We start from the raw sequence: 114,761 nt of genomic DNA, 5'->3' as shown, positions 1-114,761 counted from the left end.
CTGCTGGTGTTTAATAATACCCGCGTGATCCCGGCGCGACTGTTTGGCCAGAAAGCCTCGGGTGGCAAGGTGGAAGTTTTAGTTGAGCGGATGTTGTCTGGTCCACGTTTTCTGGCGCATATCCGCGCCAGCAAGGCGCCCAAAGTTGGCACTGAGCTGATACTGGAAAATGACGCCCGGGTAACGATGGTGGCGCGGCATGACAGTTTGTTTGAACTGGAATACCAGTCAGTAGAGCCGGTTTTGACTATGCTGGAGCGGCTGGGTCATATGCCGTTACCGCCTTATATTGCGCGACCGGATACCGAAGCGGATAAGGCACGCTATCAAACGGTATATAACCAAAAGCCCGGTGCTGTGGCGGCGCCGACTGCCGGGTTACATTTTGACGAGCCGCTGCTGGCAGCGTTACAGCAAAAAGGTATCGAATTTGCGTACGTGACCTTGCACGTCGGGGCTGGCACCTTTCAACCGGTGCGGGTTGATAGCGTGACCGAGCATAAGATGCACAGCGAATATTTTGAGGTTGAGCAGCAGGTGGTGGATGCCATTGCTGCCTGTAAGGCTCGTGGTAACCGGGTGGTGGCAGTCGGCACCACTTCAGTACGCTCGCTGGAGTCAGCAGCGATGCAACATGGCGGCATCCTCGCCCCTTATAGCGGCGATACCGCGATCTTTATCTACCCCGGCTATCAGTTTAAGGTGGTGGATGCGTTAATCACCAATTTCCACCTGCCGGAATCAACGCTGATTATGCTGGTCTCTGCATTTAGCCAGCGCGAACATATTATGGCGGCTTATCAGACGGCGATCGCCGAGCGGTATCGCTTTTACTCCTATGGCGATGCCATGTTTATCAGTTAGCACGCGTCTTCTGGTATACTGCAACACCGGGCGGTGGCGTTGTGCTGCCGGCCCTAACAGAGTAGCTAAGGCCGGACTGTTTTTCCGGCCAGAAGAGGTTAGAACGTGAAATTTGAACTGCTGGCAACTGATGGCAAAGCCCGTCGCGGCCAATTGATTTTTGAGCGGGGTGTGGTGGATACGCCGGCCTTTATGCCGGTAGGGACCTACGGCACCGTAAAAGGTATGACGCCGGAAGAGCTGGATGCGACCGGCGCCCAAATCTGTCTGGGCAACACCTTCCATCTGATGCTGCGTCCGGGTACCGAGATTATCCGTAAGCACGGCGATCTGCATGACTTTATGCACTGGCATAAGCCTATCCTGACCGATTCGGGCGGTTTTCAGGTATTTAGCCTGGGCGAGCTGAGAAAAATTACCGAAGAGGGTGTGAAGTTCCGCTCACCGCTTAACGGCGAAAAAATTATGCTGACGCCGGAGCGCTCAATGGAAGTGCAGCGCGCGCTTGGCTCCGATATCGTGATGATTTTTGATGAATGCACACCCTATCCGGCGACTGAGCCGCAGGCGCGTAAGTCGATGGAGTTATCATTACGCTGGGCCAAACGCTCGAAAGACGCGCATGGCGATAACCCGTCAGCCTTGTTTGGTATTATTCAGGGTGGCATGTATCCACACCTGCGTGATATTTCGCTGCAAGGTCTGGAAGAGATTGGCTTTGATGGCTACGCCATTGGTGGCCTGTCAGTAGGTGAGCCGAAAGCCGATATGATCAATATCCTGAATCACACTACCGATAAGATGCCGGCGCATAAGCCACGCTATCTGATGGGCGTGGGTAAGCCGGAGGATATTGTTGAGGCGGTACGCCGCGGCGTGGACATGTTTGATTGTGTGATGCCAACCCGTAATGCCCGCAACGGCCATCTGTTTGTGTCTGACGGTGTGGTCAAGATCCGTAACGCCAAGCACAAGGACGATACGGCGCCTCTGGATAAAGAATGTGATTGCTACACTTGTAAAAATTATTCCCGTGCATATTTACACCATCTGGACCGTTGTAACGAGATCCTGGGCGCGCGGCTGAATACCATCCATAACCTGCACCATTATCAGAAGCTGATGCAGGGATTGCGGGCAGCTATTGCCGCTGGTAAGTTGGACGACTTTGTGGCAGATTTCTATGCCAAACGCGGCCTGCCGGTGCCGGCACTGGCCGACGAAACAAACCAATAACGCATTACAATACTAAGGGGATACAAATGAGTTTATTTATTAGCCAGGCTTATGCTGACACTGCTGCCGCACCTCAGGGTGGTGGCTGGGATCTGATCATTATGCTGCTGGCCTTTGGTCTGATTTTTTATTTCCTGATTTACCGGCCACAAGCCAAGCGGGTAAAGGAACATCGTAACCTGATGTCTGCTTTGGGCAAAGGTGATGAAGTGCTGACGCAGGGTGGTTTAGTCGGCCGTATTACCAAGATTGCCGAAGACAAGGATTTTATCGCCATTGCGCTGAATGACAGCACTGAAGTGACAGTGCAAAAGTCAGCGGTAGCGGCGGTATTACCCAAAGGCACCTTAAAGTCACTGTAAGACAGCACTGCAGCCACTGCCCGGCACTGGCTGCAGCGCTGAGTTGCGCTTCGGATAGATAAGGAATTTTTAGTGTTAAACCAAAACCCGCTCTGGCGGTACCTCCTGGTCGCAGGGGTGCTGCTGTTGGCACTGGTGTATGCCATGCCAAACTTATACCCGGAAGATCCGGCGCTGAATATTAATGCGACCCGTGGTGGTGCCGTTTCAGAAACCACCCGGCAGCAGTTAGAGCAATCTTTTGTAAGTGCAGGCATTACGCCCAAAGCTGTGACCCTGGAAGCCGGGCAGGTATTGGTCCGTTTTGCCAGCGCGGAAGATCAGTTGCGCGCCCGTCAGGTTGCCACTGAGCTACTGGGCAATGTTAATTATGTGACGGCGTTAAACCTGGTGCCGACTACGCCGGATTGGCTGGCTGCTATCGGTGCCAGCCCGATGAAGCTGGGTCTGGACTTACGCGGTGGTGTGCATTTCCTGATGGCAGTCGATATGAAGGCCGCGCTGGACAAGAATATCAACGATCTGACGCAGGCGTTTCGTGCCGATTTACGTGAGGCCCGGGTGCGTTATCGCTCGGTCACCGCTGACACTGAACGGGGTCAGGTACAAATTCTGCTGCGCTCGGCCGAAGATGTTGCCGCTGCCCGCGCAGCATTGGCGCGTCTGGATCGCGAGTATGTGTTTACCGATGGTGCGGCTGAGTTTAGCCTGAATGTGAGCCTGAGTGAAAACCGCATCCGTGAAATCCGCGAATACGCGCTGAATCAGAATATTACTATTATCCGCAACCGGGTAAATGAAATCGGTGTGGCCGAGCCGCTGGTACAGCGTCAGGGTGCCGATCGTATTATCGTGCAGCTACCCGGCGTACAAGACCCGGCGCAAGCGAAAGAAATTCTGGGGGCAACCGCTACGCTGGAGTTTCGCTTAGTGGATGACCAGGGCGATTTAGCCGCAGCGCTAAATGGCCGCCTGCCACCAGGCTCAAGCCTGTATTACGATCGCAATGGTCAGCCATATTTGCTGGAAAACCGCATTATGCTTACCGGCGAGCATATCACTAACGCCAGTTCCAGTTACGACGAATATGGTCAGCCGCAGGTCAATATTTCACTGGATGCCCAGGGCGGTAACCAGCTGTCGCAAGCGACCCGTGATTCGATTGGCCGGCGTATGGCCACAGTCTTTATCGAATATAAGCCGGGTGAAGAGCTGCAGGCAGACGGCACCCCGGTGCTGATCAAGCAGGAAGAAGTGATTAACGCGGCGACTATTCAGGCCCGCCTGGGTCGTAGTTTCCGTATTACCGGTATTGGTAATCCGGCCGAAGCACAGAATCTGGCACTGTTACTACGCGCCGGTGCGCTGATTGCACCAACCCAGATTATTGAAGAACGCACCATAGGTCCAAGCCTGGGGCAGGAAAATATCGATCTGGGTATGACCGCCATTATGTGGGGTATGGTGGTCGTGTTAGTGTTTATGGTGATCTACTACAAGGTGTTTGGTCTGATTGCCAACGTCGCACTGGTTGCGAATCTGGTGTTAATCGTTGGTATTATGTCGATGATCCCAGGGGCCACGCTAACCTTACCGGGTATGGCAGGTATCGTATTAACAGTGGGGATGGCGGTTGATGCCAACGTGCTAATTTTTGAGCGGATCCGGGAAGAGCTGGCAGAAGGCCGCTCGGTGCAGCAGGCGATCCATCAGGGTTACGACCGGGCCTTCGCGACTATCGCTGACTCTAACATTACCACCTTACTGGTCGCGCTGATCCTGTTCGGTATCGGTACCGGCCCGGTGAAAGGTTTTGCTATTACGCTGGCCATCGGTATTTTAACCTCAATCTTCACCGCTGTAGTGGGTACCCGCTTACTGGTGAATCTGTTCTGGGGCGGCCGTCGTGTACAGTCGTTGCCGATGTAAGGAGGCACAGTGAGAATTTTCCGTTTCCAACAAGCGATCAACTTTATGCGTTTTAAATGGCCGGCATTAATGCTGTCGGCCTTGCTGGTACTGGGGTCACTCGGTTTACTGGCAGTAAAAGGCATTAACTGGGGGCTGGACTTTACCGGTGGTACCGTGATTGAAGCGGGCTTTAGCCAAAGCGCCGATCTGAGCCAGATCCGCACTGTGCTGGCTGAAAGTGGCTATCCGGATGCGGTGGTGCAGTACTTTGGTTCCAGCCAGGATGTGGCGATCCGTATCGCCCCCCGGGACGGTGTAGAACAAAGCCGGATCTCAAACGAGATTATGGCTGCGTTGGCGAAAACCAGTGACAGCCAGATTGAGATGCGCCGGATTGAGTTTGTTGGTCCTTCGGTCGGTGCTGAACTGCGCGAGCAGGGTGGCCTGGCGATGCTGGTCGCCTTACTGGGTATTTTGTTGTACGTCGGTATGCGCTTTGAGTGGCGCTTATCTCTGGGCGCAGTACTGGCGCTGGGCCACGATGTGATCATTACCCTGGGTCTGTTCTCGTTATTACAACTGGAATTTGACCTGACGGTACTGGCGGCGATTCTGGCGCTGATCGGTTACTCGATTAACGATACCATAGTGGTATTTGACCGCATTCGTGAGAGTTTCCGTAAACTACGCGACTCCACACCGGAAGAAACCGTGAATGATGCTGTCACCTCAACCCTAAACCGGACGGTGGTCACCTCCTTAACGACCATTATTGTATTAATAGTACTGTTCACTATGGGCGGTGCGTTAATTCATAATTTCGCGACTGCTCTGTTATTCGGTATTGCGATTGGTACTTATTCGTCGATTTTCGTTGCCAGCGGTATCGCTGTGCAACTGGGGCTGAATCGCGAAGATATGCTACCGCCTCCGCCGCCGGAAAAAGAAGGCGAGGGTACTGAGCCGCTAATGTAATTTGTCACGAGTTGTGCTAAAAATGCCAGTCAATGACTGGCATTTTTTATGGAGTAAGGCGTGAGTAAACAACATGCACCAGGTTTTCTGGCCTTAGTTGAAGCGGCCAAAGCACAGATCAAAGAGATCAGCATTGACGAGCTGTTACAACATCGCGAGCCTTATGTGTTACTGGATATTCGCGAAGATCACGAATGGCAGCAAGGCCACTTGCCAGAAGCGATGCATCTGGGTAAGGGTATTATTGAACGCGATATCGAGCAGACGGTAGCGGATAAAAAACAGAAGATCGTGCTGTACTGCGGCGGTGGCTATCGCTCGGCCTTATCAGCACAAACCTTGCAGCAAATGGGTTATCAGCAGGTGTTAAGCTTAGCTGGCGGCTACCGCGAGTGGTGTGAACGCCAGCTGCCGCTGGTCAAGCCGCAGTAGGCTCCGGCGGCACTCTGGCCTGACACGCGCCCTAGGGCGCGCTCAGTGCATTTTGCCAGCTGCGCATATCCATACCACTGGGATGCTGATATACCTGTAAGCCAAACTCCGGCAGGATCGCCAGCAGGTGGTCAAAAATATCCGACTGAATACCCTCGTAATTGACCCAGGCCGTAGTATTGGTAAAGCAGTAGATCTCCAGCGGCAAGCCATCGGCAGAGGGTGCCAGTTGTCGCACCATCTGAATCATACCCTGATGTATACCGGCATGGCTTTGCAGGTAGCGCAGCACATAAGCGCGGAACGTGCCCAGATTGGTAATGCGGCGGGTATTCACCGGTTCCTGACCTTGCTCTGCCAGTTGCTGGTTCCAGGCGCGGATTTCGGCTTCTTTTTCGTCCAGATATTGCTTCAGTAAACGAAAGCGTTTCAGGCGGTTAATCTCATCAGCCGTTAAAAAGCGCACACTTTGCTGATCCAGTTGCACGCTGCGTTTAATCCGCCGGCCGCCGGACTGTTGCATACCGCGCCAGTTTTTAAAAGGGTCCGTCATAAAGCGGCGGGTTGGAATGGTGGTAATGGTTCTGTCCCAGTTCTGGATTTTAACGGTATGCAATGCGATATCGATAACGTCACCATCGGCGTTCAACTGCGGCATTTCTACCCAGTCACCGACCCGGATCACATCGTTGGAGGAGATCTGCACGCTGGCAACCAGCGAAAGCAGAGTGTCCTGAAAGATCAGCATCAATACTGCTGCCATGGCACCCAGCCCGGAGAGCAGTATTAACGGTGAGCGATCAAACAGTGCGGCAATCATCAGGATCACCGCCACCGCATAGATCACAATCTTCAGCAGTTGGATATAACCCTTAATCGGTTTGCTTTTGGCATCTTCGCGCCTTGAGTACAGGCTATTGACCAGCGTCAGCAGCTTACTCAGTGCCATGGCGATGGTTAGCACGACAAAAGCATTGGTAACATTGACCACCACCTGCACCAGCAGCGTCGGTAATAGCGGGATCTTATGAATTAAGGTGGAGATCACCAGCGCCGGTACCACATTGGCCAGGCGGCTGATAAAGCTAAAATCCAGACCACGTTGTTCGCACTGGGACTTTTGCAAGCCTAACAGTTTGAACACGGAGCGCAGTAAAATATGCTTAACAATAAAATTAGCCAGCCATGACAGGCTAAGTAAAATAACCAGCCCCAGCCACATGGCAAGCTGGCCATGCGCCGCCGACCAGCTATCTAGCAGCGCCATTTGCTCTTGCATCTATTCCTCCTGATGTGACGAAACTGCCAGCGTCAACACGACAATAAAGCCTGAGTGTGCCAAGGGCGTGTTGACGTTTGCTTCTTGTTTTTGCAGCCGTTTGGCTGGTGTTTATACAAGGCAGAGCTTGTGATGTGTAGTTATTCTACATGAACAAGCGATAACGTAGTAGAAACGCCAGCCAAACGCTGCCCGAAGGGTTCGCACTGGCGACGCTTTGCTCTTTGTCACTCGTCACTTATTTAGAATAACTAAACTGCGCTCCTCGTTTCGCGATCAAAGCGCCGCCAGTGCGAACAAAATCTAAGCAGCAAACGTCAACACGCCCTAAAATGGCGGCTAAAAAAAATCCGGCCTGAGCCGGATTTTCCAAATCAATACGGGCGCTTATTACTTGGCCAGGGTCTCTGACAGATGTGGACGCATGCCTTTAACCATGGCCTGCAGCACTTTCGGGCTGGCAGCGACGATATTGCCGCTCTTCATATGGTTATTACCACCGGCAAAGTCACATACCATACCACCGGCTTCACGCACAATCAGTTCACCGGCAGCGATATCCCATGGCTTTAAGCCGATTTCCCAGAAGCCATCAAAGCGACCCGCTGCAACATAGGCTAAATCCAGTGCGGCCGAGCCGGTACGGCGCATATCGGCGCAATCGGCAAAGAAGCTGTTAAAGATTTTGCTGTAGCTGTCTAAATGGTGTTTGGCTTTAAACGGAAAACCGGTGGCCAGGATAGTGCCTTCCAAATCCGGTAAATTATTAACCCGGATGCGGGTACCATTTAACTGGGCGCCACGGCCACGTGAAGCAGTAAATAGCTCGCCGCGCAGTGGATCGAAGATCACTGCCTGGTCTAATTTACCCTGATGTTTTAAGGCGATAGAGACCGCAAAATGCGGGATGCCTTTGATAAAGTTGGTGGTGCCATCCAGCGGATCAATAATCCATTGGAATTCGCTGTCATTATTACCGTAATCGCCATGCTCTTCGCCAACAATACCGTGGGTTGGGAAGGATTTCTTTAATACAGCAACGATGGCCTGTTCAGCTTCACGATCAACGTTGGTGACGAAGTCGTTAGTGCCTTTCTGTAGTTTCTGAACCATGTCCAGCTGGCCACAGGCCCGGGCGATAACATTACCTGCGCTGCGCGCAGCACGGATTGCGATGTTTAACATCGGATGCATAGCGATTACCTTATTTGTAAAGAGCTGTATAAAGAACAATCAAAAGAGCGGCGCGTATTGTAGCGGCTACAGCAAAAAAGTAAAGCTAAAAGCAAGGTCTGCGTCGCACTAACAGATATTTTTACGGGCGCTAATTTATTCAGAGCCAATTCAGTTTCGCTGGTCAGAATAAGCTAAAGTAGCAATAGTCAACCCGCCCGAATGGATGAGCCCAACCATGATCAAAAAAATTACCCTACTGCTGGCCGTCAGTGCCATGCTCAGTTTAACCGCCTGTGGTGCTTTACATACCTCAGTCGCGAAACGTAACCTTGATGTGCAAACCAAGATGAGTTCCTCAATTTTCCTCGAGCCGGTAGAGCCGGAGCAACGCACCGTCTTTGTTGATATCCGCAATACCTCGGATAAACCGGAATTTGATTTACGTTCACAGGTGGTTGCCAGCCTGCGCAGCCGGGGTTATCAGGTGATTGACAGTCCGTCACGGGCGCACTACTGGCTACAAGCCAATGTGCTACAGGTCGGGCGTAGTAATGCCCGGGAAACGCAGGGCGCGTTAGCTGCCGGACCTGGCGCTGTTGGTGGCGCGGTAACAGGGGCGGTGATCCATCGCTCTACCGGTGGCTCTGTAGGGGGTACAGCTGGTGCCGCGGTAGCCGGTGCGGCGGTGGGCACCATAGTGGATGCGATGGTGCAGGACGTGTACTACAGCGTGATCACTGATATCCAGATTATGGAGCGCTTTGATGGCAAGGTGCAGGAGCGCTCTGAGCATACGTTATTACAAGGTGATAGTGGCAGTACCCGCAGTACTTTTTCCCAACAAACCAATATGCGTAAATACCAGACCCGGGTGGTCAGCTCAGCCAATCAGGCTAACCTGAAGTGGGAAGAGGCCGCGCCGTTGTTAACCGACGGTCTGGCGCGCGCCCTGGCTGGATTGTTCTAAATGCGTTTGCTGGTACTGCTTCTACCAGCAATGTGGCTGCTTACTGGTTGTACGGCCATGCATACCTCGATCAGCAAGGGGAAGCTGGACGTACAGATGCGGATGAGTCAGACCATCTATCTGGACCCGGTGGAGCCAGAACAGCGCACGGTGTTTCTCGATATCCGGCAAACCGCCGCCGAGTACCAGCAGCCTTTGATGCGCGATGTGGCAGCCTTATTGACCGAGCGCGGCTATCAGCTGGTAAATTCTCCGGCGGCCGCTCAGTACTGGTTGCAGGTAAATATCCGCACTGTGCTGAATCAGCCGCCACAACAGGTGTTGCGAGAGCAGTATGCGATGACTGAGCAAGAAATTGCAGCCTTTATGCATCCGGGGATGGCGCCGCCAGAGCCAAAAGCGCCGCGGCAGCGCGGTGTGACTCCGGCGGTGATTTATGCTGATACCCAGTTGGGTTCTGATGTCAGTGGCCGAGATGTAGTGCGGGTACTGGCGGCAGTCGCTGTGATTGCCGGTGCTGAATACGTCGGTAATCAAATGGTCAAAGATAAGTACTATACCCTGTTGGCGGATATTCAGGTGGCAGAGCGTCTGGATCCATCGGCACCGGCGTTAGTGTTGGAGCAAAGCGAACATCGGTTAGTACAGGGCGATAGCGGCGAGCTAGAGCAGATGTGGGAAAATATGACAGATCGGCGTAAATACCAGGTCAAATTGCTCGGTTTTGCCAATAAGGCTAATCTGACCTGGCAGGAAGCGGAACCGTCTTTACATCAGGGCTTACTCCGTTCGTTATCCGGGATCTTTTAAATGAGCCAGTATTGGCGGCAGGCCAGCACTGAGCCGGTGAGGTTGTCCGACTGGCAGCCCGACTGGCCAACGCAGGCTGCTGCCGAGGCAGCGTGGTTAAAACAACGCTGGCCACAGTTTTTTTCCGGCCGCATCGAGCACTTTGGCAGTACTGCCATCCCGGGGATGCCGGCCAAACCCATTATCGATCTGTTAGTGGAAGTCGCGAGTCTGGCGCAGATCCGCGACCAGGCCGCGCCACTGATGGCGGCAGAGGGCTATCAGCTCTTTTGGCGGCCGAAGATCAAAGGCGAGCAGCAGATTGATTACCTCTGGTTTATTAAACGTAACGCTGATGGTCAGCGCAGCCATCATCTGCATATGCTAACGCCAGACTCGGAGCATTGGCAGAAGCTGGCATTTTGCCGCTATCTGCAGCAGCATCCGGATGAAGCGGCACGCTATGCCGAGCTTAAGCGCACTGCCGCGCAGCGTTTTGCCAACGACCGTCTGGCTTATAATAGAGCGAAAGAGGATTTTATCCGGCAATTGAGCGCCCGCATTGCTACCTCGCCATAAAAATGTCATTAATAGCGCGTTAAATAGGGCTTAGTTACGCACCCCGGACCTGCTATGAAAACCCTGTATTTTTTACGCCATGCCACCGCCGAAGTGATCCGCCCCGGCCAGCTGGATATTGATCGCTGTTTAATTGAAAAAGGCCGGCTGCAGGCACGCAAGGTGGCTAACTTTATGTTGAAGTACGACCTGACACCGCAGTTGGTGCTAAGCAGCCCTTACCCCAGAGCCAGCCAAACGGCGGCCATTGTCAGTAAGGTGGCCCGGTTACCGCAGGCAGAGGAACTGGATTGGCTGGCACTGGAAACGCCGACCAATCAGGCGCTAACCGCACTGCGGCAGGCCAGTGTTGCCTGGCCGCAGCAAGTGTTGTTAGTTGGCCATGAACCGGACTTCTCGGCGTTAATCAGTGCTTTGCTTGGCGCTGAGCAACCACTGCTAAAGGTACGCAAGGCCTCGTTAAGCTGCATTAGCCTGCAGCAGGACAGCGCCTGCTTGCAGTGGTCGATCCCGGTACGGTTAATGACCTAACTCTGCGAACTTTGTTTGCCTTCACTGTTGTTGTCGACTTTTGTGTTACACTCAACGGCATGACGTCGTTGAGAAAAAGACTATGCACGAGCGGGTTGAGCAGGAGTTACCGATCAGTCGGCGTTTGAATGCCAGAGTATTAGGCTCTGATGAGCAAACTTTAGTGCTGGTGCATGGTTTTGGTTGTGATCAGCAAATCTGGCAGAAGCTAATCCCGCTATTACAGTTGTTGCCAGTTAAGCTGGTGTTGCTTGATTTGCCAGGTTGTGGCAACAGCCGGGTAAGTGAAGAAGCGATCCCGGAATATCCTACGTTACAGGCCTTTGCTGATGATCTGCTGGCTTTGCTGGCTGAGCTGGAGTTGTCAGCAGTGACACTGTTGGCGCACTCGATTGGCTGTGCTATCGGGATGCTGGCGGCTATTCAGGCGCCACAGCGTTTTAGTCGTATTCTGGCGATTACACCCTCGGCGCGCTATCAAAATGCAGCGCCGGATTATATCGGTGGTTTTGAGGCGGCGGATATTGAACAGCTGCTACAGCTAATGGAGCAAAATCAGTTTGGCTGGGCTGGGCTGTTAGCGCCGCAGGTGTTGGCACAAACTGAACCCAGCGCCGTGACTGAGCAGCTTACCCAGAGTTTCCTGCACAACAATCCGGCATTTAGCCGGCATTTTGCCCGCCTGGTATTTTATGCTGATATTCGGGCCAGTTTGCCATTAGTGCCGGTACCGGTCAGTATTTTCTATACTCAGGCCGATATGATTGTGCCGCAGCAGGCGATTGACTATTTAGTCGCGCATTTGCCGCAGGCTCGTGCTGTGCCTCTGGCGGCCCGCGGTCATTATCCGCAGCTGACACACCCGGATTTAGTCGCGCAGCAACTGATGCGGGAGCTCGGTTATGGCCTTGTTTGAATTAGATCAGCTGCCGTGCGGTATTCTGACCTTATCGGCCAGACAAAAAATTCTTGCGATCAATTTACCGCTCCGCAGTTGGCTGGGGTATTCCGAGCAGTTTTTATTACAGCAGGATATCTACCAGTTATTGCCACCGGCCAGCCGGGTGCTGTTTCTGGCGCATGTGCTGCCGGCCATTCAGCAATACGGTAAGCTGAGTGCCTGCTACCTGCATTTTCGCAAACAAAACGGCCATCAGTTAGAGATGTTGGTCAGCGGCCGGGCTTTGACGGAAGTCGGTGGTGAGTCGGGCTATCAGCTGGCGTTATTACCGGTGCCGCGTAAAACCAGCAGCTGAATTGCAGTGACAGAGACAGCAAGAAAAATGGCCGCAATTGCGGCCATTTTTATATCTAAACCCGGGCTTAGTGGCGGAAATGCCGTACGCCGGTGAACACCATCGCCATGCCGTGCTCGTCGGCGGCGGCAATCACTTCCGCATCGCGCATTGAGCCACCGGGCTGAATCACTGCGGTAATACCGGCAGCGGCAGCGGCATCAATACCGTCACGGAACGGGAAGAAGGCATCTGAAGCCATCACTGACCCTTTTACTTCCAATTTCTCGTCTGCCGCTTTAATGCCAGCAATTTTTGCGCTGTAAACGCGGCTCATCTGGCCGGCGCCGACACCAATGGTCATGCTGTCTTTCACATAAACAATGGCATTGGATTTGACAAACTTCGCGACCTTCCAGCAGAACAGCAGATCTTTTAGCTCTTGCGCTGTCGGTTGCCGTTTGGTCACCACTTTCAGATCCGACTCAGTGATGCGGTGCTGATCGCGATCTTGCAGTAAAATACCGCCATTAACCTGTTTAATATCCAGCGCCGGTGCCGCAGCGGCAAAGTCGCCACACACCAGTAAGCGCACATTCGGCTTGCTACCTACTACGGCAACGGCTTCAGCGCTGGCGCCTGGGGCAATAATCACTTCGACAAACTGACGGCTAACAATCTCTTGGGCGGTAGTTGCATCCAGCTCACGGTTAAAGGCAATAATACCACCGAAAGCCGAGGTCGGATCCGTGCTGTAAGCGCGGTTATAGGCATCCAGAATGTGCTCGCCAATCGCCACACCACAAGGGTTAGCGTGTTTGACAATGACACAGGCCGGCTCGGCAAACTCTTTGACACACTCCAGCGCTGCATCGGTATCCGCAATATTATTGTAAGACAGCGCCTTACCCTGCAGCTGCGTCGCGGTAGAGACTGAGGCCTCAGTGGCGTTGGTATCAACATAGAACGCGGCTTGCTGATGGCTGTTTTCGCCGTAACGTAAGTCCTGCTTTTTCACAAACTGGCTGTTAAAGGTGCGTGGGAAACGGCTGGCGGCTTCTTCGCTGCCATAAGCCGGTAACATGGCACCAAAGTAATTGGCAATCATGCCATCGTACTGTGCCGTATGTTCAAAGGCGCTGATCGCCAGGCTAAAACGGGTTTCTAAGGTGGTAGCGCCATTATTAGCGTTAAGCTCAGCCAGTACTTTCGGATAATCACTGGCATTGACGATAATGGTAACGTCCTGATGGTTTTTCGCGGCGGCACGCACCATAGTCGGGCCACCGATATCGATATTTTCTACCGCATCGGTTAAGGTGCAGCCAGGTTTAGCGACCGTATTGGCAAAGGGATACAGGTTAACCACCACCAGATCAATAGCGCCAATATGGTTGGCTACCATTACCGCTTCGTCGGTGCCGCGGCGCGCCAGAATACCGCCGTGAATTTTCGGGTGCAGGGTCTTTACCCGGCCATCCATAATTTCCGGATGACCGGTGTAGTCTGATACTTCAATCACGGCGATACCTTGCTCGGCCAACAGTTTGGCGGTACCACCGGTAGACAGGATCTCAACCTGCATTGCGGCCAGGGCTTTGGCAAATTCTACAATACCGGTTTTATCAGATACGCTTAATAAAGCGCGGCGCACAGGGCGAAGTGTATTCATCAGCGGGTTCTCTTTGTCACGGTTGTCGTCACGGTTGTCACAGAAACGAATGCTTGCTATTGCTTGCTTCAGGCTGGCTGCAGCTGCCAGCCTGTTATTTTGTCACTCAAGTTTAGCCAATAAAAAAGCACCCGAAGGTGCTTTTAGCGGGGCCGACCCCGCGTGGCATTATGACATGCCGTATTGTTTTAACTTTTTGCGCAGCGTGCCGCGGTTGATACCCATCAGGTTAGCGGCACGGGTTTGGTTGCCGCGGGTATACTTCATTACTTCTTCCAGTAATGGCCGCTCTAATTCAGATAATACCAGCTCGTACAGATCGTTAACGTCCTGGCCGTTTAACTGTTGCAGGTAGTTGGCAACAGCTTTTTGGACGGCACTGGATAAGGCCTGTGGCTTTTCCTGAGACTGAACGTGGGCGTTAGTGATAAATGGCGAAGTAACGTTCGAATTAAACATTGCTTTTCTCTTTTACGTTAGGTTGCTGCTAGTTTATGAAAATAGCTATTTAAGGCATCCAGCTGCACATTGGCATGCTCAATACCGTTGAATTCACTACGAAATAACCCGTCTGGATCATGCTCTGCCAGGTACCAGCCCACATGTTTGCGGGCGATACGGGCACCGGCATAGTCACCATATAACTGGTGCAAGCCCTGCACATGTTCCAGCATGATTTGCTGCACTTCGCTAACCGAAGGCGCAGCCAGTTTCTCCCCTGTTGCCAGATAGTGCACCACTTCCCGGAAAATCCATGGCCGACCCTGGGCCGCGCGACCAATCATAATGGCGTCGGCGCCGGTGTAGTCGAGCACGAATTGCGCTTTTTCCGGTGAGGTGATATCACCATTGGCGATGACCGGTATCTTCACCTGCTGCTTAATCGCAGCAATAGTATCGTACTCGGCTTCTCCTTTATACATACAGGCTTTGGTGCGGCCATGCACCGCCAGTGCCTGAATGCCGTTATCCTCGGCAATGCGGGCAATTTGCACGCCATTGCGATGTTCCGGGTCCCAGCCAGTGCGGATCTTCAGTGTTACCGGTACCTTAACGGCCTGTACCACTGCCCGCACGATTTGCTCTACCAGCTCCGGGTATTGCAACAGGGCTGAGCCTGCCAGCTTTTTATTCACCTTTTTCGCCGGGCAACCCATATTAATGTCGATAATATCGGCGCCGATGTCGACGTTATACTGCGCGGCGGCAGCCATTTGTTCCGGATCGCTGCCGGCAATTTGCACCGAGCGAATGCCAGACTCCTGGCGATGGCCCATCCGATTTTGTGACTTTTCGCTTTGCCAGACCTGCGGATTGCTCGACAGCATCTCTGACACAGCTAAAGCCGCACCAAAACGGCGGCAGAGTTCACGAAAAGTGTGATCGGTTACCCCAGCCATCGGAGCGCAGATCACCTGATTCGCTAACTGATATGGACCTATGCGCACCACTGATTCCAAGGCTCTGTCCTCAAGGGGCGCTAAGTTTACGGATTTTTACCACTAAAGCAAAGGCTGTTTTTTAAACAATTTTTGCTTTTTTTTGCCGTTTCAGGGATTGACATTCCCTAAAAGGCTGAAAATAAGTGTTTTCCGAAAAACCGACCCGCGAATTTACTGCATGTCATTAAAAGATAATTTAACTGTTGCTGTTTTTTGCAACAGTAGCCAGCAAAACATAATCAGCTGAATTGCACCTGAATCAGGCGATTTTCCGCGCGCTTAAGCGCACCCATTCTTCCTGTACTGCGATAGGGTCAAACGCAAATTCGCTGGCATAGGCGGCCATGACGCTTTGTGCCTGACTCTCCAGAATACCGGATAACGCCAGTAAACCGCCCGGCTTAACATAGGCGCTGATAATGGCAGAGAGTTCCGCCAACGGGCCGGCCAGGATATTGGCCACCACCACATCGGCCTGCAAGCTGGGTTGATCTTTGGGTAAATACAATTCAATTTGCCCGGCTACGCCATTGCGCTCGGCGTTGGCTTTGGAGGCCATAATCGCCTGCGGGTCAATATCGATACCGACCACCCGGCTGGCACCGAGTTTCAGCGCGGCAATGCCGAGAATGCCGGAGCCGCAGCCAAAATCGACCACGGTTTGTGCCGGTTCGATATGCTGATCCAGCCATTGCATACAAAGTGCGGTAGTAGGGTGGGTACCGGTACCAAAGGCCAGGCCCGGATCCAGCAGCACATTTACGGCTGTCGGGTCCGGAATATCGCGCCAACTGGGGCAAACCCAAAGACGCTGGCCAAATTTAATCGGGTGGAAGTTATCCATCCACTCGCGTTCCCAGTCTTTATCTTCCAGCTGTTCCAGCTTATAGCTGAGGCCTTCTTTAAACAGCGCCGTGCTTTCCAACTGCTTCAGCACTTTTTGCATCGGGTGTTCGGCATCAAATAAGCCCATTACCACGGTATTTTCCCAGTACAGGATTTCCCCCGGCAGCGGCTCATAAATTGGCGTATCTTTGGCGTCAAGAAAGGTAACCGCCTGGGCGCCCCAGCTCATCAGCATATCGCTGACCTGCTCGGCTTTTTTCTCAGTGGTGGTGACCCGCAGTTGGATCCAGGGCATGATAAAACCTCAGCTCGCCAATAAAGGGGCGATATTGTATACCCAAACGCCGGATTTTGCTCGTCACGAAACCAGGAAAATAAAAAAAGGAGCCATGCAGGCTCCTTTTTCACGTGCAAATACCGCGGCTTACTTAATACCCAGTTTCTTTTCCAGATAGTGGATATTGGTGCCGCCTTGGCAGAAACCGGCATCGCGCATAATATCTTTATGCAGCGGGATATTGGTTTTAATGCCTTCAACCAGTAACTCGTCCAGTGCGTTACGCATCCGGGCGATGGCGATATCACGGCTCTCACCGTAGGTAATCAGCTTGCCAACCATGGAGTCGTAGTTTGGCGGTACGCTGTAATCGGCATAGATATGCGAATCCCAACGGATGCCGTTACCACCTGGTGGATGGAAGCGGGTGATTTTACCTGGTGACGGAATAAAGCTCACTGGATCTTCGGCGTTAATCCGGCATTCTACCGCATGACCACGGATCACGATATCTTCCTGCTTAATGGTCAGAGGCATGCCAGAGGCAATGCGCAGCTGCTCTTTAATCAGGTCAACGCCGGTGATCATCTCAGTAACCGGGTGTTCTACCTGAATGCGGGTATTCATCTCGATAAAGAAGAATTCGCCGTTTTCAAACAGAAACTCGAAAGTACCGGCGCCGCGGTAGTTCATCACCTTACAGGCATCGACACAACGACCACCGATAAAGGCACGCAGCTCTGGTGTAATGCCTGGTGCCGGTGCTTCTTCAACCACTTTTTGATGGCGGCGCTGCATTGAACAGTCACGTTCACCTAAGTGAATCGCATTGCCCTGACCATCTGCCAGCACCTGAATTTCGATATGACGTGGGTTTTCCAGGAATTTCTCCATATATACCATGTCATTACCAAAGGCGGCCTTGGCTTCGGCCTTGGTCATTTCAATTGAGCTAACCAGTTCTTCTTCGCTACGTACCACGCGCATACCGCGGCCACCACCGCCACCGGCAGCCTTAACGATAATAGGGTAACCAATGCGTTTCGCGATCGCTTTATTAGTGGCTGCATCATCGCCGACTGCGCCGTCTGAGCCCGGTACACAGGGTACGCCGGCTTTTTTCATTGCTTCAATGGCAGAAACCTTATCACCCATCAGCCGGATCGAATCCGGGTGCGGGCCGATAAAGACCAGGCCGCTTTCTTCAACCTGTTGTGCGAAGTCGGCGCGCTCGGCTAAAAAACCGTAACCCGGGTGGATGGCCTGGGCATTGGTCACTTCGGCCGCCGCGATCAGCGCGGGGATATTCAAATAGCTTTGTGGTGACGGTGCCGGGCCAATACAGATGGTTTCATCGGCCAGCAGCACGTGCTTTAAATTACGGTCAACCGTGGAGTGCACGGCTACCGTCTTGATCCCGAGCTCTTTGCAGGCACGCAAAATGCGCAGCGCAATTTCGCCTCGGTTTGCGATCAGGACTTTTTCCAGCATCAGTGCGTCCTTATCTTATTCGATAATAAATAGCGGTTGATCGAATTCTACCGGCTCGCCGTTTTCAACCAGAATTTCTTTTACCACCCCGGCCTTGTCAGACTGGATTTGGTTCATCATTTTCATCGCTTCGACGATACAGAGCGTATCACCGACTTTCACGCTCTGGCCGACTTCAACAAAGTTTTTCGAGGTTGGCGAAGCGGCGCGGTAGAAAGAACCGACCATTGGTGATTTAACCACGTGACCAGACACCGCAGGTTGGGCAGCGGCTGGAGCTGCGGCCACAGGTGCGGCGGCAGGAGCGGCAACAGGTGCCGGAGCCGGGGCAGCATAATGCATCGGCGCTGGGGCATAGTGCTGCGCCGGGCCATTACGGCTGATACGTACCGACTCTTCACCCTCGGTAATTTCCAGCTCAGAAATGCCTGATTCTTCCAGCAGTTCGATCAATTTTTTAATTTTTCTAATGTCCATCTTTTTCGCCTGATTGAGTTAATTTTGGTTGTGTGGTCGTAACAGTGATACCGCCGCATCCAGAGCATAGTGGTAGCCTCTGGCGCCCAGGCCACAAATGACCCCTTTAGCGATATCAGATAAATAAGAGTGTTGGCGGAAAGCTTCCCGGGCATGCACATTGGATAAATGTACTTCGATAAAGGGAATCGCCACTGATAACAGTGCATCACGCAGCGCAATGCTGGTATGGGTAAAGGCACCGGGATTGATAATAATAAAATCCTGCTGCTGATAACTTTGTTGAATGGCATCAATCAATTGATGCTCGGCATTCGATTGCAGCGCCGTCAGCGTCACGTTAAGCTCTGCTGCCTGTTGTTGCAAGTCGGCGACAATTTGCGCCAGCGTTGCGGCACCATAGGTCGCAGGTTCCCGAATACCCAGCATATTCAGATTAGGGCCATTCAATAACAGAATGCGTAAATTCGCGGTCATTAATTAAGTTATCCTGTCTTTTCTCGGAAGATGTCAACAAGTGTTGCCGTAGCTGTTAGATGCACACTTTACGGCCAATTTGGGCACCTTGTCGATGCCTGTCTGACAGATCCGCGCCTTATTATAGTGAAATCGCCGCAAATGGCAGCAAAATACTGGTCTTATCAGCCAGTAGCCATCTGGATGGTTAGGATCTCGGCGACCTAAAGGGGGAGACAAGAGGAAAGGACTCGGCTGCAGCCTGGCTTGCTGCAGCCGCTCATTATTATTGCATCATCGCCTGTAAATGATTAGCAAAGGCGCTGGCATTCATAAAGCCGGTGACGCGGCTTTGTTTAAGCTCGCTGCCATCGGGGGCGAAAAACAGTAGTGTAGGTAAACCCAACACCTGATAGCTATCCAGCAGCGCCTGATCTCTGCGGGTCATCCGGGTGACATCAATTTTAATCAGCCGCATCTGTGAGGTGAGGGCGGTAACCTCCGGCCTTGGAAAGGTCAGTTGCTCAAACTCTTTACAGGCCACGCACCACTCGGCATACAGGTCGACCAGCGCAAACTGGCCAGCCGCTTTCGCCCTCTCCAGCTGCAGCGCCAACTCATCGGCGTCTTTTACCACGATAAAGCCGAGCGCATTAATATTCTCGCCCTCCGCGCTTACCGTCGCTTGCGGCAGTGCCGGGCTGGCCGGGCGGTAATACTGTAAATTCAGCCAGAAGATACCCAGTAACAATAGCTGCGACAGCACTGCGACACCGGCCTTAGCGTTGACACTGCTCAGACTAAACAGCAGCCGGTATAAATAAAATACCAGCGCCAGCGTTAAGACGCTGCCAAGGGCTAATACGATCCAGAAAGGTAAAAAGCGCTCTAACAGGATCAGTGGCACCGCCAGTAACAGGAAGCCAAAGATATTTTTTACCGCGTTCATCCAGTTGCCGGCTTTTGGCAGCAGACGACCACCTGAGGTACCGAGTAATAACAAAGGTAAACCCATCCCCAGGCTCAGCACATACAGCGTCAGGGCGCCAAGGGCCAGATCGCCGCTTTGCGCCACATACAACAGTGCCGCAGACAGCGGGGCCGTAGTACAGGGTGAGGCAATCAAGCCGGATAACGCGCCCATCACAAAGGCGCCTTTTAGCGAGCCACCCTGTTGTTTGTTACTGACGCCAGCCACTTTTTCCTGCCAGCGGGTTGGCAATTGCAGATTAAAGACGCCAAACATCGCCAAGGCCAGCAGCACAAAGATCACCGCAGCGACGATTAATACGGCCGGGTGCTGCAATGCCGCCTGGAATTTTACGCCCAAACTGGCAACCACCAGCCCGAGCAAGGAGTAGGTCAGCGCCATACCCTGCACATAGGACATCGACAAGCCAAAGGCACGTTGGGTCGACAGCCGCTGGCCCTGGCCGACAATAATACTACTTAGAATCGGATACATCGGAAACACGCAGGGCGTAAAGGACAGCCCTAAGCCGAGCAGGAAAAATACGCCCAGACTTACCAGCACTGAGCCTTCACTTAAGCGCTCCAATAAGCCAAACTGGCTGGATACCGGTGCTGTTGTCGCCAAGGTGGCGCTGGTTTCAGGCTGGCCAGGCTGGGTCAGTGGTATTTCAATGGTCGTTGGCGGATAACACAGACCGGCTTCAGCGCAGCCCATAAATTGCACCCGAAAGAGTGCATCTTCGTCGATATCAGACAGCGGGATCTTCAACTGCAATTGATGATAATAGACTTCGGTTTTACCAAAGAATTCATCTTCAATACTGATACTGGCCGGATAGGTCGGATGCGAAAAGCTGACCGCCACGCCGCCAAACTTAAACTTATCGCGATACATATAATAGCCATCGGCGATAGTCCAGCTTAGTAACAGCTCGTTATCCTGCTGGCGGTAGTTCAGCACAAAGGCCTGTTCCACCGGTAAAAATTGTGGCTGGCCCTGCAACAGGCTTTGCAGCACAGCATTATTATTCGTCGGGCTGGTTTGCGGGCTTTGCTGCTGCGCAGTCGCCGTGCTGGTTAGCAACAGGAACAGTAGGGGCAGCAGCAGTAGATAACAACAGCGTTTAATCACAGGTAACCTCATTAATCCAGGCGGCATAAGCCTGATTCAGCTGACAAAGCTCAACGGCGATAATTTCCGGCACAGCATACGGGTGAATGGCGCTTATGGCTTGCTCAATTGCGGTAAAGTTCCGCTTTGGCGCTTTAAGTTGCAACTGAATTTCCACCGCCTGTTCCAGTTTGTCCTGCCAGATATAGCTGGATTGTACCGCGGGTAGCCGGTTAACACAGGCCACCAGCCGTTGCTGTAACAGCTGGGAGGTAATGGCGGCAGCTGTGCTCTCATCCGGGCAGTTACACAGGATCAGCAGATAATCGCGCATATCAGACCTTGGTTTTTTGTTAGGTTAGCACCATTGTACGGTAAACCGTGGCCGCGTTTTGCGGAATTTTTTTCTGCCGGCCCTTGGAATTTTTTTCGGTTCGCCCCATATAGCGAGCACACAAAATTTAACTGTCACGTTAAAACCCAAACGCTTTAGGAGATAGAGCATGAATATTCGTCCATTACATGATCGTGTCATCATCAAACGTACCGACGCTGAGAGCAAGTCTGCCGGTGGCATCGTTCTGACTGGTGCTTCCGCAGAAAAATCAACGCGCGGTGTCGTAGTAGCAGTGGGCAATGGTCGTATTTTAGATAACGGCGATGTGAAACCACTGGACGTTAAGGTTGGCGACAAGGTTCTGTTCGGTGCCTATGTAGAGCGCACTGAGAAAATTGATGGTCAGGAATATGTGATCACCAAAGAAGATAACATCTTAGGTGTGATCCTGGATTAATTCCCTTTCTCTTTTCTGATTAACAATTAACGACTTTTAAGGATACGAAAATGGCTGCAAAAGACGTACGTTTTGGCGATGAAGCCCGTAACAAGATGCTGAAAGGCGTAAACATTCTGGCAAACGCAGTGCGCGTTACTTTAGGTCCAAAAGGCCGTAACGTGATTCTGGACAAATCTTTTGGTGCTCCTCTGATTACCAAAGACGGTGTGTCGGTTGCCAAAGAAATCGAGCTGGAAGATAAGTTCGAGAATATGGGCGCCCAGATGGTTAAAGAAGTGGCGTCTAAGGCCAATGACGAAGCCGGTGACGGTACCACTACCGCTACGGTACTGGCACAAAACATTATTAACGAAGGCGTAAAAGCCGTTGCTGCCGGTATGAATCCGATGGATTTAAAACGTGGTATCGACAAGGCTGTAATTGCCGCCGTAGCTGAATTAAAAGCCCTGTCACAGCCATGTGCTGACAGCAAGGCGGTAGCTCAGGTTGGTACTATCTCTGCTAACTCAGATGAAGAGATCGGTAAGATCATCGCTGACGCCATGGACAAAGTGGGCAAAGAGGGTGTAATCACCGTTGAAGAAGGCCAGGGTCTGAATAACGAGCTGGATGTGGTTGAAGGTATGCAATTCGACCGTGGTTACCTGTCTCCGTATTTTATCAACAATCAGGAAGCGGGCCAGGTTGAACTGGATAACCCATTTATCCTGACTGTGGATAAGAAAATTTCTAATATCCGTGAATTACTGCCGGTACTGGAAGGCGTAGCCAAATCAGGTAAGCCACTGTTGATTATTGCTGAAGACGTCGAAGGCGAAGCCTTAGCGACTCTAGTTGTCAACAATATGCGCGGTATAGTGAAGATCTCTGCCGTGAAAGCACCAGGCTTCGGTGACCGTCGTAAAGCGATGCTGCAGGATATCGCTACCCTGACTGGCGGTACCGTGATTTCTGAAGAAATCGGTATGGAACTGGAAAAAGCCACGCTGGAAGACTTAGGTACAGCTAAGCGCATCGTGATCACCAAAGATAACACCACTATTATCGATGGTGCCGGTGAGCAGGCGGCGATTGACGCCCGCGTCAAGCAAATCCGTCAGCAAATCGAAGAAGCAACCTCTGACTACGATAAAGAAAAACTGCAAGAGCGTCTGGCCAAGCTGGCTGGCGGTGTCGCAGTAATCAAAGTCGGTGCTGCCACTGAAATCGAAATGAAAGAGAAGAAACACCGCGTAGAAGACGCCTTACATGCTACCCGTGCTGCGGTAGAAGAGGGTGTGGTTCCTGGCGGTGGTGTAGCACTGGTGCGTGTAGCGGCCAAGCTGACTGGCTTAACCGGTGCCAACGAAGATCAAACGCATGGTATTAAGATCGCACTGCGCGCAATGGAAGCACCACTGCGTCAGATCGTATCTAACGCCGGTGAAGAGCCATCAGTTGTTGTTAACAAGGTTAAAGAAGGTACCGGTAACTACGGTTATAACGCTGCGACCGACGTATACGGCGATATGCTGGAAATGGGTATCCTGGATCCAACCAAAGTGACCCGTTCTGCACTGCAGTTCGCTGCCTCTGTTGGCTCGCTGATGATCACTACCGAAGCTATGGTAACTGAGCTGCCAAAAGAAGAGAAGCCAATGCCAGATATGGGTGGCATGGGTGGTATGGGCGGCATGATGTAGTGCGACGAGAGTCGTGTAGGTCACTAACCTAGCAGGCTACACCGTAAGCGGATACTAACATATCCGCTTCCATACCTGCAAAAAATAGTAGTCGACACCGGTGATCGGTATGCATAAACCGATTGCCGGAATCTTCTTCGAAGATGTCGCGCAATTGTGTTTAAATACAATTGGTTAAAGAAAAACGGCGACGAAAGTCTGCCGACAACACGTAATAGACAACTACAAACTTTAGACGATCAGTTATGCGGTCGAGAAAAAGACGGGCGATGTTAATCTGCCCACAAGGCGTTTCGCCATCCTCGTAGTGTGTCTTCCCAATTAAGAAAACAATCTAATTAATACGCTAGCGGGTCTAATTAACCTGTTCGTGTGCTTATGGTTGTTTTATTCGATTACCTGTTTCATGTGTCATCTGACTACTGGAGTGATCTGCCGGTGTCAGCTGTTGAAGTTATTGTCTCAACTTGTCTAGCAAACAAGTGAGTGAGACCTAACATGCGACTGTTAGTAGCCTAGGGATAGTGCGATGTTGGTAACGACATGGTGCGAAGCTTCCTGACAATGTACCTCTGCGCAAGCGGTGCCTTAATTCGTGAGAATGGGCATAACTTTCTAACAATAAGGAAGTTGAGGGCTAGGCTGGGCAATATGGTTAACGTAAGTGAACTGCTGTTAAACACCGTCAACCGCAATGAGCGAAAGATTGTTGATACGCTCTGACCAAAAGGTACGCGGCTGGTTATTCCTTTTACATCTGGGAATACGTCGTCATAAGGCCGTCGGTGGATAGGCAGAACCTAAGTTGTTCATGTAGCTTCAATGGAACTCGGTAAGCCCGATTGTTCGCCTTTACTACAAAGGCAGGTGATCCGTAAGGAGAGCTGTTGGACAAGCGGGTAAAGGATGTCTGACCAAGCGAAGGCTGCGCTGTAATGGCGTGGATAGGGGTTCAAACTTTGCCCTGACCCGAAAGGGTGCCAAATTCAGACTGGTCTTTAATCGTGTGAAGACGTGGCAAGCCGTCTTAAGCACAACTCCCACTGGGGAAAGATACTATCTTCCCGTGGGGGAGGTGTGTCTTTTCTTCTGCGTGGGGTTAACGCAACAGGAGAAAAGCAAGATGAGTACGGCGATGAAAATGGCCATACCTGCGTTCTCCCACCCAGCGCAAAGTTGGCATACCATTGATTGGTATCTGATGCAGCGACAGGTGAGAGGGCTACAAGTACGGATCGCGAAGGCGACGAAACAGCAAAAGTGGCGCAGGGTGAAAGCTCTGCAACGGATGCTGGTGCGCTCGTTTGCTGCCAAGGCATTGGCAGTCAGGCGGGTCACGGAAAACCGGGGCAAAAGGACGTCTGGTGTTGATGGGGAGTTGTGGGGTACGCCTGAATTGAAATGGCAGGCTATTACACGGTTAAAGCGGTTGGGCTATCAGCCTAAACCGCTGCGTCGGGTTTATATTCCAAAGGCCAACGGCAAACGCCGCCCTTTAGGAATACCAACGATGCTGGACCGCGCTATGCAGGCACTTTACCTGCTGGCGCTGGAACCGGTATCGGAAACCACGGCCGACCGTAATAGCTATGGCTTTCGTCCAATAAGGTCCACGGCTGATGCGATAGAGCAGTGCTTTGTCAATTTAAGCCGCAAAAGCTCGGCAGAGTGGGTACTGGAAGGGGATATTAAGGGCTGCTTCGACAACATCAGTCACGACTGGTTGCTTGCCAACATACCGTTGGATAAACAAGTGCTCAGGCGCTGGCTGAAGGCGGGCTATATGGAGTCCGGTAGTTTATTTGCAACCGGAGCCGGAACGCCACAAGGGGGTATTATATCGCCGGTATTGGCCAATATGGCACTTGATGGTTTGGAAGCGGTGTTAGAAGCGCAGTTTGGGCAGAAAAACACTAAAGCCAGCTACAAGACCAAGGTCAACTATGTGCGGTACGCGGATGACTTTGTGATTACCGGTATCTCGAAAGAGTTATTGGAAAACGAAGTGAAACCTCTGGTTAAAGCCTTTATGGCGGAGCGGGGGCTGACGCTATCGGCAGAGAAAACGCTGATAACCCATGTGGACGATGGCTTCGACTTTTTGGGGCAGAATTTACGTAAGTACAACGGCAAGCTGTTAATTAAGCCCAGCCGGAAGAACCTGCGTAATTTGCTTCAGAAAGTAAAAGGCATAATTTCAGGCAACAAAACGGTGAAAGCGGGTTTGTTGATATCGTTGCTAAACCCTGTTCTGCGGGGGTGGGCAAACTATCATCGACACGTTGTAGCAAAAGAAACCTTTAATTATGTCGACTATCGGGTCTGGAAAATGCTGTGGCAGTGGTGTCGAAGGCGCCACGCCAACAGACACAAACGCTGGATTAAAGAGAAATACTTTAAATCTGTAGGCGTTCGTAACTGGGTGTTTTCCGGTGAAGTAACTGAGCAGAGAATGCTCCGGTTACTTTATTGCAATGAGACGCCGATAAAGCGGCATATTAAGATTAGGGCGGAAGCCAATCCGTATGATTTGGCCGACGAGGAATACTTTGAGAAGCGGCTTGAGCGCACTTGGAGAGACTCAATGGCCGGACAGCGGAAAGTGCTTTACCTCTGGCTACGGCAGCAGAAATGCTGTCCGATATGCCGGTTCCCGATTACCAAGGAAACGGAATGGAACATTCACCATATCGTGGAAAAGGTAAAAGGCGGATCGGATGAGCTGGATAACCTAGTCTTGCTGCACCCTAATTGTCATCGGCAATTGCATAGTGAAGCATTAACCAGAAAAGGAATCGTTATATGACTACTGGACAAAATTTTTTCACCGAAATGTTTCGTAATCACGACATTGAGATGAGAAAGCGAGTTATTGCTCATGCTGTGGATATAGGGATAATCTCATACGATAAGAGTGGAGCTAAATTCATTAAAGGTAAGGCTAACCCACAATCTTTGATTGAATCGTGTACGCGAATCAACAAAGAACAAGGGGACACTTTGCTCTCAATAATTAATGGATTCGACATGGATATTGTTCAGCTCGTAGCAGATGAAATAAATCAGCTTCCAGATATTGGTGGTTGTTTATGATGTCACTCGGTATAGGTCCTTGGTATTTTCAGTGACTACCTATGTTCATTTTGACCTATTGATCCAGTGATTGGATGCGACAAGTCAAATGAATGACGGTATTGCGTCGCCGGTCGGTACTTAGGTATTGGCTTATAAAGGCTTGAGCCGTATGCGGGGAAACTTGCTTGTACGGTTCTTAGGGGGCGGCGGCGCAGTAATGCGCTGCTGCTACCCGACACCCGCTGATTTTAAATAAATAAGCCCTGACGGAAACGTCGGGGCTTTTTTTTAGCTATTCAGCTTGCATAAACTTTGCGCAATCTATACTTTTAGCGCAATCTTAGGAAAGGTTTCTACCGGGAGAAAGACAATGCGTAATCATTTAATCGCCTTAAGCCTTATTACGGTGTTGGGCATCGGCCAGGCCGCTGCTGCCGAGGTACAGGTCAGCTTCCAGGAACCGGAAAAATTTACGGATATCCGGCCTACCAATGACACCCGTAGCCGTTATCAACAGCGGGTACAGACCGCATTTGAAAAAATGTTTAGCGATATGGCGGCACAGATGCCAGAGGGTTATCAGTGGCAAGTCACCATTACCGATATCGATCTGGCGGGTGATGTCGACTACTTTGCCGGCAATGGCGGTCAGGCACTGCGAATTATTAAAGATGTACATTCACCGGCAGTGCGTTTTAGTCATGTGTTGCGTGACCAGCGGGGTGAGGAAGTGCTGAGTGGTGAGGAGCGCTTGCGCGATATGGGATTTTTACAGCGCATTAGCCGGCCCAGCGCCAGACCCGAGTTTGAGTACGAAAGAGTGATGTTAAACGACTGGTTTGGTAAGAATGTGCAACCAGCCGTTACCCAGCACGCCGCCGTTACGCCGAAAGCCGCGCAATAATACCGCAGTTTTTCCACAGTAATTCATCCAGCCGGCAAGCTTGCCGGCTGTATCGCTTAAGCTTTCACGGCTGCACGGAACTCGGTCAGGGTTTTATGTAACAGCTGTAGCTGTTGCACGACCCGCTGTAGTGTGCTGGTATTAAATTGCTGGCTATGGCGGATCGCCGCTACCTGTTCCGCGGTTTCAGCCAGGTACGGCATAAAGCGGTTGCTCTCGACTTTAAAACCGGCATCTTTACTAAAGACTGTCTGATATTTGGCCTGGCCCTGTTGTTGTAGCTGCTCCAGCAAAGCATCTGCATCCAACGCCTTGCGGTAAAGTTCTTTCAGGTTTTCATCCAACTGTTGTAGCAAGTTTTCCATTGATCATGTCACTTCGTGTTTCAGTAGCCGTATTATGCCATAGTCTGGCTATTGCTGGTGCGGCCGGTGTACTTTTTTGAAGGCGGCTTTGCAATCTGCGGTTTGCAATTACAGTGCTTTGTTATATTATATCGTCTCGAGACAACACTCGGAACGAAGATAGGGGTTCGGTTGTGCTGGCAAAGGCAAGGCTATTATTTGATAAGTTCGGTATTATGGTCACATCACTTTGTGCCATTCACTGTATTTTATTGCCGGTGATCCTGCCTGTATTACCGCTGCTGGGTTTAACCGCCGCCCATAACCATGCCTTTGAAGGCTTTGTGCTGTTATTTACTATGGTGCTGGGTTTTATTACGCTGTTTATCGGCTTTCATCGTTATCATCGTAAACTCTATCCGTTTTACTCGCTGTTCTTAGGTGGTTTTATTTACTGGCAACGTGATGCCTGGGGGCATGAGTACGAGCATTTAATTCTGGTGATTGGCGCCTCGCTCGTCGTGTTTGCTCATATTATGAATATGCGGCTTTGCAATCAGTGTAATAGCTGTGAAACCGATGATAAAAAACCTGCTTAATGCAGGTTTTTTATCGTCAGGTATTTGCAGTTTTATGTCAGAAGCTTGCGGCTGCGCGCCGGATAATTAGTAAAAACCCCATCAACACCCAGTGCCTTTAGCCGTGCTAAATCATCTGCCTCATCAACGGTATAAACATAAAGCTGTAGTTGCCGGGCTTTGGCATCGGCAACCAGCGCCGCGTCGATAAAACCGGCATCACAGTGCACTGAGTACGCCTGCAATTGCGCAGCAAAGGCGCAATTGTCGGTGGGCAGTGAAGCCGTCAGGGCACCGGTTTTTAGCTCAGGCCGCGCTGCTTTAATGGCAGCTAGCAGTTTATGATTAAAGGACGAAATCAGCAGGCTGTTAAGATCATAGTTCAGCTCACGCTCAGCGCGCTGCAGCAGCTTTAGCAAAGGTTCGAGCGTATCCGCGCCCTTTAATTCGATATTTAGCCAACAGCGGCCCTGTACCAGCTGTAGCACCTGCCACAATAGCGGGATCGGTTCGCCGGCCCCGGCGTCGATAGTGGCCAGTTGTACCAGGCTATGCTGGTAAATACTGCCGCGGCCATTGGTGGTGCGCTGTAAATGCGGATCGTGGATCACAATCAGTTCGCGCTCTACCGCAAACACATCCAGCTCAATGGCATCTGCGCCCTGGGCTAAGGCCTGACGAAATGCCAGCAGCGTATTTTCCGGATACTCGCCACTGGCGCCACGATGCGCAATAATCTGCATCTTAGTCCGCCGACTTGGTTGGCTTAATATTGGCAAAGGCAGTGCCCATGCGGGTGACTGTGCCCGGCTGCTGGTCAGCTAAAAAGTCGATGCTGCCATGCGGGAACGCCAGGATCACGGTAGAGCCCAGTTTAAAACGGCCCATCTCGGCACCTTTTTCCAGCCTGATGCTGTTTAAGCCCTCAGCCGGATACTGCCAGCGAAATACTTCTTTACCCGTCGGTGGTGTGACGGTGCCCGCCCAAACCGTTTCGATACTGGCCACGATAGTGGCGCCAACCAATACCAACGCCATAGGGCCCAACTCGGTATCAAAAATGGTCACCACCCGCTCATTACGGGCAAACAGATCCGGGACATTTTCAGCGGTCAGCGGGTTTACTGAGAATAGCTCACCTGGTACATAGATCATCTCGCGCAGGGTGCCGCTGACCGGCATATGGATACGGTGGTAATCTTTGGGCGCCAGGTAAATCGTAGCGAATTTGCCACCGGCAAAAGGCTCTGCGGTTTCGGCTTTGCCACCAAGCAGACTTTGCAGGCTATAATCGTGGTTTTTCGCCTGCACCAGCTGGCCAGCAACGATATCGCCGAGCTGGCTGATGACACCGTCTACCGGGTGCGCGACGATGGCAGGATCGGCGACCAGCGGCCGGAGACCGTCTTTCAGTGGCCGGGTAAAGAACTCATTAAAGCTGGCATAGTCACTGGCTTTTTCGTGCCGGGCTTCCTGCATATTGATCTTATAGGCTTTGATAAACAGGCTAATCAGGGCATGACTGATAAAACCCAGTTTCGCTGCGGCCAGATAACCCACCAAACGTGATAACAGGTGCTTGGGTAACAGGTATTGCAGAGTGATTTTAAATTTATCCATAAGATGTCAGCTACTCGTATTAAAAGACTAAAAGTTAAAAATAATGCGGTTTATCCTGCGCCATACTGTGCAGGATTTTCTGGTAACTCTCGTAGCGCAGCGGGCTGATCTCGCCCTCTGCCACCGCATGCTGTATGGCACAGCCCGGATCGGTCAGATGCTTACAGTCGCGGAACTTACACCGGCCCAGCCAGGGCCGGAACTCGATAAAGCCGTTGGTCACTTCCTCCGGTGACAAATGCCAGAGTGCAAACTCGCGAATACCCGGTGAGTCAATCAGCTTGCCGCCTTCCGGCAGGTGATACAGCCGGGAAACCGTCGTGGTATGCTGGCCCAGACCTGATACTTCCGATACTTCCTGCGTCGCGGCCGCCAGGCCCGGCATCAGGGTATTCATTAGCGATGACTTGCCGACGCCCGACTGGCCGACAAAGATGCTGGTACCGCTATGCAGATACTGTAGCAGCTCGGCCATACCCTGACCGGTTTTGGCACTGACCAGTAGGCAGGCGTACCCCATCTGCCGGTACAGTTGCAGTTGTTGGTCGAGCGCCTGTTGTTCAGTTTCGGGTAATAAGTCGATTTTATTAATCACCAGTAGCGGTTTAATGCCGGTGATTTCTGAGGCCACCAGATAACGGTCGATAATATTTAACGATAGTGCCGGCAGGATGGCGGAGACAATAATCATTAAATCGATATTGGCGGCGACCGGTTTTAAGCCATCATAAAAATCCGGGCGTAGCAGTACCGAGTGCCGTTCTGCCACCGCTTCAATCACGCCATCAATGCTACCGGTCGGTTGTTTGCTGCGGCGCCAGCTGACCGCGTCGCCGGTCACCACCGAACTGATGGTGCGGCGCATATTACAGCGCACTACTGCACCGCTGGCATCTTCGACATCGGCATGCTGACCAAAGCGGCTAAGCACTAAACCCTGTTCCGGCGGATGTAATAAGGCGTCGTCCCAGTCACTGGCACTGGCTTTGCTGCTGCGTTTTAGTCGCCGCTGCTCATTGTCGGCAATACGTTGATGCTGGCGTTGATTCAGGTGTTTTTTCTTGGTCACGGTTTACCGTTTTGCTGGCTTTTGCTATCACAGTTGGTTTCTGGGGTGTATCATACCTGTAAAGCGCCCGCGGACAAAGCCATCTGGCTTCGATATAGCTGAGGAAACTATGGCAGTAAATGATACTAATCTGATTTGGTTGGATCTGGAGATGACTGGTCTGGAACCAAAAACCGACGTGATTCTGGAAATGGCGACCATTGTCACCGACAGTCAGTTAAATATTCTGGCCGAAGGCCCGGTGTTTGCGATTAAGACCGCTGATAACATTTTAGATAATATGAGTGCCTGGTGTGTTGAGCAACACGGCAAAAGCGGTCTTACTGCGCGTTGCCGCGCTAGTACGGTCACCTTGGCTGACGCCGAGCAACAAACCATTGCCTTTTTAAGCCAGTATGTCAGTAAAGGGAAATCGCCGATGTGTGGTAACAGCATTGGTCAGGATCGGCGTTTTCTGGCGGAGTATGCGCCAGAGCTGGAAGCCTTTTTCCACTATCGTAATTTAGATGTCAGCACGGTAAAAGAACTGGCGCGGCGCTGGCATCCTGAGGTGCTGAATAAGGTGAAAAAAAGCAGCAGCCACCTGGCGCTGGACGATATTCGTGAGTCGATTGCTGAATTAGTCACCTATCGCCAATATTTTTTTCGTTTACCCTGAAAAAAACCTTGCATCGGGCGTCTGATTTTGTAAAATGCGCGCCATCAGACGCAAGATTAACCTTGTTAATCACTGCGACCCGATGCGAGTTTAGCTCAGCTGGTAGAGCGCGACCTTGCCAAGGTCGAGGTCACGAGTTCGAACCTCGTAACTCGCTCCAAATTCAACACAAAGCAGCCTAACGGCTGCTTTGTCGTTTCTGACGCCTGAGCCGAGTTGCGCTGCTAGCGCCGATGTTGGCCTGATAAAGATTTTCTGTTAAATTTTCTGCGCGTTAGCAGCGCAAGATCTATACTGCAAGAGTGCCGATAAGCTGTGGTCGGAGGTTGAGTATGGTCAAATCCCCCTGTATCCGAAATTGTTGTTTAGATCAGCAGGACTGTTGCCTTGGCTGCGGCCGGCTACTCAGCGAAATTACCGAGTGGCATCAGGCATCGAGTCGTCGACAACAACAGATCTGCGATCTGGCCGCCGCCCGGCTGGTGCAGCGGGATGAGCAACTTAGCCAGCATCTCTGGGCAAGCCCTTCTGAATAATTCGCACCAGTCTTTCGGTACTGCGTGGTAACAGATTCTGCGCCAGATAGCTTTTTTGTTTTTGTTGCTGCAAGGCCCACTGAATATGTTCGGCAACCAGCGGCGTCGCTGTTGGCAGTGCCTGTTTAAGCGTGGCGACAATTTCTGGCTGATAGGGTGCATTACCCAGCGCCACTGCCAGATTGCGCTGCCAGCGTTCAAAACCAATACGCCGGATGGCACTGCCTTCGGTCAGGCGCAGGAAGGTCGTTTCATCCCACTGAAATAATGCCAGCAGCGATTGATCCTGCCACTGTGGCCGGCGTTGAAAATCCGGCTCTTCAGTTAGCGGCGCCTGCCGGTTAACCGGGCATACCAGCTGGCAATCATCACAACCATAGATACGATTGCCCATTAAGGGTCTGAATTCCGTTGGAATGGCGTCTTTAAGTTCAATTGTCAGATAGGAGATACAGCGGCGGGCATCAACGACATAGGGTGCGACGATAGCGCCGGTTGGGCAGCTGGTAATACAGGCGACACAGCTGCCACAATCGCCCGGATGTGGTTCGTCGGCCGGAAGTTCCAGATTAACCAGCAATTCGCCGAGGAAAAACCAGGAACCGGCTTCTTCAGCCAGCAACAAGCTGTGTTTACCGATCCAACCCAGACCAGCTTGTTGCGCCAAGGGCCGTTCCAGAATTGGTGCCGAATCGACAAAGGGCCGGCCGTCCAGATCCGAGATCAGGGTGGCAATTTTTTGTCCCAGTTGTTTTAAGCGGTTACGCATTAATTTATGATAATCGCGACCCAGCGCATAGCGGCTGATATAGGCCTGACTGGGATCGGCCAGGTTCGTCGCAAAGGCGGCGGCTTTGGGCAAATAGTCCAGCCGTACACTAATCACACTTAAGGTCCCCGGATGCAGTTCGGTGGGTCTGGCGCGCAACATGCCATGCTCTGCCATATACTGCATTTCGCCATGGTAACCGGCGTCCAGCCACTGCTGCAAACGTGCCTCCTGCTCGGCGCCCAGCTGCGGCCGGCTAATGCCACAGGACTGAAAGCCCAGTTCTTTGGCCCAGGTTTTAATTTGCTGACTAATCTGTTCTGCTTGCATGCTACCCGCTCAGCAGCGTCAAAAGATGCGGCTGAAAGTGACTGAGGTTGAGATACGCTAACTGTAACATAAGACGGGACTTTTTACCCAAAGTCAGCGTAATTGAGGAACTTGCGCCACAAAGCAACGTCGAAGCGGGAGAATTAAGCGGTTTTTCTGGCTCAGGGCGCGCCACCTTTGTTACCATAGCAAACGAATTGTCTGGGTACTGTGGTCAGGAGTATTAGCGTGTCGTCTTATGTGGTGCAACTTCCGTCGGAACAGGCTACGCTGGCGTTTGCGGCTAAATTAGCGGCACAGCTACAGGGCGGTATGGTGGTGTTTTTACAAGGCTCGCTCGGAGCCGGAAAAACCACCTTCTGCCGTGGCCTGATCCAGGCGTTGGGGCACCAGGGCACAGTCAAAAGCCCAACCTATACGCTGGTTGAACCCTATCAGTTGGCTGACTTACAGGTGTATCACTTTGATTTATATCGGCTGCATGATGCGGAAGAACTGGAATTTATGGGCATCCGCGATTACTTTAATCAACAGAGCCTTTGTTTAATTGAGTGGCCGGAGCGCGGTGAGGGGTTTTTGCCGCTACCGGATTTGCGGATACTGCTGACTCAACAGGGAGAGTTGCGCACCTTGCAGTTAACGGCGGCGAGTCAGCCTGGCAGTAAAATAATAACGATATTGACGGATAATGATAAAAACTAACGCGCTGTCACTGCTATGCCTGTGGTTACTGTGTCTGCTGGCTTTACCGGCGGCACAGGCCAGTAGCCAGGTGCAGAATGTTCGGATCTCGCCGACGGTAGACAATACCCGGGTGGTGTTTGATCTGGCTTCGGCCCCGGACTTTAAATATTTTACGCTGGAAAATCCCGACCGGCTGGTCATCGATTTGAGTAATGTCCGCGGCAATACTAACCTACCGGCCAGTCAGGGCCAGGCCGATCTTATCCGTGGCATTCGCAGTAGCGGTGGTCAGGGCAAGATGCGGATAGTGCTGGATCTGACGCAGGGCGTAAAACCGAATGTGTTTGCGTTGGCACCGGACGCGCCGCATGGCCATCGTCTGGTGGTCGATTTACCGGGTCGCACTGGCAGTGCTACAGTCGCGGCTAACCCTACTACCACAACGCCACCGGCCAGCACTACGCCTACGTCCTCTGCGGGAAACCGAACACCACAGCCTGTGCCGCCAGCCAGTATCAGAGCGGCGCGCGATATTGTGATTGCAGTCGATGCCGGTCATGGTGGCACCGATCCCGGCTCTATTGGCCCTGCCGGCACCTTTGAAAAAAATCTGACCTTACCTATTGCCCGCCAGTTGGTGGAGCGGATTAACCGTGAACCCGGCATGAAGGCCGCTCTGGTCCGTACCGGCGATTACTTTGTACCGGTGAATAGCCGTACCGACATTGCCCGGCGCCTGCAGGCGGACTTATTGATTTCAATTCATGCGGATGCCTTTACCTCTCCTCATCCCAGAGGTGCGGCGGTTTGGGTTTTGTCGCTGCGCCGAGCCACCTCAGAAGTGGGCCGGATGTTGGAGCAAACAGAGCGCCACGGTGAATTACTCGGTGGCGTGGCTGAGGTGATTAAAGACTCTGCGAATGAGCGTTATCTGGCACAGACGGTACTGGATTTATCAATGAACCATTCGATGGTCAGTGCGCATCAGGTGGCGAACCAGATCCTGTCTGAGATGGGTAAGGTCACGACCCTGCATAAAAGGGAGCCGCAGTCCGCCAGTCTGGGGGTGCTGCGGGCACCGGATATTCCGTCGATCCTGGTTGAGGTCGGCTTTATTTCAAACCCGCAGGAAGAACGCTTGCTGCGGAATCCCAGTCATCAGCAAAAACTGGTGCAATCCATTTTTAATGGCGTAAGGCGGCACTTTGAGCTTTCGCCACCGGCTGATTCGCTGTTTGCGCAGCGTCGTGCCCGTGAACACCGGGTCCAGGCCGGTGAGTCCTTATCGTTGTTGGCTCAGCGCTACAACGTATCGATTGATGAGTTAAGACGGCATAACGAATTACGTTCGGACAGCCTGCGTATTGGTCAGGTGCTGCGGATCCCTTAAGATGCCTATTCAATTATTGCCGCCGCAGCTGGCAAATCAGATTGCCGCTGGTGAGGTGGTAGAACGGCCGGCCTCGGTTGTTAAAGAGTTGGTTGAAAATAGCCTGGACGCCGGTGCAACCCAGCTGGAAATCGAAATCGATAAAGGCGGTAGCAAACGCATCTTGATCCGCGATAACGGCAGCGGCATCGCCGAGCAGGAACTGGTGTTGGCGTTAAGCCGGCATGCCACCAGTAAAATCAGTAGCCTAAGTGATCTGGAGCAGATTTTCACTTTGGGTTTTCGCGGTGAGGCACTGGCCAGTATCAGCTCGGTTTCCCGTTTGACCCTGACGTCAAAACCCGCTGCGCAGGCCACCGCCTGGCAGGCGCGGGCCGAAGGGCGGGAGATGGCTGTGCAGGTGTCGCCGGCGGCGCATCCCGATGGTACCAGTATTGAAGTGCTGGATCTGTTTTTTAATACGCCGGCCCGACGCCGTTTTTTACGTAGCGACAAAACTGAATTTAGTCATATCGATGAGCTGATCAAACGCCTGGCACTGAGCCGGTTTGATGTTAGCTGGTCACTTAGTCATAACGGCCAGCAAGTCAGGCGCTTGCCTGCTGCCAGCACGGCCATAGCCAGGCAGAAACGACTGGCCGCACTCTGTGGCCGCCAGTTTGCCGAGCAGGCGCTGTGGATTGAAAACCAATACGATCAGATCCGGTTAAGCGGCTGGATCCTGCCGGCCGCAGCCTGTCAGGGGCAGCCGGCCTGTCAGTACAGTTATGTGAATGGCCGGATGATGCGGGATAAGTTACTGAACCATGCCATCCGGCAGGCCTATGGCGAGCAACTCAGCGCTGAACAGCAACCGGCCTTTGTGCTCTATCTGGAGCTGGATCCGGGCGAAGTCGATGTCAATGTGCATCCGGCGAAACACGAGGTGCGCTTTCATCAGGCGCGGTTGGTGCATGACTTTGTCGTCAGTGCGCTGTCTGATGCTCTGCAACAGCTGGCTGCTGTGACTTTGCCTGCTACCGCAGAGCGTCAAGCTACGCCGGCTGCCGCCTTAACTGAGGTAAATATCAGTCGCTCTGATGCTGCTATCCCTGCTGTCAGGCAGCATAGTATGCCGGGCAGCTCAGGCAATAACGCTTATCCGGAGGCGCGTCGCAGCCCGGCCTGGCCGGTAGCAGAACCGGCCGCCATTCAGACGCAACTGCAGTACCTGGCGATGCCGTTGCCCGAAGCATCAACTAAGGTCGAACAACCCGCTTATCTGCTACTACAAAACCGCTATTTGCTGCGCGTACACCAGCAACAGTTGTGTGTGCAGGATCTGGCTGAGCTGGCTGCCAGCTACTGGCCGCAGCAAACAGAAAGTGCACCCTTATTGTTACCACTTCGGCTGGCGCTGGCGCCGGCTGAGTTACAGCTGCTATTAGCCCAGGCGGACAATTTTACTCAGTTGGGGTTTGATTTGCTGGTACGGGATCAGCAGCTGATTATCCGCGCTGTACCGAAGTGGTTGCGGCATATACCGCTCAGTGACTGGTTTGCACAACTGCTGCAACAAGGGGTGGCAGAGCACGGCTTAGCCAGACAGGTGTTAGAAATACTACTAACAGCCAATGTGCTGCAGGCAGAATTTTTGTTAAACTTATTTTCACAGATTTTGACGACACCACCGGTTAATGCGTGCCAGGTGTCGGCGCAGCAATTATTAGCGCTGAGCGCGGGACGGGCAGATGAACACTGAGTTACCGCTGATCTGTATTATGGGACCCACCGCCTCAGGTAAAACTGCCCTGGCGATCGCCCTGAAACAGCAGTTGCAGCGGGCAGAGCTGATTAGCGTTGACAGTGCGCTGGTTTACCGTGGTATGGACATCGGAACGGCGAAACCGGATGCAACAGAATTGGCGGCGGCACCACATTTTTTATTGGATATCCGCGATCCGGCACAAAGCTATTCTGCGGCAGATTTCCGGCAGGATGCACTGGAGCTGATCGCTGCTATCCGGCAAAGGGGGAATACCCCTATTCTGGTCGGCGGCACCATGCTGTACTTTAAGGCCCTGCTACAAGGTATTTCCAGTTTACCGGCTGCGGATCCTGCGGTTCGGGCGGAACTGGAAGCAGAAGCTGCGGTCAAAGGTTGGCAGGCCATGCATCAGCAATTGGCGCAGCTTGATCCGGTGGCGGCGGCACGGATCCACCCGAATGACCCACAACGGATCAACAGGGCGCTGGAAGTATACCGTCTGACCGGACAATCCCTGACGGCGTTAACGGCGCAGCAGGCAGAGCCACTGCCGTATCAGGTGCGGCAGTTTGCCATAGCTCCGACTGATCGGGCTGAGTTGCACCGGCGTATTGAACAACGCTTTTTGCAGATGTTAGCTCAGGGGTTTGAGCAGGAAGTACGGCAGTTATATCAGCGAGGTGATCTGCATCCGGATTTGCCCTCGATCCGCTGTGTCGGCTACCGTCAGATGTGGGACTATCTGGCTGGCGGCGTGGATTACGACACCATGGTCAGTCAGGGTATCGCCGCCACGCGGCAGCTGGCGAAACGGCAGCTGACCTGGCTGCGTAGCTGGCCGGATTTACACTGGTTAAAAACCGAAGCGCCACTGGCGGAAAACTTGCAAGCTGTCATTTCTTCGCTAAGCTAAAAATGGTGGCAAAAATTTCACGTTTAACAACTTGAAATAAAAAAAATAATACCTATATCAGGCATACTAAATAAAAAAGGAAAGCGTGACATGGCAAAAGGCCAATCATTACAAGACCCATTTTTGAACACCTTAAGACGGGAGCGCATTCCTGTTTCAATTTACTTGGTGAATGGGATTAAATTGCAGGGTCAGGTTGAATCTTTCGACCAATTCGTCATTCTGCTGAAAAATACCGTCAGTCAGATGGTATACAAGCACGCCATTTCTACTGTTGTACCTGCCCGGGCGGTTAATACCATGACCAGCCAGAGCGGTGCTGCCGATGAAAGCGAGGATCTCGAATAATTAGCGGGGTAACAGCGCTTGTTTGAACTGGCTGAGCCGGCTGAGCAAGCCGTACTGGTACACGTTAATTTCCCGCAGGAACAGTCTACCGAAGATCTGCAGGAGCTACGCATGTTAGTGGCTTCTGCGGGTGTTGCTGTGCTGGGCGAATTAAGCTGTAGTCGTCAGGCGCCGGACGCGAAATTATTTATCGGTACCGGCAAGGCCGCTGAACTGGCGGCACTGGTCGCCGATACTGCCGCTTCGGTCGTGATCTTCAATAACGAGCTGAGCCCCAGCCAAACCCGCAACTTAGAGCGGCTGTGTCAGGTGCGGGTCATAGATCGCACCAGCTTGATCCTGGATATTTTTGCCCAGCGCGCCCGCACCTATGAAGGGAAATTGCAGGTCGAGCTGGCACAGCTGCAACATCTGGCTTCGCGACTGATCCGTGGCTTTGACAACGAGCGGCAGAAAGGCGGTATTGGTTTACGCGGCCCGGGTGAAACCCGGCTGGAAACCGACCGGCGCTTGCTGCGGGAAAGGGTTAAGGCGTTAAAGGCCCGGCTGGAAAAGCTTGGCCGCCAGCGTGAGCAAGGCCGCCGCGCCAGACAACGCTCCGAACAACCGGTCATTTCTATCGTCGGTTATACCAATGCCGGCAAATCCAGTTTATTTAACCGTCTGACCCGGGCTGAAGTCTATGCTGCAGATCAGCTGTTTGCGACCCTTGATCCCACGCTGCGTCAAATCAACTTGCCGCAGTTTGGCGAAGCCATACTCGCGGATACTGTCGGCTTTATCCGGCATTTACCGCATGATCTGGTGGCGGCCTTTAAATCAACCCTACAGGAAACCCGCGATGCTGATCTCCAGCTGCATGTGATCGATGCCGCGGATCCGAGGCGGGACGAGAATATGCGGCAGGTACAGCTGGTGTTAACCGAAATTGACGCTGCCGAGGTGCCGCAGTTATTAGTGTTTAACAAAATTGACCAGTTGGCACAGCAACCCCGTATAGAGTACAACGAACAGGGGCTGCCGGCGGCTGTTTGGTTGTCGGCGTTAACTGGTGCCGGTCTGGATTTATTGCAACAGGCGTTAATTGAACGCTTATCGCAGCAGTATTTGCATCTGCAGTTGTGTTTACCGCCGCATTATAGCCAACTGCGGGCACAGCTGTTCGCACTGCAGGCAGTACAACACGAACAGTATTTAGAAGACGGCAGTTATCAGCTACAGCTGAAACTGGCGGCAGCACAATGGGCCAGATTGCTAAAGCAGTACGGGCAGCCGCTGGAAAACTATATCGTCAGGCCGCCAGTTTTTTGATACATTAACCTTTGACAGTAACTTTATAAGTGGAGTTAAGCATGGCTTGGAATGAGCCGGGCAATAACGGCAAGAATAACGATCCCTGGAAGCAAGGGGGTCGGGATCAAGGCCCGCCCGATTTAGATGAAGTATTCCGCAATTTCGGTAAGAAATTTGGTGGTATCTTTGGTGGCAAAGGCGACAACTCTGGTGGCGGCGCGTCAGCACTCTTTACCGTAGTGCTGGTGGTGGCGTTATTAATCTGGGGTTTAAGCGGCTTTTATACCATTAAAGATGCGGAACGCGGCGTGATCCTGCGCTTCGGACAATACCATACTGAAGTTGGTGCAGGTATCCACTGGAAGCCAACCTTTATCGACACTGTTACACCGGTCAATACCCAGGAAGTTCGCTCACTGCGGACCGATGGCTTTATGTTGACGCAGGATCAGAACCTGGTCCGGGTGACTTTCGAAATTCAGTACCGGATTTTCAATGCCCGCCAATACTTGTTCTCAGTGGTCGATGCTGACCGTAGCTTGCGTGAAGCTACTGACGCCGCATTGCGCTTTGTTATCGGTCATTCGATTATGGATGATGTGTTAACCCGCGGTCGTGAAGTGGTACGGCAAAATACCCGTCAGGAACTGGAAAGCATTATTCAGCCTTATAATATGGGCTTGGTGCTGGTTGACGTTAACTTCCGTGACGCCCGTCCGCCGGAAGAAGTCCGTGACGCCTTTGACGATGCAATCAAAGCCCAGGAAGATCAGGAGCGCTTTGTCCAGGAAGCGACCGCCTATGCCCGTGAAGTGGAACCGCGTGCCCGTGGTCAGGTTAACCGCGTGATGCAGGAAGCTGAAGCCTACAAGCAACAAATCGTACTGAAAGCACAGGGTGAAGTTGCCCGCTTCGAACAATTATTACCGCAATATCTGGCCGCACCTCAGGTTACCCGTGACCGGATGTATCTGGAGACGATGGAATATGTCTACAGCAATACTTCAAAAATTCTTGTTGATGTGAAAAATAGCAACAACCTGATGTACTTACCTTTAGAGCAACTGATGAAAGGTAGCGCAGCTGGCCAGAGCACCCAGGGGGTAACCCCGGTCAGACCGAATCTGGACAGTGGCAATACGCCAATGCAACCGGCACCGGTGCGTAGCTCAACACCCCGTACCGGCAGTGGGAGGTAATAACAGATGAAAAACTTTATTATTGCAATTTTGGTGGTTGTGGCATTAGTCGTGGTATCTGCCATCTTTGTGGTGCCGGAGGGCCAGCGCGCTATTGTTACCCAGTTTGGTAAAATTCAGCGTGATGCAGAAAACCGGGTGTTAGTGTATGAACCAGGTTTACATTTTAAGTTACCGCTGATCCAGGAAGTCCGTAAGCTGGACGCCCGGGTACAAACTCTGGATGACCAGGCTGACCGCTTTGTGACCGCAGAGAAAAAGGACCTGTTAGTTGACAGCTATGTCAAATGGCGGATCAAAGACTTTGGTGCCTTCTTTCTATCAACCGGCGGCATTAAGTCGCAAGCTGAAGTGCTGTTAAAGCAGTATATCAACAACGGTCTGCGGACTGAGTTCGGTGCCCGTACTATTCAGGAAATTGTTTCCGGTGAGCGTACCCAGTTGATGCAAAGTGCACTGTCGCAAGCGGCGCTGGCGGCCAATGAGCTGGGGATTGAAGTGATTGACGTGCGGGTGAAACAAATCAACCTGCCAACCGAAATCAGCGACTCTATCTTTGCCCGGATGCGCGCCGAGCGTAAGGCGGTAGCCGATGAGCATCGTGCCCGTGGTCGAGAGCAAGCGGAAATTATCCGTGCCGATGTTGATGCCCGTGTTACCGTTATGCTGGCGGACGCTGAGCGGAACTCTCGTACCGTGCGCGGTGAAGGCGATGCTACCGCGGCCCGGGTTTATGCGGAAATGTTTAACAAGAATGCGGAGTTTTACAGCTTTGTCCGCAGTCTGGAAGCTTACCGTAACAGCTTTAATTCGAAGAACGATGTGCTGATTGTGCAGCCGGATAATGACTTCTTCAAATTTATGCGTTCGGAAAAAGGTCGCAATTAACTCAGTTTAGCTTGCATTGAAAAAGGCCCGTCAGGGCCTTTTTCTTCCGTATAAAATCGCTGGCGGGGAGGCGCTATGTACCAGCAGTTTTATCAGAAATTCTTAACCGCTAATGCCGGTAAGCAGCACTTTGCCTGTCACTCGCATCATTATTGGCCGGACGTTACCCGCGAGGCTCAGCTGGCATACTGGGATGACAGTGCCCGGCTGGTCGATGATAAGTGGCAATATATTTTCGGCCAGAAAGTGCCGCAAACTCAGCAGCTGATTGCGGATATCCTGAATCTGCCCTTGCCGGAGCAGTTGGTATTCGCCCCCAATACCCATGAACTGGTGATGCGGTTGCTAAGCTGTTTTGACTGGCAGCAACCATTAAAAGTCTTGACGACGGACAGCGAGTTTTACAGTTTTCAACGGCAGATCAAACGTCTGGCAGAATTAGCCAACGTTGAAGTGGTACAGATCCCGACTGAACCTTTTGCCACCTTTACCGAACGTTTTACCGCAGCTGCCGCCCAGGCTGAGTACCAACTGATTTTCTGTAGCCAGGTATTTTTTAACTCTGGTTATGCCATCGCCGATCTGCCAGCCTTCGTCAAAGGTTTGGCTGCGGTCAGTCAGGCGATGCTGGTGATCGACGGTTATCATGGTTTTATGGCCCTGCCTACCGATTTGTCTGAGATTGCGGAGCGGATTTTCTATCTGGCAGGCAGTTATAAGTATGCGCAAGGCGGCGAAGGCTGCTGCTTTATGGCGGTGCCGGCCGGCAGTGAGCAGCGTCCGCTTTACACCGGCTGGTTTGCCGAGTTTGGCACTTTGGCCGCACAAAAATCGGCCCTGGTGTTATACAGTGAGGATGGTTACCGTTTTGCCGGTGCAACTTTGGATTTTAGTGCGCTATACCGCTTGGAAGCGGCCTTGTTGTTGTTTAAGCAGCAGGGTATTACGGTCGGGCGCATCCATCAGTATGTGCAGCAGTTGCAGCAGCACTTCCTGACCTTGCAGGACGAACTGGCGCATCCGCAGCTTAATCAACAGCAGTTATTGCTGCATGATGCCAGCTGTCATGGCCACTTTTTTACCTTCAGGCTGGGCAGTGCCAGTCAGGTTGCCGAGCTGGCTGCCTATCTGAAACAGCATGGTATTGAGACCGATTATCGCGGCGATCGGCTACGCTTTGGTTTTGCCCTCTATCAGAACGCTGACCAGTTTGATTTGTCGTGTCTTAAATCCTTATAAATCAATGAACTGACCAGGCCGTGAAAATTCACGGCCTTTTTTTCGTCTGGACGGCTGAAACTTGGCCGGGCTTTTGTTAAAATCCACGCCTAATTTTTTCCGTGATGTGGGAACCATGGCTAAGAACGTCGTTGTGCTCGGCACCCAATGGGGTGACGAAGGTAAAGGTAAGATTGTTGACTTATTAACCGATAAAGCCAGCTATGTGGTGCGCTATCAGGGCGGCCATAATGCCGGGCATACGTTGGTAATCAATGGTGAGAAAACGGTATTGCACCTGATCCCGTCAGGCATTTTACGTGACAATGTAAAATGTGTGATTGGTAACGGCGTAGTACTGTCACCAGAAGCCTTCCTGAAAGAAATGACCATGCTGGAACAGCGTGGCGTACCGGTGAAAGAGCGGTTACTGGTGAGCGAAGCCTGTCCGTTAATTCTGCCTTTCCATGTTGCACTGGATGTTGCCCGTGAAAAAGCCCGTGGCGATAAGCCAATCGGCACCACCGGTCGCGGTATCGGCCCGGCTTATGAAGATAAGGTTGCGCGTCGTGGTTTACGCGTTGGCGATCTGTTTAATCCGGAGCTGTTTGCTGAAAAGCTGAAAACCGTAATGGACTTACACAACTTTACGCTGACTCAGTACTACAAAGTTGATGCCATTGATTATCAGAGCACGCTGGATAATGCGCTGGCGATGGCCGATTTACTGAAATCTCTGGTGGTTGACGTCACTGAGCTGTTGGATCAGGCTCGCAAAAACGGCCAGCGTATTATGTTTGAGGGTGCTCAGGGCACCTTGCTGGATATCGACCACGGTACTTACCCCTATGTGACCTCTTCAAACACTACTGCAGGTGGCGTGGCAACTGGCTGTGGTTTTGGCCCGCGTTATCTGGATTATGTACTGGGTATCGTTAAAGCCTACACCACCCGTGTTGGTTCAGGTCCGTTCCCAACCGAGCTGGATTGTGCTGTCGGTGAACACCTGGGCGTGAAGGGCCATGAATTTGGCGCCACCACTGGCCGTAAACGCCGCTGTGGTTGGTTTGACGCTGTGGCGGTGCGCCGTGCGGTGCAGCTGAACAGTATCTCAGGTTTCTGTTTAACTAAGCTGGATGTACTGGATGGTCTGGAAACAGTAAAAATCTGTACCGGTTACCGTCAACCTGATGGCTCAGTACTGCAAACTCCGCCGCTGGCAGCAGAAGGCTTTGAACTGGTGCAGCCGGTATATGAAGAAATGCCAGGCTGGAGTGAAACCACTTTCGGCATCCAGCAGTTGGAGCAGCTGCCACAGGCTGCGCGCAACTATATTAAGCGGTTGGAAGAAGTGACCGGTGTACCTATTGATATCGTTTCTACCGGACCAGATCGGGTACAGACCATAGTGCTGACCCATCCGTTTGCGGACTAAGCTTGTTGCAACATCAAAAAACGCTGCCACTGAGCAGCGTTTTTTATTTATAGTGGCTACTGGAACGGATTGACCAGGCAATTTTTGCTTTATGGCGTAAATTTTGCTTAGCTTTTGTATCTGCCTTTAACGATGGTTGTTTGACGCTATGCTAAAATCGGTTCTCTTTATCTCTGTCAGCGTTGTTGCCATGGCTGCAGTGCTACCTCTGCACAGCCAGGAATTGCAGCCAGTCGAGCTGTACACTCAGGACGAGCTGATTAAACTGATCCGTGAGAACAGCCATTTACAGCGGGTCAAAGCCGACGATTGCCAATTAGTGCAGGATATTGAGGCCCGTGCTGAAATTATGAAGCTGCCGTCCTATCAGTTTTTGTTTGGCGATATGCTGGCCTATGGTGTCTGCGTACCGCGCGATGTCGAGCGTGGCTGGGACTTTATGTTGCAGTCGGCATCACAGGGTTTTCCCGAAGGGCTTGAACAAATTGGCCGTTATTACCATATCGGTCGCTTTGTGCAACCAGATACCAACAAGGCCATTATTTATTTACGCGAAGCGGCCGCTATGGGCAATTTGCCAGCAAGGCTACGTCTGGCCGAAATTCTGGTCGCCGGGCAGGGCAGTCCGGCTGATTTTGAACAAACTTATCGTTGGTTGCATCATAGCATTAGCGCTGATGAGGCAACTCATGCTAAAATTAATCGCCTAAAAAAACAGCTGGCAGAAAAGATGCCAGCACGGGTAGTGGCGAATGCCGAACGCCCTGTAAGATGAAATTCATCTCATTTTCTCTGCGGGGTGTTACACTGAATAGTACCAAAAGGAAACAAAAGTTTAATTAATGACGGTAAATGATCCGCATCTTGCGCGTGAGCAAGAAAAATACGACAACCCTATCCCCAGCCGCGAGTTTATTCTCGAGCACATCGAAAAACGGCAACAGCCGGCCTACTTTGAAGAACTAGTCAGCGAACTTGGTCTGAATGACGATGAAGCCATTTTTGCGCTGAAAAAGCGCTTACGTGCTATGGAGCGCGATGGCCAGCTGCTGTTTACCAAAAGTAAGCGCTATGGGTTAGTGGACCATATGGATTTAGTCAAAGGCACGGTGATCGGTCATCGTGAAGGCTTTGGCTTTTTAAAAACAGAACAGGGTGGACCAGACTGGTATCTGCCCTTTCATGAAATGCAGCGTTTGCTGCCAGGCGATAAGGTACTGGCGACCGCCGCCAGCGTGAAAAGCAAAGATAAGATCGAAGCGCGGGTGGTGCGGGTATTAGAGCCGCGCAGCGAAGCCATTGTTGGCCGTTATTATAAAGACCATGCGCTGTGCGTTGTGGTACCTGATGATGCGCGGATCTGCCAGGATATTATTGTGCCTGAAGGCGAGCAGGGTGCTGCCCGCCATGGTCAGGTGGTTTTAGTTGAAATTACCCAACGGCCATCGAAGCGGGTTAACGCCATGGGGCGGGTGGTCGAAGTACTGGGCGAGCATATGGCGCCCGGGATGGAAATCGAAGTTGCGATCCGTAATCATCAGATCCCGCACGTCTTTTCTGATGCTGTGATTCAGCAGGTCGCGAAGTTTGGCGAAGAGGTACCGGCTACGGCTAAGCAGGGGCGGGTTGATTTAACACAGCTGCCGCTGGTGACCATCGACGGTGAAGATGCCCGTGACTTTGACGATGCGGTCTATGCCGAAGCCAAAGAGAACGGCGGCTGGAAGCTGTGGGTCGCTATTGCTGATGTCAGCGCTTATGTGCAATTTGGCACACCTCTGGATCACAGTGCGCTGGAGCGCGGGAACTCGGTGTACTTTCCGGACCATGTGGTTCCTATGTTGCCCGAAGCCTTGTCGAATGGCCTGTGCTCATTAAATCCGCACGTTGACCGCTTATGCTTTGTCGCTGAAATGCATATCAGTGCGCACGGCAAGCTGGAAAGCTATCAGTTTTATGAAGCGGTGATGCATTCAGCGGCGCGCTTTACCTACAACAAGGTGCATGCCATTTTACAGGGCGATCCTAAGCTACGGCAGGAATATGCCGCCCAGCTAACCAACCTGGAAACCCTGTATAGCCTGTATAAAAAGCTGGCAAAAGTACGGGCACAGCGCGGTGCCATTGAATTTGAAACCGTGGAAACCCGTTTTATCTTTAACAGCCACCGCAAGATTGAGCAGATTGTGCCGGTGCACCGCAACGAAGCGCATAAGATCATTGAAGAATGTATGATTATGGCCAACGTGGCGGCGGCACGCTTTATTGAGAAGCATGAAGCTCATGCCTTATTCCGGGTACACGAGCGGCCGGATGGCGATCGCTTTGCTAACTTTAAACGCTTTTTAGCTGAGCTGGGTATTGAAGCCAATCTGTCAGATGAGCCGACACCGTTGGAGCTGACTGAGGTGCTGGCGCGTTTGTCCGATCGACCCGACCGCGAACTGATTGAAACCACGATGTTGCGCTCGATGAAACAAGCGGTATATCAGGGTGATAATCAGGGGCACTTTGGTTTGGCGTTGGAAGCCTATGCCCACTTTACCTCGCCGATCCGCCGTTATCCGGATCTGGTGCTGCACCGGGCCATTAAAGCCATTCTGGCTAAGCAAGGTCAGCAGGTTACCGGTCCGAAAGCCTATATTGAAAAAGATATGGCGCCACTCGGTGAGCAGTGCTCGATGACCGAGCGGCGGGCTGATGATGCGACCCGTGAAGTCGCCGACTGGCTAAAATGTGAATATATGCAGGATCACCTCGGTTCAGAGTTTCCGGGGGTGGTGTCAACCGTCACCAATTTCGGGCTCTTTGTCAGACTGAGTGACTTGTATATTGAAGGTCTGGTACATGTCACCTCGCTGCAAAATGACTATTACCGCTTTGATACCGAACGGCAAATTCTGACCGGTGAGCACTCAGGTGTCAGTTACCGGATGGGCGATGCGGTGACCGTGAAAGTGGTAGCGGTGCATCTGGAAGCGCGGAAAATTGATCTGGTACTGGTGGGCGAAGCCCGCACCCAGGTTTCTGGCCGGCAGATTAAAGCCAGTAAAAATGCTGCTTTTGAAGAAAAGCTGGCGCGGCAAACTGGCAAAACTGCGCCGGCCAAGGCGGGCAAAGCAACCAAAGCAACCAAAGCAGGCAAAACAACCAAAGCCCCGGCAGGCAAAAAGCCTGCTGCGCCGAAAGCAAAAAAATCCAAGAGTCGCCGCTAGTACGGCGCTCTGTAATTTACGACAGGTAAGCTATGAGTAATGATCTGGTATTTGGCCTGCATGCGGTCGAAGCCTTATTAAAACGCGCCCCGCAGGATTTGCTGGAAATTTTTGTCTTAAAAGACCGCGACGACAAACGGATGCAGCCATTGTTGCAGCAAGCGCGGCAACACGGCATTTCAGTGCAATTTTGTAATCGTAAAACCCTGGATGAGATGGTCGGCGGCCAGCATCAGGGTATTGTGGCTAAAGCACGGTTAAGCAGTAGTGGTAACGAGGCCGATCTGGCGGCGATTATTGAAGCCCAGAGTAAACCCTTACTATTGGTGCTGGATGGTGTCACCGACCCGCATAATCTGGGCGCGATCTTACGTAGCGCGGATGCGGCGGGTGTACATGCAGTAGTAGCACCGAAAGATCGTTCGGTAAAATTAACATCAGTAGTACGCAAAGTGGCCTGCGGTGCCGCCGAGTCGGTGCCCTTTATCACGGTAACGAATCTGGCGCGCACGTTGCGGCAATTACAGGAAGCCGGTGTTTGGGTAGTGGGTACTGCCGGTGAAACCGAGACTCTGGTCTACCAGGCCGATCTAAAAGGGCCTTTAGCGCTGGTATTAGGCGCCGAAGGTGAGGGTTTGCGGCGTCTGACCCGGGAAACCTGTGACGCACTGGTAAAGATACCGATGTTTGGCACTGTATCCAGTCTGAATGTCTCTGTTGCGGCAGGGATCTGTTTGTTTGAAGCGGTCCGGCAACGGCAGTCGCTCATCTGACACCCTAGGGCGTGTTGACGTTTTCTGCTTAGATTTTGTTCACACTGGCGGCACTTTGATCGCGAAACGAGGAGCGCAGTTTAGTTATTCTAAATTAGTGACGAGTGCCAAAGAGCAAAGTGTCGCCAGTGCGAACCCTTCGGGCAGCGTTTGGCTGGCGTTTCTACTGCGTTATCGCTTGTTCATGTAGAATAACTACACATCACAAGCTCTGCCTTGTATAAACACCAGCCAAACAGCTGCAAAAACAAGCAGCAAACGTCAACACGCCCTATTTACCCGTACTATACTCAGGGGCACCGGAGTGTGCTTTACTTGCAGCTTGGCGTGGCTTGTGTTAATTTCACGTAAATTAATGGCTGCTCTATAGTTGTAGATGGAGGTTTAGCATGGGTAAACAACAGTTTTCGGGTCGTTCGGCGCTGTCATTACTGGCATTGTCATTGGTTACATTGTCGTTGACGGCTTGCGGTGGTTCGGGCGGGTCAGGCTCTGGCGGCGTTGGAGGTGGTAGTGGCGGCAGTGGCGGTGGTAGCACTTTACCGGCTGCACCGGTATGGGTTGCTGGACAGTTTCCGGCGGAGAGCACCTTAAAAGATTTCTGCCAAACGCCACGTACCGGCACCGATCCGTTCAGTAACCGACCATTCCCGGATCGTGCCGGTACTGCGATGCATGAAAAGATGTGGCTGCGGTCCTGGACTAATAATACCTACCTCTGGTATCGCGAGGTCGCAGATCGTGACCCGGCACCGTTCTCGGTAGCGCAATATTTTAATCTGCTAAAGACTGAGCAGCTGACCGACTCCGGCACGCCAAAAGATAACTTTCATTTCACGGAAAATACTGCTGAATATCAACAGCAAACTCAGGCCGGTGTGTCGGCTGGCTATGGTATTCGCTGGTCCTTTGGCCGTAACTCACCACCTCGCTCTCTGACCATTGCCTATACTGAGCCCAATTCACCCGGCGCCAATGTGGGTCTGGCGCGTGGCGATCAGCTACTGAGCATCAACGGTGTCGACTTTATTAACGATAATACCCAGGCTGGTATTGATCTGCTGAATCGCGCGCTCTTTCCATCGGCAACCGGCCAGAGTTATAACTTTGTCTTTCAGTCTGCTACTGGCGTTCGTAAAGAAGTCAGCATGACCTCGGCGAACGTGTCCAGCAGTCCGGTGCAGAATGTCCGGGTATTGGATACCGCAGCCGGTAAAGTCGGTTATATGCAGTTTAACAGCCATATTGCGCTGGCCCAGCAGCAGCTGATTAATGCGGTCAATCAGTTTGCTTCGGCGAACGTGAATGAACTGGTGATTGATTTGCGTTATAACGGCGGCGGCTTGCTGGCCCTTGCCTCGCAGCTTGGCTATATGGTCAGCGGTCCGAATATTATTCAGGGCCGTTTCTTTGAGCGCACGATCTTTAACGATAAGCACCCAACCATCAATCCGGTTACCGGTGGCACTCTGTCACCTATACCGTTTTATAGCCGGGTGATTGACTATGAAGCCGGTGTTCTGACTAATACCACTCTACCATCATTGAATTTAAGCCGGGTTTTTATCCTCAGTACCGGCAATACCTGCTCCGCCAGTGAAGCCTTTGTTAATGCACTCAGAGGTATTGATGTCGAGGTGATCCTGATTGGTGGCCGTACCTGTGGTAAACCCTATGGCTTTTATCCAACCGATAACTGTGGCACCACCTACTTTACTATTCAGTTTACCGGTATTAATGCCAAGGGCTTTGGCGAGTATGCCGATGGCTTTGTACCGCGCACCAATCCGGTGTTTCAGGCCGATGTAAAAGGTTGCCCATTAGCTGATGATTTCAGCCAACCCCTTGGCGACCCGGCGGAGCGGTTGTTAGGTGCTGCCCTGTACTATGCCCAGAACAACAGTTGTCCGACGGTGAGTGCAGGTGCATCGGGGGCGGGTGCCGCGGCCTGGCTGCAACCAGAAGCCAGGATCGACAGTGACGAGCCCGGACAAATGCGCTTATTAGACCCGCGCTATCAGGACATCCTGCTCAACAATAAGCTGGTGACTGAGTTGCTACCGGCTGAGGGGGCGCAGTGAGAGCCATTGCCCTGCTGTTAAGCTGCTGTGCTGTTATGCTGGCAGCCTGTCAGCATAGCCGGGCGGCTGAGCCTGCGGTGCTGAGCAGCGTGGAACCCGGCGTCCGGCAACAGCTGAATGATTTTATCGTCAGTATTGTTGGAGGCACCAGTGTTACGCTGGCTGATGATGTGTTGATGCACAGCACTGAACTTTTTATCGAACAGCGGATGCCAGTAGATAGTCAGGGCAGGCCGCTGGATGGGCGGCATAGTTTGCCATCCTACCGTTTTGTACTGGTTAGAGTCGGGGACAGTTGTATTTTACAGCATCCTGGCTCAGGCAAGAGTGTCCGCCTTAACGGTGCCCGTTGCCAGCTGGCGCCCCGCTAAAGTCATTAACGCCGCGAACTTGAAGTTCAGGCCAGCTTGCTGGCCTGAACTTTTTTTGTGCAATCTGCCGCTTTCACTTGTTATTTCACGGCTGACTCCTTAAAATACGCGACCTTCGGCCATACACTCAACGTTCCTTGCCTTTATAAGAACCCGGCCGAGTTCTTCCGAGGCTTACTAACCGTAAGGAGCTACAATGCGTCATTACGAAATCGTTTTTATGGTTCACCCTGATCAGAGTGAACAAGTGCCTGGTATGATCGAGCGTTACACTGGCGCGATCAAAGAAGCGGGCGGTTCTATCCACCGTTTAGAAGATTGGGGGCGTCGTCAACTGGCTTACCCAATTCAAAAACTGCACAAAGCACACTATGTGCTAATGAACGTGGAAGCACCACAAAGCGTGATCGATGAGCTGGAAACTAACTTCCGCTACAACGATGCGGTATTACGTAACCTGATTATGCGCACTAACGGTGCCATCGTTGAGCCATCACCAATGGCTAAGGTACGTGAAGAGCGTCGTGAGCGTGCTCCTCGTGAAACTGAAGAGCAAGTAGCAAACGACGAGTAAGTTGTAGATGGACAATTACTTTGTGCTAAGTGGCGCCCTTTGCCGGCACCCAGAGCGCAGTGAGAGTCCGGCGGGGATCCCGCACACTGTGTTAACCCTGGAACATCGCAGCATGCAGCAGGAGGCTGGCTTAAATCGTCAGGCTTATGTGCGGATGCAGGTGGTTCTAAGCGGCACAGTGTTACAACAACACGCTCAGCATCTGACGTTGGGCAGCACGGTTAGGGTGAGTGGTTTTTTAAACCGGCACCAAAGCCGCAGTGGTCAGGCAAAACTGGTCCTGCATGCGCAACAGATTGAACAATTAAGTTAGGAGACAGACAAATGTCACGTTTTTTCCGTCGCCGTAAGTTCTGCCGTTTTTCTGCAGAAGGCACTGTAGAGATTGATTACAAAGACACCGCCGTTCTGAAGAACTATGTTACAGAAAGTGGCAAGATCGTACCAAGCCGTATTACTGGCACCAGCGCTAAATACCAGCGTCAGTTAGCCCGCGCCATCAAACGCGCCCGTTACCTGGCCCTGTTACCATACAGCGACTCACACAGCTAATACAGAGGGGTATAGGCAATGCAAATTATTCTGTTAGACAAAGTCGCAAACCTGGGTGGTTTAGGTGACAATGTAACTGTTAAGTCTGGTTATGCCCGTAACTTCTTATTCCCTCAGGGTAAAGCAGTTCCGGCTACTAAGGCTAACATCGAGAAATTCGAAGCCCGTCGCGCTGAATTAGAAGCCAAACTGGCTGCTGGTTTAGCTGCTGCTAACGACCGTGCTGCCAAGGTAGCTGAACTGGCCCAGGTGACTATCGCTTCTAAAGCGGGTGACGAGGGTAAACTGTTCGGTTCTGTTGGTACCCGTGATATCGCTGATGCGATCACTGAAGCCGGCGTTGCCGTAACTAAAGCGGAAGTGAAGTTACCAAATGGTACTTTACGTGAAACTGGCGAGTTCGACATCGACCTGCAGTTACACGCTGAAGTGATTGCCACTATCAAGGTAATCATTATCGCTGAAGCCTAATTGGCTAAGACGCACTGCCGCCTGGCAGTGCGTTTTCTCTGTTCTGTTATCTCCTCTGCTTTTTCTGTCATTTTTTCTGTTAAATCCAAAGCCATTCAACTGTCAGTCAGCCAATCACAGGTAAAATTTTCAAAGCTTTAATTGGCATTGGCGCAGTCGCAGGTTAGCATGACGCCATCAGCAAGTTTTTTCCTGTGGTAGTACAACGTGGCACAACAAAGTGTAAAAGATAAGCAGGTTGCAGCAGTAAAGATGCCACCGCATTCGATTGAAGCGGAGCAATCAGTGCTGGGCGGCCTGATGCTGGATAATGAAGCCTGGGATCGGGTTTCCGAAAAGGTGGTAGAGCATGATTTTTATCTGCGCTCACACCGGCTGATTTTTAATGCGATGGCGCGCCTGGCTGAGGGCAACCAGCCAATTGACCTGATCACCGTTTCGGAAGCACTGGAAGCCAACCAACAGTTAGACGATATTGGTGGCTTTGCTTATTTAGGTGAAATTGCCAAAAACACCCCCAGTGCCGCCAATATTCTGGCCTATGCCGATATCGTCCGCGAACGCGCGGTAGTGCGGGATATGATTGGTGTTGCCCATGATATCGCTGACGCCGGTTACGATACTCAGGGCCGCACTGCGGCTGAGCTGTTGGACTTTGCCGAAACCAAAGTCTTTAAAATTGCCGAGCAGCGTGCCAAAGCCAATGAGGGGCCTGAGCCCATCAACAGCATCCTCGCCAAAACCATTGATAAAATTGATGCGCTGTATCGCTCACCGCAAAATGGTATAACCGGGGTATCGACCGGCTATGTCGATCTGGACAAGATGACCAATGGTTTGCAGCCGTCGGATCTGATTATTGTCGCGGCGCGACCATCGATGGGTAAAACCACCTTTGCCATGAACCTGTGTGAACACGCGGCTATTACCAGCGATAAACCGGTACTGATTTTCAGCTTAGAGATGCCGTCAGACCAGATTATGATGCGGATGCTGGCCTCATTAGGCCGGATTAACCAGACCAAGGTGCGTACCGGCCAGCTGGAAGATGAAGATTGGGCGCGGTTGTCATCGGCGATAGAGCTTCTGAACAGCAAAGGCAAAATGTATATCGATGATGCCTCAGGCTTAACCCCTACCGAAGTGCGTTCGAGGGCAAGGCGAATTGCCCGCGAGCACGGTGGCTTAAGCATGATTATGGTCGACTATCTGCAGCTGATGACGGTACCCGGGATGAGCGAAAACCGCACCCTGGAGATCGCCGAAATTTCCCGCTCGTTAAAAGCCCTGGCAAAAGAATTGAAAGTGCCGGTGGTAGCGCTATCACAGCTTAACCGCTCACTGGAACAACGCGCCGATAAGCGGCCGGTAAACTCGGACTTACGGGAATCGGGTTCGATAGAACAGGATGCGGATTTGATTATGTTTATCTATCGTGATGAGGTCTACCACGAGGATACTGCAGATAAAGGTACGGCTGAAATTATTATTGGTAAGCAGCGGAACGGTCCGATAGGCAGGGTGCGTTTAACTTTTCATGGCCACTTCTCACGTTTTGATAATTATGCCGGCAGTGCCCGCTTTGAGGATGAGTATTAATGAGTCGACGGCCGGTCGCACAAATCAATTTGCAGGCGCTACAACATAACCTGGCCCGGGTGCGGCAATTGGCACCACAGAGTCAGGTATTGGCGGTGTTAAAAGCGAATGCCTATGGCCATGGTTTGGTCAGGGTGGCACAAGCACTCAGTGATGCCGATGCCTTTGCGGTGGCACGAATAGATGAAGCCCTGGCGCTGCGTACTGGTGGTATTGTCAAACCGATAGTGCTGCTCGAGGGCTTTTACGAAGCGGCCGAGTTACCCCTGTTACTGGCTAACAATTTGCAAACCGTGGTGCATAACGAACTACAACTACAGGCGCTGGAGCAAGCGGCACTGGATGGTCAGTTAAAGGTCTGGCTAAAGATCGATAGCGGCATGCACCGGTTGGGGATCGAGCCGGCGCAGTTTGACGATTTTTACCGCCGGCTGTGGCAATGCAGTGCGGTATTACCGGGGATCCGGCTGATGAGTCATTTTTGCTGTGCCGATGAACCTGACTCAGACCGCACCTTACAGCAACTGGCAGTCTTTGCTGACTTAACGGCTGGTAAGGCAGAGCAGCGCAGTTTAGCTAACTCCGCTGCAATCCTGGCGTTTCCACAGAGCCATGCCGAATGGGTCAGACCCGGGTTGATGCTGCATGGTATTTCACCTTTCGCCGGGAAAATTGGCAGCGAGCATCAACTGCAACCGGTGATGCGACTGAGTAGCCGCCTGATAGCTCTGCGTCAGGTGCGTGCCGGTGAACGGGTTGGCTATGGCGGGCATTGGCAGGCCAGTTGTGATACCACGCTAGGCGTTATAGCGGTAGGTTATGGTGATGGTTATCCGCGCCACGCGATAAATGGCACACCGGTTTGGTTGAACGGGCGGGAAGTACCGCTGGCCGGCCGGGTGTCGATGGATATGATTACTGTGGATTTGGGGCCGAATGCTTTGGATCAACTTGGCGACGAAGCCGTATTGTGGGGGCCTGAACTGGCCATTGAGCGGGTGGCAGCCTGTGCGGCTACCATACCTTATGAGCTACTATGTAATATTACGCCACGTGTTGATTATCAGTACTGCTGAGCGCTAACACGCCGCGTTCAGCGGTTACTTATCAAAACTGACTTCAATATGGACTTTGCCAAAGTCTGAGTTAAACGGCATCAGAATGGTTGGGCCGTCACACTTGTGGGTAATAGTATGATTTTTACCCGATACCACGATCGGGGTAGCCATCGAAAATTCATAGCCTTTTTCACCCAGAATGCGCTTGGCACCGCCGGTGACCATATTGGTAATTTCACCCACCATATCGGTTACATCGGCATTAATGCCTGCCGGTTTTTCACCCAGCATCCGGAACATAATTTCAATCGCCAGACTCTCATCGAAACTCACAGAAAATGACCCTTTCATGGTCGGGCCGACCATACCAATCAGACCTGAGACATCACCCTGCGCGACTTCATCTTTTTTAACCCGTGGCTGGCCCGGCACAATTTTGGTATTGGCCATGGTCGAAAGCACATTGACGAGTGAGGAAAGAAAAGGGTTTATATATTCAACATTCATTTAAAATGCCTACGAGTTGAGGATTCGAGATAATGGCAACAAAATTAAGCCTAGAAGTTTTTTCTTTATTATACAAGAGTGCAGCTAATGTTTTGCGGTTAATTTCCATGGCACTGCCGACAAACCCCCCGCGCCTCTATCGTTTTCCGGTGAATATGAAAACCCAGTGCCGAGGCCAGTTTGCTAAATTCTGCGTCTAAAGTGGCCGAATGCAGTTCGGTCACGTTGCCACATTTCTCACATATCAACAGCTGCGCCGGGTGATGCTTGTCGAAATGCTGGCACAACATAAAGGCATTACTTGACTCAATCTTATGAATAAAGCCCTGCTCAGTCAGAAACTCCAGCGCCCGGTAGATCGTTGCCGGTTTGGCAGCGGGTTCAGTTTGTTTCAATTGTTCCAGTAATTCATAGGCACCCTGGCCGCCATGATTTTCTGCCATCAGGCGGAAAACTTTCTCCCGAATACTGGTAAAGCGGGCGCCATTTTGCTCGCAGATGGCTCTGGCTTTTGATACTAAACTCTCAGTAGACATGCTTGCCCTCCCATACTTAGCCGCAGTGTACCATATTGTTAGTCTGAAACCAGTGACTGTAAGAAGCCGCACATTCAAGCCGAAAATCGGGTATAATTTTGCGTTTTTTAAACCCGGGGCAAAGTGTGATATGCCAAAACTGCCTGCTAAAGCCGCGTCACTGGTCATGCCATTGTTACTCTCAGTGCTGATGACGCTGATCGTATCCTTGGTCAGCACCCTGAAAAGTCTTGGGTTGGAGGCTTTTACACTGCAAGGGTGGCTATCAGCCTGGGGCCTATCCTGGCTGATTGCTTTTCCGACCTTGCTACTGGTGTTGCCACTGGTGAAAAAATTAACGGCTTATCTGGTTCATGCCGGGTCCTGATTTCTGTCTGAATGGTTTGCTAACTTGAATAACGCTATCTTGCCACAAAAATTTTCCGTTGCTCCGATGTTAGATTGGACCGATCGGCATTGCCGCTATTTTCATCGTCTGATGAGCAAGCATGCGGTGCTATATACCGAGATGGTCACAACCGGCGCCATTATCCATGGTAAAGGCGATTATCTTGGTTTTAATCCGCAAGAGCAGCCGGTAGTACTGCAGCTGGGTGGTTCCGAACCGGCTGAGCTGGCGCATTGTGCCAAGCTGGCTGAGCAGCGTGGTTATGCTGCAATAAACTTAAATGTCGGTTGCCCATCAGATCGGGTGCAGAACGGTATGTTTGGCGCTTGCCTGATGGCCAGGCCGCAACTGGTTGCCGATAGTGTTAAGGCGATGCAGGATGCCGTCAGTATTCCGGTCAGTGTAAAAACCCGCATCGGTATTGACGATTCTGACGAGTATCAGTTTTTACAGGATTTTGTCGCCACTGTCGCGGCAGCAGGATGTCGGCAGTTTGTGATCCATGCCCGCAAGGCCTGGTTAAAAGGTTTAAGTCCGAAAGAAAACCGCGAGGTCCCGCCGCTGAACTACCCAAGGGTTTATCAGTTAAAGCAGGATTTCCCGACGCTGGACATCAGCATCAATGGTGGTATCAAAACCCTTGCTGAAGCTGAGCAACAGCTGCAATATTTGGATGGCGTGATGATCGGCCGAGAAGCCTATACCAACCCTTATCTACTGAGCCAGGTCGATGCCGTGTTATATCAGGATGTCTGGGCGGTACCGGATCAGCATCAACTGGTGCGGTTGATGGTGCCCTATATTGAACAGCAAATGCAGCAAGGGGCGCGTTTTTGGCATATTGCCCGTCATATGCTAGGGCTATTTCAGGGGCAACCGGGTGCCCGGCAGTGGCGTCGCTTACTGAGTGAGCAAGGACATCTAGTGGATGCCAAACCAGAGTTGCTGTTACAGGCGCTAGCACTGGTGCCTGAATCGCCTGACGCTAAGGCTAATTAACTGACTGTCTATATAAAAACCAAAAAATAGCAAAATTGACTATTTTTTGGTTTTCTAGCTTTTCTGTACTTACAGCTTCCTTTGTTGCTCTCTAAATTAATCAATACGAAACAAATGGTTATGTAGTTTTTCGGCTTTGGCATGCCCCTTGAATTCAGTATCGCAGCAGTACCGAACCACTGAACTGAATTTGCAGGAGCAACAAGATGCTTACGTTAACTACTCTTTTCTTTACCAGCGTTGTTAGTTTAAACAGTACGCCACCAGCAGTAGATCCAGCTGAATCGCTGCGCGCTGCCATGACAACACAGCAACAACTATGGCAACAGCAGCTACGGCAGGATGTGCGGCAACAAACGCAGCTGGCTATCGGCAGCAGCATGGCCCAGGTGCAACTTGTGTTACAGCAACCTGACGATATGCCACAGTTGGCACAACGGACTGCTGAGAAAGCTGTCGTAAAAATGGTGGCAGAGTAAATGTTGGCCTTTGCTGAGCAGACTTTACTGCTGATCTATTTGCTGCCGGTATTGGGCTTGTTACTTGGCGCTATGCCAGCCGTGCTGGTCTGGCAGGCTTACAAAAAAGGCTGGGCCTGGCGGGGCAGGAGCTTAATGCGACCAAGATTATCATCGGCTTATCGCTGCCGCGACAGTGGTTTTGGTGTAAGATAGTGTTGTCCGCAGCGGCACCAGGCACAGATGATGCGTAATGGCTGGCTGCGGATAGCGCAGATCGACAGGATGCAGTGACGCTCTGTCACGACTATGCCAAAACGTTAGGACAAGATATGAATAAAACCTCTACTCTGTCAGCCGCTGCGGCCGGGACCTTACTGGTGCTGTGGCTGTTTAGTTGGTGGGTAAGTCGCGAGCCTGCCTTATTGATAGAAGAAGTGCAGCAAGGCTTACATCTGGATGATGGCAGCCGGGTTGTCGGCTACAACACTACGACTGCCTTGATCCGTGTTACGGAAACTCTGCTACAAAAACGCGGCGGCTATATGTCAAATGATATTCTGCCGCCCTTTAGCTTACTGGATAATATGCCAGCCTGGGAATTTGGCGTGCTGGAGATGTCACGCGATCTGGCACTGGCGTTTCGCAAAGACTTTAGCCGCTCTCAGTCGCAATCAGCGGAAAATGCCTTTTTACGGATTGCTCAACCACAGCTGAATATCGACCATCGCAGTTGGGTATTACCGAGCGCCGAATCCGAATATCGCAAGGCGATTGCCCAACTTTATTTATACCGCAGCGCCTTGGTCGATCCAAAACAAACGGACAGCCAGTTCTATGCCCGGGCAGACAATCTGCGTGACTGGCTGAAGAATGTCGAAAAGCGCCTGGGTAGCTATTCACAGCGTCTCAGTGCCAGTGTGGGGCAGGAGCGTTTTAATACCGATCTCGCTGGCGACATCGCTGCCCGTCAGTCGACGGAAACACCAGACCGCCGCTTTGTAAAAACCAGCTGGTGGAAACTGGATGATGAATTTTATGAAGCGCGCGGCGCAACCTGGGCATTGCTGCACTTCCTAAAAGCGGTGGAAATTGATTTTGCGGAAGTATTGCAACGTCGCAATGCGATGGTGAGCTTACAGCAAATCATTCGTGAGCTGGAAGCCGCTCAGCAGCCTATTCACAGCCCGATGGTATTAAACGGCAGTGGCTTCGGTATTTTGGCTAATCATAGCCTGGTGATGGCAAATTATATCTCCCGCGCCAATGCGGCGCTGATTGATTTATCTGAATTATTAAAGCAAGGATAGGGAATGAAAGTGGTAAGAATCTTGGCGCTGGCCGCAACAGTTAGTATGGCGCCGGTACAGGCGGATACGTTTTTCGGTGTACACGCGGGCTATGATAGCTGGCAAGCCGGTACCAAGGGTGGTTTTGCGAATAGTCAGCAATTACAGGATTTTAGTTTTCGGGATAAGAACCAACAAGGCTATTATCTGGCTTTTGAACATCTGGTACCAGTGTTACCCAATCTTAGAGTGCAGTGGCAGAATTTACAAAGCCAGGGGCATACTGAACTGAACAACAGCTTCAGTTTTGGCGGAGTAACCTTTGCGGCCGGTACCGCGCTGAGTACTGAGCTGGATTTTCGGTATACCGATTATGTGCTGTACTACGAGTTACTGGATAATAGCTTGCTGCAGCTTGATCTGGGTCTGGTTGCCAAAAAACTCTCCGGTGAACTGACAATAATGGCCGCGAACCGCCAGGCCAGCCAAAGTGTCCGTCAATGGCTACCTTTGTTGTATCTGGATAGTCGGCTTGGTTTGCCGGGCAGTGGTCTGGAGCTGTTTGCCAATGGCCAGGCAAGCCAGTTTAGTGGTAATCATTGGTATGATCTGCAAGCCGGCGTCGCCTATCAGTTGGTAGACAGTCTGACACTGGATGTCAGATTAAAACTTGGCTATCGCTGGTTGGATCTGCAGTTGGATGATATCGACGATCTTTACGCCGGTATCACCTTTAGTGGCATCTTCGCAGGTATCGCGGTACATTTCTAACCTGCTTTTCGAAACAGGGGCAAGACTTGAGCCCCGGCTACTTTAGACATATAGTGGTGCTCTGATTTTATTGTCTTGAGCACCACCTTGATCGCCCTGTATCGCTATTTATTCTTGTTCTACTGCGCGGCCTGTGCCGTGTTAGTGATGTCAACCTTGCTTTGGCAGCAACATCACAACCGGCAACTGCTGCAGGCACAGCTGCAACTATACGGTGATGTGATCCAACTCGCGTTATCCCCGAAGCTTGGTCAGGCTGCGCCAGAGCAGTTGCAGCAACAGCTGGCGGAATTACAGTTCGGTGCCAGTATACCGGTGGCCGCGTTGGCATTGTATCCGTTGCAGGGGGAACTGCTGTTGTCGGTTGGACAGACAGAGTTGGTACCGATGGAGTTACCGGGTCAGGACTTTAGCAGTTTAACGCTGATTACGCTGAGCGGTCGCGATGTTGCGGTGTTGCCATTACAAAAGCCGGCTTTACCCTTCGAACCTTTTTCCAGCCAACCTACATATCTGTTACTGATTATCCCTGAAGCGCCGACCGCGATTTGGCTACTATGGTGGCCGTCGGTATTGGCGTGGGTATTATTGACGGTGTTGCTGCTGTTAGCCTGGCGTTTGCGGGAGGCGCCTCAGCGTCAACAGCTACAACGTTTACAGAGCTTTAAACAGCGAGCCGAGTCATTACAGTTACAAGGTGTCGAGCCACTATTGCAATGTCAGGACAGCGCCGGGCTGGACCAGGCATTATTGCAGGTACTGGAGCAGCAGCAACAGCTGGAACAACAGAACAAGCAGCTCGATACGCAACAGCAGCAGCTGATGGCTCAGCTTGAGGTGTTTCAGCTGCAAAGTGAGCAGCAACAGATACAGCAACAGCGCAGGCAACAGTGTCTGGTCCGTTGGTTGCACCAGTGGCAGCTGTTAGGTCAGCGCAAGCCACAGCTGACCGAAGCGATGTTCGACACTCTACAACAGCTGCATTATTGTTATGCCAAGCATCAATTTGCTGCAGCTGGCTTGCAGCCGCAGCCATTACTGTTACCGGAGTGGCTGACCGAACAGCTCGGCGCGCTCAATATGCTGTTGCCTGATGATTGCGCTATGGATTGGTTGGAATCCGGAGACTGTTATCAACTGTTGCCGGAAATCGATGCTGAATTTTTAAAGCATGTATTACAAGCTATGTTGTTATTGGCACTGCGTTCAGAGTCTGCAAGGCGTTTTAGTTTTAAACTTCAGTTGCTTGCTAGTCCAGATCCGCAGCTAAGTTTACAACTGGCCTGTGATGGTAATGGTTTACCACGACATCTGACCGCGCAGCTGCACGAAGCGGATAGTTCGGCCTTGCAATGGCGCGATGCTGACATCGCCGTCCTTAAACTGGCCGCCAGGTTACTGAATGCCAGTTTGCATGTTGAGTCGCTGGAGGGGTTAGGTGTGCGCATCAGCCTGCAATGGGCGTTAATCGCAGCTACCCGGCATAGTGTGCCACTGCTGGAGCATTTGCTGGTATTCGATGCAGATCCCGAGCGTTTGACCGAGCGCCTGCAGAGCTTGCATAACTTGGCGTTGCAAGTGAGCAGTTGTAGTAATCTCAGCGAACTTCGCAAAAGGCTACAGGAGCAAGCATACTCTGCGATACTGATTTTTCTGCCTGGTCAGGCCCCCTGCCAGGAGTGGTTAACGGTATTAACGGAGATCCGCTGTCCACGTTTTATTTTTGTTCCGCCGCTTAGCCTGTCGCTGTGGCAGCAAAACCTCAGCTGCCTTTCCAGCGCCGATTTTTGTCTGGGTTGGCTCGCACAGCGGCTACACGAGCTGGCAACGCGCCCTTTGAAACATCTACTGGTTGTCGATGATAACGAGACTAATCAGGCTTTTATCAAGGTTTTGTTACAGCATAAGGGCGTGCAACTGACTTCAGCACTGACGGGAGCTGAAGCCCTGACACTGTGTCAACAGCAACAGTTCGATTTGGTGTTGTTGGATATCAGACTACCGGATTTGGCAGGTACGGAAGTCGCCCGTCAGCTAAGGCGTCTGACGTCCTATCAACAGGTGCCGTTACTGGCGTTTACTGCACACGCTTTGCCAGCAGAGATAGCAAGTTTCCGCGCTGCCGGTATGGATGATATTGTGCTTAAACCCTTGGATCCCTGTAAATTTGAGACTTTGCTGCAGCATTATCGGCTGTGCTGATGTGGTTGCAGTTTAGGGCATGTAAAATTAAATCGCTGCAGGATTTCTTTTTCTGCAAAGATGCGGGTATATTTACAGCAAGCTTTAGCAAAGGACCAGCTCATGACATCAAAAGAAACAGAGGACGGATTTCTGTTTTTAGCCGATGACGACAGTGCCAGTGTGCCAAAAGAACCTGCTGCAGGGGTCTGGCCGCTGCTTATCGTAGACGATGATCAGGAAATTCATACCGTTACTAAGCTGGCGCTAAATGACCTTATAGTGTTGGGTAAACGGTTAGAGTTTCATCATGCCTATTCTGGTCAGCAAGCCATAGATTTTTTGCGTAAACACGCCGATACCGCTTTAGTTCTGCTCGATGTGGTAATGGAAACCGATGATGCCGGCTTGCAGGTGGTACGACGGATCCGTGATGAGCTGCAAATGGACGAATTACGCATCGTGTTGCGGACAGGACAACCCGGTTATGCTCCGGAAGAAAGCGTTATTAAAGAATATGATATTAACGACTACAAAACGAAGACCGAGCTGACCCGCAGTAAACTTGTCACCACCATTATCTCTTCTTTGCGTTCTTACCAACAAATTAAGACCATTAATCAGAACCGCCGCGGCTTGCAGAAGATCATTAAGGCCGGTGCCAATTTATTAGAGCAACACTCCTTACACGAATTTTCCGAAGGGGTGGTTACCCAAATCTCGTCGCTAATTGGTCTGCACGCGGAAGGGGTGCTTTGTGCCCAGATTGAGGATGATGGTACCGCCAGCGATAAAATTTATGTATTGGGCGCCGCCGGCCATTATGCCCCTTTTATTAAATGTCAGCTTGACCGGCTGGACAATAAACGCATCGTTGAACAGATTAATCTCTGCCTGAAAAATCGGCAGCACCTGTTTTCGGATCAGGACACAGTATTATATCTGGGTAATGAAAAACATAATGCTGCAGTTTATATCGAAACCAACCGGCCGATTGAAGATGCAGATAAACAGCTGATTGAAGTCTTCCTTAGTAATATCTCTGTTGGCTATGAGAACGTTGCGCTGTTCCAGCAATTAAAACATGCCGCCTATATCGATCCGCTGACTAAGACGCCAAACCGCAACGAATTTATTCAGATTTTACAGGATACCCGCCGCTTTGAACCTGAGCATATGGTGGCGGTACTGGTTGATATTGACCACTTTTCCGATGTTAACGATGGTCTGGGGCAGGATGTCGGCAATGAACTGCTGATTGCGATTACGCTGCGCTTAATCGAACATTTTGGTATCAGTTCGCAGTTAGGCCGTATTGGTGCCGACGTCTTTGCGTTGGTGGGGCCGGAAGATGAGTTAACGCCAGAGCGTTTGGCCGCTGTTTTCGCGCAACCATTTCAGGCATCGGAACATAGCCTGCAAATGAATGCGACCTTTGGCATCTGCCGGCTGCGCGAGGCTGCAGAGCAGGGCATGGTGATTATGAAGCAGGTGTATATTGCGCTGAATAAAGCCAAAAAAACCCTGGGCGTACACCATCAGTATTATGAACCGGCGATGGAAGAAGAGGTGACAGAGCGGCTGACGATGCTCAGAATGCTGCGCGCCGATTTTGCACTGGACAAACTGGAACTCTGGTATCAACCACAGCTGTGTCTGAAGAGCCAGGCCGTGGTTGGGATGGAGGCTTTATTACGTTGGCCACATCAACCCGGGCGCTATATCTCGCCGGCGATCTTTATTCCGTTGGCAGAGTACTCAGGCCTGATTGTCGATATTGGGCAATGGGTTTTAGAGCAGGCCTGTAAGCAACTACAGCAATTAGAGGCAGCCAACTGTGGCAGTCTGCGAATTGCGGTAAATGTATCGATGCCGCAATTCCGTTCGCCGCATTTTGTGCCGTCCGTTATCGACACCGTAAAACGCTATCAGGTCAATCCAGAACTATTGGAGCTGGAGATCACCGAGTCAGTGGTGATGGACGAGCCGAAAATCGTGATTGATGCACTGCAGCAGCTAAAGAGCTTTGGTATTAAGGTGGCGATCGACGATTTTGGCATTGGTTTCTCGTCGCTGAGCTATTTACAGCAACTGCCGCTGGATCGGATCAAGGTAGACCGCGCCTTTGTCAGCACGGTAGCGAACGAGGGCGGCGGACTGATTGCTGAGACCATTATCAGTTTAGGTAAACGTATCGGTCTGTCTACTATTGCCGAGGGGGTTGAAACCAAGGAGCAGCTACAGGCTGTGATGGCGATGGGCTGCGAAGAGGTGCAGGGGTATTTGTTTGCCAAACCGATGCCTGCTGCCGATTTAATGCAGTATTTACTGGCGTATCAGGATGGCCAGTTAAGGCCTTAATGTTAACGCCGCATAAAAAAAACCGGAGCGCGCTCCGGTTTTTTTATTGGCAACAGCGGCTGTTGGCTTATTTCTTGGCGCGCTCGAAAGAGGTCATAATTTCAGCTTTAGCGGCGGCTGCATCGGCCCAACCGGTAACTTTAACCCACTTACCTGGCTCCAGCTCTTTGTAACGCTCAAAGAAATGCTGGATTTGCTTTTTCAGCAGCTCAGGTACATCGTTGATATCCTGGATATGATCGTACAGTTTAGTCAGCTTGCTAACAGGTACGGCAATAACCTTGGCATCCTGACCAGACTCATCTTCCATATTCAGCACGCCAACCGGGCGACATTTAATCACGGCGCCGGGTACCAGTGGGTAAGGCGTTGGTACCAGTACGTCAACCGGGTCACCATCCAGCGACAGGGTCTGATTCACAAAGCCGTAGTTGCACGGATAGAACATAGGGGTGGCCATAAAGCGGTCTACCCAGACGGTACCGGTGTCTTTATCCACTTCGTATTTGATTGGATCGGCATTGGCCGGAATTTCAATAATTACGTTAATTTCATCCGGCAGATTTTTGCCAGCTGCTACATCGCTTAAGCTCATCGCTTGGTCCTCTGATTAATTGCTGGCCGCCATTATAATGACGGCCGTAAAAATGGCTATTGATAATTAGTCTGATATTACCGGAGTAGTGCTATTTCGGTGGTAATTGACACAGGTTTCTACTTCGTGTTTCGACCCTAGAATCACTGCTACCCGTTGATGGATATCAGTCGGAATGATTTCCATAATACGCTGATAACCGGTGGAGCTGGCGCCGCCAGCCTGTTCGACCAGAAAGCTCATCGGGTTAGCTTCATACATCAGGCGTAATTTATCCGGCTTGGCCGGATCTTTACGATCGCTGGGGTAGGCAAAGATGCCGCCACGACAGAGTACCCGGTGCACATCGCCGACCATGGCGGCAATCCAGCGCATATTGTAATTTTTACCGCGCACCCCTTCTTTACCTTGCAGTAAATCGGCGATGTAACTTTGCATTGGTGCCTGCCAGTAGCGCTGATTTGACATATTGATGGCAAACTCGGCGGTGTATTTCGGGATGGTGGCCTGCTCTTCGGTTAACAGGAAGCCGCCATAGGTTTTATCCAGGGTGTACAGGCGGGTGCCTTTGCCAGTGGTCAGCGCCAGCATTGTTGATGGGCCATACAACACATAGCCCGCTGCAACTTGAGCGGTGCCTGGTTGTAAAAACTGGCTGGCATCACTGGCGTCCTTGTGTGGATCGGCCGGTAATATCGAGAAAATAGTGCCGATCAGGCTATTGATATCGGTATTGGAGGACCCATCTAAAGGGTCAAAGGTTACCAGATAGCGGCCTCGCGGATTACCCGGTACGATATCATCCTCTTCTTCTGAGCTGATAGCTTTCACCACGCCGGTTTCCAGGATCACTTCTTTTAGTAATTCGTTCGCGATCACATCCAGTTTTTTCTGGGTTTCGCCCTGCACATTTTCTGACAGAGTTGAACCCAGTACACCGGCCAGTTCGCCCTGACCGACGCGGAAGGCGATTTCGCGGCAGGCCGCCAGGATAGTTTTTAACAACGAGATCAGATCCGGATCCACGCCATCTTGTTGCAGTACGGGTGAGATGCGACGCATTATAGTAGGTCCTTGTTATATTTTCGGGTAAGACAGAGTCAGACCGGCAAAGCTTTCGTCCGGTACAAGTGGCGAAATCTCATTCAGTCTGGGTTATTTTAAAGAATTTATTCTTAAATTGCAGTTTTGATCGCAGCTTATTCTGCATTTGCTACAATAAGCCCCTGCTTAACAGAGAAGTACATTATGCATATTCATATTCTGGGGATTTGCGGCACCTTTATGGGCGGTATCGCAGCCCTGGCCAAAGCCCTTGGCCATCAGGTCACAGGTTCCGATCAACAGGTTTACCCGCCGATGAGCACTCAGCTGGAACAGCTGGGCATCAGTCTGACTCCGGGTTATGACCCCGCACAGCTGGAACCGGCCCCGGATCTGGTGATTATCGGTAATGCCTTATCGCGTGGTAATCCGGCCGTTGAGTATGTGCTGGAACATAACCTGCCTTACACCTCAGGCCCACAGTGGTTATCCGAACAGTTACTGCAGCAGCGCTGGGTACTGGCCGTTTCCGGCACCCATGGTAAAACCAGCACCGCCAGTATGTTGGCCTGGATCTTAGACTATGCCGGTTTAAAGCCGGGTTTTCTGATTGGTGGTGTGCCGCAAAATTTCGGCGTTTCTGCCCGCTTAGGTGAGGCGCCGTTCTTTGTGATTGAAGCCGACGAATACGATACGGCGTTTTTTGATAAGCGCTCCAAATTTGTGCATTACCGGCCGCGTACCCTGGTGATTAACAACCTTGAGTATGATCATGCGGATATCTTCCCGGATCTGGCGGCGATCCAGCGGCAGTTTCATCATTTGTTGCGTACCGTGCCTACTTCGGGGTTGGTGTTATCTCCGGAAGCGACGCCTGCTGTCACCGAGACGCTGGCGCTGGGCTGCTGGAGCCAACGTGAAGCCTATGGCAGTGACTGGCAGGCCGAATTGTTAACGCCGGATGGCAGTCAGTTTGCGCTGTATTGGCAACAGCAACAGGTGGCGCTGGTAAATTGGTCGCTCAGTGGCCAGCACAATGTTGATAATGCGGTAATGGCGATTGCTGCCGCGCGTCATGCCGGGGTACCGGTTGGTGTTGCAGCCGAGGCCTTAGCCAGCTTCGTGGCACCGAAACGGCGGATGGAGCTAAAAGGCACTCCACAAGGTATTGCGATCTACGATGATTTTGCCCATCACCCCACCGCTATTGCCACCACGCTGCAAGGCTTGCGGGCGAAAGTGGGCCAGGCGCGGATTATCGCCGTATTAGAGCCGCGATCTAATACCATGCGCCTCGGTGTGCATCAGGCGGCTTTGCCGCAGGCGCTGTTAACGGCAGATCAGGTGTTTTTATATGAGCCACGCAATGCCGGCTGGTCGATGGCCGAGCTGGCCGCGCGGCTCTCGATGCCGGCCAGTGTCTGTTATGACATTGCTGAACTGAAAGCCAGTATTCTGGCGCTGGTGCAGCCAGGCGATCAGATAGTAATAATGAGCAATGGCGCCTTCGGCGGCATTCATCAACAACTACTGGAGGCGCTGAGTTAAGCGTGGCCAGTCGATAGGAAAGCCAATGATTACCAGCAAAGAGATTACTCTGGCCTTTAGCGGTGCCTCGGGTGCGCCCTACGGTTTACGTCTATTACAGGTATTGTTAGCGCAGGGCATTAAAGTGCATCTGCTGATGTCCAGTGCGGCGCGGGTGGTGTTTGCCACTGAGCAGCAATTGCAGTTAAGTGCTGCGCCGGAGAAATGCGCGCAGCAGCTGGAGCAATACCTGCAAGCTGCGCCCGGCCTGTTAAAGGTTTATGGTAAGGACGATTGGTTTTCGCCGGTTGCTTCCGGCTCGGCGGCGCCGAAACAGATGGTGGTTTGCCCCTGTTCTACCGGCAGCCTGTCGGCTATCGCGCAGGGCGCCAGTGATAACCTGCTGGAGCGTGCCGCTGATGTGGTGATTAAGGAAGGTGGCAAGCTAATACTGGTGCTGCGGGAAAGCCCACTTAGTGCCATTCATCTGGAAAATATGCTGAAGCTGGCCCGCCTTGGCGTCTGTATTATGCCGGCCGCACCTGGTTTTTATCATCAGCCGCAGCAAATCAGTGATTTGGTCGACTTTATGGTGGCCCGGGTATTGGACCAGTTGGGCTTAGCGCAACAGTTAGTGGGGCGCTGGGGCTATGACTCGCGACAACAGCAAGCAGGAGAATAGCGTGACGCTGGCACTGGACATTAAAGACTTACATAAAATCTATCGTAGCGGCACAGTCGCACTCAGTGGTATCGATTTACAGGTACAGCAGGGCGATTTTTTTGCTTTGCTGGGGCCAAATGGTGCCGGTAAAAGTACCACCATCGGTATTATCAGTGCGCTGGTCAATAAAAGCCGCGGGCAAGTTAAGGTATTTGGCTTTGACCTGGATACCGAGCTGGAAGCGGCAAAAAGTCAGCTCGGCCTGGTGCCGCAGGAGTTTAACTTTAATCAGTTTGAAACCCTGCTGCAAATCGTGGTCAATCAGGCCGGTTATTATGGCGTACCGCGTGCGGTGGCCTTACAGCGAGCGGAGAAATATTTAGGTCAGCTGGGGTTATGGGAAAAACGTCATGCCAGGGCCCGTGAGTTGTCGGGTGGCATGAAGCGGCGGCTAATGATTGCCCGGGCGCTGATGCATGAGCCAAGGTTGTTGATCCTCGATGAGCCGACGGCCGGCGTCGATATTGAGCTACGGCGCTCAATGTGGGAGTTTTTACGCACGATAAATCAGCAGGGCGTGACGATTATCCTGACCACCCATTATCTGGAAGAAGCCGAGATGCTGTGTCGCAATATCGCCATTATTGATAAAGGGCAGATCATTGAGAACACCAGTATGAAAGCCTTGTTATCCAAGCTGGGTAAAGAAACCTTTATTCTGGATCTGGATCAACTGCCGGACAGCTTGCAGCTGGCTGGTTTTGTCTGGCGTAAGTTAGATCAACACAGTCTGGAAGTGGATGTGGAGAAGAGTGCCGGCTTAAACCCGATCTTCGAACAACTTAGTGCGCAGCAGGTAAAGGTGTTATCAATGCGGAATAAAGCCAACCGGCTGGAAGAGCTGTTTGTCACCCTGGTAGAACATGGCAGAGGGCAAGCAAAATGACGGCTCGTTATCTGATAGCGTTACAAAGTATTCTGACCAAAGAAATTACCCGCTTTATGCGCATTTGGGTGCAAACCCTGGTGCCGCCGGCCATTACCATGAGCCTGTATTTTGTCATTTTCGGTAGCCTGATTGGCTCACGGATCGGCGAGATGAACGGCTTTAGTTATATGGAATTTATTGTTCCCGGCCTGATTATGATGTCGGTTATTACCAACTCCTACGCCAATGTGGCCTCGTCGTTTTTTAGCGCCAAGTTCCAGCGTAATGTCGAAGAGCTGCTGGTAGCGCCGGTACCCAACTATATTATAGTGCTCGGTTATGTCGGTGGTGGCATGGCGCGCGGTATTCTGGTGGGGCTGATCGTGACGCTGCTGTCGCTGTTTTTTGTTACCATCAGTATTTATAATCTGGCGATTATTATCTTAACCGTGGTCTTGACCTCGATGTTGTTCGCATTGGGAGGCCTGATCAATGCCGTTTATGCCAAAACCTTTGACGATATCAGCATTATTCCAACCTTTGTGTTAACGCCCTTAACCTACCTGGGCGGTGTCTTCTATTCACTGACACTGTTGCCCGGATTCTGGCAGCAACTGGCGCAACTCAACCCGATTGTTTATATGGTGAATGCGTTCCGTTTCGGCTTTCTGGGCTATACCGATGTCAACTTATGGCTGGCGCTGGTGGTAGTGCTGAGCTTTATTCTGGTGTTATTCAGTTATGCGATGTATCTGATCAACAAAGGCATTGGTTTACGCAGTTAGCGGCGCAATAAAACAGACGCCAGAAATTAGCAGACATTTTTCGGTGGTTGCAGTACAGTTGAACGCTTTGCTGCGTATAAACGCTGATAAGGTTACAGCAGGTAACGACAGGCATGAACGACATCATTAAACGCCAGGCCACGGCTTCCGAAGAAGCGCTGTGGCGTATTTTTACGATCCCGGAAGCGCCGGATTCGACCCTTAGTATTATCGAACAAAACCTGTCGCAGAATCTGGCCGGCTTTTTAAATGAAAGTATCGTAGCGGTGGAAAAACCGTTATGGCAGATTGAGCGGGATTTTCAGGCATTCCAGATCCCGGAGCAGCCGTCTTTTGTTTCTGATTATACCGACACCATTATGCAAAAACTGGTGGCGCACTCAGTGCATACTGCAGCGCCCAGTTTTATTGGTCATATGACGTCGGCCTTACCCTATTTTGTGCTGCCGCTGTCGAAAATGATGGTGGGTTTAAATCAGAACCTGGTAAAAATCGAGACCTCAAAAGCCTTTACCCCGCTGGAGCGGCAGGTATTGGGCATGATGCATCATCTGGTGTACGGCGAAAAAGACGGTTTCTATAAAAAGTGGATGCACAGCGCTAATCATTCGCTGGGTGCCTTTTGCTCCGGTGGTACCATTGCCAATATCACTGCGCTGTGGATTGCCCGCAACCGCTTATTAAAACCGGACGGTGACTTTAAAGGTATCGCCAAAGAAGGTCTGTTCCGCGCGATGCAGCATTATGGTTATCAGGGGCTGGCGATAGTGGTGTCAGAACGTGGTCACTATTCGCTGGGTAAGGCCGCAGATGTGTTGGGTATTGGCCGCGATATGGTGGTGTCGGTTAAAACCGACGCCAATAACAAGGTGGACACCGCCGAAATGCGCCGGGTACTGGCCGACCTTGCGGAGCGTAATATTAAAGTGCTGGCCATTGTTGGCGTGGCTGGCGCCACGGAAACCGGCAATATCGACCCATTACATGAGCTCGCCGATCTGGCCGAGCAACAGCAATGCCATTTCCATGTCGACGCTGCCTGGGGTGGCGCGACCTTATTATCAGCTAAGTATCGGCATTTGCTGGCTGGTATTGAGCGTGCCGACTCTGTGACCATCGATGCGCATAAACAGATGTACGTGCCGATGGGCGCCGGTATGGTGGTGTTTAAACACCCGTCGACGGCGAATGTGATTGAGCATCATGCCGAATATATTCTGCGTAAAGGTTCGAAAGATTTAGGCAGCCAGACGCTGGAAGGCTCAAGACCCGGTATGGCGATGCTGGTGCATGCCTGCTTACAGGTGATTGGTCGCCAGGGTTATCAGATCCTGATCGACCGCAGTCTGGAAAAGGCCCGCTACTTTGCCACCCTGATTAGCCATAATATCGACTTTGAACTGATCACTGAGCCGGAGCTCTGTATCCTGACCTACCGCTATGTGCCGGCGCAGGTGCAAAAGGCGATGGCCAGTGCCAGCCCGGAGCAGCAGCTGCGCTTTAATGAACTGCTTAACGGCCTAACCAAGTTTATTCAGAAGCGGCAACGCGAAGAAGGTAAATCTTTCGTCTCCCGCACCCGGCTAACCCCCGCCCGCTACCAGCGGCAGGAAACCATAGTGTTTCGGGTGGTATTGGCTAATCCGCTGACCACAGAGCAGATTTTGCGTGATGTGTTAGTGGAGCAGGATCAGCTGGCACAGCAGGATAAGGAGTTTTATCCTAAGCTATTACAATTGGCGGCGCAGCAATTGTACGCTTAGTCGGGCGTTGGTTTATTGTCGTAAGGAGCTTGGGATGGCAAAAATTTGGTTAGTGCTATTGCTGCTATTGACGGGCTGTCAGCAGGCGTATTACGCGACGATGGAAAAAGTCGGTGTCCATAAAAGGGATATTTTGGTCGATCGGGTCGAGGGCGCGCAGCAGTCGCAGCGTCAGGCGCAGGAGCAGTTCAGTTCGGCGCTGGAGCAGTTTTCGGCTCTGGTCAAATATGATGGTGGTGATTTACAGCGGCAGTACAAGCTCACTCAGGCTGAATACGATGCCTGTGAAAAGTCAGCACTGGATGTGAAAAATCGTATCGATGCCATTGAGCAGGTCGCTGAAGCACTCTTTAAAGAGTGGCAGCAGGAGCTGAACGAATACAGCAATCAGAGCCTGAAGCGTGATAGCGAACGCAAACTTAGCCAAACCCGCCGCCAGTACACTAGCTTGTTAGTGACCATGCGTCAGGCCGAAGCGACGATGCAACCGGTGTTATCGTCATTAAAAGATAATGCGCTGTATTTAAAGCATAATCTGAATGCCCAGGCGATTGGTGCGCTAAAAGGCGAATTTGGCAGTATTGAGCGCGATATCAGCCGGTTACTGACCGAGATGAATAAAGCCATTGCCGAGTCAGAGCGTTTTTTAACCACCCTTAAGCAATAATCCCGCTATAAACGATAGCAACAGCACTAAGCAGGCTGGCCAGGCCATAACAGAGGACCTTGGCCAGCGGCCCTTTAGCCAGCTTTAAATCATGCAAACCATGATGCACGCGGTGCATAGCATGAAATAGCGGCAAACAAATGGCTGCGCCAGCGAAAGCCAGACCCGCTAAGCCCCAGAAACTCTGTAACAGTTGCTGAACTCGGCTATAACTGAAAGCCGCTTCTGGCAATAATCCGAGTGGGTAGAGCAGGCCCAGGGTTAATACCAGACCCGGAATCACCATTGCAAAGCAGACGCCACCGGCACTAAATAAGGCCCACCAGATCGGTTCATCTGAGCGTTTTGGCTGATTCATCCGATAGCTCCAAATAACCAGAGTAACAATAGTGCGACCGCGATGGTGCCGAGCCACTGGCCGGCAATCATCAGTGGTGCCGGCAGTAGCGGCATCACCCGTGGGAACAGTTCAAAAAAGGTTTTAGCATGATATAAGCTGGCCAGCAGCACCAGTGCATTCAGCGCTATCACCCAGGGCTGCGCCATAAACGCCAGCCAGCTTTGATACTGACTTTCTCCCTGACTCAGGCTGTAAAGCCCCGCCAGCAGGCAGCCACAGAAAAACAGCAGTGGCAGCACAGTGGCTTCGCGCAGCATATAGCGCAGAAAAAAGCTATGTTTTAGCCACCAGCTGCGAGAGAGCGGTTGCAGATAGGGGCGGCGGGCGCCGGCAGAGTCTGGCATAGGGCCTCCTAAGGTTTAAAGATGCTGATCAGCATATCGGTAGCCGAGGCAACTTTGCCCTGATTGACGGCCGCTGCCGGATCCAGCTGCTTCGGACAGACATCGGCACAAAAGCCGACAAAGGTGCAGGCCCAGACGCCGTTTTTGCCATTTAGCTGCGGCATGCGCTGTGCTTTGCCTTGATCGCGGCTGTCGAGGTTATAGCGCTGCGCGGTGACAATAGCCGCTGGCCCCAGAAATTCCGGATTAAGGCCAAATTGCGGACAGGCGGCATAGCACAGGCCACAGTTAATACAGCTGGAGAATTTCTGGTACTTTTTCAGCTGCGCCGGCGTTTGCCGGTGCGGTTCAGTGTTTTGACTATCATTAATCAGATAAGGTTTTACCGCTTGCAGATGGTCTAAAAACACCGCCATATCGCTGATCAGATCTTTCTCAATCGGGAAATGGTCCAGTGCGCTAATCGTCAGTTCAGCCGGATAATCGCGTAAAAAGGTTTTACAGCCTAGTTTCGGGATCTTATTCACCATCACGCCGCAAGAACCGCAAATCGCCATCCGGCAGGACCAGCGAAAGGCCAGCGTCGGATCCAATTGCTGCTGAATATACAGCAGTGCATCCAGCACCGAGGTGCTGTGATCAAAGGGCACCTGATAGCGCTTTGCGCTGGGTGCCTGATCTTGCTCGGGATTATAGCGCTGAATAATTATGGTTTTTTCCATGCTCAGGCTCCTTGCTTAGCGGCAGCACCGTAGACGCGGGCCGCCGGTGGCAGGCAGGTGATCCTAACCGGTTGGTAACGCAGCGCAACACGGCCATCCGCTGCCCGGTAAGCCAGGGTATGCTGTAAAAAATCCTGATCATTACGCTGGGTCAGGCCCGGATCCAGCCGTTGATGCGCGCCGCGCGATTCTTTACGCGCCAGCGCGCTTTCACAGAGTGTCAGTGCCACCTCCAGGCCGAAACTCAGCTCCAGATACTGGATCAGCTCAGCGTTAAACACCTTACTGTGGTCGCTTACCTTCAGCCCGGCCAGCTGTTGCTGTAACGATACCAGGGTGGTGCGGCATTGCTGCATACCTTGTTCATCGCGATAGATACCACAACCTTGCTCCATCGCCAGTGTCATGGCTTTACGCAGGCTGGCGATGCTCTGTTGCTGTTTGCCACCGAACAGACTGGCCAGTCGCCGTTGTTGCGTTTGCGCCTGCTCTGTCGCTGCTGTTGATTGGCTACGCGGCATCGGCGGTAGGCTTTGCGCGGCATGTTCGCCGGCGGCTTTACCAAATACCAGTAATTCGGTCAGTGAGTTCGACCCCAGCCGGTTGGCGCCATGCAGGCCGACCGAAGCGCACTCACCGACTGCATATAAGCCGCTAATGCTGGTTTCACCTTGCAACTCAGTCAGAATGCCGCCCATGGTATAGTGCACTGCCGGGCGAATGGGGATCGGTTGTTGTACCGGATCGATATTGACGTAAGAACGCGACAGTTCACAGATAAAGGGCAGCCGCTCGGCCAGTTTCTGTACCCCGAGATGACGTAAATCCAGATAGACGACAGCATGCCCCTGATAGTCAGCGGTAAGTCCGGCTTGTTGCTGCTGCCAGAACGCCTGCGACAGTTTATCGCGTGGCCCCAGCTCCATATATTTGTTTTGCGGTTGGCCCAAGGGCGTCTCCGGGCCCAGACCATAATCCTGCAGGTAACGATAGCCGTCTTTATTCAGCAGAATCCCGCCTTCACCGCGGGCAGCTTCGGTGATCAGGATGCCGGAGCCGGGTAAGCCGGTGGGGTGGTATTGCACAAACTCCATATCCCGTAGCGCTACACCATGCCGGTACGCCAGCGCCATACCATCACCGGTGACGATGCCGCCGTTGGTATTGTAGTGAAACAGTCGGCCAGCGCCGCCGGTAGCCAGTATCACTTTCGGCGCCAGGATCTGGAATAGTTCGCCGCTATTCAGTTGCAGCGCCAGCACCCCCAGCACCTGCTGTTCACTGACTAGTAAATCCAGCACGAAGAACTCATCCAGCCGGCGGATGGCCGGATATTTCATTGAGGTTTGAAACAACGTATGCAAAATATGAAAGCCGGTTTTATCGGCCGCAAACCAGGTGCGTTCGGTTTTCATGCCGCCAAAGCGCCGCACCTGAATACTGCCATCGGCTTTACGGCTCCACGGACAGCCCCAGTGTTCCAGTTGCACCAGCTCCTGATAAGCGGCTTTAACAAAATGTTCCACCACCAGCTGGTCAGCCAGCCAGTCGCTGCCGGCAACGGTATCCTGAAAATGTGCGTCCAGACTATCTTCGGCCAGCGTGACGGCCGCCGCGCCACCTTCGGCTGCAACCGTATGCGAGCGCATCGGATAGACTTTGGATAGCAGACTAATGCGGGCATCCGGCCTGGTTTCAGCAGCAGCAATAGCGGCGCGTAAGCCAGCACCACCGCCGCCGACCACAATAATATCCGTTGTTATAATCTGCATCCTGCCTCCGTGATTAATTGCCGCTGGCGGCCCAGTACAAACCGGCACTGAGTAGTAAGGGATAAAGATGGCACAGCAGCACATTCAGGCCAAGGTAAGGTGCCAGCTCGCGTGGTTTATCTGCCAGCCGGAAAATGCCAGGCAGAATTTTCAGCAACAGCGGCAAACTGAGTAAGCCAAGTAAGCTCTGCCAGGGCAGCGCACCCAGGGCAACACCAAGCAGCAGTAACAGATAGCTGGCAGCAGCCAGCAGACTATAAACACTGGCACTGTGGCTGCGGCCAATGACAATCGGCAAATGCCGGCGTCCGACCTGCCTGTCGGCTTCGACATCCGGAAACTGATTTAACAGCAACAGGTTGGAGACCAGCAAACTGATAATGGCGGCCAACAGCCAGGCTGCCATGCTGACTTGCTGTGCAAATACCCAAAACGCGCCCAGCGTCATCAACAAACCAAAGCCAATGCCTGGCGCCAGCAGGCAGGCCAGTGGTGAGCGGTTCAGATATTGGGTATAGGCGTAAATAATCAGCACACCCGGAATACCAATCAGCAGCAGTTGCCAGCCATGCAATAAGGTCAGGTAAAGTCCGCCGGCGATCAGTAATGCTAAGCTGATCACGGCAATCGCCAATGCGGCGTAACTGGCAGCCGGATTAGCCACCAGAGTACCGCTACCACCGCTAAAGGGCGTGCGTTCGGTCAGAAAATCCAGACCGGACTTAAAATCAAAATATTCATTAAAGGCATTAACGCTGATATGGGCACAGAGCGCCAGTAAGGTCACCAATAACAGGGTTGGCCAGCCAGGTGAGGCGCCGGCTTGCCAACTGGCGGTGGCGGACAGCAGGATGCAAACTAAGGTCAGGGTTAGAAAATTTGCCCGGCTGACGCCTAGCAGGGTGTTAAGCACTGATCCGCTCTCCATTCACGCCATTCTTAGAAGCAGCATAGCGGGTTTTGGGCGGAAAAACTTTGATCTCAGCGGTCTTTTCTACCAAAGACCGAGTTGTTGGCGCGCTTCTCCTGGCCAAAGAGCCAGTACCGGGTGCTGCAAGCCGGGCACCATTGGCTGTAAATCAGCGACAAACTGGCGGCATAAGGCCGGTGCGCCATGATTATCCGGAGTATGAAAGTAGCAGTAGGGAGTTTTACCGGCCTGCAGCCAGTCGGCGACTTTGCGTAACCAGGGTTGATAATAATGCTGGTTGATGCTGGCATCATCACAGCCGATAAAGCGGATCACCGGTTGGGCGCTCAGACAGATCGCATGTACCGGTAGCCGGGGCTTTTTTTGCTGCGCATCCAATAGCGCCGGACTGCGGGCCGGCACACTAAACAGAGCCCGGCTATCGAGCACCACCCGTTCGCATTGATACTGCTGTAGTAAGCGGTTTAAGCGGATTTCGTGTACGGCTTTATCGAAGAAGGCCGGATGCCGCACTTCAACGCACAACTGGTAATGCGGGCGAAGCGTGGCAAGCTGCTGTTCCAGCCATGGCAAGGCGTGCGGGCCGGTACTGGCCGGCAGTTGTAAATGCAGCATGCCAAGCTTATCGCCTAACACCCTGAGCGTCTTTAACCAGGCCAGGATATCATCTGCTTGCGTCGTTGCACTGTTATGCGAAAAACGTGACGGCAGCTTTAACTGCAGCCGGAAATCAGCAGGCAAGGTCGCCGCCCAGCGCTCGAGGGTGGCGCTGTCCGGATCGGCGTAAAAGCTGGTATTGCCCTCGACGCTGTTAAACACGGCGGCGTAATGGGCGAGAAAGTCGCTGCTGCTGCTGGTGCCTTGCGGATACAGGCTGCCACGCCATTGTGGATTAGCCCACAGCGGGCAGCCCAGATAGAGCATTTACACTTCCAGATTATCGATCAGCCGGGTGCTACCCAGTTTGGCTGCCGCCAGGATCACTTTTGGCTCATTGGCGTCATTGGCCAGGGCTAAGGTCTGACGATGGCTGATATTCAGATAATCCGGGATAAAACCGGCCGCCTGTAACGCTGCTTTGGCGTTTTGCTCCAGCTCGCGGTAGGGGGCGGCTGCAGCCAGGATCTGTTGTTTTAGTTGCTGCAGGATCTGATACAGCGCCGGTGCCTTGGCACGTTCCTCCGCCGTCAGATAACCGTTACGTGAGCTGAGTGCCAGACCATCCGCCGCGCGCTCAGTCGGTACCCCGATAATCTCAATCGGAAACGACAGGTCTGCCACCATCTGGCGGATAATCGCCAGTTGCTGATAGTCTTTCTGACCAAAACAGGCGACATCTGGTTGTACCAGATTAAACAGTTTCGCCACCACGGTGCTAACGCCGCGGAAATGACCGGCCCGGCTGGCGCCACAGTGTAAATCGCCCAGTTTCGGTACTTCGACAAAGCTTTGTACGTCCAGCCCGTGCGGATACATGATGGCCGGCGTGGGCGTGAACAAGGCGGCACAGCCATGTGCAGTCAGGCCTTGCATATCAGCCGCCAGCGTACGCGGATACTTGTCCAGATCTTCGTTCTGACCAAATTGCATCGGATTAACAAAGATGCTGGCAATCACCACATCGGCATGTTGGCGGGCGATATCAACCAGCCGGAAATGGCCGGCGTGCAGATTACCCATCGTTGGCACAAAGCCAATGCGTTTACCGGCTAAGCGCCAGTCGCGGATTTGCGCCCGTAGCGCTGTGATCGATTCCAGGTGCTGCATTATTGAAAACTGTGCTCTTTTGCCGGGAAAATGCCGGCTTTCACTTCACTGACATAGGTGGCAATGGCACTACGGATGTCACCGGTTTGCGCCAGATAATTTTTGGAAAACTTCGGGATATAGCCACTGCTGATGCCAAGTAAATCATGCATCACCAGTACCTGGCCATCGGTGACGTTGCCGGCACCAATACCGATCACCGGAATAGTCAGCGCCTGAGTAATGCGCTCGGCCAGCGGCTGTGGAATACATTCCATCACCAGCAGTTGCGCACCGGCTTCCTGCAGCGCCAGCGCTTGCCGCACCATGGCATCGGCTTTTTCCGCGGTTTTACCCTGCACTTTAAAGCCACCAAACAAGTGGACGGATTGTGGCGTTAAGCCTAAATGACCACACACCGGCACACCACGCTCAGTCAGTGCTTTGATGGTTGGCAGTAAAAAGTCACCGCCTTCTAATTTCACCATATTGGCACCGGCCTGCATCAGCGGCGTGGCGTTTTGCATCGCCTGCTCCGGCGTGGCATAGCTCATAAAGGGCATATCGGCAATCACAAAGGCATCGGGGGCACCGGCGCGCACCGCCCTGGTGTGATAAGCGATATCGGCGGTGGTTACCGGTAGCGTATCGCTATGGCCCTGCAGGACCATGCCCAGCGAGTCGCCGATCAGTAGCACGTCGACACCTTGCTCGGCAAAGAGTTTGGCGAAGCTGGCATCATAAGCCGTTAACATGGTGATTTTGTCGCCTTGCTGCTTCATTTTTTGCAGTACGGCAGTGGTAATTTTAGCCATCTTGATCAATTCCGACAGTGAGTCCGGATGCGCACCTTCGCACAAAGTAGCGTCAGTCGCAAGGAGGTTGCAGTGGCGCCAGGCCATTTAGTGGCACCTGTTGTAACAGGCTGTGTAACGCCACGCCATCAGGTAAGATTAAATCGGGTGCCAGCTCGGCCAGCGGATACAACACAAACTCCCGCAGCTGCATACCATAGTGTGGTACCGTCAGCTCGGGATGATCGATTTGTTGCATGCCGAATAACAGGATATCCAAATCCAGGGTGCGGGGGCCCCAACGCTCGGCTTTGCGTTGCCGGCCATGCGCAAGTTCGATCTGCTGTAAGGCGCGCAGTAACGCCAGCGGCGTTAAACGGGTATCCAGTGCTGCTACCGCATTAACATAATCCGGCTGATCCTGTGGCCCCATCGGTTTGGAGCTGTAAAAGCGCGATACCTGCACCAGCCAGGTTTCGGGCAGTTGTCCAAGGGCTGTCACCGCGGCCTGCAGCTGCGCCACCGGTTCCACCAGATTGGCGCCCAGGCCTATATAACACCGTTCAGCTGGCAGCATTATCAGTATTGCCAGTTGGCGCTTTACGTTTAGTACGCCGGCGTTTTGGCCGCTCGACACCGGCTTTGCCGAGTTGATTAATCAGCTGCAGCTTGCCGGCTTCATCGGTAAATTGAAAACTCTGCCACCAGTTTGCCAGTGCAGTCAGTTCACCGCCTTCGGCTGCAGCTCTTAGTTGCAAAAAGTCAAAAGCGCCGCGGAATTTATTTTGTTCCATCAGCTTAAAGGCACGACGACCAGCGCGTTTGGGCAGCCGGCTTTGTAAGATCCAGATATCGCGCATGGCCAGACTAAAGCGTTTCGGAATGGCAATACTACGCTGCACGTCGTCCAGCACTTCGGTCATCGCGATGCTGAGGGCGTCATTTTCATTCAGGCCGCTCTCAATCAGCAGCGTCTGGGCCCGCACTTCTACCGGGTACCACAGCATGGCGGCAAATACAAAGGCCGGCGTCACCGGTTTGTCCTGCGCGACCCGCTGATCGGTATCCTGCAAAGCACGGGTGACCAGCTGAAAGGCTTTACCTTCCGGTTCCTGCTTTAACAGTTTTTCCAGCTGCGGCAGTAACACCTTAAAGACTTTCAGCTCGCGCATCAGCATAAAGTTGTCGAAGCCTTTGCCTGCCAGCCACATCTTAACCAGTTCATCAAACAGCCGTGGCGCCGGGATATTCTTTAGCAATACCGCCAGCTCAGGGATATCGCGCGCCGTATCCGGTGCGATCTGCATATTTAGTTTAGTGGCAAAGCGGATGGCGCGCAGCATCCGCACCGGATCTTCGCGATAACGGGTTTCCGGATCGCCAATCAGTTCAATGCGCCGCTCGGCGATGCTTTGCATGCCATTGGCAAAATCATAGATAGCAAAGTCTTTAATCGAGTAGTACAGCGCATTGACGCTAAAGTCGCGGCGCTCGGCATCTTCCTCAATGGTACCGTACACATTATCGCGCAGGATCTGACCGTGATCGCTAAGGCTGGCGATCTTGCTGCTATCTTCCTCGTCGTCAACGCCACTGTGATGACCACGGAAGGTGGCAACTTCAATCACTTCGCGGCCAAATACCACGTGTGCTAAGCGAAAACGGCGGCCAATCAGCCGGCAGTTACGGAACACCTGCTTAATTTCTTCCGGCTTGGCATTGGTAACCACATCGAAATCTTTTGGCTGCAAGCCAAGCAATAAATCACGGATACAGCCACCGACCAGATAGGCGTCGTAGCCGGCATCTTTGAGCCGGTACAACACTTTCAACGCATTCGGGCTGATATCTTTGCGCGAAATGGCATGCCGATCACGACTAATCACCTGCAATGGCGGCAAAACTGAAGAGGGCACCGGGTTGGCGCTGATAGCTTTAGTCGCCGGGGTTTTGGCAGCTTTAGCCGGCTTGCCACTGCTCGGTTGGGCGGCAGTTTTGCTCAGCTTACGGCGGCAAAAATCAAGCACTCGCGAAATAATGATATGTCTCCTAAAAACCGATACGGCACTTTGGCCGAAAAACCGGCGTATCATACCCGAATTGCCGGAAAATGAGAATGTAAGGCCGGCGGCAAATTTATCAGGCAAAGTCAGGGCAGCGTACTTCCAACTGCTGCGGTACCTGACGTAATTGCCAGTTGCCAAGTGCCCAAGCTAATAGCTCGCTCACCGGGGCACCGGCAAGCTCTGCCGGCGGCGGATGACCAAGCACCGTTAAGGCCGCCGCCATACTTTGCGTCAGCGGCCAAGCTTGCAGCGGCCTGGCATGGTTTTGTTTACTCAGCTTCTGGCCAGGTGCCGTTACCGCCAGCGGTAAATGGCCATAGTCAGGCGCTGCTGCGCCCAATAACCAAAATAAGTGCTGTTGCCGGCTGGTCATCGTCAGCAAATCGGCGCCACGGATCACTTGCGTAATGCCCTGATCCCAATCATCCACTACCACCACCAACTGGTAGCTAAACAGGCCATCACGACGTTTTACCACATAGTGCTCGGCGGCCAGGGCAGTGTCGATCTGCTGCGGGCCGAAGACCAGATCGGTAAAGCCGGTTGCCGCCGGGCTGCAGAGTCGCCAGGCTAACGGCTCAGCAGACAGTCCGAGCTGCTGACAAGTACCGGGATAAATTCCACCGCCATCGTTAATTTGTTTACGGCTGCACTGACAACCATAGATCAGCCCTTGCTGGCGTAGCTGTTGAAAAATGTACTGGTAACGTTCCAGCCGCTGGCTTTGATACCAAATCTCGCCATCCCACTGCAGACCAAAGCTTTCCAGTGCAGTTAAAATGGCGCTGTCGGCACCTGGCTGGGTGCGCGGGGTATCGATATCTTCGATGCGCACCAGCCAGCGGCCAGCCTGACTTTTTGCCTGCAGATAACTACCCAGCGCAGCAATTAAGGAGCCAAAGTGCAGTGGACCAGAAGGGGAGGGAGCAAAACGGCCGGTATAGCCGGCCGTGTTTTGGGGGGAAGTGCTGGCGTTTGCCAAGGGATAAGACCTTAGCCGCCTAACTGCTTCTCTTTGATTTCGGCCAGGGTTTTACAGTCGATACACTGATCGGCAGTTGGCCGCGCCTCTAAGCGCTTGATACCGATTTCAATGCCGCAGGTATCACAGTAACCGAAATCGTCGTTCTCAATTTTTTGTAGCGTTTTTTCAATCTTTTTCAGCAGTTTACGTTCACGATCCCGTGCGCGCAGTTCTAAGCTGAATTCTTCTTCCTGGGCAGCACGGTCTACCGGATCCGGGAAGTTAGCGGCTTCGTCGGCCATATGGTTCTTGGTACGGTCAACTTCTTCCCGTAACTGTTGGCGCCAGGCATCGAGAATTTTGCGGAAATGCTCCAGCTGCTTCGGGTTCATGTACTCTTCCCCGACCGCCTCCTGATATGGCTCAACACCGGCCAGCGCCAGCAGCCCCAGGGTTTTGTTGTTATTGCCCTCTGGCATGATTCTCTCCTGTACAATACCGCCAAGCAAAAAAGATGGCGGCTATAGATAGCAGAATATTAATGCTATCGCAATCACTATTGAAAAACCGCGGAAGTATACAGACTGAGCAGCCGTTCGTCACTTTATTTTCAGCGGCCGCTCTGTGCTACAATGGCTCACACCCGCGAACGTCAAACGCCGAGCGCCCCTATAAACGGAGTAAAAGATGGAATCGACCACTAAGCTGTTACACATTTCACTGACTCAGCAGCCAGCCGCTGCTGCCTTTGGTAAAGCCAGCCTGACCCCAAACAGCCAGGGCTATCAAATTCATGTTAAAGCCGGTGATGAGCTGCGTAGTATTCAAAAAGCTGCCCGGCAGCTGGATAACCTTGGTCTGACCGAAGTGCAGTTAGCGGGTGATTGGTCGCTGGAAGCGCAGTGGGCCTTTTATCAGGGCTTTATTAATGCCAAACGCTTTAGCGGTGTCAATTTTACCGGCGATGCCGCAACAGTTACCCGTCTGCAGCAGCTGGTACGTTGTTACAGCTTTGCCCGTGGCCTGATTAACCAGACGCCGGAGCAATTATCTCCTGAGTTGCTGTGTCAGCAGGCGGCAGCCTTTATTCAAGAGGTGGCAGGTGACGGCAAGGTTTCGCAGCAGATCCTGCTGGGTGAACAACTGCAACAGGCTGGCTGGCATGGGATTTATCAGGTTGGTCGTGGCAGCGATCGCGCACCGGCACTGCTGGAGCTGGACTTTAACCCGACTGGTAATCCGGATGCGCCTGTTGCAGCGGCTTTGGTCGGTAAAGGCATTACCTTTGACAGTGGCGGTTATTCGATTAAAGCGACTGAAGGCATGCTGACGATGAAATGTGATATGGGTGGTGCCGCGACAGTCACGGCAGCGCTGGCGCTGGCGATCCTCGGTGGCCTGACGCAGCGGGTCAAACTGATCTTATGCTGCGCCGAAAACCTGATCAGCGGTCATGCTTATAAACTTGGCGATATTATTACCTATAAAAATGGTACCACAGTAGAAATCGTCAATACCGATGCCGAAGGCCGGCTGGTACTGGCGGATGGTCTGCAATTGGCGGGCGACAGTGGTGCCGGGCTGATTATTGATGCCGCAACCCTGACCGGCGCCGCGCAAACGGCGGTGGGCACCGAATATAATGCCTTGTTTGCCTTAGATCAGGTACTGGCACAGCGGGCACTGGCTTATGCGGCGGAACAACAGGAGCTGACCTGGCAGCTACCGCTGGCAAAATGGCATCAGCAGCAATGCCCATCGCCTTATGCCGATACGGCCAACAGCCGGCCGGTCAAAGGTGGCGGTGCCGGTGGCGCCAGCAATGCTGCCGGCTTTTTAAGTCGCTTTGTACCGAATGACGGTCAGGGCTGGTTGCACTTTGATTTAGCTGCCGCCTTTAATGGCAGCGCCAATGCCTATTGGGCGGCCGGTGCCACCGGTCAGGGCATTCGTACTATTGCCGCTACCCTGTTAGCGGAATTGTTAGCCTGAGTGGCGGCGGCAGTTAGCGCTTAGTGTGCTGCCGCTGTCTGAGAGAGCTATAGCTTGTTACCTGTTGTAGAGATCCTGCCTCAGCTGTGCCAGATCCTGGCACAGCAAAACCGCGTCATCCTGTCGGCGCCACCGGGTGCCGGCAAATCGACGTATTTGCCGCTGTATCTGTTACAGCAGCCCCAGTTTGCCGGTAAGAAGATCCTGTTGCTGGAGCCGCGCCGCCTGGCGGCACGCAGCATTGCCGCCTATCTGGCACAGCAGCTGGGTGAGCCGGTCGGTAAAACAGTGGGCTATCAAATCCGTCAGGACAGTCAATTTAGCGCTACTACCCGGCTATTGATTGTGACTGAGGGCATTTTAACCCGCAAAATTCAGCAAGATCCGCTGTTATCTACGGTGGATTTCTTAATATTCGACGAATTTCACGAACGTTCGCTGCATGCCGATCTGGGATTGGCGCTGGCGTTAGAGGTGCAGCAACTGAATGAACAGTTAAAGCTGCTGGTGATGTCGGCGACGCTGGATTGTCAGGCACTGCAACAGTATTTGCAGGCGCCGTTGCTGCAAAGCGACGGTCGCAGCTACCCGGTTGAGATCCGCTATCAGCCGCCGACGCCGGTGTCGAAAGAGCCGCTGGCACTACAGGCCGCTAAGCTGGCATTGCAGGCTTATCGCCAGCACGGCGGCAATCTGCTGGTATTTTTACCGGGTCAGGCCGAAATTCAGCAGGCCGCCACTTGGTTACAGAGCCAGGGCTTGCCGCCTGAGCTGCGAGTCTGGCCCCTAATCGGTAGCCTCAGCCTGGCGCAGCAACAAGCCGCTATTGCCGCGCCACCGGCCGGCCAGCATAAAATTGTGCTGGCGACTAATCTGGCCGAAACCAGCTTAACCATTGAAGGCATTACTGTGGTGGTAGACAGTGGCCAGGCGCGCCGGGCCAGCTATCAGGCGCGTAATGGCCTGACCAAACTGGAAACCGTTGCCATTAGCCAGGCTGCAGCGGTGCAGCGCGCCGGTCGCGCCGGTCGTTTGGCAGCGGGTATTTGCTACCGGCTGGATACGCCGGAGCAATGGCAGCGCCGCCCGGCTTTCGAGCCGCCGGAGATTGAACTGGCGGAATTAACCCAGCTGCGGCTGGAGCTGGCCGTCTGGGGTTGTCAGCCAGAGGCGTTAAACTGGTTAACGGCCCCGGCCAGCGGTAATCTGGCCGCGGCGACGGCCTTATTGCAGCAACTACAGGTGCTGGATGCTAAAGGGCAGCTCACCCGCTATGGTCGTGAACTGTATCAGTTTGGTACCGACATCCGGCTGGCCAGTATGTTACAGCATGCCAGGCAGCTGGAAGAAAGCACCGCCGGTGCCGGTTGGCTGGCTGCCTTGTTAGCCGCCTTGCTGGAAGAGAGCCGGCCCGCTACGCAGGACCTGTATCAACAACTCGCAATGTTACAGCAGCGGCGGCCACCTTTTGCCAGCTTATATCCGCAGGCTGAGCACTTCGCCCGCAAGCTTGGCGTGAGCAAGCTGACGACCTTGCCACTGCAATTGCTGCCAACCTTATTGCTACGCGCCTTTCCGGATCGGCTGGCGCAGCGCCGTGGCCAGGGCTATTTGCTGGCCAATGGCTGTGGCGCAGTATTGGCGCCGGATGATCCCTTGTCGGGGCAAGCCTTGTTGGTGGTGAGCAGCAGCCGCGACTATCAGCAGCAAAACCGCATTAGTCAGGCGGTAGCGATTACGCTTGACGAAGTACTGGCGGACTGGCCTGAGTTAAGCTGGCAAGCTTACAGCGGCTGGGATGAGCAAAAGCAGGCATTTTTTAGTGAACAGCAACTGCGCTTTGGTCAGTTAGTACTGCAGCGCAAGCCGGCGCAGTTACAGCTGGACCCGCAGCTCAGACAGCAAGCCTGGCTTGACTATCTGCTGCGTAAGGGTCTGCAGTTATTGCCGTTTAACGACCATTGCCGGCAACTGCAGCAGCGGCTGGCGCTGGCGCGCACTGTGGACAGCAGCTTACCGGATCTGAGCGATGCTGCCTTACTAACGACCTTATCCGTCTGGCTGGGCCCCTACCTTGGCGAGCTGAATAAGCTGACGGAGCTACAACAACTGCCGTTATACAATTTACTGTGGCAGCAGCTGAGTTACCGGCAGCAACAGCAACTGAACGAGTGGTTACCGGAGCACTGGCAAACCCCGGCTGGCTCCAGGGTCAGTATTGATTACACCCTGCCGGGGGGAGCGGGTTTTTCAGTCAGGGTTCAGGAAATGTATGGTCAACTCGCTTCGCCGACGGTGCTGGCCGGGCAACTGGCCCTGACGCTGACGTTGCTGTCACCGGGGCGGCAGCCGCTGCAAATTACCCGGGATCTGGCGAGCTTCTGGCAACAAGCCTGGCCAGAGGTAAAAAAGGAAATGAAAGGGCGTTACCCTAAACACTATTGGCCGGACGATCCGGCGACGGCGCTGCCGACCACCAAAACTAAAAAAGCGATGCAGTTATGAGCCGAAAGCGCAGCAAAAAAGCCGTATCCAGCAGCCGTCCGGGCCGCTGGTGGCGCCTGATCTGGCAAACCAGCCTGAAACTGGCGTTGGCGCTGGTACTCGGGCTGGGCATTTATCTGATTTATCTCGACAGTAAGATCACCAGTACCTTCTCCGGCCAGAAATGGCAGATCCCGGCACAAATTTATGGCCGCAGCCTGACCCTCTACCCGGGCCTGTTTCTAACTCAGGCCAATCTGGTGCGGGAGCTGGAGCAGTTGCAGTACCGGCGCAGTGACCAGCTAACCGGTCCCGGGCAGTTTAACGTGCGTGGCGGCAGCGTTACCATATTCCGGCGCGGCTTTGTTTACCTGGAGGGCGAAGTCCCCGCTGAACAGTTTAGTGTTGAGTTTAACCGCAATGGTGTTAGCCGTATTGTGCGCCAGAATAGCGCGGTTGATTTTGCCCGGCTGGAACCGCAATTGATTGAACATCTGGTGTCGGCTGAGCAGGAGGACCGCGAGCTGGTCAGGCTGGAGCGGGTACCTGAGCTACTGAAAGAAACCTTATTGCTGGTTGAAGATCGTGATTTTTATCAGCACAGAGGCGTTTCCCCCTTATCGATAGTGCGGGCTTTCTTCGTCAATCTGAGTGCCGGGCGCACGGTGCAGGGCGGTTCTACCCTGACCCAGCAGCTGGCAAAGAATATGTATCTGACACAGGACCGTACTCTGTGGCGGAAAATCAACGAAGCCTTTATTGCGCTGGTGCTGGAATACCGCTTTAGTAAAGATCAGATCCTGGAAGCCTATCTGAACGAGATCTATCTGGGGCAAAACCATAATAATGCGATCCACGGTTTTGGTCTGGGCAGCCGGTTTTATTTTGGTAAGCCGCTGGCCGAGTTAAATCCGGAACAGTACGCCTTGCTGATCGGTATCGTCAAAGGTCCGGGTTTCTATGACCCGCGCCGCTTTCCACAGCGTGCGCAACAGCGCCGCGATCTGGTGCTGCGGCTGATGTTTGAACAACATTTGCTGGATAAAACCGCCTATGAGCGCGCCATTGCGACACCACTTAGGGTGATTGAACGCGGCCAGTTCCTGAATGCCAATTTCCCCGCTTATCTGGATGCCGTGCGCAAAGAGTTGCGGCAACTGAACCTGGATAGCCGGATGTTGCATAGCGGCATTAAAGTCTTTACCTATTTGGATCCACTGGCGCAAATTCAGGCTGAGCGCACTGTGGCCGACACGGTGCCGGCGATGAATCCGGAGCTGGAGGCCGCGATGCTGGTCGTTGATTATCAGCAAGCAGCGATTAAGGCACTGGTTGGCAGTAAAACCGCTGGTTTCGCCGGCTTTAACCGGGCACTGGATGCCCGCCGGCCGATTGGCAGCCTGGTTAAGCCACCGATTTATCTGGAGGCATTGGCACAGCGCGGTCGCTATACGCTGGGCACTATGCTGGACGATAGCCCAATCAGTCTAAGGAACAATAATCAGGATTGGCAGCCGCAAAACTTTGATAAAAAATTCCGCGGTGACGTCTCTCTGCTGCGCTCCTTGGCCGACTCGCTGAATGTGCCAACCGTGCGCCTCGGTTTGCAGCTCGGGCTGCCGAAGGTGCAGGACAGTTTGCGCCGGTTGGGGCTGGAGCGGCGGGTCAATTTGTATCCTTCAGCCTTACTGGGCGCTATTGATTTAAGCCCCTATGAAGTCACCCAGCTATACCAGACTATTGCTAACAATGGGGTGCATCAGCCATTAGCCACAGTGCTGGCACTGACCGATCAGCAAGGTAGCGCGCTCTATCAAAGGTCACAACAGCCAAGCCGGCGTTATCCAGTGGAAGATATTTATCTGCTGCACTACGCGATGATTGAATCAACCCTAACCGGCACCGCCCAGTCGCTGGCGCGTAGCTGGCCCAGACCGACCTTTGCCGGTAAAACCGGGACTTCCAGTGATTACCGCGACAGCTGGTTTGCCGGTTTTGACCAGGACACCCTGGTAACAGTATGGCTGGGCCGGGATGATAATAAGAGTACCGGCCTGACCGGTGGTACCGGCGCCTTACGCTTATTTGCCGATTATTTCCGGCAGAAAGGCAGCCAGAATCTGATCCGCTATATGCCGGAGCAGGTGGAGTGGCAGCGTTTTTCGACCAAAAGCGGTTTACCGGTGCCGGAATACTGCCCCAACAGCTGGCTGTTACCAGCCCATAAAAACTCGCTATTGGGTTTAGCGGATTGCGATTAAGCTGAGAATACCAAAACGCCAGCATAGCGCTGGCGTTTTGGTATAACCCGATTACTGTTGGCGCTTTATAATGCCGAGAAAGCGTAGTCGGCCGCAGCAATGGTTTCCTTTAAGTCTTCAGCACTGTGTGCCAGCGACAGGAAGCCAGCTTCATAGGCTGAAGGTGCCAGATAAACCCCTTGCTGTAGCATCAGATGGAAGAAGCGTTTAAAGGCATTGATATCACAGCGGGTCGCTTGCTGATAGTTACTGACCCGCCCTTCGTTGGTGAAGAACAAGCCAAACATGCCACCAACCTGGTTAAAACTGACTGGTACGCCATGTTTAGCCGCAGTCTGGCTTAAGCCTTTAATCAGTTGGGAAGTTTTCTCGGTTAATGCCTCGTACACCCCCGGCTTGCTGATCTCAGTCAGGGCCGCTAAACCCGCCGCCATTGCTATAGGGTTACCGGATAGGGTGCCGGCCTGATAGACCGGCCCTAACGGGGCCAGTTTTTGCATGATTTCCTTTTTACCACCAAAGGCGCCTACCGGCATACCGCCACCGATAATTTTACCCAGTGTGGTTAAATCCGGTGTTACGCCATAGTAAGCCTGAGCACCACCCAGCGCCACGCGGAAGCCGGTCATGACTTCGTCAAAGATCAGCACACTGCCGTACTCGTCACAGAGCGCACGCAGCCCTTCTAAAAAGCCTGGCTCAGGCGGAATACAGTTCATATTGCCGGCCACCGGCTCGACGATAATACCGGCGATCTGATTACCCTGTTCGGCAAATAACTGCTGAATTTGTGGCAGATTATTAAACTCACAGGTCAGGGTATATTTGGCAAAGTCTGCCGGTACGCCCGGTGAATTGGGTACGCCCAGCGTCAGGGCGCCAGAGCCGGCTTTGACCAGTAAGGAGTCAGCATGACCGTGATAACAGCCTTCAAATTTTACGATGGTATCGCGACCGGTATAACCGCGCGCCAGTCGGATTGCGCTCATCGTCGCTTCAGTACCCGAGCTGACCATCCGCAACATTTGCATGCTGGGTACCAGTTCAGCCACTTTTTCTGCCATGGTTACTTCCGCTGGGCAAGGCGCACCAAAACTTAAGCCATTGACGGCGGCACGGATCACCGCTTCACGGATTGCCGGGTGGTTATGTCCCAGCAGCATTGGGCCCCAGGAGCCGATATAGTCGATATAGCGTTTGCCATCGACATCAAACAGGTAGGCACCCTCGGCTTTGGCGACGAAGAAAGGCTCACCGCCAACGCTTTTAAAGGCGCGCACCGGTGAATTTACGCCACCCGGGATAGTGCGCTGCGCGCGTTGAAATAATTCAGATGATAAAGACATAACAATTCCTATAACGGCTTACTTGTTGGTGTACCAGGGCACGGTACATTCGTAATCCTGCACCAGATCCTGCACGCCCAGGGTTAAGGCAAATAACGCCATCCGCACCAGAATACCGTTATCCGCCTGGCGGAAAATGGCCAGGTTTGGATTCAGGTTCAGATCGTTGTCTAACTCGTTGGCTTCCAGCCTTGAGTCGCGCGGCAGCGGGTGCATAATCACGGTATTGGACTTACAGTGTCGGGTGTAAATTTCCTGGTTCAGCCGGAACTTGCCGCGATATTGGTTGGCCTCGGCTTTTGACGGGAAGCGCTCTTCCTGGATCCGGGTCTGATAAACGATATCGGCATTCAGATTGCCTTCCAGTTTGTCGCTAATGGTTAAGCGGTGACCGGCATTATCCAGGGCACTGACCACTTCATCCGGCATCGCCAGCTCCTGTGGCGAAATCAGGGTGATCTGCAGGTTGTTATACAGTGCCAGCAATTTAGATAACGAATGCACGGTACGGCCAAACTTCAGATCGCCGACCATCGCAATATGCATACCATCAATACTCTGGCCCGAGGCCTGTAGTTCGCGTTCAATGGTAAACAGGTCCAGCAGGGCTTGCGTGGGGTGCTCATTGGCACCGTCGCCACCATTTAATACCGGTACCCGGCTGCCCTCAGCAAATTCTGCGACAGAGCCAGCCTGAGGATGGCGCATCGCTATCACATCGCTGTAACTGCTGATCACCCGCGCGGTATCATACAAGGACTCACCTTTGGATAAGGCGGAGGACTCCATACCGGTGGTTTCACGGACTTCGCCACCCAACAGGTTAAAGGCACAACCAAAGCTGACCCGGGTGCGGGTACTGGGTTCGAAAAATAAGTTACCGAGGATGGCGCCATCCAAGACCTTGGTGCGTTTTTTCCGGCTGGCGTAGGGCGCCATCTTACGGGCGATCTGAAAAATATACTGGATATTGTCGCGGTCGAATTGTTTGACCGACAGAATATGCTGACCTTTAAAGCTCATCGGGATGCTCACTTGTCGTAGGGCGTTGCAACACGGCTGGCTGATTATACGGCAAAGCCGACTTTGGCTAAAGCGGCTTCAGTGTTGCCAGTAAAATAATCGCCAACAGCAGCAAGACCGGTAGCTCATTAAAAATACGGTAGAAGCGGGCAGAACGGCGGTTGCGGTTATGTTTAAAGTCGGCCAGTAATTTAAAGCAGTAGCCATGGTAGAGATACAGTATTGTCACCAGTAGCAGTTTGTAATGCAGCCAGCTACTTACCGCGAACCAGGCCCAGCCGTAGCTGACGATCAACAGCAAGCCAAATACCAGCGTCAGGATGGCAAAAGGTGTAACAAAGTACAGTAAGCGTCGCTCCATCACCTTAAAGGTAGCATCGCAGTCCGGGCTTTGGGTTTCGGCATGGTAGACAAACAGCCGCGGTAAATAAAAAATACCGGCAAACCAGGCCACCATAAAAAACACATGCAGGGCTTTGTAAATGAGGATTAGCGTCATATTAAATTATTCTGTTTAATCAGCAGGGCCCGCAACTGGTCCCAGCGGATAATGCCAATAGGTTCGGTCGGTTCTTGCTGGTAAATATACACCAGCCCTTCACGGCGATCTTCCAGTTCATGCAACACTTCAGCCATGGTTGCCTGATGTGACAAGCCTTTTACTGTGGCATACTGAATACTGCTGTCGCCACTGAGTGATAAGCTGACATCATATTGGGCAGTATAAAACTGCACGCTGTCACCTTCATGGCGCTTAATCAGTAACTGTTGCGGTGGCTGTAGCTGCGCCAATACCTGACGCACGCTGTGTTCATCGGGATCGGCCAGCAGCTGATAATCCTGAGTTAACACCGCCAGTACCCCGACTTTTTGCAGCACATCATCCGCCGGTGACAGCTTATAGGGCAGCTGCATAAAATCGAGCTGGGTCATAAAGATGGATCTATTATTAAAGAACTGCACTGTAGTGACATAGGCGGTAACAATCACCAACATGGCCGGCAACACGATTTGCTGGTTTGCCGCCAGCTCCATTACCGCCACCAGCGCTGCTAAAGGCGCATGCAGGGTGGCTGCCATCAAGCCAGCCATACCTAATACCGCATAGGTGCCCGAGTTACTGGTGTTATCAACCAGTACTGCCGGCACTATCGCCAGGATGGTACCCAAAACGACACCCATACCAAAGATCGGACCGATAATGCCGCCGGGTACACCCAGACCGATGGCACAGAGCGTCAGAATCATTTTGCCGGCTAATAATAGCAACAACAAATGCACTGCAGTTGGGCTGTCGATGGCAAACTGGATAGCGCCGGTTTCTGCGCCCATCGCATGGGGAATAACATAGCCAACCGCAGCGGTGATCACACCCGCCAGTGCCAGCCGCAGCAATAAGGGCCAGTTTTTGAACCATTGCAGCATCCGCATTAAATTACGGTTAAATAACCAGGCAAAGGCGCCAATCACCACACCACACAGCACCAGATAAGGAAAATGCCAGACACTAAGGCTGATAATCTCCAGCGCTGCCAGTTCTTTATCGTGGCCAAATACCAGCTGGGTCGCCATGGCACCGACGACGGAGGCCAGCATCACCGGAATAAAGACATGAATACGGTATTCACGCAGTACCACTTCCATCACAAAGATCATCGCCGCCAGCGGGGTATTAAAAGACGCCGCTATCGCGGCCGCAATGCCGCAACCGGCCAGAATGCGCACGCTGTTATAAGGCAGCTGCAGATAGCGGCCAACAGTACTGGCACCATAGGCGCCAAGATGCACCGACGGGCCTTCGCGGCCAACCGAGAAACCGCTGGCCAGTGCCAGAATGCCGCCAAAAAACTGATTCAGAGTATTGCGAAACGGCATAATGCCGTAAGCCGTTTTGATGCGGTGAATGACAAAAGGAATACCCAGCCGGTAGTGTTTATAGCCGGTTGCCAGCGCGATTAAGCCAATTAAGGTAGCGCCAATCAGCGGTAACAACCAGCGGTACTCGGCACTGATGCTGCTAAAGTCGTCGCTGTGCTGCAAAAAGAAACCCTGGATGCCGACAATGGCCAGCCGGAATAGAATAATCAGCAGCGCTGCGATCAGGCCGCCCAGCATACCCAGTAGACAAAGTTGTAACGAAGTTTGAGGAACCGCCAGCCGCCGTTGTAGGGCGGGCAGCTGCTCTTGCCAGCGCCGCATAACAAAGATTCAGTTTTTAGTTTTAGTGTCAGAAGTTTAACACAAAATTTGTCGGCTGCGTGTTCGCTATGGCTACTGAGGGAGGGCGCCTGGCTGGCAAAACCCGCGGCGCAGTTAACAGGTGAGCGCCCGGAATACTTGAATAAATTAGTCAGGTATTAGATAATCCACGCTGTTGTAACCCGGTTGGAGCCATCATGTCTGAAATGCAAATCCCGTTAGAATTTACCGATGCTGCCGCCCGCAAGGTTGCTGCTCTGGTGAGCGAAGAGGAAAATCCTGAACTGAAATTACGGGTCTATATTACCGGTGGCGGTTGCTCGGGTTTCCAGTATGGTTTTACCTTCGATGAAAAGGTAAACGAAGGCGATCTGCTGATCGAAAAGCAGGGCGTCGCCATGGTGGTTGATCCGATGAGTCTGCAGTACCTGATGGGCGGCGTGGTCGATTATACCGAAGGCTTGCAGGGCAGCCGTTTTGTTGTACAAAACCCTAACGCGACCACCACCTGTGGTTGTGGCTCTTCGTTCTCCGTTTGATGCTTAAGGCGTCAATATGCCCTTACCTGATCAACCGTTAACGGTTGGTCAGGATCAGCAAGCCCCACAAGATCAGCCCCAGTACAGCATTAAAGGCGATAATATAACTAAAGCCTTTTATGCCCTGTTTTAGCGGGATCTGATAGTGTCTGAGAAACAGGTACCAGCCCAGACACATCAGTATCGGTAATAGAAACAGCAGTCTTACCATCGGTGATCTCCTGTGCCCTTTAGATGATTTTCTGACCCCGCGGTCTGTTTTTTGTCGCGCCAAGCTGTACGCTCGTCGCAAGCTATGATATTAATTAAGACACCACACATTTTGCGGCCGGCTTAGTTCGGTCTGGAGTCAGGTGCAGGACGCAGCGATATCATAATTAAAACAAAGCGTAACACGCTGGGAGAAGAAAAAAAATGAAAGGTACAAAAAGCGTTATTTCGGATGAGAATAAAAAGTTGTGCGCCTGGCTGAAGCAACAGCGCCAACTAAAGAAACATACGATGCGCAGCTTGTCCGAGCTTCTGGGTACGCCACATTCCTTTATCGGTAAGGTGGAGAATCAGGAGCGGCGGCTGGATGTGGTGGAATTCGTGCGGTATTGTCAGGCGCTGGAAGTGGATCCGGCAGAGGGACTCAGGCAGGTTACCAGTAATTAATCTTCAGCAAAGCAACAGGCCGCATAATGCGGCCTGTTGCGTTCTTGAGCTAGGTTGAGGTTCGTTGCTGTTCACGTTGCTGTAATTTCTTGCCGACAATCAGCAATAAGCACAAGCCGGGGATCACCATCAGCGCGGTGATCACGAAGAACAGTGCCCAGTTACCCGCCAAAGCATCGACCAACTCACCACTAAAGGACGCCAGCGTGGTACGGCCAAGATTGCCTAATGACGCCAGTAAGGCGTACTGCGTAGCAGTAAAGGCGCGGCCGGTCAGCCAGGTCAGGAATGAGACAAAGGCCACTGTAGAAAACGCTGCGGTAAAGTTATCTACCAGAATAGCGGCAATAAACAGCTCCGGTTTCGGCCCTGCCAGCGCAATCCAGGCAAACATCAGATTACTGGCTGCCATCGCCACACCGCCGATAAAGAGGCCGCGGATAATACCAAAACGGATATTGATAGCACTGCCAATCAGGGTAAAACCAATAGTCGCCACCCAGCCAACCAGCTTGGAGTATTCTGCGATCTGTTCGTTGCTAAATCCCACTTCTTTATAAAACTGGATCGACATCCGGCCCAAAAAGGCTTCACCAATCTTAAATAAGAACACAAAGCTGAGGATAAGGATGGCCAGTTGCCAGCCATTACGGCGGAAAAACTCCACAAAGGGTTCAAATACCGTAACCGATAACCAGACCAGGTAGGGTTTGCCGGCAGTGCGGCCCAGCGATGCCTGATAACGCGCGGCGGCAGCTTGCTGTAACTGCTCACGTTCTGTGTTTGGTTCGCGGCTTAGCAGGGTAAAGATCATCAACAAAGCGATCAGCGCGGCCATACCCAGATAGACCGCCGGCCAGCCATACTGATCAGCATGGCTAAACGCCAGATAGCCCGGCAGTGAATAGCCGGTCCACCAGCCAATCACTCCCATCGCTGCCGCCGGTGCCACCCGAATGGTATCATCGCCAATCAGCTCAATCCGGTAGGCGTCGATCGCCACATCCTGGGTAGCAGACGCCAGGGCAATGGTCATCGCCAATAATGAGGTAAATAGCAGGCTTTCACCGGGGTTAGTGTAGGCAATAGCCAGCGTGGCTAACAACATCAGGCTTTGCATTAGCAGGATCCAGCTGCGTCTTTGTCCCAGATAGCGGCCGAGTAGCGGTAGTTTGATCCGATCCAACAGCGGCGCCCAGAGAAAATTCAGCGCATAAACCACAAAGATGGAGCCAAAGTAGCCAATAGCCGCCCTGGACAAGCCAGCGTCGTTCAGCCAGCCACTCATATTGGAGCTGATTAACACCCAGGGAAAACCGGAAGCACAGCCCATAAAAAAAATAAACAGCAGCCGGATATCCTGATAACTGGCAAGCGCCTGGCGCCAGCTTTGTGCCGCACCTTGTTGTTTTGAGAGCATAAAAAAACCTTGCAGAGAATTGAGGCTGACCTTAACAGAGACTAAGGCGGCGGCAAAGCCTTTTGGTTGCAGAAAATTGGCTTAAAGTGGGCGTAAACCGACGCAATCGGCCGGGCGTTGGCCTTTGCCGGCCAGATAACCGAGGCAGTGTTGCAGCCGGCGCTTCAGTTGTCGGTCGGCGCGTAATTGCTGTTCCGGCCAATATTCCAGCTGATGCAGCAGATGCCAGAACACCCGCTCCTGATAACTGGGTGGCCAGGCAGGACGCACCGGCAGCGCGGCCCATTCCTCCAGCGTGTCCCAGATAAACAGATGCAATTCTGCCTGCGGCAATTGGCCGCGCAAAAAACGCGAGGCATAAAAAACCAGCTGGCGGGATTTTTGCTCAATAAAACCTTGTGGCATGCTCCTGCTCCGGTCGGGCGACCTTTGCCTCAGTATAGTGCAGAAACGCTGACCCTGCGGGGCCAGCGGCGTTTTTTCTGCAGCTTAATCTGGAGCGGGATAGTTTGGAGGGGCGGCTATTCCTGCGGCAGCAACACGACCATTTTCAGGATAATCGGCTCTTTTGGTACATCCGGCCAGCCCAGTTGCTCTGATACTTCAGTTTCGATTTGTTGAATTTTTTCCAGCACGTCCATGCCAGATACCACCTGACCAAACACTGTATAGCCCCAGCGACTGCCAGGGTCCAGGCTTGGGTTATCGTTCAGATTAAAATAGAACTGGCTATCAGCACTGTGCGGATCGCTTTGTCTGGCCATAGCAATGCTGCCCAGCTGATTTTTTAAGCCGTTGCCTGACTCATTAAAAACCGGCTTTAAGGTCTCGATGGCTTTGAAGTCCGGGTTATAGCCACCACCCTGCAGCACAAAACCCGGGATCAGGCGGTGGAACACCGTATTGTTGTAACTGTTCTTCTTCACATAGCTAAGAAAGTTATTGACCGTTAACGGCGCCCGGCTGCGGTCCAGCTCGACCACGATGTCGCCATGCGAGGTCATCAGCTGGACTTTAGGAAACAGATTATCCGGTTGCATAAACTGCCCGGCTGATAAGGCCGGGCTTAGTAGCAATAAGCAGCAAAGCAGAATACGCATCTGTGACCTCCGTTAATTCAGGGCATCTTTCCAGGCCGGGTCCTGCAGCAGCTGATTTAATACCTGCTCGGTAAGTACCCGTAATTCGCGCTCAACGGCAGCCAGGTCAACTTTTAACGGCGAGGTAAAGTTACTGTCACCGGCATAGGATTTAGTAAAGGATCCATTATCGCTTTGGATAAAAACCGTCATTGTTACCTGGTTAGTGACCTGATGATCCAGCGGCCGTTGAATTACATTAGATTGCAATTGATTGATCTGGATTTTCATCTGTACCGGACTCTGGCTATTCAGCGTCGCACCTTTTTCCTGTAACGCAGCGGCTACCGTTTGTTCCAATTGGGCGCGCACATCATTGCTGGTGCGGTAGTGCTGTTCTTTGCTGCCCTGGCGGATGGTCAGCGTCTGAGCTCTGGGGCGAAGATCGACCAGTGCAAAACTAAATACCTTGCCGTTTAGCTCCATTTGCTGCGGCCAGAAGATCTGGGGTGCCACAATAAAAGACGGCACCTGGGTGGCACAGCCAGCCAGCAGTATTGCCAGCGTCAGCCATAAATAGCGCATAGTTAACTCCTTTTGGTGGACTCTAGAATAATAAATTTCGGGTTAGCCGCTAATTGCCGGCAGTTACCAAAGCATTTTGCCAGTTGTTGACGGTAAGGCAAATGGCGGTTGGCGACAATTCTGATTTTACCACCGGGTTTTAATACCCGTTTGGCGTCGTAAAACATCTGACTGGCAATATGGGTGGTCACTGCAGCCTGCTGATGAAAGGGTGGATTACAGAGTACCCAGTCGGCACTGTTATCGGCTTGCTGGCTCAGACAATCATCGACCACAAAGCGGCAACGCGATAGCGCGGCAGGAAAATTTTCTGCCACACTGAGCCGGGCCGATTCGACGGCCATATAAGATTCGTCCGTCAGTAGCAGCTGACAGTCTGCTTGCTGCGCGAGGAGCTGCAGGCTTAACATGCCGTTACCACAGCCTAAATCAATGACTTGTTGTCCGGCTGTGACCGTGGGTAAATGTTGCAGAAAAAAGCGGGCGCCGATATCCGGTTTGTCGCGGGCGAACACATTGGCATGATTCACCAGCATAAAGCCGGTTTCAGGCAAGGGCCAGCGGCTTGGATAATCCGGGGCAGTATGTGGTAATCCCGGCTGCCATTGGCAATCCAGGTAACGGCACTTGCGCAGGGTTAGCGAGGCCTGAGTCGGACCGATATAGCGGGCAAAAATGGCCAATACGTTGCGGTGAATATCTTTGGCTTTGGCGGCAATCAGCAGCTGGGTATTGGCGCTGAGTACCTGACTCAGTGCTGACAGTTGCCAGGCCAGATAACTGTGATTAGCCGGTAGTTTTAGCAATACCAAATCGGGGGCAGCGGGCAAGCTATCCAGACTGGTCAATTCGGTAATGCCTTCCAGCGTCAGGCCATTTTGTTGCCGGTTATGGCGGCAGGCCTGCTGGGCGATATAGGAGTCTTGCACCAGATATTGCTGACTGTTGCCAAGCGCGCAGGACAGAGCACCAAAGCTATCATTTAAAATCAGGATCTTGGCGACTCTGCCACTGGCGGTGATAGCGCTTAACGCGGGTAGGGCGCGATCCAGTAACAGTTCATCAGCGGCATCCCAGGCCTGTAAACTGTGATTAGGCTGTTGTAGTGGCCAACGTGCCAGTTGCAACTGTAAGTCAGCGCGGGTAAACAGAGTATTCATAACAACCTATTCAGAACAGAGAGGGCGCTATTTTGACACGAGCCACCCCCAGCGACAACCGCAATCAGCAACGGCAATGCTTTAGTTTACCGCAGGCTGAACTGCAGCTTTGGCCGGCATTTTTGCCGGCCACGGCGGCAGATCAACTACAGCAAGTGTTAAGTCAGCAGTTAGCCTGGCAGCGTGCCAGCATCCGGCTTTATGGTAAGGCAGTGCCAATCCCAAGGCGGCAGGTGTGGATGGGGGAGCCCCACTGTCAATATCGTTACTCGGGCACCGACTTTTTACCAGAGCCCTGGCATCCGGCAGTCAAATCGCTGGCGTTGCAGCTAAGTCAGGCCTTACAGCTGCCGTTTAATTGTGTGTTGTTAAATCAGTACGCCGATGGTCAGGATCATATGGGCTGGCATGCTGATAATGAGCCGGAACTGGGTGTTGCGCCGCAAATTGCTTCGGTCAGTCTGGGCTATCCGCGCCGCTTTGATTTAAAACATCGTGAGCTGGGCTGTCAGCTGCAGCTGATGCTGCCGCACGGCAGCTTGCTGTTGATGACGGGCGAATGTCAGCAATACTGGCAGCATCGCTTACCGAAGCAGGCGGCGGCGAATACGGAGCGGATCAATCTGACCTTTCGATACATAGCGTCAAAATAATTATTTTTATAATGCCGTTATCAGCTTAGCCAAGATCCAGCTGCTGTAGCTTGATCGACTGGGGACAAAGCGGTCGGCTTTGACTAAAATTAAGTTCAGGACGCCAACAGGAGCTGGACAAGATGTTAATCCATACTGCAATAGAGCAAAAATTACTGGATGCTTTTAACCCTATTCATCTGGACGTAGTCAATGAGAGTGCCAACCATAATGTGCCGCCGGGTTCGGAATCGCATTTTAAGGTGGTGATTGTGACCCCGCAGTTTGAAGGCATGCGCTTATTACAGCGCCACCGTGCCGTAAATGCCATTGTCGCGGAAGAGCTGGCTGAGAAAATCCATGCCCTGGCTTTACATACTTACACGCCGTCGGAATGGTACGAATATTATGCGGAAAAGCCGCCGGTTTCGCCGAAGTGCTTTGGTGGCAGTAAAGCCGAAAAAGCGTCCTGAGCACGATTTTTGCTGATCCGACCTGTTTTTAGCGGTAAAGTTTTACACTAGCGACACTTTTCATAAAGACAACAACAGGATTGGCTATGGTTATTCAACCAAAGATTCGTGGTTTTATCTGTACTAACGCACACCCGGTTGGCTGTGCGGAGCATGTAAAAGAGCAAATTGCTTATGTTAAGCAGCAGGGGCCGGTAAGCGGTGGTCCAAAGAATGTGCTGGTGATCGGCGCCTCTACCGGTTATGGCCTGGCCTCACGCATTACTGCCGCCTTTGGTTCAGGTGCCGCGACCCTGGGTATTTTCTTTGAAAAAGAACCGACTGAGGGTAAAACCGGTTCTGCCGGTTGGTATAACACTGCCGCCTTTGAAGCTGCTGCCGATGCTGAAGGTTTATGGAACAAGCACTTAAACGGCGATGCCTTTACCGATGAGTTAAAAGCCAAAGCGATTGATTTGATCCGTCACGAAATGGGGAAAATTGATCTGGTGGTGTACAGTCTGGCCGCACCACGGCGTAAAGATCCGGTGAGCGGTGAGGTGTACAGCTCGGTACTCAAACCTATTGGTCAGGCCTATACCGCCAAGAATCTGAATACGTCGAAGCGTGAAATTGAAGAGGTGTCGGTAGAGCCGGCTAATGACGAAGAAATCTTTAATACCGTTAAGGTGATGGGTGGCGAAGATTGGGAGCGTTGGCTGGATCAACTGCATGCCGCCGGTGTGTTAGCAGACAACTGTCAGACGGTAGCTTATACCTATATTGGTAAGGAACTCACCTGGCCAATCTACGGCAAGGCGACAATCGGCAAGGCAAAAGAAGATCTGGATCGCGCTGCCGCTGCCATTACCGCTAAGCTCAGTGCGCAGCAGGGTAAAGCCTATGTTGCGTCATTAAAAGCCCTGGTGACTCAAGCCAGTTCGGCTATTCCAATTATGCCGCTGTATATCTCGCTGTTGTATCGAGTGATGAAAGCTGAGGGTACCCATGAAGGCTGTATTGAACAGATTAATGGTTTGTTCCGCCAGGGCTTATATGCGACAGCCCCGCAACTGGACGATGCCGGCCGGTTACGGATGGACGGCAAAGAACTAAGCGATCATGTGCAGCAGGCGGTGAAAGACTTATGGGGCCAGGTCACGACAGACACCATCGATAGTCTGACCGATTATGTCGGCTACCATAATGAGTTTTTACGTTTGTTCGGCTTTGGCTACCAGCATGTGGATTACGAGGCGGATGTGTCACCGCTGAGTCCATTACAGCATCTGGTCAATTAGTCGTATTGACAAAGCCGCAAAAACCGCCCGAGGGCGGTTTTTCTCTACCCCCGACAGGTGGTAATTGGCACAGAATTTTTGGTAATACCATGGATAGAAGACGGTATTAGTGCTAAAATTCGCGACTTTAATACGTGTATCTGGTTAACTTTTGTACAATTGCAGGTGGTGCAAAACGCAAACCAGGTGTGCTGCGCTGGCGCAGCTGAAAAACTAGGCCCTGTTTCTTCCCAAAATAGTAGTGCAAGTACGTATGATAAAACTCAAAAAAGGCTTGGACATTCCCCTTGCAGGCAGTCCTAAACAAGAGATCACTACGGGCAATGCCATTACTACTGTCGCCGTACTCGGCGAAGAGTATGTAGGTATGCGTCCGACCATGGCGGTCGAAGTGGGTGACAGCGTGAAAAAAGGTCAGGTGCTTTTCGAAGATAAGAAAAACCCTGGCGTGAAATTCACAGCTCCGGCAGCTGGTACGGTGAAGGAAATCAATCGTGGCGCCAAACGCGTACTGCAATCGGTAGTGATTGCGGTGTCAGGCGATGCGGCTGAGACTTTCACGCAGTATCCGGCCGAGCAACTGGCTACCCTGAGTGCAGAACAGGTAAAACAAAACCTGGTTGATTCGGGTTTATGGGTTGCCTTCCGTACCCGGCCCTTTTCCCAATCTCCGGCCATTGACAGTACGCCACGTGCTATCTTCGTCAATGCAATGGACACCAATCCGTTGGCCGCCGATCCTGCAGTGATAATCAATGCCGATGCCGAAGCCTTTAAGCAAGGTTTAACGGTGATCTCGCGCTTAACCGACGGTAAGACTTACCTGACTAAAAAAGCGGGTAGCAGTATCCCTAGCGTCAGCCAGGTTACTGTCGCTGAGTTTGACGGCCCACACCCGGCTGGTCTGGTTGGTACCCATATCCATTTCCTGGATGGTGCTGGCGCCAAGAAGGTTGTTTGGCACCTTGGCTATCAGGACGTTATTGCCATCGGTAAGCTGTTTACCACCGGTCAGCTGCACAGTGAGCGTGTGGTTGCTTTGGCTGGTCCTGTAGTGAAAAATCCACGTTTGGTGAAAACCGTACTGGGTGCGTCGACCGCTGAGCTGACAGCCGGTGAACTTGCTGACGGTCAAAATCGTATTATCTCTGGCTCAGTACTGGCTGGTACTACAGCGCACGGTGTGCACGGTTATTTAGGGCGCTTCCATACTCAGGTTTCAGTGTTGGCGGAAGGCTTTGAAAAACACTTCCTGGGCTGGATTGCACCTGGTGCCGAAAAGCACTCAGTAACCCGCGCTTATTTGGGCCATTTAAGCCCGAAAAAGCTGTTCAATCTGACGACCACGACTAACGGTTCGTCACGCGCCATGGTACCAATCGGTAACTACGAGCGGGTAATGCCGCTGGATATCCTGCCTACGCTGTTACTGCGTAACCTGATTGCCGGCGACACTGACGAGGCAGCAACTTTAGGTTGTCTGGAATTGGACGAGGAAGATTTGGCGCTGTGTACCTATGTGTGCCCAGGCAAATATGACTACGGCACCATTCTGCGCAACTGCTTGACGACCATCCAGAAGGAAGGCTAATCATGAGCTTAAAGCATTTTTTAGAGCGCATTGAGCCGCAATTTGAAAAAGGCGGCAAATACGAAAAGTGGTACGCCTTATACGAGGCTGTAGCGACAGTGCTGTATACGCCTGGCTACGTTACCAAAAACGGCACTCATGTGCGCGACAGTATCGATCTGAAGCGGATTATGATTTTCGTTTGGTTAGCCTTGTTCCCGGCACTGTTCTTCGGCATGTATAACATCGGCCATCAGGCAGCACTGGCGCTGGCGCAGGGTTTTGCGACGCCGGATACCTGGCAGGTAGCGATTTTCTCAGCCTTAGGCGGTGAATTAACTGCTGACTCCGGCTGGGGTAGCAAGATGTTCTACGGTGCCGTCTGGTTCTTACCTATTTACGCCGTAACTTTTATTGTCGGTGGTTTCTGGGAAGTTTTATTTGCCTCTGTCCGTAAGCATGAAGTGAACGAAGGTTTCTTTGTCAGTTCAATCCTGTTTGCGTTAATTCTGCCCGCCACTATTCCGTTGTGGCAGGTTGCGCTGGGTATCACCTTCGGTGTCGTTGTTGCCAAAGAAGTCTTTGGTGGTACAGGCCGTAACTTCCTGAACCCGGCACTGGCTGGTCGTGCTTTCCTGTTCTTTGCTTACCCGGCACAAATTTCCGGTGATGCGGTATGGACTGTTGCTGACGGTTATTCAGGCGCCACCTGGCTGAGTAAAGCGCAGATGGGCGAACTGGACTATGCTGCTAACACCCAACTGTGGTGGGATGCGTTCCTGGGCTTTATTCCGGGTTCAGTCGGTGAAACCTCTGTGTTAGCGCTGTTAATCGGTGGTCTGGCGCTGATTTACTTCCGCATTGCGTCCTGGCGTATTGTGCTGGGTGTGATGGTCGGTATGATCCTGACCAGCTACCTGTTTAATGCTATTGGTTCGAACACTAACCCGCTGTTTGCTATGCCGTGGCACTGGCATCTGGTGCTGGGTGGGTTTGCCATCGGTATGTTCTTTATGGCGACAGATCCGGTATCGGCATCTTTTACCAACCAGGGCAAGTGGGCCTACGGTATTCTGATCGGCTTTATGGTGGTGATGATCCGTGTGGTTAACCCGGCTTATCCAGAGGGCATGATGTTAGCGATCCTGTTTGCTAACCTGTTCGCTCCTTTATTCGATTTCTTCGTGGCGCAAGCCAATATCAAGCGGAGGCTGGCACGTAATGTCTAGTAATAACGACAGCATCAGCAAAACGCTGATCGTAGTAATTTCTTTATGTCTGGTCTGTGCCATCGTGGTGTCTACTGCGGCGGTACAATTACGACCAGCTCAGCAAGCGAATAAAAAGTTAGACTCGCAAATCAACATTTTGCGCAGCGTCGGTCTGGTTGAGGGCAGTGCGCCAGCCGCCCGGGTAGCAGAGCTGTTTAACCAGCATATCGAAACCCGTCTGGTGAACCTGAGCACGGGTGAAATTGATGCCAGCTGTGACCGCAGCTGTGCTGAAAATTTTGATTACCGTAAAGCGCTGAAAGATGGCCGGGCTCTGGCTCAGCCTGATGATGTTGCCTCTATCCGCCGCATCTCTGAATTTGCGCCTGTGTATCTGACGTATGATACTGAGCGTAATCTGAAAGCGATCGTGCTGCCGGTACATGGCTATGGCTTGTGGTCCACTATGCACGCCTTCCTGGCGCTGGAAGTGGATGGTAATACCATTATCGGTCTGAACTACTATGAGCAGGGTGAGACACCAGGCTTAGGCGGTGAGATCGAGAACCCACGCTGGAGAGCCCAGTTTGTCGGTAAGCAACTGACCAATGAGGCCGGTGAGCTGGCGTTATCTATCCTGAAGCCAGGTAATGCTGATCCGCAATCTGCGCATCAGGTTGATGGTTTATCAGGTGCAACGCTGACTGCCAATGGCGTGCAGAACACCTTTACTTTCTGGATCGGTGAGAATGGTTTTGGTCCATTCCTGGCTAAAGTACGTCAAGGAGCCTTAAGCAATGGCTAATGCAAAAGAAATCAAAACCGTACTGTTCGGGCCGGTTTTTGCCAATAACCCGATTGCGCTGCAGGTACTGGGTATTTGTTCTGCGCTGGCAGTAACAACTCAGATGTCCACTGCTTTGGTTATGTGTCTGGCACTGACCTTTGTAACGGCATTTTCTAACCTGTTTATTTCGACCATTCGCAACCATATTCCGTCCAGTGTGCGGATTATCGTACAGATGACGATTATTGCGTCGCTGGTAATCGTCGTTGACCAGTTCCTGAAAGCGTACGCTTACGATTTATCGAAGCAGCTGTCAGTGTTCGTTGGCCTGATCATCACTAACTGTATCGTAATGGGCCGTGCTGAAGCCTATGCGATGAAGAGTACTCCGGGGATGAGCTTCCTGGATGGTATCGGTAACGGTTTAGGCTACAGCGTGGTACTGCTGGTCGTCGCCTTTATCCGCGAACTGGGTGGTTCAGGTTCAGTGTTCGGCGTACAAATTATGCCACTGATCAGTGAAGGCGGCTGGTATCAGCCTATGGGTATCCTGTTGATGCCGCCAAGCGCCTTTATCATTATCGCCTGCTTTATCTGGGTATTGCGGACTTTCCGCCCAGAGCAGGTTGAGAAAAAGGCTTAAGGAGTAACGCATGGAACATTATATTAGCCTGTTTGTACGTGCCGTTTTTATTGAAAACCTGGCACTGGCCTTCTTCCTCGGTATGTGTACCTTCCTGGCGGTATCGCAGAAGATTAAAACTGCCTTTGGTTTAGGTGTTGCGGTTATCGTGGTACTGGGTATTTCTGTACCGGTGAACAATCTGGTGTACGCTAACTTGTTAGCACCGGGCGCTTTAGCCTGGGCCGGTTTCCCGGATGCAGATTTAAGCTTCCTCGGCTTCCTGACCTATATCGGCGTTATTGCGGCGCTGGTACAGATCCTGGAGATGGCGTTGGATAAGTATTTCCCGGCTCTGTACAACGCCCTGGGGATCTTCCTGCCGTTGATCACAGTAAACTGTGCGATCTTCGGTGCGGTAGCCTTTATGGTTGAGCGTGATTATACCTTTAGTGAAAGCGTAGTATTCGGTTTAGGTAGTGGTGTTGGCTGGGCGCTGGCGATTACCTTACTGGCTGCAGTACGTGAAAAACTGAAGTATGCCGATATTCCGGATGGCTTACGCGGTCTGGGCACTACCTTCCTGGTAGTAGGTTTAATGGGATTAGGCTTTATGTCCTTCTCCGGCGTTCAACTGTAAGCAGTAGAGGAATAGCACCATGCAAGAGATTTATCTTGGCGTTGGCATGTTCACTGTCGTGGTACTGGCGCTGGTATTTATTATCCTGGCCGCCAAGTCAAAGCTGGTTGCCAGCGGTGACATTACCATCAGTGTTAACGGTGATCCAAGCAAAGCCATTAAAACCAAAGCCGGCGGTAAACTGTTAAATGTTTTAGCAGACAACGGTATCTTTTTATCATCAGCCTGTGGTGGCGGTGGTTCTTGTGGTCAGTGCCGGGTGCACGTACACGCCGGTGGCGGTGAAATTCTGCCAACTGAGCTGGGTCACATCACTAAGGGTGAAGCCCGTGAAGGTTGCCGCTTATCCTGTCAGGTTAACGTTAAATCTGATATGGAGATCGAGGTAGAGCCGGAGATTTTCGGTATCAAGAAATGGGACTGTACTGTTATCTCTAACGATAACAAAGCGACCTTTATCAAAGAGCTGAAGCTGCAGATCCCGGATGGCGAGTCAGTGCCATTCCGTGCCGGTGGTTATATTCAGATCGAAGCACCACCCCACCATGTTAAGTACAAGGATTTCGATATCCCTGAACAATACCGTGGCGACTGGGAACGCTTTAAGTTCTTTACGCTGGAATCTAAAGTTGATGAGCCGACCATTCGTGCTTACTCAATGGCGAACTACCCGGAAGAAGAAGGCATCATCATGCTGAACGTGCGGATCGCAACACCGCCGCCAAATAACCTGTCATTACCTTGCGGTAAGATGTCGTCCTTTATCTGGTCATTAAAGGCCGGTGACAAGGTGACGATTTCAGGTCCATTCGGTGAGTTCTTTGCGAAAGACACTGACGCCGAAATGGTATTTATCGGTGGTGGTGCCGGTATGGCGCCAATGCGTTCACATATTTTCGACCAGTTACGCCGCTTAAAATCCAAGCGTAAGATCAGCTTCTGGTACGGTGCCCGTTCGAAGCGAGAAATGTTCTATGTTGAAGATTTCGATATGCTGGCAGCAGAGAATGAAAACTTTGTCTGGCACACGGCGTTATCAGATCCGCAGCCAGAGGACAACTGGACAGGTTATACCGGTTTTATTCATAACGTGATTTATGAAAACTACCTGAAAAACCATAAAGCACCGGAAGACTGTGAATTCTACATGTGTGGTCCGCCAATGATGAATAAGGCGGTAATCAACATGTTGAAAGACTTAGGTGTAGAAGACGACAACATTCTGTTAGACGACTTCGGTGGTTAATCAACCGCGAACACGGTAAAATAGGGGCGACTTAGTCGCCCCTTTTCTTTTACCGGAGTAGTAAATATGTGGTCTGTCTGTCGTTTGGTTCCGCTGTTGTTGCTGTTACTTGTGATGGGTTGTCAGCCCGCGCAGCAGGCGAAAGAGTATCAGCTACAAGGCAAGACCATGGGCACCTACTATGTGGTGAAGTTTTACAGTGAACAGCAACCGGATCTGACTGCACTGCAGCAAGAGCTGGATACCGAGCTGGAACTGATCAACGATCTGATGTCGACTTACCGGCCGGAGTCAGAGCTGATGCGCTTTAACCGCCAGCAAAGCACTGAACCGGTCACGCTAACGCCACAAACTGCGAAGGTGATTGCCGAAGCAATCCGCATTGGTCAGCAAAGTGGTGGCATTCTGGATGTGACTGTTGGCCCCTTGGTGGAATTGTGGGGCTTTGGTGCTCAGGGACGCATTACTCATGCCCCGGAGCAAGCCCAACTGGATGCCATTCGCGCTTATGTCGGAATAGATAAAATTGCGTTAGAGGGGCAGGTGCTGCGCAAATTGGAGCCGCGGGTGGCGATTGATTTATCGACTATTGCCAAGGGTTATGGTGTAGATCGTCTGGCTGAAATTCTGCTGGCACATGGTTATCAGAGCTTTATGGTCGATATCGGCGGTGATATGCGGGTAGGCACAGCCAAGCCAAGCGGCCCCTGGAAGATTGCTATTGAGCGTCCGGTCAGTAGCGAACGCTCAGTGCAGCGAATACTGGCATTACAGAGCATGGCACTGGCGACATCGGGTGATTATCGTAACTACTTTGAAGAAGACGGTATTCGCTATTCACATCTGATTGACCCGCGTAGCGGCAAGCCTATTCAGCATAAGACCGTATCCAGTACTGTACTGCATCCGGATGCGATTGTTGCTGATGCTTATGCCACCACCTTAAATGTGTTGCCTGCTGACGAGGCGATTGCCTTTGCCAATCAGCACCAGCTGGCAGCGATCCTGATTGTAAAAACCGAAACCGGTTTTGAAGAGCGCTATTCTGATGCGTTCACACCTTTTTTAAATTAATCCTGAGGTAGCGTATGACGATCTTTTTGCTGACATTTGGGCTGTTTTTAGTGGTTGTGGTAGCGATGGCGGTCGGCTATCTGTTGCAGCGCAAAACGCTGGCCGGCAGTTGTGGCGGTTTAGGTGAGCTGGGCATAGATAAAGCCTGTGATTGTGATAAGCCGTGCGAAAAGCGGCAAAAACGGCTGGAAAAAGAAAAATTCTGGCAGGATAACAAAATTATCTAACTTCCTTTCTTCTTACTGCGGGCCGCGGCCAAGCGCCCCGCCGGAACTGATATGTTCGAGCAACTGTTCAAAATATCCGCCCGCCATAGCTCGGTCCGCAAGGAGCTGCTGGCCGGTCTGACGACCTTTATGGCGATGTCTTATGTGCTGTTTGTCAATCCCAGCTTACTGGCGCAGGCCGGCATGGATCATGGTGCGGTCTTTGTCGCAACCTGTCTGGCCGCTGCACTGGGCTGTGTATTGATGGGGCTGTTGGCGAATCTGCCGATCGCCCTGGCACCGGGTATGGGGCTGAATGCCTTTTTTACTTATGTGATAGTGCTGGAGCAGGGCTATAGCTGGCAGACGGCGCTGGCTGCGGTATTTTTTTCCGGTTGTTTATTTTTACTGCTAAGCATTTTTAAGATCCGGGAATGGATTATTAACAGTATCCCCTTGCCGCTAAAGTTGGGGATTGCCGCCGGTATCGGCATGTTTCTGGCGTTGATCGCGCTGAAAACGGCCAATATTATCGTCGCCAGCCCGGCAACGCTGGTTACTCTTGGTGATTTGCATAGTCCACAGGTACTGTTAGCCATTGCCGGCTTTTTTCTGATCTTTGCGCTGGCGCATCGCGGTTGGCATAGCGCTGTCCTGGTCAGTATTTTGCTGGTAACGCTGGCCGCGTGGTGGTTAGGTGACACTGAGTTTAGCGGTATCGTTGCTATGCCACCCTCGCTGGCACCGACCTTTATGCAGCTGGATTTTACGGCTGCGCTGACACTGAGCATTATCCCGGTAGTACTGACCTTACTGTTTCTCGATTTATTTGATACCTCAGGTACGCTGGTAGCGGTAACCCAAAAAGCGGGCTTGTTACAAGCAGATGGCAAGGTACCGGACTTAAGCCGTGCGCTCGTGGCCGATAGCAGCGCCAGTATGGTTGGCGCCCTGTTGGGAACTTCGACTACCACCAGCTATGTCGAAAGCACCAGTGGTGTGGCGGCAGGTGGGCGCACCGGCCTGACCGCTATTGTAACAGGCCTGCTGTTTTTATTGGCCTTGTGGTTTTCACCACTGGCTGCCATGGTACCGGGCTATGCTACCGCAGGAGCCTTGCTGTATGTAGCGACTTTGATGCTGACCAGCTTACAGCATGTTGAATGGGATGATATGTTGCAGGCGGTACCGGTCGCGGTAGTGCTGATTATGATGCCGCTCACCTTTTCAATTGCCGATGGTATTGGTATGGGTTTTATCAGCTACGCCGTACTTTGTCTGCTCACCGGTAAAGTGGAACGAACTACCCTGAGTGTCTGGCTGTTGGCGCTGATTTTTATGGCGAAATTTATTTTCGCCTGACTTGTTCTGCTGCCTGATGCTCGTTATGCTGTGTCCAGGGTAGTTTAGCAAAGGAAGGTACAGACCAGATGAAGCTCAGAGCCACGCTGCTGGTCTATATTATTCCTTTATTGGTGCTGCCGGTGCTGGCATTGGGCTACCTGGCTTATCATTTTAGCGGCCAGTATCAGCAACAACAGTATTACAATCAGGTCGCGTTAAAGCTGCAACAACAACAACAAGAGTTAAATGAGTTTTTGTTGTTTCATCAGATCCGGCTTTCGGTATTGGCTACGGCCCGTACCTTAGTACAGCATATCCAACAACCGCTACCCGAGAGTCGGGAGTTAACCCGCCAGTTATTTCAAAAGTTCGTTGAGCAGGACGCCAATATTCACGCTATCAAGCTGTTACGCCTGAATGGTGATGAAGATACGCTTTATCCTACTGCCAGCACTGAGCAAACCGTCCCCGAGCGCTTTAGAAATGAGTATTTTTCTGCCATTCAGGGCATGATAGATGAGCAGGGTATCTTTATTGCACCAGATGGCGCAGAGCGGCAACTGAAGTTATTTTTTGCCCGTAAGCTTTATCTGCCGGACAGCGCCGGCAACCGTCAGCTGTGGGGCTATTTGCTGATCGTTACTGAGCCGGCGGCGTTTGCCAGAGTAGTGCAGGACCCGGTAACGCCACAAAGTGTAACCTTAATTATCAACCGCACGGCAACCATTGCCTACGCCGCAAATGAGGCCCTGATTGGCAGCGCCTTTACCCCCAGCCATTATCGGGCCTTGCAGCAAAGTATCGACCAGACCCGGTTCAGTCAGGGTTTATTACTCGGCCAACCCAAGCTATTGGTAGGCCGTAATCTGGCCGGTCCCTATCAGCTGTTATATGGCATTGATGCCGCTGAGCTGTACCAGGATGCCCCCAACTGGCCGCTATGGATTGCCATCTTTACCCTTACCTTGGCGTTGTTGGCCCCTTTGTTGATTTATCGGTTATTGATCCGGCAGGTGTTTGAGCCTGTTCGGCAACTCACTTTAGCCAAAACTGCGGTGGGTAAGGGGGATCTGTCTTTTGTGCTGGAGCCGCGGCGGCCGGATGAACTCGGTGATATGTTTGCTGCTTTTAATGTGATGGTCCGGCAATTGCGTGTCTATCGGGAGCGGGAGCTGGCGTATAAGCAGCAACTGGAAGAGAAGGTACTACAACGCACTCAGGCGCTCGCCCGGGCTAATGATGATCTGGCCGCCGCCAATCAGGAGTTGATCGTAGCGCGGGAGCTGGCTGAGCAAGCCAACCGGTTAAAAAGTGTATTTTTAGCTAATATGAGCCATGAAATCCGCACGCCGCTGACGGCAGTGATCGGCTTTAGCCAGCAGGCCTTGCAGGAGCAGGACGCCTCGCGTCGCTCTGACTATCTTAGCCGGGTACTGCGCAGCAGTGGGCATTTACTGCAGCTGATTAATGATATTCTGGATCTGTCGAAAATCGAAGCGGAGAAACTGGAGTTACAGCCAGAGCATTTTAACTATCTGGCGATGCTGGATGAAATTTATCAGCAGACCCGGGAACAAGCGACGCAGAAAGGTTTGGCCTGCCAGCTGGAACTGCATTTCCCGCTGCCTGCTGAGCTCTTTAACGACAGTTTACGAGTGCGCCAGGTATTGCTGAATCTGACCAGTAATGCGGTTAAATTTACCCGTAAAGGTAAAATTGTGATTAGTGTCAGTTATCAGCCGCTGCGTGCGCTATTATCAATTAAGATTAAAGATACCGGCATTGGCATGACGGCTGAAGAAGTCTCCCGCTTGTTTCAACCTTTCGTTCAGGCCGATGCGACTGTTACCCGGCACTTTGGCGGTACTGGTCTTGGCCTGTGTATTTCGAAGAAGCTGATGGAACAAATGGATGGCGATATCCAGGTACAAAGTGTCAAAGGTGTGGGGAGTAGCTTCGAAGTACAGTTCCGGCTGGCGCCCAATCCAAGATTGGTCGACAGTTATCAAAGCTGCACTGCGGCGGCGGAACCAAGCCAGCCATTAACCCTGCCAGCTTCGTTACGGGTATTGGTTGCGGAAGATAATCCAGACAACCAACTACTGCTGGAACTGATGCTACAACAGCTTGGGCTGGAACATGTTATGGTGGAGAATGGTCATCAGGCGGTGGAGCGGGTGCTGGTCGAGTCCTTTGATTTGATTTTTATGGATATGCAAATGCCGGTGATGGGCGGCGAGGAGGCAACCCGGTTAATTCGTCTGGCCGGGATCCAAACACCTATTGTCGCCGTTACTGCTAATGTGATGACTGAAGACGCAGAGCGTTATCGCCAGGCAGGTTGTCAGGACATTCTGGCCAAGCCGGTGGTACCACAGCAATTCCAGCAGATGATTCAGCGTTATGCCCGACAAAATGTCGGTAAAGCGTCAGCGCTGGAGCAGCAACTGGCGGCTGATCCGGCGATGCAGCTGTTACTGCAACAATTCCGGCAGCAATTACCGGCACTGTTAGCAGAATTGCAGCAATTGGCCGCTGCGGCTGACTGGTCAGCGCTTGGCTTTGCGGCGCACAGTTTAAAAGGCAGTGCTGGCAGTATGGGTTATCCGGAACTGACCAGATTAGCGGGCTTGCTGGAGAAGGCGGCAAGTCAGGCAGCGAAAGATGAGATATTCAGGTTGTTGCAACAAATGGACGGTGAGTTAGCACCGCTGGCAGAAGCAGGGTCAACAGGGGAATTATCACAGCAATGAGCGCACAACAAGCATTACTGACCATTCTGGATGAAAAGATTAAAACTGATCGCTTACTGCTACCGACCCTGCCGGAGATCGCGCTGCGGGTTCGACAGTATGCCGATGATCCTGAGGTGACCCTGGCGCAAATGGCTGAGATTATTGCGCAGGATCCGGCGCTGGCTGCCCGCCTGATGAAACTGGCGAACAGTGCCTTTCTGGGACGGGCCATCAAATGCAATACGCTGCAACAGGCCGTGACCCGGATCGGTTTAAGTCAGATTAAGCATGTGGCGACAGCCTTAGCGCTGGAGCAGCTGTTTGTGTCTAAATATAAACTGGTGCAGCAACAATTGGATAAACTGTGGGCTGATAATGTACAGGTTGCGACTATCGCTGTGACCTGTTTGAAACTGCACCAGCAACATAACCGTGCTTGCACCCTCAGTAGCGATGTGATGACGCTCTGCGCTCTGGTGCATAATATCGGTGCACTGGCGGTGATTGCCGAGGCTGAGCGTCATCCGGAGGTGTTTGGGCACCCGGTGTTTTTACATAATCTGGTTGAGAAAGTCAGCCCCTATATCAGCGTGAAAATACTGCAGGCTTGGGATTTTGGCGCGGAGTTTCAGAGCGCGGCCAAAAACTGGCGCCTCTGTCAGGGGGGAGTACCACCGGATTATACGGATTTTATCCGGCTGGCAGCCATCTCCCGAGGCTACTATAAGTCGGCAGAAGCTGAAATCAAGTTACTGCAATATTATTTGCAGCAGCAACTGATCACTGTACCCGAATTTAACAAGCAACCGGTATTTACTGAACTTTATAATGATATTCGTTGCTTGTTTAGCTAGAACATCAGGGGCTGCCTAACCGCTAAGATATGGCAGCCTCTGACAGCTTTAATGACTGCCGTTTACCTGAGCGCTGATTGCCTGTAATGCCTGATCCAGACTATCGGCCATCAGGATCAGATCCGCATCCAGGCGACTAATTAAATCGTCCCAGCCGAGTTCCTCGTTTTGCTCAAACAGGGCGTCCGGATATTGGATCTGCTTTATACCGCCATCATCAGCGACGGTCAAAGCTAAACCTTGCTCTTGTTGTAAACTGAGCCGGGTAACCAGTTTATCCTGCAAATGGGTCTGCACCTCATCAGCAGTAAGTAGGTGGTTACTAAATTTAACCTTGGCACCTTCCTCATCCGGCGCTTTCAGCTCAACTGCGGCGCCCAGCTGAAATTGTGCCGGCAAGGACTGCTGTTGCAGCCAAAGTTGCAGTTGTTGATTCAATTTATGACTATCCAGCCAGGGCAGGGCAGGCAATGAGCCTAAAGCCTTGCGCAGCAGAGCCAGGATATCTTCGGCTTTGCTGGCACTACCGGTGTTTAATACCAACCATTGCCGTTCTGCATCGTAATAGCCCTGAGTCAGGCTGGAGCGGCTGAAGGCTCTGGGCAATAACGTCTGGATCAGATCTTCTTTTAGTGCCTGCTTCTCTTTGCGACTCAGCGGCCGACCGGCCTCTGTGGCTGCCGCGTCCAGTTTCGGCGCCAGTTCTTCATTAATCACGGCTGCCGGCAACACCTTTTCCTGACGTTTTATCGCGAAATACCAGCGCTGATTTTGCTGATGGCTGTAGTGTTTGATCGAGGGATGCAGCGGGAAGCTAAAACCGCTGCGTACCGCTTCCTGGCCACTACAGGGGGTAAATTTGTATTCTGCCAGCGCCTGTTCCAGCGCG

The 114,761-nt window shown here is 52.2% G+C and carries 117 protein-coding genes and 1 tRNA gene (2 of these 118 running past the window's edge); 75 read left to right on the top strand and 43 right to left on the bottom strand.

Going from position 1 to position 114,761, the window contains the following annotated elements; genetic code table 11:
* The 6 genes from queA to A9165_RS01105 form a co-directional block, all read left to right on the top strand.
* Positions 1 to 864 carry the 3' portion of a tRNA preQ1(34) S-adenosylmethionine ribosyltransferase-isomerase QueA gene (gene queA, locus A9165_RS01130; protein WP_008951188.1) on the top strand. 162 nt of this gene lie to the left of the window's left edge, so the window shows 864 of its 1,026 coding nt (coding positions 163–1,026); the start codon falls outside the window, past its left edge; its stop codon occupies positions 862 to 864.
* Between the two features lie 105 nt (positions 865 to 969).
* Positions 970 to 2,100 (top strand): tRNA guanosine(34) transglycosylase Tgt, encoded by a 1,131-nt coding sequence (tgt, locus tag A9165_RS01125; protein ID WP_008951189.1) that lies wholly within the window; start codon positions 970 to 972, stop codon positions 2,098 to 2,100.
* 26 nt (positions 2,101 to 2,126) lie between these two features.
* A complete protein-coding gene (yajC, locus tag A9165_RS01120) occupies positions 2,127 to 2,462 on the top strand; it encodes a preprotein translocase subunit YajC (RefSeq protein WP_008607039.1) in 336 nt (111 codons plus the stop codon).
* A gap of 72 nt (positions 2,463 to 2,534) precedes the next feature.
* A complete protein-coding gene (secD, locus tag A9165_RS01115; RefSeq protein ID WP_065954619.1) occupies positions 2,535 to 4,391 on the top strand; it encodes a protein translocase subunit SecD in 1,857 nt (618 codons plus the stop codon).
* Positions 4,392 to 4,400: 9 nt separating this feature from the next.
* The gene (gene secF / locus A9165_RS01110; protein ID WP_065954618.1) at positions 4,401 to 5,348 is read left to right on the top strand and encodes a protein translocase subunit SecF; all 948 of its coding nucleotides are present in this window, start codon (positions 4,401 to 4,403) and stop codon (positions 5,346 to 5,348) included.
* Between the two features lie 60 nt (positions 5,349 to 5,408).
* Positions 5,409 to 5,780: a rhodanese-like domain-containing protein gene (locus tag A9165_RS01105; RefSeq protein ID WP_008951192.1), complete on the top strand. Its 372-nt coding sequence runs from the start codon at positions 5,409 to 5,411 to the stop codon at positions 5,778 to 5,780.
* Positions 5,781 to 5,811: 31 nt separating this feature from the next.
* On the opposite strand, the gene A9165_RS01100 is transcribed toward A9165_RS01105, so the two are convergent.
* The gene (locus tag A9165_RS01100; RefSeq protein WP_065954617.1) at positions 5,812 to 7,059 is read right to left on the bottom strand and encodes a mechanosensitive ion channel family protein; all 1,248 of its coding nucleotides are present in this window, start codon (positions 7,057 to 7,059) and stop codon (positions 5,812 to 5,814) included.
* A gap of 390 nt (positions 7,060 to 7,449) precedes the next feature.
* Complete coding sequence (gene suhB / locus A9165_RS01095; RefSeq protein WP_008951194.1) at positions 7,450 to 8,253, bottom strand: inositol-1-monophosphatase; 804 nt, start codon at positions 8,251 to 8,253, stop codon at positions 7,450 to 7,452.
* Positions 8,254 to 8,470: 217 nt separating this feature from the next.
* Between suhB and A9165_RS01090 the strand changes: the two genes are divergently transcribed.
* The 6 genes from A9165_RS01090 (at position 8,471) to A9165_RS01065 (ending at position 12,357) form a co-directional block, all read left to right on the top strand.
* The gene (locus tag A9165_RS01090; protein ID WP_008607044.1) at positions 8,471 to 9,202 is read left to right on the top strand and encodes a complement resistance protein TraT; all 732 of its coding nucleotides are present in this window, start codon (positions 8,471 to 8,473) and stop codon (positions 9,200 to 9,202) included.
* The gene (gene traT, locus A9165_RS01085; protein ID WP_065954616.1) at positions 9,203 to 10,012 is read left to right on the top strand and encodes a complement resistance protein TraT; all 810 of its coding nucleotides are present in this window, start codon (positions 9,203 to 9,205) and stop codon (positions 10,010 to 10,012) included. It begins immediately after the preceding gene.
* Positions 10,013 to 10,570, top strand: a complete 558-nt coding sequence (locus A9165_RS01080) for a GrpB family protein (RefSeq protein ID WP_065954615.1) — start codon at positions 10,013 to 10,015, stop codon at positions 10,568 to 10,570.
* 54 nt (positions 10,571 to 10,624) lie between these two features.
* A complete protein-coding gene (locus A9165_RS01075; protein ID WP_065954614.1) occupies positions 10,625 to 11,101 on the top strand; it encodes a histidine phosphatase family protein in 477 nt (158 codons plus the stop codon).
* A gap of 82 nt (positions 11,102 to 11,183) precedes the next feature.
* Positions 11,184 to 12,017: an alpha/beta fold hydrolase gene (locus tag A9165_RS01070; protein ID WP_065954613.1), complete on the top strand. Its 834-nt coding sequence runs from the start codon at positions 11,184 to 11,186 to the stop codon at positions 12,015 to 12,017.
* Positions 12,004 to 12,357 (top strand): PAS domain-containing protein, encoded by a 354-nt coding sequence (locus A9165_RS01065; RefSeq protein WP_065954612.1) that lies wholly within the window; start codon positions 12,004 to 12,006, stop codon positions 12,355 to 12,357. The genes A9165_RS01070 and A9165_RS01065 overlap by 14 nt, the downstream gene beginning before the upstream one ends.
* Positions 12,358 to 12,424: 67 nt before the next feature.
* Here A9165_RS01065 and purH read toward each other — a convergent pair whose 3' ends face one another.
* The 9 genes from purH to cutA all read right to left on the bottom strand — a co-directional run bounded on the left by purH (position 12,425) and on the right by cutA (position 21,414).
* Positions 12,425 to 14,008, bottom strand: coding sequence for a bifunctional phosphoribosylaminoimidazolecarboxamide formyltransferase/IMP cyclohydrolase (gene purH, locus A9165_RS01060; protein ID WP_065954611.1), 1,584 nt, complete (start codon positions 14,006 to 14,008; stop codon positions 12,425 to 12,427).
* Positions 14,009 to 14,176: 168 nt separating this feature from the next.
* Positions 14,177 to 14,467 (bottom strand): DNA-binding transcriptional regulator Fis, encoded by a 291-nt coding sequence (gene fis / locus A9165_RS01055; protein WP_008607059.1) that lies wholly within the window; start codon positions 14,465 to 14,467, stop codon positions 14,177 to 14,179.
* Between the two features lie 17 nt (positions 14,468 to 14,484).
* On the bottom strand, positions 14,485 to 15,456 hold the full coding sequence (gene dusB / locus A9165_RS01050; RefSeq protein ID WP_008984489.1) for a tRNA dihydrouridine synthase DusB: 972 nt from the start codon (positions 15,454 to 15,456) through the stop codon (positions 14,485 to 14,487).
* Positions 15,457 to 15,709: 253 nt separating this feature from the next.
* Positions 15,710 to 16,591, bottom strand: a complete 882-nt coding sequence (gene prmA, locus A9165_RS01045) for a 50S ribosomal protein L11 methyltransferase (protein ID WP_065954610.1) — start codon at positions 16,589 to 16,591, stop codon at positions 15,710 to 15,712.
* Positions 16,592 to 16,720: 129 nt separating this feature from the next.
* The gene (accC, locus tag A9165_RS01040) at positions 16,721 to 18,064 is read right to left on the bottom strand and encodes an acetyl-CoA carboxylase biotin carboxylase subunit (RefSeq protein WP_008607065.1); all 1,344 of its coding nucleotides are present in this window, start codon (positions 18,062 to 18,064) and stop codon (positions 16,721 to 16,723) included.
* A gap of 15 nt (positions 18,065 to 18,079) precedes the next feature.
* Positions 18,080 to 18,541, bottom strand: coding sequence for an acetyl-CoA carboxylase biotin carboxyl carrier protein (gene accB / locus A9165_RS01035; RefSeq protein ID WP_008607066.1), 462 nt, complete (start codon positions 18,539 to 18,541; stop codon positions 18,080 to 18,082).
* A gap of 18 nt (positions 18,542 to 18,559) precedes the next feature.
* The gene (aroQ, locus tag A9165_RS01030; protein ID WP_008984487.1) at positions 18,560 to 19,018 is read right to left on the bottom strand and encodes a type II 3-dehydroquinate dehydratase; all 459 of its coding nucleotides are present in this window, start codon (positions 19,016 to 19,018) and stop codon (positions 18,560 to 18,562) included.
* A 265-nt stretch (positions 19,019 to 19,283) separates the two neighbouring features.
* Positions 19,284 to 21,101, bottom strand: a complete 1,818-nt coding sequence (locus A9165_RS01025) for a protein-disulfide reductase DsbD (RefSeq protein WP_065954627.1) — start codon at positions 21,099 to 21,101, stop codon at positions 19,284 to 19,286.
* Positions 21,094 to 21,414, bottom strand: a complete 321-nt coding sequence (gene cutA / locus A9165_RS01020; protein WP_065954609.1) for a divalent-cation tolerance protein CutA — start codon at positions 21,412 to 21,414, stop codon at positions 21,094 to 21,096. The genes A9165_RS01025 and cutA overlap by 8 nt, the downstream gene beginning before the upstream one ends.
* 169 nt (positions 21,415 to 21,583) lie before the next feature.
* On the opposite strand from cutA, the gene A9165_RS01015 reads away from it, so the two are divergent.
* From A9165_RS01015 to A9165_RS00995, 5 genes are all read left to right on the top strand, one after another.
* Positions 21,584 to 21,874, top strand: a complete 291-nt coding sequence (locus tag A9165_RS01015; RefSeq protein ID WP_008607071.1) for a co-chaperone GroES — start codon at positions 21,584 to 21,586, stop codon at positions 21,872 to 21,874.
* Between the two features lie 50 nt (positions 21,875 to 21,924).
* Positions 21,925 to 23,559: a chaperonin GroEL gene (groL, locus tag A9165_RS01010; RefSeq protein ID WP_008951208.1), complete on the top strand. Its 1,635-nt coding sequence runs from the start codon at positions 21,925 to 21,927 to the stop codon at positions 23,557 to 23,559.
* A 1,135-nt stretch (positions 23,560 to 24,694) separates the two neighbouring features.
* Entirely contained in the window at positions 24,695 to 26,365 is a 1,671-nt protein-coding gene (ltrA, locus tag A9165_RS01005) for a group II intron reverse transcriptase/maturase (RefSeq protein WP_369799917.1), read from the top strand.
* Positions 26,362 to 26,652: a hypothetical protein gene (locus A9165_RS01000; RefSeq protein WP_065954608.1), complete on the top strand. Its 291-nt coding sequence runs from the start codon at positions 26,362 to 26,364 to the stop codon at positions 26,650 to 26,652. Before ltrA ends, A9165_RS01000 begins: the two co-directional genes overlap by 4 nt.
* 352 nt (positions 26,653 to 27,004) lie before the next feature.
* On the top strand, positions 27,005 to 27,538 hold the full coding sequence (locus tag A9165_RS00995) for a DUF3016 domain-containing protein (protein ID WP_065954607.1): 534 nt from the start codon (positions 27,005 to 27,007) through the stop codon (positions 27,536 to 27,538).
* A 56-nt stretch (positions 27,539 to 27,594) separates the two neighbouring features.
* Here the strand turns inward: A9165_RS00995 and A9165_RS00990 are convergent, their stop codons facing one another.
* Entirely contained in the window at positions 27,595 to 27,903 is a 309-nt protein-coding gene (locus tag A9165_RS00990; RefSeq protein WP_008607074.1) for a hypothetical protein, read from the bottom strand.
* Positions 27,904 to 28,076: 173 nt separating this feature from the next.
* On the opposite strand from A9165_RS00990, the gene A9165_RS00985 reads away from it, so the two are divergent.
* Complete coding sequence (locus A9165_RS00985) at positions 28,077 to 28,481, top strand: MerC domain-containing protein (protein WP_065954606.1); 405 nt, start codon at positions 28,077 to 28,079, stop codon at positions 28,479 to 28,481.
* Between the two features lie 32 nt (positions 28,482 to 28,513).
* Here A9165_RS00985 and A9165_RS00980 read toward each other — a convergent pair whose 3' ends face one another.
* From A9165_RS00980 to rsgA, 3 genes are read right to left on the bottom strand one after another with little or no spacing between them, the layout of a single operon-like run.
* Positions 28,514 to 29,203, bottom strand: a complete 690-nt coding sequence (locus tag A9165_RS00980) for a glycerophosphodiester phosphodiesterase family protein (RefSeq protein ID WP_065954605.1) — start codon at positions 29,201 to 29,203, stop codon at positions 28,514 to 28,516.
* 1 nt (position 29,204) lies between these two features.
* Complete coding sequence (asd, locus tag A9165_RS00975) at positions 29,205 to 30,080, bottom strand: archaetidylserine decarboxylase (RefSeq protein ID WP_065954604.1); 876 nt, start codon at positions 30,078 to 30,080, stop codon at positions 29,205 to 29,207.
* Between the two features lie 34 nt (positions 30,081 to 30,114).
* Positions 30,115 to 31,149 (bottom strand): small ribosomal subunit biogenesis GTPase RsgA, encoded by a 1,035-nt coding sequence (gene rsgA / locus A9165_RS00970; protein ID WP_065954603.1) that lies wholly within the window; start codon positions 31,147 to 31,149, stop codon positions 30,115 to 30,117.
* A gap of 109 nt (positions 31,150 to 31,258) precedes the next feature.
* Here rsgA and orn point away from each other — a divergent pair, with 109 nt between their 5' ends.
* From orn to A9165_RS16545, 3 genes are all read left to right on the top strand, one after another.
* The gene (gene orn / locus A9165_RS00965; RefSeq protein ID WP_065954602.1) at positions 31,259 to 31,807 is read left to right on the top strand and encodes an oligoribonuclease; all 549 of its coding nucleotides are present in this window, start codon (positions 31,259 to 31,261) and stop codon (positions 31,805 to 31,807) included.
* 84 nt (positions 31,808 to 31,891) lie between these two features.
* Positions 31,892 to 31,967: transfer RNA gene (locus tag A9165_RS00960), tRNA-Gly, on the top strand.
* Between the two features lie 172 nt (positions 31,968 to 32,139).
* On the top strand, positions 32,140 to 32,343 hold the full coding sequence (locus A9165_RS16545; protein ID WP_008607081.1) for a DUF1289 domain-containing protein: 204 nt from the start codon (positions 32,140 to 32,142) through the stop codon (positions 32,341 to 32,343).
* Here the strand turns inward: A9165_RS16545 and queG are convergent.
* Positions 32,309 to 33,442, bottom strand: coding sequence for a tRNA epoxyqueuosine(34) reductase QueG (queG, locus tag A9165_RS00955; protein WP_065954601.1), 1,134 nt, complete (start codon positions 33,440 to 33,442; stop codon positions 32,309 to 32,311). The two genes, A9165_RS16545 and queG, sit on opposite strands and share 35 nt — an antisense overlap.
* A 228-nt stretch (positions 33,443 to 33,670) precedes the next feature.
* On the opposite strand from queG, the gene tsaE reads away from it, so the two are divergent.
* The 21 genes from tsaE to alr all read left to right on the top strand — a co-directional run bounded on the left by tsaE (position 33,671) and on the right by alr (position 55,269).
* Positions 33,671 to 34,144 (top strand): tRNA (adenosine(37)-N6)-threonylcarbamoyltransferase complex ATPase subunit type 1 TsaE, encoded by a 474-nt coding sequence (gene tsaE / locus A9165_RS00950; protein ID WP_065954600.1) that lies wholly within the window; start codon positions 33,671 to 33,673, stop codon positions 34,142 to 34,144.
* The gene (locus A9165_RS00945) at positions 34,131 to 35,516 is read left to right on the top strand and encodes an N-acetylmuramoyl-L-alanine amidase (RefSeq protein ID WP_065954599.1); all 1,386 of its coding nucleotides are present in this window, start codon (positions 34,131 to 34,133) and stop codon (positions 35,514 to 35,516) included. Before tsaE ends, A9165_RS00945 begins: the two co-directional genes overlap by 14 nt.
* A 1-nt stretch (position 35,517) precedes the next feature.
* On the top strand, positions 35,518 to 37,257 hold the full coding sequence (mutL, locus tag A9165_RS00940) for a DNA mismatch repair endonuclease MutL (RefSeq protein ID WP_065954598.1): 1,740 nt from the start codon (positions 35,518 to 35,520) through the stop codon (positions 37,255 to 37,257).
* On the top strand, positions 37,247 to 38,176 hold the full coding sequence (miaA, locus tag A9165_RS00935) for a tRNA (adenosine(37)-N6)-dimethylallyltransferase MiaA (RefSeq protein ID WP_008951219.1): 930 nt from the start codon (positions 37,247 to 37,249) through the stop codon (positions 38,174 to 38,176). Before mutL ends, miaA begins: the two co-directional genes overlap by 11 nt.
* A 90-nt stretch (positions 38,177 to 38,266) precedes the next feature.
* Positions 38,267 to 38,524, top strand: a complete 258-nt coding sequence (gene hfq / locus A9165_RS00930) for an RNA chaperone Hfq (RefSeq protein ID WP_008607089.1) — start codon at positions 38,267 to 38,269, stop codon at positions 38,522 to 38,524.
* Positions 38,525 to 38,542: 18 nt separating this feature from the next.
* Positions 38,543 to 39,835, top strand: a complete 1,293-nt coding sequence (gene hflX, locus A9165_RS00925; RefSeq protein WP_065954597.1) for a ribosome rescue GTPase HflX — start codon at positions 38,543 to 38,545, stop codon at positions 39,833 to 39,835.
* Between the two features lie 41 nt (positions 39,836 to 39,876).
* A complete protein-coding gene (gene hflK / locus A9165_RS00920; RefSeq protein ID WP_008607093.1) occupies positions 39,877 to 41,016 on the top strand; it encodes an FtsH protease activity modulator HflK in 1,140 nt (379 codons plus the stop codon).
* Between the two features lie 6 nt (positions 41,017 to 41,022).
* Positions 41,023 to 41,904 (top strand): protease modulator HflC, encoded by an 882-nt coding sequence (gene hflC, locus A9165_RS00915; RefSeq protein WP_008951222.1) that lies wholly within the window; start codon positions 41,023 to 41,025, stop codon positions 41,902 to 41,904.
* A 75-nt stretch (positions 41,905 to 41,979) separates the two neighbouring features.
* A complete protein-coding gene (locus tag A9165_RS00910) occupies positions 41,980 to 43,143 on the top strand; it encodes an aminotransferase class V-fold PLP-dependent enzyme (RefSeq protein ID WP_065954596.1) in 1,164 nt (387 codons plus the stop codon).
* A gap of 115 nt (positions 43,144 to 43,258) precedes the next feature.
* Positions 43,259 to 44,557: an adenylosuccinate synthase gene (locus tag A9165_RS00905; protein ID WP_008607099.1), complete on the top strand. Its 1,299-nt coding sequence runs from the start codon at positions 43,259 to 43,261 to the stop codon at positions 44,555 to 44,557.
* Positions 44,558 to 44,705: 148 nt separating this feature from the next.
* Positions 44,706 to 45,332, top strand: a complete 627-nt coding sequence (locus tag A9165_RS00900; RefSeq protein WP_065954595.1) for a tetratricopeptide repeat protein — start codon at positions 44,706 to 44,708, stop codon at positions 45,330 to 45,332.
* 67 nt (positions 45,333 to 45,399) lie between these two features.
* Positions 45,400 to 47,772 (top strand): ribonuclease R, encoded by a 2,373-nt coding sequence (gene rnr / locus A9165_RS00895; RefSeq protein WP_065954594.1) that lies wholly within the window; start codon positions 45,400 to 45,402, stop codon positions 47,770 to 47,772.
* Between the two features lie 32 nt (positions 47,773 to 47,804).
* Positions 47,805 to 48,545, top strand: a complete 741-nt coding sequence (rlmB, locus tag A9165_RS00890) for a 23S rRNA (guanosine(2251)-2'-O)-methyltransferase RlmB (protein ID WP_065954593.1) — start codon at positions 47,805 to 47,807, stop codon at positions 48,543 to 48,545.
* A 389-nt stretch (positions 48,546 to 48,934) separates the two neighbouring features.
* Complete coding sequence (locus A9165_RS00885) at positions 48,935 to 50,626, top strand: S41 family peptidase (protein WP_065954592.1); 1,692 nt, start codon at positions 48,935 to 48,937, stop codon at positions 50,624 to 50,626.
* A complete protein-coding gene (locus A9165_RS00880) occupies positions 50,623 to 50,997 on the top strand; it encodes a hypothetical protein (protein ID WP_065954591.1) in 375 nt (124 codons plus the stop codon). The genes A9165_RS00885 and A9165_RS00880 overlap by 4 nt, the downstream gene beginning before the upstream one ends.
* 196 nt (positions 50,998 to 51,193) lie before the next feature.
* The gene (gene rpsF / locus A9165_RS00875) at positions 51,194 to 51,571 is read left to right on the top strand and encodes a 30S ribosomal protein S6 (protein ID WP_008984458.1); all 378 of its coding nucleotides are present in this window, start codon (positions 51,194 to 51,196) and stop codon (positions 51,569 to 51,571) included.
* 7 nt (positions 51,572 to 51,578) lie between these two features.
* Complete coding sequence (priB, locus tag A9165_RS00870) at positions 51,579 to 51,884, top strand: primosomal replication protein N (RefSeq protein WP_008607114.1); 306 nt, start codon at positions 51,579 to 51,581, stop codon at positions 51,882 to 51,884.
* 11 nt (positions 51,885 to 51,895) lie between these two features.
* Positions 51,896 to 52,123, top strand: coding sequence for a 30S ribosomal protein S18 (rpsR, locus tag A9165_RS00865; RefSeq protein ID WP_008218940.1), 228 nt, complete (start codon positions 51,896 to 51,898; stop codon positions 52,121 to 52,123).
* A gap of 18 nt (positions 52,124 to 52,141) precedes the next feature.
* On the top strand, positions 52,142 to 52,594 hold the full coding sequence (gene rplI, locus A9165_RS00860; protein ID WP_008607115.1) for a 50S ribosomal protein L9: 453 nt from the start codon (positions 52,142 to 52,144) through the stop codon (positions 52,592 to 52,594).
* A gap of 207 nt (positions 52,595 to 52,801) precedes the next feature.
* A complete protein-coding gene (gene dnaB / locus A9165_RS00855) occupies positions 52,802 to 54,193 on the top strand; it encodes a replicative DNA helicase (protein WP_008984455.1) in 1,392 nt (463 codons plus the stop codon).
* Positions 54,193 to 55,269, top strand: coding sequence for an alanine racemase (alr, locus tag A9165_RS00850; RefSeq protein WP_065954590.1), 1,077 nt, complete (start codon positions 54,193 to 54,195; stop codon positions 55,267 to 55,269). The genes dnaB and alr overlap by 1 nt, the downstream gene beginning before the upstream one ends.
* 24 nt (positions 55,270 to 55,293) lie before the next feature.
* Here alr and A9165_RS00845 read toward each other — a convergent pair whose 3' ends face one another.
* The gene (locus tag A9165_RS00845) at positions 55,294 to 55,758 is read right to left on the bottom strand and encodes a chemotaxis protein CheX (RefSeq protein WP_008951232.1); all 465 of its coding nucleotides are present in this window, start codon (positions 55,756 to 55,758) and stop codon (positions 55,294 to 55,296) included.
* Positions 55,759 to 55,856: 98 nt separating this feature from the next.
* Entirely contained in the window at positions 55,857 to 56,294 is a 438-nt protein-coding gene (locus A9165_RS00840; RefSeq protein WP_065954589.1) for a transcriptional repressor, read from the bottom strand.
* Positions 56,295 to 56,424: 130 nt separating this feature from the next.
* Between A9165_RS00840 and A9165_RS00835 the strand changes: the two genes are divergently transcribed.
* From A9165_RS00835 to A9165_RS00800, 8 genes are all read left to right on the top strand, one after another.
* On the top strand, positions 56,425 to 56,661 hold the full coding sequence (locus tag A9165_RS00835; RefSeq protein WP_008607120.1) for a DUF2798 domain-containing protein: 237 nt from the start codon (positions 56,425 to 56,427) through the stop codon (positions 56,659 to 56,661).
* A 24-nt stretch (positions 56,662 to 56,685) separates the two neighbouring features.
* The gene (dusA, locus tag A9165_RS00830) at positions 56,686 to 57,681 is read left to right on the top strand and encodes a tRNA dihydrouridine(20/20a) synthase DusA (RefSeq protein WP_083216205.1); all 996 of its coding nucleotides are present in this window, start codon (positions 56,686 to 56,688) and stop codon (positions 57,679 to 57,681) included.
* Between the two features lie 206 nt (positions 57,682 to 57,887).
* Positions 57,888 to 58,160, top strand: a complete 273-nt coding sequence (locus tag A9165_RS00825) for a hypothetical protein (RefSeq protein WP_065954587.1) — start codon at positions 57,888 to 57,890, stop codon at positions 58,158 to 58,160.
* Entirely contained in the window at positions 58,161 to 58,355 is a 195-nt protein-coding gene (locus A9165_RS00820) for a hypothetical protein (protein ID WP_065954586.1), read from the top strand. It begins immediately after the preceding gene.
* Positions 58,356 to 58,471: 116 nt separating this feature from the next.
* Positions 58,472 to 59,449, top strand: a complete 978-nt coding sequence (locus A9165_RS00815; protein WP_065954585.1) for a DUF2333 family protein — start codon at positions 58,472 to 58,474, stop codon at positions 59,447 to 59,449.
* Between the two features lie 3 nt (positions 59,450 to 59,452).
* The gene (locus A9165_RS00810) at positions 59,453 to 60,199 is read left to right on the top strand and encodes a TIGR04219 family outer membrane beta-barrel protein (RefSeq protein ID WP_065954584.1); all 747 of its coding nucleotides are present in this window, start codon (positions 59,453 to 59,455) and stop codon (positions 60,197 to 60,199) included.
* A gap of 75 nt (positions 60,200 to 60,274) precedes the next feature.
* Complete coding sequence (locus A9165_RS00805; protein ID WP_065954583.1) at positions 60,275 to 62,401, top strand: response regulator; 2,127 nt, start codon at positions 60,275 to 60,277, stop codon at positions 62,399 to 62,401.
* 102 nt (positions 62,402 to 62,503) lie between these two features.
* Positions 62,504 to 64,741: an EAL domain-containing protein gene (locus tag A9165_RS00800; RefSeq protein WP_065954625.1), complete on the top strand. Its 2,238-nt coding sequence runs from the start codon at positions 62,504 to 62,506 to the stop codon at positions 64,739 to 64,741.
* A 67-nt stretch (positions 64,742 to 64,808) separates the two neighbouring features.
* On the opposite strand, the gene ppa is transcribed toward A9165_RS00800, so the two are convergent.
* Together ppa and A9165_RS00790 are read right to left on the bottom strand one after the other, a co-directional pair.
* A complete protein-coding gene (ppa, locus tag A9165_RS00795; RefSeq protein ID WP_008607132.1) occupies positions 64,809 to 65,336 on the bottom strand; it encodes an inorganic diphosphatase in 528 nt (175 codons plus the stop codon).
* A 66-nt stretch (positions 65,337 to 65,402) separates the two neighbouring features.
* Positions 65,403 to 66,398, bottom strand: coding sequence for a class 1 fructose-bisphosphatase (locus tag A9165_RS00790; RefSeq protein ID WP_065954582.1), 996 nt, complete (start codon positions 66,396 to 66,398; stop codon positions 65,403 to 65,405).
* A gap of 186 nt (positions 66,399 to 66,584) precedes the next feature.
* On the opposite strand from A9165_RS00790, the gene mpl reads away from it, so the two are divergent.
* From mpl to A9165_RS00760, 6 genes are all read left to right on the top strand, one after another.
* Positions 66,585 to 67,928 carry a UDP-N-acetylmuramate:L-alanyl-gamma-D-glutamyl-meso-diaminopimelate ligase gene (gene mpl / locus A9165_RS00785; RefSeq protein WP_065954581.1) on the top strand — a complete coding sequence of 448 codons (1,344 nt, stop codon included), beginning with the start codon at positions 66,585 to 66,587 and terminating at the stop codon, positions 67,926 to 67,928.
* Positions 67,929 to 67,953: 25 nt separating this feature from the next.
* Positions 67,954 to 68,589: a flavin prenyltransferase UbiX gene (locus A9165_RS00780; RefSeq protein ID WP_008951242.1), complete on the top strand. Its 636-nt coding sequence runs from the start codon at positions 67,954 to 67,956 to the stop codon at positions 68,587 to 68,589.
* A complete protein-coding gene (locus A9165_RS00775; protein WP_218060725.1) occupies positions 68,558 to 69,517 on the top strand; it encodes an ABC transporter ATP-binding protein in 960 nt (319 codons plus the stop codon). The genes A9165_RS00780 and A9165_RS00775 overlap by 32 nt, the downstream gene beginning before the upstream one ends.
* A complete protein-coding gene (locus A9165_RS00770; protein WP_065954579.1) occupies positions 69,514 to 70,284 on the top strand; it encodes an ABC transporter permease in 771 nt (256 codons plus the stop codon). The genes A9165_RS00775 and A9165_RS00770 overlap by 4 nt, the downstream gene beginning before the upstream one ends.
* A gap of 113 nt (positions 70,285 to 70,397) precedes the next feature.
* Complete coding sequence (gene panP, locus A9165_RS00765; RefSeq protein WP_065954578.1) at positions 70,398 to 72,047, top strand: pyridoxal-dependent aspartate 1-decarboxylase PanP; 1,650 nt, start codon at positions 70,398 to 70,400, stop codon at positions 72,045 to 72,047.
* 34 nt (positions 72,048 to 72,081) lie between these two features.
* Positions 72,082 to 72,714: a DUF2959 domain-containing protein gene (locus A9165_RS00760; RefSeq protein ID WP_008951246.1), complete on the top strand. Its 633-nt coding sequence runs from the start codon at positions 72,082 to 72,084 to the stop codon at positions 72,712 to 72,714.
* Here A9165_RS00760 and frdD read toward each other — a convergent pair.
* The 12 genes from frdD to dksA form a co-directional block, all read right to left on the bottom strand.
* The gene (gene frdD / locus A9165_RS00755) at positions 72,704 to 73,072 is read right to left on the bottom strand and encodes a fumarate reductase subunit FrdD (RefSeq protein ID WP_008951247.1); all 369 of its coding nucleotides are present in this window, start codon (positions 73,070 to 73,072) and stop codon (positions 72,704 to 72,706) included. The genes A9165_RS00760 and frdD overlap by 11 nt on opposite strands.
* Positions 73,069 to 73,458 (bottom strand): fumarate reductase, encoded by a 390-nt coding sequence (locus A9165_RS00750; RefSeq protein WP_057787370.1) that lies wholly within the window; start codon positions 73,456 to 73,458, stop codon positions 73,069 to 73,071. The genes frdD and A9165_RS00750 overlap by 4 nt, the downstream gene beginning before the upstream one ends.
* Before the next feature lie 8 nt (positions 73,459 to 73,466).
* Entirely contained in the window at positions 73,467 to 74,180 is a 714-nt protein-coding gene (locus A9165_RS00745; RefSeq protein WP_008951249.1) for a succinate dehydrogenase/fumarate reductase iron-sulfur subunit, read from the bottom strand.
* Positions 74,181 to 74,182: 2 nt separating this feature from the next.
* Positions 74,183 to 75,952: a fumarate reductase (quinol) flavoprotein subunit gene (gene frdA / locus A9165_RS00740; RefSeq protein ID WP_008951250.1), complete on the bottom strand. Its 1,770-nt coding sequence runs from the start codon at positions 75,950 to 75,952 to the stop codon at positions 74,183 to 74,185.
* A gap of 13 nt (positions 75,953 to 75,965) precedes the next feature.
* Positions 75,966 to 76,880, bottom strand: coding sequence for a prenyltransferase (locus A9165_RS00735; RefSeq protein ID WP_008951251.1), 915 nt, complete (start codon positions 76,878 to 76,880; stop codon positions 75,966 to 75,968).
* A 66-nt stretch (positions 76,881 to 76,946) separates the two neighbouring features.
* On the bottom strand, positions 76,947 to 77,807 hold the full coding sequence (locus A9165_RS00730; protein WP_065954577.1) for a DUF72 domain-containing protein: 861 nt from the start codon (positions 77,805 to 77,807) through the stop codon (positions 76,947 to 76,949).
* Complete coding sequence (panC, locus tag A9165_RS00725; protein WP_065954576.1) at positions 77,808 to 78,650, bottom strand: pantoate--beta-alanine ligase; 843 nt, start codon at positions 78,648 to 78,650, stop codon at positions 77,808 to 77,810.
* Positions 78,650 to 79,444, bottom strand: a complete 795-nt coding sequence (panB, locus tag A9165_RS00720; RefSeq protein WP_008607155.1) for a 3-methyl-2-oxobutanoate hydroxymethyltransferase — start codon at positions 79,442 to 79,444, stop codon at positions 78,650 to 78,652. The genes panC and panB overlap by 1 nt, the downstream gene beginning before the upstream one ends.
* 52 nt (positions 79,445 to 79,496) lie before the next feature.
* The gene (folK, locus tag A9165_RS00715; protein ID WP_065954575.1) at positions 79,497 to 80,000 is read right to left on the bottom strand and encodes a 2-amino-4-hydroxy-6-hydroxymethyldihydropteridine diphosphokinase; all 504 of its coding nucleotides are present in this window, start codon (positions 79,998 to 80,000) and stop codon (positions 79,497 to 79,499) included.
* Complete coding sequence (gene pcnB, locus A9165_RS00710) at positions 79,987 to 81,450, bottom strand: polynucleotide adenylyltransferase PcnB (RefSeq protein WP_065954624.1); 1,464 nt, start codon at positions 81,448 to 81,450, stop codon at positions 79,987 to 79,989. Before pcnB ends, folK begins: the two co-directional genes overlap by 14 nt.
* A gap of 112 nt (positions 81,451 to 81,562) precedes the next feature.
* Positions 81,563 to 82,471, bottom strand: coding sequence for a tRNA glutamyl-Q(34) synthetase GluQRS (gluQRS, locus tag A9165_RS00705; protein ID WP_065954574.1), 909 nt, complete (start codon positions 82,469 to 82,471; stop codon positions 81,563 to 81,565).
* Between the two features lie 11 nt (positions 82,472 to 82,482).
* Positions 82,483 to 82,932: an RNA polymerase-binding protein DksA gene (gene dksA / locus A9165_RS00700; protein WP_008607161.1), complete on the bottom strand. Its 450-nt coding sequence runs from the start codon at positions 82,930 to 82,932 to the stop codon at positions 82,483 to 82,485.
* Between the two features lie 208 nt (positions 82,933 to 83,140).
* Between dksA and pepB the strand changes: the two genes are divergently transcribed.
* Genes pepB through mrcB form a run of 3 tightly spaced genes read left to right on the top strand, consistent with a single transcriptional unit; the run spans position 83,141 to position 89,190 of the window.
* Positions 83,141 to 84,445, top strand: coding sequence for an aminopeptidase PepB (pepB, locus tag A9165_RS00695; protein ID WP_065954573.1), 1,305 nt, complete (start codon positions 83,141 to 83,143; stop codon positions 84,443 to 84,445).
* 54 nt (positions 84,446 to 84,499) lie between these two features.
* Positions 84,500 to 86,950, top strand: coding sequence for an ATP-dependent helicase HrpB (gene hrpB, locus A9165_RS00690; protein ID WP_065954572.1), 2,451 nt, complete (start codon positions 84,500 to 84,502; stop codon positions 86,948 to 86,950).
* Complete coding sequence (gene mrcB / locus A9165_RS00685) at positions 86,947 to 89,190, top strand: penicillin-binding protein 1B (protein WP_065954571.1); 2,244 nt, start codon at positions 86,947 to 86,949, stop codon at positions 89,188 to 89,190. The genes hrpB and mrcB overlap by 4 nt, the downstream gene beginning before the upstream one ends.
* 65 nt (positions 89,191 to 89,255) lie before the next feature.
* Here mrcB and hemL read toward each other — a convergent pair whose 3' ends face one another.
* From hemL to A9165_RS00665, 4 genes are all read right to left on the bottom strand, one after another.
* Positions 89,256 to 90,536: a glutamate-1-semialdehyde 2,1-aminomutase gene (gene hemL / locus A9165_RS00680; protein WP_065954570.1), complete on the bottom strand. Its 1,281-nt coding sequence runs from the start codon at positions 90,534 to 90,536 to the stop codon at positions 89,256 to 89,258.
* An 18-nt stretch (positions 90,537 to 90,554) separates the two neighbouring features.
* A complete protein-coding gene (locus A9165_RS00675) occupies positions 90,555 to 91,559 on the bottom strand; it encodes an aspartate carbamoyltransferase (RefSeq protein ID WP_065954569.1) in 1,005 nt (334 codons plus the stop codon).
* Positions 91,560 to 91,626: 67 nt separating this feature from the next.
* Positions 91,627 to 92,058, bottom strand: a complete 432-nt coding sequence (locus A9165_RS00670) for a CopD family protein (RefSeq protein ID WP_065954568.1) — start codon at positions 92,056 to 92,058, stop codon at positions 91,627 to 91,629.
* Complete coding sequence (locus A9165_RS00665; RefSeq protein WP_065954567.1) at positions 92,055 to 93,758, bottom strand: chloride channel protein; 1,704 nt, start codon at positions 93,756 to 93,758, stop codon at positions 92,055 to 92,057. Before A9165_RS00665 ends, A9165_RS00670 begins: the two co-directional genes overlap by 4 nt.
* 197 nt (positions 93,759 to 93,955) lie before the next feature.
* On the opposite strand from A9165_RS00665, the gene erpA reads away from it, so the two are divergent.
* Positions 93,956 to 94,297: an iron-sulfur cluster insertion protein ErpA gene (gene erpA, locus A9165_RS00660; protein WP_008607171.1), complete on the top strand. Its 342-nt coding sequence runs from the start codon at positions 93,956 to 93,958 to the stop codon at positions 94,295 to 94,297.
* Between the two features lie 37 nt (positions 94,298 to 94,334).
* Here erpA and A9165_RS16860 read toward each other — a convergent pair whose 3' ends face one another.
* Positions 94,335 to 94,508 (bottom strand): hypothetical protein, encoded by a 174-nt coding sequence (locus tag A9165_RS16860; protein ID WP_176714582.1) that lies wholly within the window; start codon positions 94,506 to 94,508, stop codon positions 94,335 to 94,337.
* A gap of 203 nt (positions 94,509 to 94,711) precedes the next feature.
* On the opposite strand from A9165_RS16860, the gene A9165_RS00655 reads away from it, so the two are divergent.
* Entirely contained in the window at positions 94,712 to 94,954 is a 243-nt protein-coding gene (locus tag A9165_RS00655; RefSeq protein WP_008607175.1) for a helix-turn-helix domain-containing protein, read from the top strand.
* Positions 94,955 to 95,003: 49 nt separating this feature from the next.
* Here the strand turns inward: A9165_RS00655 and A9165_RS00650 are convergent, their stop codons facing one another.
* From A9165_RS00650 to A9165_RS00630, 5 genes are all read right to left on the bottom strand, one after another.
* A complete protein-coding gene (locus A9165_RS00650; RefSeq protein WP_065954566.1) occupies positions 95,004 to 96,374 on the bottom strand; it encodes an MFS transporter in 1,371 nt (456 codons plus the stop codon).
* A gap of 81 nt (positions 96,375 to 96,455) precedes the next feature.
* On the bottom strand, positions 96,456 to 96,779 hold the full coding sequence (locus A9165_RS00645; RefSeq protein ID WP_008607181.1) for a hypothetical protein: 324 nt from the start codon (positions 96,777 to 96,779) through the stop codon (positions 96,456 to 96,458).
* Between the two features lie 116 nt (positions 96,780 to 96,895).
* Positions 96,896 to 97,474, bottom strand: coding sequence for a peptidylprolyl isomerase (locus A9165_RS00640; protein WP_008951267.1), 579 nt, complete (start codon positions 97,472 to 97,474; stop codon positions 96,896 to 96,898).
* A 12-nt stretch (positions 97,475 to 97,486) separates the two neighbouring features.
* Positions 97,487 to 98,038, bottom strand: coding sequence for a YajG family lipoprotein (locus A9165_RS00635; protein ID WP_065954565.1), 552 nt, complete (start codon positions 98,036 to 98,038; stop codon positions 97,487 to 97,489).
* 2 nt (positions 98,039 to 98,040) lie between these two features.
* Entirely contained in the window at positions 98,041 to 99,198 is a 1,158-nt protein-coding gene (locus tag A9165_RS00630; protein WP_008607185.1) for a methyltransferase, read from the bottom strand.
* A 32-nt stretch (positions 99,199 to 99,230) separates the two neighbouring features.
* On the opposite strand from A9165_RS00630, the gene A9165_RS00625 reads away from it, so the two are divergent.
* From A9165_RS00625 to A9165_RS00560, 14 genes are all read left to right on the top strand, one after another.
* On the top strand, positions 99,231 to 99,851 hold the full coding sequence (locus A9165_RS00625) for an alpha-ketoglutarate-dependent dioxygenase AlkB (protein ID WP_065954564.1): 621 nt from the start codon (positions 99,231 to 99,233) through the stop codon (positions 99,849 to 99,851).
* Positions 99,852 to 99,973: 122 nt separating this feature from the next.
* On the top strand, positions 99,974 to 100,303 hold the full coding sequence (locus tag A9165_RS00620) for a BolA family transcriptional regulator (RefSeq protein ID WP_008607189.1): 330 nt from the start codon (positions 99,974 to 99,976) through the stop codon (positions 100,301 to 100,303).
* Between the two features lie 86 nt (positions 100,304 to 100,389).
* Entirely contained in the window at positions 100,390 to 101,583 is a 1,194-nt protein-coding gene (fabV, locus tag A9165_RS00615; protein WP_008607190.1) for an enoyl-ACP reductase FabV, read from the top strand.
* A gap of 253 nt (positions 101,584 to 101,836) precedes the next feature.
* Positions 101,837 to 103,174 carry a Na(+)-translocating NADH-quinone reductase subunit A gene (locus A9165_RS00610; RefSeq protein ID WP_039925024.1) on the top strand — a complete coding sequence of 446 codons (1,338 nt, stop codon included), beginning with the start codon at positions 101,837 to 101,839 and terminating at the stop codon, positions 103,172 to 103,174.
* Positions 103,175 to 103,176: 2 nt separating this feature from the next.
* Complete coding sequence (locus A9165_RS00605) at positions 103,177 to 104,382, top strand: NADH:ubiquinone reductase (Na(+)-transporting) subunit B (protein WP_008607193.1); 1,206 nt, start codon at positions 103,177 to 103,179, stop codon at positions 104,380 to 104,382.
* Entirely contained in the window at positions 104,375 to 105,169 is a 795-nt protein-coding gene (locus A9165_RS00600; protein WP_008607197.1) for a Na(+)-translocating NADH-quinone reductase subunit C, read from the top strand. The genes A9165_RS00605 and A9165_RS00600 overlap by 8 nt, the downstream gene beginning before the upstream one ends.
* Positions 105,162 to 105,794 (top strand): NADH:ubiquinone reductase (Na(+)-transporting) subunit D, encoded by a 633-nt coding sequence (locus A9165_RS00595; protein WP_008607199.1) that lies wholly within the window; start codon positions 105,162 to 105,164, stop codon positions 105,792 to 105,794. The genes A9165_RS00600 and A9165_RS00595 overlap by 8 nt, the downstream gene beginning before the upstream one ends.
* 10 nt (positions 105,795 to 105,804) lie before the next feature.
* Positions 105,805 to 106,413 (top strand): NADH:ubiquinone reductase (Na(+)-transporting) subunit E, encoded by a 609-nt coding sequence (gene nqrE / locus A9165_RS00590; protein ID WP_008607200.1) that lies wholly within the window; start codon positions 105,805 to 105,807, stop codon positions 106,411 to 106,413.
* 19 nt (positions 106,414 to 106,432) lie between these two features.
* Positions 106,433 to 107,659 (top strand): NADH:ubiquinone reductase (Na(+)-transporting) subunit F, encoded by a 1,227-nt coding sequence (gene nqrF / locus A9165_RS00585; protein WP_008607202.1) that lies wholly within the window; start codon positions 106,433 to 106,435, stop codon positions 107,657 to 107,659.
* 66 nt (positions 107,660 to 107,725) lie between these two features.
* Positions 107,726 to 108,733 carry an FAD:protein FMN transferase gene (locus A9165_RS00580; protein WP_008607203.1) on the top strand — a complete coding sequence of 336 codons (1,008 nt, stop codon included), beginning with the start codon at positions 107,726 to 107,728 and terminating at the stop codon, positions 108,731 to 108,733.
* Between the two features lie 14 nt (positions 108,734 to 108,747).
* Complete coding sequence (gene nqrM / locus A9165_RS00575; RefSeq protein ID WP_008607204.1) at positions 108,748 to 108,960, top strand: (Na+)-NQR maturation NqrM; 213 nt, start codon at positions 108,748 to 108,750, stop codon at positions 108,958 to 108,960.
* A 51-nt stretch (positions 108,961 to 109,011) separates the two neighbouring features.
* A complete protein-coding gene (locus A9165_RS00570; RefSeq protein ID WP_008607205.1) occupies positions 109,012 to 110,301 on the top strand; it encodes an NCS2 family permease in 1,290 nt (429 codons plus the stop codon).
* A gap of 68 nt (positions 110,302 to 110,369) precedes the next feature.
* Positions 110,370 to 113,036 (top strand): ATP-binding protein, encoded by a 2,667-nt coding sequence (locus tag A9165_RS00565; protein WP_008607206.1) that lies wholly within the window; start codon positions 110,370 to 110,372, stop codon positions 113,034 to 113,036.
* The gene (locus tag A9165_RS00560) at positions 113,033 to 113,872 is read left to right on the top strand and encodes an HDOD domain-containing protein (protein ID WP_008607207.1); all 840 of its coding nucleotides are present in this window, start codon (positions 113,033 to 113,035) and stop codon (positions 113,870 to 113,872) included. The genes A9165_RS00565 and A9165_RS00560 overlap by 4 nt, the downstream gene beginning before the upstream one ends.
* A gap of 48 nt (positions 113,873 to 113,920) precedes the next feature.
* Here the strand turns inward: A9165_RS00560 and A9165_RS00555 are convergent, their stop codons facing one another.
* Positions 113,921 to 114,761: the 3' portion of a recombination-associated protein RdgC gene (locus A9165_RS00555; protein ID WP_065954563.1), read on the bottom strand. It continues 59 nt past the right edge of the window; the window shows 841 of its 900 coding nt (coding positions 60–900); its start codon lies beyond the right edge, outside the window; its stop codon occupies positions 113,921 to 113,923.

Source organism: Alishewanella sp. HH-ZS (assembly GCF_001704375.1).
In the GTDB taxonomy this organism is placed as follows: Bacteria; Pseudomonadota; Gammaproteobacteria; order Enterobacterales; family Alteromonadaceae; genus Alishewanella; species Alishewanella aestuarii.
The sequence above is the reverse complement of the archived record's forward strand: the minus strand, read 5'-3'. Positions and strand labels throughout refer to the sequence as shown.

Bases quoted from the DNA above. Each gene is read 5' to 3' on its own strand.
- purH (WP_065954611.1), bottom strand. From the start codon at position 14,008: ATGAATACACTTCGCCCTGTGCGCCGCGCTTTATTAAGCGTATCTGAT.
- A9165_RS00655 (WP_008607175.1), top strand. From the start codon at position 94,712: ATGAAAGGTACAAAAAGCGTTATTTCGGATGAGAATAAAAAGTTGTGC.
- A9165_RS00945 (WP_065954599.1), top strand. From the start codon at position 34,131: ATGATAAAAACTAACGCGCTGTCACTGCTATGCCTGTGGTTACTGTGT.
- rpsR (WP_008218940.1), top strand. From the start codon at position 51,896: ATGTCACGTTTTTTCCGTCGCCGTAAGTTCTGCCGTTTTTCTGCAGAA.
- A9165_RS16545 (WP_008607081.1), top strand. From the start codon at position 32,140: ATGGTCAAATCCCCCTGTATCCGAAATTGTTGTTTAGATCAGCAGGAC.
- A9165_RS00675 (WP_065954569.1), bottom strand. From the start codon at position 91,559: ATGAGCTTTAAAGGTCAGCATATTCTGTCGGTCAAACAATTCGACCGC.
- folK (WP_065954575.1), bottom strand. From the start codon at position 80,000: ATGCTGCCAGCTGAACGGTGTTATATAGGCCTGGGCGCCAATCTGGTG.
- prmA (WP_065954610.1), bottom strand. From the start codon at position 16,591: ATGCCCTGGATCCAACTGCGGGTCACCACCACTGAGAAAAAAGCCGAG.
- yajC (WP_008607039.1), top strand. From the start codon at position 2,127: ATGAGTTTATTTATTAGCCAGGCTTATGCTGACACTGCTGCCGCACCT.
- A9165_RS00730 (WP_065954577.1), bottom strand. From the start codon at position 77,807: ATGCTCTATCTGGGCTGCCCGCTGTGGGCTAATCCACAATGGCGTGGC.
- A9165_RS00645 (WP_008607181.1), bottom strand. From the start codon at position 96,779: ATGCCACAAGGTTTTATTGAGCAAAAATCCCGCCAGCTGGTTTTTTAT.
- A9165_RS00980 (WP_065954605.1), bottom strand. From the start codon at position 29,203: ATGCAGATTATTGCGCATCGTGGCGCCAGTGGCGAGTATCCGGAAAAT.
- nqrF (WP_008607202.1), top strand. From the start codon at position 106,433: ATGCAAGAGATTTATCTTGGCGTTGGCATGTTCACTGTCGTGGTACTG.
- A9165_RS00565 (WP_008607206.1), top strand. From the start codon at position 110,370: ATGAAGCTCAGAGCCACGCTGCTGGTCTATATTATTCCTTTATTGGTG.
- A9165_RS01080 (WP_065954615.1), top strand. From the start codon at position 10,013: ATGAGCCAGTATTGGCGGCAGGCCAGCACTGAGCCGGTGAGGTTGTCC.
- A9165_RS00815 (WP_065954585.1), top strand. From the start codon at position 58,472: ATGAATAAAACCTCTACTCTGTCAGCCGCTGCGGCCGGGACCTTACTG.
- A9165_RS00910 (WP_065954596.1), top strand. From the start codon at position 41,980: ATGTACCAGCAGTTTTATCAGAAATTCTTAACCGCTAATGCCGGTAAG.
- alr (WP_065954590.1), top strand. From the start codon at position 54,193: ATGAGTCGACGGCCGGTCGCACAAATCAATTTGCAGGCGCTACAACAT.
- A9165_RS00635 (WP_065954565.1), bottom strand. From the start codon at position 98,038: ATGCGCTATTTATGGCTGACGCTGGCAATACTGCTGGCTGGCTGTGCC.
- A9165_RS16860 (WP_176714582.1), bottom strand. From the start codon at position 94,508: ATGGTAAGACTGCTGTTTCTATTACCGATACTGATGTGTCTGGGCTGG.
- orn (WP_065954602.1), top strand. From the start codon at position 31,259: ATGGCAGTAAATGATACTAATCTGATTTGGTTGGATCTGGAGATGACT.
- fis (WP_008607059.1), bottom strand. From the start codon at position 14,467: ATGTTTAATTCGAACGTTACTTCGCCATTTATCACTAACGCCCACGTT.
- A9165_RS00810 (WP_065954584.1), top strand. From the start codon at position 59,453: ATGAAAGTGGTAAGAATCTTGGCGCTGGCCGCAACAGTTAGTATGGCG.
- A9165_RS00820 (WP_065954586.1), top strand. From the start codon at position 58,161: ATGTTGGCCTTTGCTGAGCAGACTTTACTGCTGATCTATTTGCTGCCG.
- A9165_RS01015 (WP_008607071.1), top strand. From the start codon at position 21,584: ATGAATATTCGTCCATTACATGATCGTGTCATCATCAAACGTACCGAC.
- rlmB (WP_065954593.1), top strand. From the start codon at position 47,805: ATGAGTAATGATCTGGTATTTGGCCTGCATGCGGTCGAAGCCTTATTA.
- aroQ (WP_008984487.1), bottom strand. From the start codon at position 19,018: ATGACCGCGAATTTACGCATTCTGTTATTGAATGGCCCTAATCTGAAT.
- groL (WP_008951208.1), top strand. From the start codon at position 21,925: ATGGCTGCAAAAGACGTACGTTTTGGCGATGAAGCCCGTAACAAGATG.
- A9165_RS00640 (WP_008951267.1), bottom strand. From the start codon at position 97,474: ATGCGTATTCTGCTTTGCTGCTTATTGCTACTAAGCCCGGCCTTATCA.
- A9165_RS00885 (WP_065954592.1), top strand. From the start codon at position 48,935: ATGGGTAAACAACAGTTTTCGGGTCGTTCGGCGCTGTCATTACTGGCA.
- A9165_RS00905 (WP_008607099.1), top strand. From the start codon at position 43,259: ATGGCTAAGAACGTCGTTGTGCTCGGCACCCAATGGGGTGACGAAGGT.
- ltrA (WP_369799917.1), top strand. From the start codon at position 24,695: ATGAAAATGGCCATACCTGCGTTCTCCCACCCAGCGCAAAGTTGGCAT.
- A9165_RS00620 (WP_008607189.1), top strand. From the start codon at position 99,974: ATGTTAATCCATACTGCAATAGAGCAAAAATTACTGGATGCTTTTAAC.
- A9165_RS00790 (WP_065954582.1), bottom strand. From the start codon at position 66,398: ATGCGTCGCATCTCACCCGTACTGCAACAAGATGGCGTGGATCCGGAT.
- A9165_RS01100 (WP_065954617.1), bottom strand. From the start codon at position 7,059: ATGCAAGAGCAAATGGCGCTGCTAGATAGCTGGTCGGCGGCGCATGGC.
- mrcB (WP_065954571.1), top strand. From the start codon at position 86,947: ATGAGCCGAAAGCGCAGCAAAAAAGCCGTATCCAGCAGCCGTCCGGGC.
- hemL (WP_065954570.1), bottom strand. From the start codon at position 90,536: ATGTCTTTATCATCTGAATTATTTCAACGCGCGCAGCGCACTATCCCG.
- A9165_RS00735 (WP_008951251.1), bottom strand. From the start codon at position 76,880: ATGGAGAGCGGATCAGTGCTTAACACCCTGCTAGGCGTCAGCCGGGCA.
- hfq (WP_008607089.1), top strand. From the start codon at position 38,267: ATGGCAAAAGGCCAATCATTACAAGACCCATTTTTGAACACCTTAAGA.
- A9165_RS00990 (WP_008607074.1), bottom strand. From the start codon at position 27,903: ATGGAAAACTTGCTACAACAGTTGGATGAAAACCTGAAAGAACTTTAC.
- A9165_RS00995 (WP_065954607.1), top strand. From the start codon at position 27,005: ATGCGTAATCATTTAATCGCCTTAAGCCTTATTACGGTGTTGGGCATC.
- A9165_RS00560 (WP_008607207.1), top strand. From the start codon at position 113,033: ATGAGCGCACAACAAGCATTACTGACCATTCTGGATGAAAAGATTAAA.
- A9165_RS00845 (WP_008951232.1), bottom strand. From the start codon at position 55,758: ATGAATGTTGAATATATAAACCCTTTTCTTTCCTCACTCGTCAATGTG.
- A9165_RS00770 (WP_065954579.1), top strand. From the start codon at position 69,514: ATGACGGCTCGTTATCTGATAGCGTTACAAAGTATTCTGACCAAAGAA.
- mutL (WP_065954598.1), top strand. From the start codon at position 35,518: ATGCCTATTCAATTATTGCCGCCGCAGCTGGCAAATCAGATTGCCGCT.
- dksA (WP_008607161.1), bottom strand. From the start codon at position 82,932: ATGCCAGAGGGCAATAACAACAAAACCCTGGGGCTGCTGGCGCTGGCC.
- rplI (WP_008607115.1), top strand. From the start codon at position 52,142: ATGCAAATTATTCTGTTAGACAAAGTCGCAAACCTGGGTGGTTTAGGT.
- A9165_RS00775 (WP_218060725.1), top strand. From the start codon at position 68,558: ATGACTCGCGACAACAGCAAGCAGGAGAATAGCGTGACGCTGGCACTG.
- ppa (WP_008607132.1), bottom strand. From the start codon at position 65,336: ATGAGCTTAAGCGATGTAGCAGCTGGCAAAAATCTGCCGGATGAAATT.
- A9165_RS01000 (WP_065954608.1), top strand. From the start codon at position 26,362: ATGACTACTGGACAAAATTTTTTCACCGAAATGTTTCGTAATCACGAC.
- A9165_RS00630 (WP_008607185.1), bottom strand. From the start codon at position 99,198: ATGAATACTCTGTTTACCCGCGCTGACTTACAGTTGCAACTGGCACGT.
- A9165_RS00670 (WP_065954568.1), bottom strand. From the start codon at position 92,058: ATGACGCTAATCCTCATTTACAAAGCCCTGCATGTGTTTTTTATGGTG.
- accC (WP_008607065.1), bottom strand. From the start codon at position 18,064: ATGCTGGAAAAAGTCCTGATCGCAAACCGAGGCGAAATTGCGCTGCGC.
- mpl (WP_065954581.1), top strand. From the start codon at position 66,585: ATGCATATTCATATTCTGGGGATTTGCGGCACCTTTATGGGCGGTATC.
- A9165_RS00600 (WP_008607197.1), top strand. From the start codon at position 104,375: ATGTCTAGTAATAACGACAGCATCAGCAAAACGCTGATCGTAGTAATT.
- rnr (WP_065954594.1), top strand. From the start codon at position 45,400: ATGACGGTAAATGATCCGCATCTTGCGCGTGAGCAAGAAAAATACGAC.
- A9165_RS00605 (WP_008607193.1), top strand. From the start codon at position 103,177: ATGAGCTTAAAGCATTTTTTAGAGCGCATTGAGCCGCAATTTGAAAAA.
- hflK (WP_008607093.1), top strand. From the start codon at position 39,877: ATGGCTTGGAATGAGCCGGGCAATAACGGCAAGAATAACGATCCCTGG.
- A9165_RS01070 (WP_065954613.1), top strand. From the start codon at position 11,184: ATGCACGAGCGGGTTGAGCAGGAGTTACCGATCAGTCGGCGTTTGAAT.
- nqrM (WP_008607204.1), top strand. From the start codon at position 108,748: ATGACGATCTTTTTGCTGACATTTGGGCTGTTTTTAGTGGTTGTGGTA.
- fabV (WP_008607190.1), top strand. From the start codon at position 100,390: ATGGTTATTCAACCAAAGATTCGTGGTTTTATCTGTACTAACGCACAC.
- A9165_RS00665 (WP_065954567.1), bottom strand. From the start codon at position 93,758: ATGCGGCGCTGGCAAGAGCAGCTGCCCGCCCTACAACGGCGGCTGGCG.
- miaA (WP_008951219.1), top strand. From the start codon at position 37,247: ATGAACACTGAGTTACCGCTGATCTGTATTATGGGACCCACCGCCTCA.
- accB (WP_008607066.1), bottom strand. From the start codon at position 18,541: ATGGACATTAGAAAAATTAAAAAATTGATCGAACTGCTGGAAGAATCA.
- A9165_RS00800 (WP_065954625.1), top strand. From the start codon at position 62,504: ATGACATCAAAAGAAACAGAGGACGGATTTCTGTTTTTAGCCGATGAC.
- A9165_RS01075 (WP_065954614.1), top strand. From the start codon at position 10,625: ATGAAAACCCTGTATTTTTTACGCCATGCCACCGCCGAAGTGATCCGC.
- A9165_RS00745 (WP_008951249.1), bottom strand. From the start codon at position 74,180: ATGGAAAAAACCATAATTATTCAGCGCTATAATCCCGAGCAAGATCAG.
- pepB (WP_065954573.1), top strand. From the start codon at position 83,141: ATGGAATCGACCACTAAGCTGTTACACATTTCACTGACTCAGCAGCCA.
- traT (WP_065954616.1), top strand. From the start codon at position 9,203: ATGCGTTTGCTGGTACTGCTTCTACCAGCAATGTGGCTGCTTACTGGT.
- A9165_RS01090 (WP_008607044.1), top strand. From the start codon at position 8,471: ATGATCAAAAAAATTACCCTACTGCTGGCCGTCAGTGCCATGCTCAGT.
- panC (WP_065954576.1), bottom strand. From the start codon at position 78,650: ATGCAGCACCTGGAATCGATCACAGCGCTACGGGCGCAAATCCGCGAC.
- queG (WP_065954601.1), bottom strand. From the start codon at position 33,442: ATGCAAGCAGAACAGATTAGTCAGCAAATTAAAACCTGGGCCAAAGAA.
- cutA (WP_065954609.1), bottom strand. From the start codon at position 21,414: ATGCGCGATTATCTGCTGATCCTGTGTAACTGCCCGGATGAGAGCACA.
- panP (WP_065954578.1), top strand. From the start codon at position 70,398: ATGAACGACATCATTAAACGCCAGGCCACGGCTTCCGAAGAAGCGCTG.
- frdA (WP_008951250.1), bottom strand. From the start codon at position 75,952: ATGCAGATTATAACAACGGATATTATTGTGGTCGGCGGCGGTGGTGCT.
- A9165_RS00840 (WP_065954589.1), bottom strand. From the start codon at position 56,294: ATGTCTACTGAGAGTTTAGTATCAAAAGCCAGAGCCATCTGCGAGCAA.
- nqrE (WP_008607200.1), top strand. From the start codon at position 105,805: ATGGAACATTATATTAGCCTGTTTGTACGTGCCGTTTTTATTGAAAAC.
- A9165_RS00760 (WP_008951246.1), top strand. From the start codon at position 72,082: ATGGCAAAAATTTGGTTAGTGCTATTGCTGCTATTGACGGGCTGTCAG.
- A9165_RS00825 (WP_065954587.1), top strand. From the start codon at position 57,888: ATGCTTACGTTAACTACTCTTTTCTTTACCAGCGTTGTTAGTTTAAAC.
- A9165_RS00610 (WP_039925024.1), top strand. From the start codon at position 101,837: ATGATAAAACTCAAAAAAGGCTTGGACATTCCCCTTGCAGGCAGTCCT.
- erpA (WP_008607171.1), top strand. From the start codon at position 93,956: ATGTCTGAAATGCAAATCCCGTTAGAATTTACCGATGCTGCCGCCCGC.
- panB (WP_008607155.1), bottom strand. From the start codon at position 79,444: ATGGCTAAAATTACCACTGCCGTACTGCAAAAAATGAAGCAGCAAGGC.
- asd (WP_065954604.1), bottom strand. From the start codon at position 30,080: ATGGATAAATTTAAAATCACTCTGCAATACCTGTTACCCAAGCACCTG.
- frdD (WP_008951247.1), bottom strand. From the start codon at position 73,072: ATGAATCAGCCAAAACGCTCAGATGAACCGATCTGGTGGGCCTTATTT.
- priB (WP_008607114.1), top strand. From the start codon at position 51,579: ATGGACAATTACTTTGTGCTAAGTGGCGCCCTTTGCCGGCACCCAGAG.
- A9165_RS00900 (WP_065954595.1), top strand. From the start codon at position 44,706: ATGCTAAAATCGGTTCTCTTTATCTCTGTCAGCGTTGTTGCCATGGCT.
- A9165_RS00750 (WP_057787370.1), bottom strand. From the start codon at position 73,458: ATGCCAGACTCTGCCGGCGCCCGCCGCCCCTATCTGCAACCGCTCTCT.
- A9165_RS00780 (WP_008951242.1), top strand. From the start codon at position 67,954: ATGATTACCAGCAAAGAGATTACTCTGGCCTTTAGCGGTGCCTCGGGT.
- A9165_RS00570 (WP_008607205.1), top strand. From the start codon at position 109,012: ATGTTCGAGCAACTGTTCAAAATATCCGCCCGCCATAGCTCGGTCCGC.
- suhB (WP_008951194.1), bottom strand. From the start codon at position 8,253: ATGCATCCGATGTTAAACATCGCAATCCGTGCTGCGCGCAGCGCAGGT.
- A9165_RS01065 (WP_065954612.1), top strand. From the start codon at position 12,004: ATGGCCTTGTTTGAATTAGATCAGCTGCCGTGCGGTATTCTGACCTTA.
- rpsF (WP_008984458.1), top strand. From the start codon at position 51,194: ATGCGTCATTACGAAATCGTTTTTATGGTTCACCCTGATCAGAGTGAA.
- hflC (WP_008951222.1), top strand. From the start codon at position 41,023: ATGAAAAACTTTATTATTGCAATTTTGGTGGTTGTGGCATTAGTCGTG.
- A9165_RS00595 (WP_008607199.1), top strand. From the start codon at position 105,162: ATGGCTAATGCAAAAGAAATCAAAACCGTACTGTTCGGGCCGGTTTTT.
- A9165_RS00835 (WP_008607120.1), top strand. From the start codon at position 56,425: ATGCCAAAACTGCCTGCTAAAGCCGCGTCACTGGTCATGCCATTGTTA.
- A9165_RS00580 (WP_008607203.1), top strand. From the start codon at position 107,726: ATGTGGTCTGTCTGTCGTTTGGTTCCGCTGTTGTTGCTGTTACTTGTG.
- A9165_RS00650 (WP_065954566.1), bottom strand. From the start codon at position 96,374: ATGCTCTCAAAACAACAAGGTGCGGCACAAAGCTGGCGCCAGGCGCTT.